The organism is Kribbella endophytica (genome assembly GCF_054781295.1).
Map to the genome: position 1 here is coordinate 733803 of NZ_BAAGUR010000003.1, position 110553 is coordinate 844355.

Here is a 110553-nt window from a genome sequence, read left to right on the forward strand (position 1 = left end):
CCGGCGGCAACCAGCTCACGCGCCAGCCGATCGATCAACGGCGCGAGCGCAAAGCCGACCACCAGCGCAGCCAGACCACCGAGCCCCCGCAGCCCGCCGATCTCCGCCACACTGCCGCCGGCCGAATCCGCGATCGGCACCAGGTACATCCCGAACACCGTGAACGGAATCAGGCTCACCGTCGAGGCCAGCAGGAACGGCCAAAGCCGCCGGGCCATCTGCAGATCGCCCGGCACCACCTCGGCGCCCGCCGTCCCGCCGCTCGGCGGCATGGCCGATGCGGGGTTCATCGTTGATGAGGGCGCAGCTGGATTGCGGCTGTCGGTGCTCACGTGCGGGACGCTCCGTCCTGGAGGTGGTAGCGGTACAAGCTCGTCGGGCGGGAGCTGAACTGGGAGAAGGGGAACGGCTCGGCGGACACCGCGGTGACGCCGGAGCCGAGGAAGGCGCGCACCACCGCGCTTCCGGTCTGAGCATAGATGGCCAACGGCTTCCCTTGCTCACGGCAACGGTCCACCAGGACGTCGAAACTCCCGTTGCTCAAGGTCATTCCGGTCGCGACGACCGCATCGGAGGCGTCCAGAACCTCCGTCATGTCGCGGGAAACCGGCAGTCCGGAGGCCGTCTCGCGCAGGTTGAAGTCGCAGGGCAAACAGATACCACCTCGTGACGTGATCGCGTCGACGAGTGGGTTCACCACCCCGATCAACGCGACCTTCGCGCCAGGCGCGACGTCGAGCAAGCCGGCAACAGCCGCATCCCGTGCCCGAGCCCGCACGTCCGGCGTACCGGCCGGCAGCACGATCTCCTCGGCGCCCGCAGCCGTGTGATGCGGCTCGACCGACGCCAGGTACGCATCCAGCGCAGCGATCCGCACCGGCAACGGCGCCGACGTCAAAAGCTCCGACAAGGCCACGCCAGAGGTGTCGGCACAGAACGAAGGATCGAGCTCGCCCTCCTCGAAAGCACAGGCCCCGAAGACCTCGCCGACCCGCAGCAGCACGTAGTAGTTCTTGTACGTCACGTCCGCCCCCGGCAGCCGCGTCGTGTTGTGCAACCAGAACGCACTGATCACCGACACAGAAGAAGGCGCGGGCCCGCGCTCCCCAGCGAGAACAGAGGAAGTCAGGGCATCAACAGAAGCGATCACGGGAGATCGGCCAGCCTTTCGGGGTCGAACGTCAGGGCGGACAACTCAGGACGACCAGCAGGCTGGAAGCAGAACAGCAACGACCGCCGATCGGTCGCCGTACGGTTCGGTGCCGACCGGTGCACCATCAGGCCAGGGAACATCAGGACCGACCCCGCAGGCGCCTCGATGGTCACGGTCGCCGAGTCGACGCTCGAGGGATCGACCAGCAGACCGGTCGGATCACAGGGATCCCGCGGAGCCGGGCCCTCCAGCTGACTCCCCGGCACCAAAGTCATCGCCCCGTTCGCCACCGTGTTGTCGTCGAGCATCACGATCGCCGTACCGATCTCGTACGCCGAGGAGCCGGCGCAGCAGTACCAGTACGGAAAGTCCTGGTGCCACGCGAACTCCGACCCGACCCCGGCCCGCTTGAAGTTGAGCTTGGCCACGAACGGCCCCAACGACGATGCCCCCAGCAACGAGCTCATCGGCCGAGTCAACCGAGGATCCGTCCACAACGCGTCGATCGCGGCGGACATCCCGGACACCGGCGACAGCGACCGCACCGCCTTGCCTGGCGCATCCGGCTCCCAGTGGATCGTCGTCCCGCCGATCTCCTCCAGCCGGTGCCCGTCGGGCCAGACCGTCACCGTCGTCTGCCCCGCCTCGGCCGCGGAGACGACGGCGGCGTGCACCTGCTCGACCGCGTCCCGCAGGCGGCCGACCTCCGTTGCCGTGAACAACTGCGGCAGCAGCACATACCCCGACATGCCCCTCAGATTAGTGCGACGGAGTCGCAGATGGAAACTGCTCGCGCTGCATCAGCGCCGATTCGCGCCGGTCCCAGGACATCGCCGACCACGGCACCGCGAGCTCGTCGAGCGAGTCGATCTCCCGCGGCCGCATGGTGTCCATCGGCCGCGCCTCGGCATGCCGGGAAAAAGCGGAGTCGACGTACCGGGTCCCGGTGTCGGCAGCCAGGAAGACGTGCTGCCGGCTGCTGTCGCAGTTGTGTTCCCACAATGCGGACAGGTACGCCGCGCCCGCGGACAGTCCGGCGAACACCCCGGACGTCCGGAGCAGGTCGACCGCCGCCGACATCGCGTAGTCGAACGAGACCCAGTGCAGCCGGTCGTACAGCTCGTGCCGGACGTTGCGGAACTCGATCGAGCTGCCGATCCCGGCGATGATCATCTCCGGATCCTGGGTGTGCCCGGCGCCGAACGTGATGCTGCCGAACGGCTGCACGCCGACCAGGTTCACGTCCCGGCCGCGGTCACGCAGGTACGCCGCGATCGCGCCCGTCGACGCACCGGTCCCGACTCCGCCGACCAGGCACAGCGGCCCGGCCGGGGCGATCTGGTCGACCAGGTCCGCCACCGCGCCGTACCCGAGGTAGTGGATGTCGTCGTGGTACTGCTGCATCCAGTGGTACGACGGGTTGTCGCGCAGGATCTCGGCGATCCGGCGGACCCGCAGGTTCTGGTCCAGCTGCAGGTTGTTCGACGACGGCACCTGCTCGACGGTGGCGCCGAGGATCTCGAGCTGGACCCTCAGCGTCCGGTCGACCGTGGTCGAGCCGACGATGTGGCACTTCATCCCGTACCGGTGGCAGGCGAGCGCGAGCGCGTGCGCGTAGATCCCGCTGGAGCTGTCGATCAGCGTGTCGCCGGTCCGGACCGCTCCGGTCTCCAGCAGGTGCCGTACGGCGCCCAGCGCGGAGTACACCTTCATCGTCTCGAACCGCAGGCAGATCAGGTCGTCGCCGACGCGAATCGGGTCCGGGTCCTTGATCGCCTCCGCGAGATGGTCGTGCAGCCGGGCTGTGCCAGGGATCGTCACTGCGGGGTGCTCCTCGTGTCAGTACTCAGGGATGGCACGGGCGGAGGCGGATCTTGTCCGACCCGGGCGGCCCTCACCAGCCGCCGGGTCACCTCAGTGGACGGGTGGGTCATCACCGTTGCCGGTGGTCCTTGCTCGACGACCCGGCCGGCGTCGATCACCAGGACGTCGTCCGCGACGGCTCCGACCAGGCCGAGATCGTGGCTGATCCAGACCAGCGCGGTGCCCTGCTGCTTCAGCTCCTGCAGCAGTTCGACGACCAGTCCGGTGCCGCGCTCGTCGAGCGCGGTCGTGATCTCGTCGCAGATCAGTACGTCGGGCTTGGCCAGCAGCGCCCGCGCCAGCGCAGCGCGTTGCAGCTCACCGCCCGACAGCCGACTAGGCGGCCGCGCGGCAACCATCGCCGACACTCCAAGGCGAGCCAGTACGGCGACCGCCTCGTCCCTGGCCTCCAGGGGCCGGAAGCCCCGGAGCCGCTGCGCGGTCCGCGCGACCTGATCGACCACGGGCCGCCGTTCGTCGAACGACCCGCGGACCTCCTGCCACACGTACTGGACGCGCCGGTTCTGCTCGGCCGAGCGCTTCCGCAGGACCGGGAGCACCTCGCCGTCGAGCGTGATCTCCCCGGCGTACCGCTCGTGCAACCCGGCCAGGCACCGCGCGAGCGTCGTCTTCCCGCTGCCGGACCGCCCGACCACGCCGAGACAGGCTCCGGGCAGCACGCTGAGATCGACCTCTCGCAGAATCGGTTCCCGTCCGCGCACCCGCGCCGACAGCTTCGTTGCCTGGAGCAACGGCTGGGCGCCGCGATTGGTTCCGTGCACGACGGGCAGCTCGGGCCCGGCCGGCAGGACCTCGGATCCTCCGGTGGCCACCACCTGCCCGGCATCGAGTACGACGACGTGGTGCGCCAGCGCCCGGACCAGGTCGAGATCGTGACTGAGCAACAAGATCCCGAGGCCCTCGCCGGCGAGCTCGCGCAACTCCCCCACCAGCTGCAACCGCGTGACCGAGTCCAGCCCCGTACTCGGCTCGTCCAGCACGAGCACCCGCGGTCGGCACGTCAACGCCTGGGCCAGCGCGATCCGCTGCCGCTGCCCACCCGAGAACTGATGCGGGAAGCGCCGCAACGTCTTCCGGTCGTGCGGCAGCTGCGCCGCCCGCAAAGCTTCCGGTACGACGCTCCGCCCCGGATGATGCAGCTTCTCCAGCTCCCGCAGCCCAGCCCCGATCCGCCGCGCGGGATTCAGCGCGCTCCCCGGATGCTGCGGCATGTAGGCCACTACGCGCCCGCGGACGGCGGCAGCCGCAGCCGTCGGGCCGTTGTCGTCGACAACAACCTCTCCACCGACCTCGACCAGTCCCGACAACGAAACGCGATCCCCGTGCTCCCCCAGCAAGGCCAGCGCGGAGGTCGTCTTCCCTGACCCCGAGGCACCGACCAACGCCGTGACCTGCCCGGCCCACACCCCGAAGCTCACCTGATCGACGAGGATGGAGGAGCCGGCCGTCGCGGCCAGCCCCCGCACCCGCACCAGCGGCTCCGAAGGAGCCACCTGCCCGGGGTCGTCGGCTTCTCTCTTCTTCATCGCGAAACCTCAGCCATCCGCCGCGTGCGATGAACCAACCGGTCAGCGAGCAAATTGAACCCCAACGTGAACGCAACCAGCAGCAACGCAGGAGCCAGCACAGCCCACGGCTGCAGCAACAACCCCTCCCGGTTACGACTGACACTGACCGCCCAGTCCGGCGCGGTAGGGCTCAGCCCCAACCCAAGAAAGTTGACCGAAGCAACCAAGAACACCGCCAGCGTGATCCGGGTTCCGATATCGGCGGCCACCGGCCCCAGCACCGCCCGCCCGACGTACCCGAGGTGAATCCCGATCCAGCTCTCCCGCTGCATCCGCAGGGCTTCCACCACCGGGCTGCTGGCGGCATCCAGCGCCGCAGCCCGCACCAGCCGTGCGACCGTGGGAACGTTGACCGCTGCAACAGCCAACGTGATCGCGACAGCAGACGCCCGCCAGCCGACGGCGACCACACTGATCACCAGCAGCGACGGCAAAGGCATGAGTACGTCGAGCGGACGGATCAGCAACTCGTCGAGCCACCGGTGCCGGGTGGACGCCGCCACCAGGCCGATCAACCCTCCGACCAGGTACGCGATGGCGACGGCGCCCAGCGCCATCCCCAAAGCAGTCCGTCCACCGTTCAGCAGCAGCTCGAGCACGTCCCGGCCGAGTCCGTCGGTCCCGAGGACGTGCCCGGCACCCCGCTCGTAAGGCAGTCCAGGCGCCGCATCCACCGGCACCAACGGCCCGAACGCCGCGACCAGCAAAGGGATCAGCACGAGCAGCAGGGACACGACGACCGGCGTACGGGCTCTCATCGCAGCAACTCCGTTCGCGGCACCAACCGGTTGCAGACCAGGTCCGCCGCCAGATTGATCAGGAGAGCGGCGACCGCAAGGACGAGCGTCAACCCCTGCACCACCGGCAGATCACGCGTCTCGACGCCATCGACCAACGCCGTCGCAAACCCCGGAATCGCGAAGATCGCCTCCACCACCAGCACCCCACCGAGCAACGTGTCCCCGGTCCGCGCCAGTTCCTGCACGCCCGGTACGGCGGCGTTCGGCAGCACGTGCCGCAGCAGCAACCGCCGCCGAGGCACCCCGAGCCGCCGAGCCTGTACGACGTAGTCCGCATGCAGCGCGTTGATCGTCCCCGCCCGCACCTGCCGCGACAGCAGACACACCGTCCGCCCCAGCAGTACGCCGACCGGCAGCACCAGCAGCACCGGACTCGCCAGGAGATCCCCACCGACCCACGTCGCCGGCAGCCAGCCGAGCTTCAGCGAGAACACCGCCACCAGCACCACCGCGATCACGAAGTCAGGAATCGCGCTCAGCGCCAGCGTGATCGAGGTGATCGTCCGGTCCAGCCGCCCGTTCTCGCGCGTCCCCATCAAGATGCCCAAGGCAACAGCCACCGGTACGACGACCGCCAGCGTCGCGACCGTGAGCACGAGCGTCGCGCCCACCGAGGCCTTCACGATGTCCAGCACCGGGCCGCCGCTGATCAGCGACGTACCGAGGTCACCGCTCAGGACGTTCCCGACCCAGTGACCGAAGCGTTCGATGGCCGGCTGGTCCAGCCCGAGCTGCGCCCGCAGCGACGCCACCTGCTCCGGCGTCAGCGTCTCGGTGAACCGCATGTCTGCCGCGTCACCCGGCAGCAACGAGGTCAGCACGAAGACCAGCACCGACAAGACGGCGAGCTGGAGCACCGCGAGGGCCGCCCGTTGGGCCGCGTAGGCCCGCATTCAGGCCAGCCACACCTTGTCGAACCGGCCCTGGTCCAGGGTGTTCGGCGGAACCGCCTCGACCCCTTGGACCTTGGACGACACGGCGATCAGGTAGTCCGGGTGTCCCCAGGCGAGGATCCCGCCCTCGTCGCGCAACGTCTTCTGCAGTTCGCCGTACTTGGCCGCCCGCGCGGTCTCGTCGGTCAGCACCTGGGCTCCCGCGAACGCCGCGTCGAAGGCCGGGCGCCGCCAGTGCGTCACGTTGAACGGCGACTTCGACAACAACCGGTCAGTGACGTACTGGGGGATCGGCATCGCGCCGGAGCGGTGGCTGCCGATCGCGCCCTTGGTCAGCAGGTCCTTCTGGTACGTCTGCGAGCTGCCCGTCGTGACCTTCAGCTTCACCCCGGCCTCACCGGCCTGCTCGGCCAGCAGGGTCGCGGCCTCGACGAACCCGGCCGACGCGTCGGCGGTGAAGATCTCGATCTCCTTGTTCACCAGACCGGCCTTCTTCAGCAGCGCCTTCGCCTCGTCCAGGTTGCGCTCGCGCTGCGCCAGGCCGTCCGGGTAGTACTGATACCCCTTGCCGAACAGGTCGTTCCCGACCACACCGCGCCCGGCCAGTACGACGTCCACGAGCCGCTGCCGATCGACGAGCAGCTTGAACGCCATCCGTACGTCGGGGTTGTCGAACGGCGCCTGGTCGGTCTTCATCACGAACGCCTGCATCGTGCTGCCCTTGGCCGCGACGATCTTCACCGTCCGGCCCGCTTCGGCGGTCCGCGCGAACGTCGCGGTCATGTCGTTCGCGTACTCGGCCTGGCCGCCCTGCACCGCGTTCGACCGGGCCTCGGCGTCGGCGGAGAGGAGCTGCAACTCCTCGATCCGGGCCGCGCCGTCCCAGTAGTCGGCGTACCGCTTGGCGACCATCGACCGGCCGGCCTCGAACGAGACGTAGGTGAAAGCGCCCGTACCGATCGGCTTGGTCGGGTCCTTGAAGCCGTCGGGCACAATCTGCGTGCCGATCCCGGCCAGCAGCGCGGGGAACTCGGCGTTCGGGGCGGTCAGCGTCAGCTCGACCGTGCGCTTGTCGATCGCCTTGCAGCGCTTGAGATCCAGCGACGCCAGCGACGACTGAGCAACCCGGTCGGGCGCCGACGGATCCGCCATCCGGGCCAGGCTGTACAGGACATCCTCGGTGGTGAGCGACTTGCCGTTGTGCCAGGTGACGTCCCGCACCGTGAACCGCCAGGTCGCGGCCTGCGCGTCCGGCTCCCACTTCTCCGCCAGCCGCGGCACCGGCTTGAGATCCGGACCGAGCTCGACCAGCTTCTCGTAGATCGCCTTGTGCCGCGCGATGTCGACGAACAGGCTCTGCACGTGCGGGTCGAGGACCTCCTTGGCACCGCCCCCGGCGAACACCGCCCGCAACCGGCCACCGTGCTGCGGCTGCGCGGCCGCCTGATCCCCGCCGCTCCCGCACCCGGCGATCGCAGCCAGTCCCAGTCCCCCGGCCAGGCCCAGGAATCCACGTCTGTTCAGCGCTTCGGACATCAGTTTTCCCTCACGGTGCGATGGGTCCGGCGAGTTCCCCCCGCCGGCGTCGATCCTGCCGTTAATGAAAATCGTTGTCAAATTCAGGCGCATCTGAACGAGACTCATTCTTTACGGCTCATCGACCCCTCGCTGCCCGTGACGGCGTGTCACCGCGCAACTACCCCTGAGTACTGGCAGTCACCACCACGTTTGCGGTCGGCGTACCAACGAAAACTCCCCCGCTCACTGCCGCGAGGGCAGCGAGCAGGGGAGCTCGGGGATGGATCAGACAGCAGCCGGCTGGCGCAGGTGAGCCAGTGCACCGCTCCACTCGACGACCTGGTCGAGCATCGTGGTGACCTCGGCGACGTGGTACTCCGCCGGGGCGAACTCGCTGTAGTTCTTGAAGTCCGTGGCCAGCGACAGCGCGACCTGGGCGCGGACGTCGGCGACCTTGAGCTCGCCCATCACCAGGCGCAGGTGCTCGACGGCGCGGGCGCCGCCGACCGAGCCGTAGCTGACGAAGCCCGCGGCCTTGTTGTTCCACTCGGCGAACAGGAAGTCGATCGCGTTCTTCAGCGCGCCGGAGGTGGAGTGGTTGTACTCCGGGGTGACGAAGACGAAGCCGTCGAACGAGGCGACCTTCTCCGCCCAGGCGAGCGTGTGCGGCTGGGTGTACTGCCCCATGGCCGGCGGCATCGCCTCGTCCAGGTGCGGCAGCTTGTACTCCGCGATGTCGACCAGTTCGTACTCGGCGTCGTCGCGCTGCTTGGCGATGTCGAGCACCCACTCGGCGACGGCCGCGCCGTTGCGGCCGGGGCGGGTGCTGCCGAGGATGATCGCGATCTTGGGCATGTCAGTCCTTCGAGACGAGGGGTGTTGGTGATGCATCACCAAAAATAGCAAATCGAGATGACATGTCAACCCAAGGATCGGAGTGGTCGGCTTACGGGACGCGAACGGGTCAGCAGTCGGCGTCGGCGGTGGTGCCGGTGCGGCACAGCTCGCGCGTCGGCAGGCCGCTCAGGACGCGGTCGAGCAGACCGGCCAACTGGTCCTGCTCCTCGCGGGAGAGCTTGTCGAACAGGTACGTCCGGACGGCGTCGACGTGGTCCGGCGCGGCGGCCTCGATCGCTTTCCTGCCCGCGGAGGTGATCCGGACCATCGAGCCGCGGGCGTCGGACGGGCACTCCTCGCGGACCACGAGCCCGCGCTTCTCCATCCGGCTGACCTGGTGGGACAGGCGACTGCGCTCCCAGCCGACGGACTTGCCGAGGTCGCGGGTCCGCAGCAGGCCGTCCTCGGACGACGACAGCGGGTGCAGCAGGGCGTAGTCGGCCGGGGAAAGACCGCCGTTGGCCGTCATCCGGCCCTCCAGAGCGACCATCAACTCCCGGTAGGAGTCGCGGTAGGTCTGCCACAGTTGCGCCTCACGCGCATCGAGCCACTGCACCTCACCCATCGACCAAGCATACGGGTTCGTTGACAGATCACCGATCGTTTTCGCCGGCTTTTACGGCGTACGCGAAAGGGCCACAGCGAGGCCGACGGTGCCGGCCATCACCAGGAGCTCGACGGCTGCGAGCCGGTAGAACAAGTTGGGACGGTCCGCGAGTGCAGGCAGCGTCGCGCGGCGGTGCCACCACCCGACGGCCACCAGTACGGCGAACGCCACGGCCTTCGCGAACACCAAAGCGCCGTACCCGCTGGTGACCCACTGCGTGATCAGCCCCCAGCCGTCCTCGCGACCACCGAGGTGGATCTCGGCCGTGAGCAGCCCGGTCATGCCGATCGTCACGGCGCAGACGAGAGCGAGCCGACTGAACGTGTCGACGGAGCCGCGGTAGCGAATCACCGCCCCCAGACCACCAATCCAAGTAGTCGCGGCAAAGACATGAACGACCAGCGAAGCGGTCGCGAGGACAGTCCAGAAAGCAGTCCGCTCAATCGCCCCATGCCCAGTGAGCAGCGGACCAACCAAAGCCGCCGCTGTGAGTACAAGTGCAACCCGAGCAGACGCGACAGTCCTGGTGCCGCTGAGCACAACAGCCAGTACGGCAGTAAGTGCGACTGCGACGGCCAGCGCTCGCACCTGATCGAGCTGACCCGCCAACGCCGCATGCTCCGCCAGATGGGACAACGGCAGCCCAAGAATGACCGAAGCCGTCGCGACCAACCCACCGATGCTCGCCACCGCCCAGACACCCGCCGCCACCGCCGCGTCCTGGACCGCTCGGAGCCCTTGCGTACCGAGCTTTCCGTCCGCCTCCGGCTTCAGCAGCAGGACAGCGGCCAGCACCCCACCACCACAGACAATCGCAGCACCGTCGGCGAGCAAGCGAAGTAGTGGCACCGCCCAGGACACGGGAAGGCTGGCGCCGTGCAACCCACTGGGCAACGACTTCGGCGCACCACCAGCCGCCAGCAACGCGACCACGCAGACAACGATGCCTGAGGCAACGATGCCCGCAGCGACCGCGCCCCGGCGCGACTGCTGGGCCGGGGCAGGAGTGGTGGACGAACTGGTCATGCGGCCGGGCGGCGGCGGACGATGACGATGGCCAGGGCGACCACCACCAGCATCACCAAAGACATCGCGACGATCGTGACGACGTTGGAGTTGCCTTCGGCAGGAGCCGCGGTCGGCGTGACCGGGCTGTTCGGATCATGCCCCGCGTGGCTCACGGTGAAGGCGCCGGTGACGGTGATCGGGTGCCCGTCGGCGGAGACGATCCGGGCGTCGACCTGGTACCGGCCGGTCTCGATCATCGCGCCGACCGGCTGAGTGACGGTGTTGTCGATCACCTGGATGTCGCCCAGGGCAACGTTCACGCCGGTCGGCGACTTCACCTGCAGCTGCGCGCCGGTACTGCCGACCGGCTCGTTGAAGGTCAGCACCACCTGCGTCGGCGGCACCGCCATCGTCGTCCCGTCGCCCGGTGTCATCGAGTCCAGCTTGGCGTGCGCCGCCGCCGTCCCGGTGGACCCCACCAGGACGAGCAGCGACGCGGCCAGGATCGCGAATGCTTTGCGCACGACTACTTGGCCTCACCCGAGGACGCGCCAGTACGGCGTACGGCCAAGCCCAGAGCGATCAGTCCAAGCAGCAGACCGGCTCCACCCAGCGAGCGGGCGAGCACGTCCGAACCCGACTCGTCACCGTCGTCCGTGGTGGCGGCGACCTGCGTGATCGCGGTGGTCAGCTTCAGCGACGGCGCCGGGTGCTCGGGCTTGTCGGTGTCGCTCTTGGCGACGTCCGCCCACTTCACCACCTCCCCGTCGCTGTAGGTCTGCTCGGCCGGGAAGCTCAGCGAGTCGACGCCCTCCGGGAGCCGCCCGACCGACAGCGCGAACTCGTCGAAGTCCCCGGCCGGAACGCCGGTACCGGTCGCGGTCCAGGTGACCGTGGTGATCGCCTTGGTCAGCGTGACGTCGCCGACCTTGACCGGCGACGGGAGCGTCGTGGTCGTCTTGACCACCTTCCAGCCGTCCTTCACCTGCGCGCCCACCGAGGCGAACGGGCGGTCGGCCGGCAACGAGACCGTCAGCTTCGTCGTACTGGCGGTGTCGGACTCGGTCGGGACGCGGAACACCAGCTTGGCGTAGCCGCCCGGCTTGGCGTCCGGCGAGGAGACGGTGACGTGGGCCGAGGCGGAGCTCGCCGCACCGACCAGGACGAGCGCGGACGCCGCGGAGATGGCGGCAGCGCGCAGGGCAACTCTCTTGAACATGGGTCAGCCTTTCGCAGGCACACGGGACCCGGTCCCGCAGACGCGCGCGACCGGTTCAGGACGGAACGGGGAGGGTCCGTCCGGCCGGCGGCCCGCGCCGCGACACGTTCGAGGTCAGTCGGCTGTGCCCGTACGACGGTGTTGCTGGTGTTGCGCGCAGCGCGTTGTGGCTCGCTGCGATCGCCACGATCGGCGCGGGCAGGGCCGGGACCAGTCGCGCGACGATGCGCCGTACGCGCGAAACCCACTGGTGGGTGCGGTCGACCAGGCCGATGCCGACGAGCAGGACAACCAGGTGGGCCGTCGCCATCGTCAGCGAACCGGCCGCGCCGCCGTGCATCGACGCCATGTGGTGAGCGGAGTCGAGCGAGAAGTGGACGACCAGCTGGATCGCGGCCAGTACGACGACCGCGAGCTCCTGCCGCTCCGCCAAGTGGTCACCGAGCAGCCAGCACGCCACCGCGAGCGCGAGCAGCTGCGGCAGGACGGAGCCCGCGACAGCTCCGCCCGCGAGAGCATGGCCGATCACCGCGACCCCGACGCTCAGCGTCAGGACCGCGGAGGTGGCTGTCCTCTCGGCGTGCAAAAGCGGTCACACTTCCTTGCTTGGGCGGTGGGCGGTGGTGAACCGCCGCCTCCATGGTTCCACAGCCTCGGCGTCCCGGCACCGGCTCCTGGTTCCGGAACTCGTCCTGGTCAGTGGGTGGTGAACTTGACGACCGCCTGCTGGAACGCCTCCGGCTCCTCCAGGTGCGCGAAGTGGCCGCTCTCGGGGAAGACCACCAGCTCCGAGCCTGGGATGCCGTCGTTCAGCTGGTGGGCGAACTCGACGCCGCAGATGAAGTCGGCGACGCCGGCGAGGATCAGCGCGGGCACCGAGATCTCGCCGAGCCGGTCGCGGACGTCCCACTCCGAGGGCTTGCGGTTCGGGTCGACGGTCAGGTCCATGGTCGGCAGCCAGTCGGCCAGGCGGGACTCGATCGCCGGGTAGTCCTTGAAGTAGACCGGCAGGAGGCGGCCGAGGTTGTCGAGCTGGGCCTCTTTGGTCGGCGGCAGGTCGGCGTCTTCCTGCCAGGCTTTGAGGACCTGGTCGGCCAGCGGGTCGCCCGGGCGGGCGGCGACGTACTGGTCGACCTTGAGGCTGGCGGCCTCGTGCAGCTCCTGGCCGTAGAAGGCCATGCTGTCGTAGACGATCACGCCTTCGACGTGCTCCGGGTGGTCGAGAGCCAGCTGGAGCCCGACGAAGCCGCCGTGGGAGTGGCCGAGGAAGTAGGCCTTGTCGACGCCGAGGTGCTGGATCAGGCGGTCGGCGTACTCGGCGTACTGCTGCACGGTGTACTCGCCGCTCGGCAGGAGATCGGAGCGGCCGGTGCCGACCGGCTCGACGTACACGAGAGTGAGGTGCTGCTCGAGCTCGGGCAGCCGCAGGTACTCGTAGTGGATGCCGGGGCCGCCGGGATGGACCAGGCAGACCGGGCCGGTGCCGGCAACGTGGTACGCGAGCTTGATGCCGTCCACCTCGAACTCGTTCGTCATACCGACCAGTGTGCCTGGACCGGTCCGGCGATCGGGAATGATGGGGGGCATGAGCAACGAAGCGGGCGTAGCTGTGCTGGAGGTCGGCGGTAGTCACGTGACCGCGGCGGTGGTTTCGCCGGGGACGTGGGAGGTCGCTTCACTTCGGCGTACGCCGCTGGACTCGCAGACCTCGGCCGAGCAGATCGTCGCCCAGCTCGCTGCCGCGGCCTCACAGTTGCCGTTGGCAAACGGGTTGGCGCTGGCGATGCCCGGTCCGTTCGACTACTCCGCTGGAGTCGCGTGGTACCGCGGGGTCGACAAGTTCGACTCGCTCTACGGTTTCGATCTGGGCCAGAGCCTGCGCTCGCTGCTGGACCTCGACCGCGTCGTCTTCGTGAACGACGCCGAGGCCTTCGCCGTCGGCGAGTGGACCACCGGCACGCTCCAGGGCCTGGACCGTTGCTGCGGCGTCACCATCGGCACCGGCATCGGCACGGCCTTCCTCGCCGACGGCCGAGTAGTCCGCTCCGGTGACTCGGTCCCACCCGGCGGCGAGCTGTACCGCACCGACATCGCCGGCAAGCCCCTCGAGGACTGGATCAGCTCCCGAGCCATCCTCCGCGCGTACGGCGAAGCCCCCGGCGTCAAAGAAATCGCCGACGCCGCCCGAGCCGGTGAGAGTCGAGCCCAGCAGGTCCTCGTCGACGCCTTCACAGTCCTGTCCGAAGCCCTGACCCCCTGGCTAACCCGCTTCGGCGCCACCCGAGCAGTCCTCGGCGGCTCCATCTCCGGCGCCTTCGACCTGGTCAGCCACGTCTTCGACTTCGACGTCGTCGTCACCAACGACACCGAACACTCAGCCATCATCGGCACGGCGGTCCGAGCCCTCGACTGACCACGTCGTACGACGTGCGCCAGGTGAGCTGACCGCCGCGCAGAAAAGCGCAGCGCGACCACTCCAGCTCAAGACGCGAGGTGCCGCAGGCCTCCACCCCCGCCGAAGGCGGGCGGTGCCCGGGGCGACCGGCCCCACCACACTCCACCACCGCCGAAGGCGGAAGGTGCCGGGGGCGACAGGCTCCCCCTCCCCACCTCTTCCCCCGACGAAGGTTGCGGACGCGTGGGCTCCACCACCGCCGAAGGCGGAAGGTGCCCGGGACGACCGGCCCCCTCCCTACACCTCTTCCCCCGCCGAAGGTTGCGGACGCCTCAGCTCCACCACCGCCGAAGGCGGAAGGTGCCGGGGGCGACCGGCTCCCTCCCTCCACCTCGTCCCCCGCCGAAGGTTGCGGATGCCTCGGCTCCACCACCGCCGAAGGCGGAAGGTGCCGGGGGCGACCGGCTCCCTCCCTACACCTCTTCCCCGCCGAAGGTTGCGGACGCGTGGGCTCCACCACCGCCGAAGGCGGGAGGTGCCGGGGGCGACCGGCCCCTCCCCCTCTCCCCTCCCGCCGAGGCGGGGGTTGTCTGTGGAGCCCGATACGGTGACCGCATGAGTGGGCGGGGCAAGGCTGCACAGAAGATCGCGACACCTCGGCTGCGGAAGGACCTGGAGCGGGCGACTCCTTCGGTTGACGAGATCGAGGACGAGGATCGGTTGCTTGATCTGGAGCTCGAGGAGGTGGAGCTGCGGGATCTGGAGGCTGAGCACCTGGAGATCAGCGGCTGCCGGCTGACGCGGTGTGTTCTCGGCGGGTCCGAGCTGGAGAAAGCAATACTGGTCGACGTCGTACTCGACCACTGCGATCTCGCCAACGCCCGCTGGTCCGACGCGTCGGCAACCCGCGTACAGATCAACTCCTCACGCCTGACCGGATTCGCCGGCCCCGCGCTCAACCTCCAGCACGTCACCGTCCAGGACAGCGTGCTCGACTTCAGTTCGTTCCGGTTCGCGAAGTTCGTCCGGGTCGAGTTCACCGACTGCCGCCTGCAGAGCGCGGACTTCGTCTCGGCCGATCTGTCCGGCACCGTCTTCCGCAACTGCGACCTGACCGGCGCCGAGTTCTCCCAGGTGAAGGCGAACGGCGCCGTCTTCGTCGACTGCACCTGGGAAGGCACCCGTGGCATCGCCAACCTCGGCGGCGCGACGATCGCGAACTCCTCGCCGATCGACGCGCTCGCCGTCACCCTCGCGATGGCCTCGGCCCTCGGCATCACCCTCGGCGACCCCGACGACTTCACCGCCTAGAAGCCCGTACGACGTCCGCCGGGCGACCTCTCAGCCGCCCGGCGCCGCGCTCAGCTGTTGTACGGATCCACCAGCAACTTCAGCGTCCCGGTCACGTTTGCCGTCACCGTGACCGTCCGCGACTCCCCCGGCAGCAACCAGAAGTAGTTGTCGCTGTACAACGCCGGCAGCACCCGCTCACCGTCCCGGTCCCGCAGCGACAACCGGATCAACGGCGCCACAGCCTTCCCGTCGTTCCGAATCACCGCCGTCACCTTCCCCCGACCAGCAGTAGTCCGAACGTTCAACCGAGCCTTCCCCAACGAGTTCAACTGCTGCACGTCAGTCGCCGCCCGGTACCGCCAGTACGTGTTCTCCGACAACACCTTGCCCTGAGCATCAGTCAGCTTCAGCCGCAGCAGATGCAACGTCGGCAGCTCAGGGCCAAAGGCAACCACAAACCCATCAGCCTTACCCGAAGCCCCAACCGAAAGCACCTGCTCCTGCCGAGCCCCGAGCCGCTTCCCTTGCAGGTCGTACAGCTCCGCGATCACGGTCGCATTCAACGGCGATGTCGTGTGGTTGATCGCAGCAACCTTCCAGTCCGGCTGACTCGCCTGGACGTGGATCGCCTCGCACCCCTTCCGCGCCCCGTAGTAACTCCCGTTCACATCCAGGTCGTAGTCGTACGTCTGCCACACCGTGCTGTGCCACGCCGGATGCGACATCCACAGCAACAACGCCGACGCGTCCTCCCACAAGTGAGCGTTCCAGGCCTCGAACATCGCCCGCATGTTCTCGTAGTTCACCAACTGCGCCTTACGCGTGAACTCCTCCAGCCCGCTCGACGACCCCAACCGATCGTCGATCGCCGCCAGGTAGGTCTCCGGCCGCTGATTCCCATGCGTCGACCAGTCGTGGTGATACCAAGGCGTCCCGATCGGCCACCCCTCGTCGCCCTCACCGACGAGATTCCGCATCGACTCCACCACCGGAATCGTCGGCATCCCGATCTCCGTGTGGAACCCGAAGTTGAACGTGTCGTACGTGTTCGCGTCGAAGTACTTCGCCGGATCCACCCAGTAGTACGGCCCGTGCCCCGACACGAACCCCGCCGCCGAGTCCGGCAGGTACAGGATCTCGTCATCCTCCTCCCGTACGGCGGCACTGATGCCGGCCTCGATCCCCGCCGGCGGGTGCTGCTCGTTCGCCCCGCACCAGATCACGATGCTCGGATGCGTCCGATACCGCACGATCGTGTCCCGCGCGATCTCGACGTACCCGGGCAGATCGTCGGAGAACTCACCGGCCTCCCAGAAGTCGTTCCAGACCAGGATCCCGTTCTCGTCGCAGGCCTGGTAGAACTCCTCGCGCGTGCTCGACCCGATCCAGTTCCGGATCATCGTGAAGTTCATGTCACGGTGCAGGCCGACCAGCTCACGCATCCGCTCCGGCGTGACCCGGCGCAGCAGTTCGTCGTACCCCCAGTTCCCCCCACGGCAGAAGATCTGCACCCCGTTGACGCTGATCTTCAACGGCACCGGCGCATTGCTCACCTCCTGCACATCGGCCCAGTTGTCGCCGTCATCAGAAACCTGTACGACGAACAGCGCGGCGTACGCCGTCTCCCACAACAGCTCGAGCCGGTCGAACGTCTTGGCCGACCCCAGATCGACCTGGATCCACTGGTCGTCGGTGTACTGCGACGCCCAGCGCGACCGGTCGTCACCGTCGATCGCGTTCGCCGCCGGGCTGCCGTCGTCGGACGACGCGGTCGCCGTACCGGTCCGCGCAAGGTCGACCTCGCCGGTGCCCTTGATCGCCAGGGTCCACAGCGAATAGCCCCAACCGGTCGCCCGCCGCTTGCCCTGAATGCGGACGAACCGCTTGGTCTGCTGAGGGATCCGAACAGTCTGTGGCGCCGAGTTCGTGGCCGGGTCGACCTTGATCGGCAGGTCGTAGCTGTACCCGAACTCGCGGATCCCGAAGGTCGTCTTCCGGATGTCGCTGATCCGGCCGCCGATCGAGACGGTCGTGGTCAGCGTGTGCAGCGCCGGATCGCCGTACCCGTTCGGCCACCAGAGCTTGGGATTCGTCACCGTGACCGCGTCGAACGCGACGTGCGTGCTCTCGCCGGCCTTGAGCGTGACGGTCCTGGTCAGCGTCGTACCGTCGAAGACGGCCTTGACGTTGACGGTCCGATCGACCGCGGCCGCGTTGCGGACCGGAACAGTGACGGCAACAGTCGCGCTGGCTCGCCCCGGAACTTTGCTCACCACTCGCGCATCACCGAGTACGGCGTCGCCCGTCGAGCGCAGCCGGACGTGGTTCCAGATCCCGGCGGCCCGGTCGCGGACCGCGGGCATCCAGTCCCAGCCGGACGCCGACAGCAGCGTCGGCGAGTCCTGCCAGAGCTTGCCGGACTGGACGAACGCCTGCCCGGCGTCACCCTTGTCGCCGGGCTGACCCGGGTGCGGCATCGGAGTGATCTGTACGGCGAGCGCGTTCTTCGCCTTCAGCGCGGCGGTGATCTCAAACGAGGCGCGGGCGAACGGCGACTTCAGCGTGCCGACCTGGACGCCGTTGAGCCACGCGTCGGCCTGGTGGTTGACCCCGTCGAACTCCAGCCAGACCCGGCGACCAGCACTGACGTCGAGCCCCTTCGGCAGGTCGAAGGCGCGCTGGTACCACCAGCGGTGCCGGCTGAGCGCCTCCGGGATCTCCAGGTTGTTCATGCCCTCCACCGGGTCGGGGAAGTGACCCTGCTCAACCAGCGTCGCCAGCACAGTGCCCGGTACGGCGGCCGGCAGCCAGGTGGAGGTGTCCTGACCCGCCTTGCTCAGCGTGGCGCCGTCCTGGGTGGCGGCGAAGTCGTCCGTCGTCAGGGACCAGCCGGACTCCAGCGGGACCGTGCCGTCGAGGTCAGCCTTCAGTGCGGGCGGTGTGCCGTGGTGGGTACCCCAGGAGGTCCAGCCGGTGGCAGGCGGACGGCTGCCACTCGCAGTGCCGTACACCTGGAAGCCGTTGAGCCCCAGCGGGTTGGCGTTGGCCTGCTTGGTACCGGTCAGCCGCACGTACCGGGCGTTGACCGGCGTGGTCAGCAGGACCTCGACCTGCCCACCCGGGCTGTTCGTGGCCTGGTGCACCGTGCGCCACGTCGTACCGTCGGTGGAGGTGTCCACCCGGAAGTCCAGTGCCGAACTGGAGAGGACCTCGTGGCCCTGCGTCTGGCCGTACGGGTTGCCGCCGGACAGGTCGAAGGCAGGGTCACCAGCCGTGCCTTCGAAGGTCAGCATGACCGCCTCGACCCGGCAGCGCGCCTGGAGGTCGACGACGATCCACTGCGGGTCACCGGTCGCGGCCCGCCAGCCGGAGCCCTTCACGCCGGTCTGCGCCAGCCCGTCCACGGCGAACTGGGCCGGCGTCGCGGCGTACGCGGTGGAGGACGCCTTCACCGGGCGGTTGAGCGCCAGGTCGGTGAGGCTCGCGGCGGGCGCCGCGGCGGCTTGCTCGGGCAGGACCGACCCGACCGAGATGCTCGCCAGCACCCCTCCGGTACCGGCCATGAACGTCCTTCTGGACAACGTCATCGATCACTCCCAGGGGCGGCGGGCTTACTTCAGGAGTTCAAGTATGTCCGCCCCGGGCGGGCTGTCCAGATTTATTCGGATTTAATTTGTCAGCACGATCGGGCGGCCCCACGTGTCGTCGGTGTCGTCGGCCGTCGCCCGCAGCTCCTCCGCACAGTCGTCGGCCGGTACGGCGACCGTGAACTCACCCCGCTCGGCGTCGGTCCCGGTCTTCGCGAGCTCTGACCACTTCTCGCCACAGCGCTTCTCGACGGTCACGCCCACATCGCCGTACGGTACGAGCCCTTTGTCCTCCGGCGAGTAGCGCAGCACGACGTACGTCGACTCCACGCCACCGTCGTCCTGCGGAATGCTGGCGATCGACTGGATGTCGGTCCCGAGCCGGATGTCCACGTCCACAGGCTTGGTCTCGATCCCCTGCGGCCCGCGCCAGGTCCGCAACCCCAGCGGATCCCCGTCGTACACGTGCACCTTGGCCAGATCCGACTCGCTGAACTCCACCCCGTCGAGATGCTGACTCCCCTGCCAGCTCTCCCACATCCCGGCGTCCGGACAGGTCGACTTCGCCATCAGAAACGCAGCCGGCGTGAACACATGCCCCTTCACCAGCCCCGACGCTTCCTTCGTCACCATCAACGGCGGCTCCTCACCGTCCCCCCGCCCAGCCTCCGGCGGCGCGCCCTCGATCAACAGCTCGCACCCCGAACTCTCGGCGCGATCCTCCACCGCATTCCCATGCCCCGCCGCGACCCCCGCCATCGCAAACGCCAGCACAAACAGCCCCGCCGCCACGCGCTGCCTCACACCACTCACCTCCACGCCCACCCAACGCACCCACCCTGGCACACCCCACCCCCACCCCGCTGCACCCACGCCTTCTCGCCGGACAGATCGAACGGCCGCGAGCGCGTCACCGACCCGGATCCGGACCCGTCGTCCGTCAGGAGACAGAGATCTCGAGCAGGGGTGACGGGTCGCGCCGCCGATCGGAGGGGTACGGCGGCGCGGCTCCCAACAGCAACACCGGGGTGGACAGGGAGAGACGAGATGAACGAGACGTCCCTCGCAGGGTGGACAACGCAGGCATCTGTGCCTGAGCTGGAGATCACGCGGAAGGAAAGACGACGGATCTGGTGGCAGGCCGTCCGGGACCGGGTCCGGTACCGCGAGGTGCCGCTCGGCGATGCGACCAACTGGACCCACGAGCAGAACCAGCTCTACGCCGGCTTCGCGCAAGGGCTGCGCAAGCAGCTCAAGGACCAGGAGAAGCGGCTCCTGGCCGAGCGTGCGGAGCAGGACTCCGTACTCCGCGAGGCACCGGAGCCGGTGGCGGGTTCGCCCCGCCGGCCGGACGGCGACCCGCGGAACCTGCACGAGTGGTCGATCCATCGCCGGGCCGAGCTGCGCGCACTCGCGAACGAGCACCGCAAAGCGCTGGCCCGCAGCGGCGCGGCCAGCAGGATCGCGGCGATCGACGCCGAGCTGGGCGGTATGCCCGAGGAGTTCGCCACGCTGCGCTCGCTGTGCGAGAGCGCCTACCTGGTGCGCGTGGAGATCTACAACCGGCACCGCTGCTCACGCGCCGACCGCAAGGTGAGCCAGGTACCGGTCGGGCCGCCGTTCGAGGGCCCCGATTGGGGCTCTCGGCAACCATATCTGACCACCGTCCAGACCCGCAGCGCCTGAGGAGGCGACCAGATGAAGTTCTTTTCCCGACGCCGGGCCGACCACGATGCTCGGCCGGCGCTGGTGCAGCGCAACAGCGACCTGCCCGCGTTCGCCCAGCTGCCGCCGGAGTTCGACCTGCCGCTGGAGCTGAAGGCCGCCGAGGCCAAGGCCCGGGTCGACGTCGAGAGCGGCGCGTACGACGTGACCGTGCTCGAGGCGATCGAGGGCCAGCTGCCGTACGAGAACGAGATCGACGCCAAGATCGACCGGATCCGCTCCGAGGAGGAGGTCCGCGGCATTCTCGCCGAGGCCGAGGGCGACCACTTCGTCCACCAGGCGCTGGAGTCCACCGAGGACGAGGACGGCAAACGGCTCTCCCACACCAAGCTGCAGCTCCAGCACGAGACCATCAGCCGGGACCTGACGGCCGCGGAGGAGAGCCGGGCCGAGCTCGGACGAGTCCTGCGCGGTGAGAAGAAGTCCTGGGACGACACCGACTGGTCGGCCACCGAGCCGGCCGCGCCGACCAGTGACAAGTACCTGCGGATCGTGCTGCGGCCCGAGCGCCTGAAGCTGTGGTTCACGACGATCGGGCTGATGATCCTGTTCGGCGTACCGGAAGGTGTCGTGCTGACGTGGATCCTGCAGATCTTCATCCGCTCCGACGAGCTGCACCTCAGCGCCAGCCTGGCCGCGATGCTGATCCTGTTCATGGTGGTGGTGCCCTACGTGTTCGGCACCCGGCTGGTCGGCTGGCGTCGACGCGGCTACGCCAACCGGCTCGACCGCGCGGTCTTCGTCGGCACGGTGCTCTGGCTGCTGTTCGGGTTCGGTCTGGCCCTGGCCAGAACCGACGCCTCGGCGCAGGAGACGAGGTCGGCCTCACTCAAGCAGGTGGCCGACGGCGGCGCGCCGATCGAGTTCCACTACGTGCAGATGCTGCTCATCTGGTACGTCGCGATCCTCGCCGTCGGCATCGCGATGATGTTCGTCAAGGTGCTCACCCACAACCCGGTCCGTGCCGACGCGGTCAAGGTGGACACGACGATCGCGCTGCTGCGGCGACGGCTGGCCAAGGTCGGCAAGCAGCTGGCCGCGGTGACCAACCACGCCGAGTTCAAGCGGCGGATGGTCGACAAGCAGAACGAGGCCCGGCGGCACGTGTACGACGTCGTCCTGGTCAAGGCGGCCGCGCACGTCAAGCGCCACTACCGCGACAGCCTGATCACGATGACGGGCAAGCCGGACTTCACCACCGGGATGACCAGCGGCGAGGTGGCCTGATGAGTTGGAGGTTCTGGCGCTGGCGCCGGTCCGAGACGAACCCGGCCGGCTTCTGCCGCGCCTGCCAGAGCGAGCTCGTCGCCTGCGAGTCGCCGCCCCACGGGCACCGCGACTACGTGCACTGCTTCCAGGGCGTCAGCTGCCCCGCCCACGGCCGGCACTGGTTCTGACCGTGCCACGAAAAGGACTGATGACGATGAAGATCTCACTGCACCTTGTCACGGCAGCGGGGGTGGGGGCACTGCTGGTCGGAATATCGGCCTGCGGCGGCGGGGATCCAGCACAACCTTCCGGCCCGCCGGCCAACGTCGCGGTGGTGGTCAGCACGCACCGCAACGCGCCGAAGGTCACGAAGAGCGCCGTCCTCGGCAAGCTGCCCGCGCTGATGACCGGCTCCCGCCTCGTGCTGGTCGGCGTCGACGGCAACCGGGCCGGGACGGAGGTCTTCGACCAGGAGATCGCCGCCGGAAGCACCAAGCAGGAGACCGCCGACAACATCTCCCAGGCCAAGATCACCCTCGGCAACAAGGTCGAGGAAGCGGTCGCGACCAGCGCGGAGAGCGACCCGCTGGCGGCGATCGCGGCAGCGGCCCGCAAGCTCAAGGGCGTCCCGGGCGACAAGACGCTGATCGTCGCCGACTCGCTGCTGTCGACGTCCGGTGCCCTTCGGCTGCAGCAGCTCGGGTTCGGCTGGACCGCCGAGGACATCTACGAACAGCTCAGCAGCCAGAAGCCGAGCAACATCCCCGACCTGACCGGGTTCACGGTCAAGGTGATCGCGCTGGGCGCGACCCGTCCGCCCCAGCAGCCGCTCGACGAGGCGCGTCTCAAGCAGCTCCAGCAACTGTGGGAGCTGATCTTCGTGAAGGCGCACGCCAAGGTCGAGGTGACCTTCCCCGGCGTCGGCCAGGAGGACTCGAAGTCGTCGCACAAGGTCTCGGTGATTGCGGTCGAGCCGCCGCAGGCGCCCGTCGTACCGAAGAGCCCGTGCGCGGAGTTCGTGATTCCGGAGACGGTGGTGCGGTTCAAGCCGGACACGGCGGAGTTCCTGGACCGCGACGCCGCCGACGCAGCCGCCGACCGCGTCGCCCAGGCGATGCGAGACTGCCCCGGCTCGTTGAAGGTGACCGGTACGACCAGCTCGGCCGGCACCGAGGAGGGTCGCAAGCGGGTCTCGACAGACCGCGCACTCGCCTTCCGGGCCGTGCTCGCCCAGGCGATGCAGGTCCCATCCGAGTCGATCACCGCGGTCGGTGTCGGCATCCACTTCCCGGGGTTCCGCCGCGACCGTGACCGGTACGGCAACCTCGTTCCTTCCCTCGCGATCCTGAACCGGACCGTGCGGGTCACCGCGGTCCCGGACGGGAGATGAGATCGGTCCGGCTGTTCGTGGCACGGAGTCACCCCGAGTGAGCCGCTGCCGGAAAGCTCTGACATTTGATCAGGTGTAACGTGGCTCACACGTTGGAGCCGTACGGCGCTGACGGACAACGCCCGGGGGTGACTCGCCGTGGATCATGGCGTGCCGGAACAGCTGATCAGTGCGGGTGGGGCCGGCCTGATGATCGCGGTGGACGACTCCACCGTGGGCATCGCGGTGGTGACCCTGACCGGCGCGGTCTCGCTGTCGGCCGTGCCGCGGATACGCGACACGTTGATGAAGTGCATCGCCGAGCAGCCGTCGTCGATCGTTGTCGACCTGAGCCTGGCGCGGCTGGAGCAGGCGTACGTCCTGAACGTCTTCAGCATGGTCGCCCGCCGCGCGGCGCTCTGGTCCGGCGTACAGCTCATCCTCGTGTCGGGCGCCGCGTTCGATGGTGGCTTGAGCCTTGCCGCGCGGACGCTCGGACGGTTCGTCCGGATCTGCCCGACGCTGGCGCAAGGTCGAGCCGCCGCGCGCCGCGCACCGCTGCGCCGGCTCGCGGTGATGATCCTCCCGCCCTCCGAGGCCAGCCCGCACACCGCACGCACATACGTCACCGACGTCTGTACGACGTGGGGCTGCACCACCCTCCTCGACGACGCCGTACTGGTCGCGAACGAACTCGTCTGCACAGCACTCCACCGCTCAGCCGGCGACCTGATCCTCCGCCTCGAGCTCCGGAGAGACCTCCTCACCGTCGCCGTCACCGACGACTGCCCCGACCCACCCGACGTCACCACCCTCCCCGGCGGCCCACCCGTAGACCCGATCCGGATCCGCATCCTCTCCGAACTCGCCAAGGCCTGCGGCTCCTCCCCCACCCGCAACGGCGACCGCATCAACTGGGCAGTCCTCCGAGACCCCAACGCCCGCACCGACGACCACCCCCTCGGCTCCCTCCACCGCCCCCAACTCCCACCCGCAACCCACCACACCGGCCGCAGCCACCTCACCCCGTGGCCGAACCATCCCTAACAGTTGCCCCAAGCAACAGCTAGTACCGGCAACGCGTCGCCACAACCGCAAAAGTCTTCCTTCTCCACGCACGACGGCCAGAGACGCCTTGGGACTCACTTAACAATCCCCCGAGCAGATGCGCGACGCCTGTTGCGCCTAGCGACCTCATCCTGGCGACTCGTACAGTTGCGATCGTGAACGGACCCGCCGCAACGAACCTCAACGTCTGCCCTACGGAGCCAGCTACTGGCCAGGCGGCGTCCCCTCCAGGGCTCTGCCACACCGTCTGAGCTACTCCACTCGAACGCCGGATGCGGCTGCCGGTTCCCCTCGACGACCCGCGCCCGGGGGACCACTATGCACACCGCGCATTACATCGAATACCTGCACTGCAACGGCCAAGGTGAGGTCATCAGCGTCGGCGCACACGGCCGACCTCCGGGCTGTGCCACGTGTGTCAAGGTCGCTCCCCCGCTTGGAGCGCGCCGGTTCGAACGCAAACATCAACCGAAAAGGGTCTACCGCTGCCGCACCCGACCCACATCGCCCCACTGCGGCCAGCTACACAGCCGACAAGGGATCCACCCGTGCTTGCGACGATGAAGTCGTACACACAGCCTCGGTCTTCGGTCCCACCGACCAGCCCGCCGCTTTCACGCAGATGATGCCGGCGTCAGTCTTACCCGGCTCTGACCGGGGCATCGAGATCGTCGGAGTCCCGGACGGAGCGCCCCCAAGGAATAACCGAGGCACGGCGCATCCCACCGCAACTGCGACGTCCATCGCGGAACAGAACTACGGATGGGTGATGTATTCGGAGTTCAGCGAACTGCAAATCCATTTTTTAGTCGAAATATTGCGGAAAGCGCTGAGAGAAATCTAAGATCATCTGCAGCTCTTCCAAAGCCATGAGTTCTTTGGCCAACACGCGTACCTGCGCACGTGCTTGCCCAACCGGCAACGCTCCAGATTCGCCACGAGCCACCAACACACGTACCGCAAGAGCGAGATTTTGTGGATCCCGCCGATCCTTCAATGCCTTCTCAATCGCTGACTGCGCATCATTGAGGTCATCGATAGCGAGCGCCAACTTCGCTTGGACGTTGCCAACAACGGCTGGCGGGGCTCCCGGCAGTCCCTCAACCCGCGCCAAAGAAAATTGGGCGGAAGCATTATCACCGAGATCGACCTGAACGCTTGCGAGCGACATCCAAGAGTCCACAAAGGTAGCGTCAATCTCCACCGACCGCTGAAATTCTTGCATAGCAAGAGGTCTATTTCCGAGTTGTAGAGCAATTCTTCCGAGTCTATGACGATAGCGAGGATTGTTTGGCTCCCGGCCTACCGCACGCGACATCATAGTCTGAGCGTCTTCGAATTCACCTAGCGCTTCCAGCGCCTGTGAGTAGATTGACAGCGCATACGGAGTATCCCCACCTTTGTCGATGGCTGTCTTAGCGGCCGCAGCGGCACCTTCCCAGTCCTCCATACGAATCTTGACCTGAGCGATATCGGCATAGAGTTGCGAATTATTCTGCCTCAGCGGAATCGCACGCTCGTACCATCTGATCGCCTCAGTCCATCTTCGGTCAATTTGCTCAACCCGCCCTCTATCCCTCAGAACAGAAGGACTATGCGAGTTCGCCGAAACCAGTCGATCTCCGAGAGAGCGCGCCTCTGCGAGCCTGCCGAGGCTTGCGAGTGCCTTCATAATAAGCTGACGGGCCGGCAAATCGACTTCATCGTCTCCCGTCAGCGCCTCTTCCAGATAAGTAAGAGCGTCTTCCCATCTGCGCTCCTGAAATAGCTCCTTTCCTGTCTGGAACAGGGTGCCGATTAGGCCCTGCCGGAGCTCGCGCGCCTCATTTAGTCGTCCAGCCAAGCCGAGGACCTTGACTGTGGAAAGCAACGTTTCGACATACGATTCCTCAGACGGCTCGAGCTCACTGAGTCGCTCCACTAAGAGACTCGCGAGTACGCCAGTCAGCTCCAAATAGTCAGGGTGCTTACGATAGGATCGGAGGAAGTAGTCCCTCAGCAGTGGATGCAACGCAAGTGTTCCAGACGCGCCGAGACGCACTAATGAGTATTCCGTCACCTCCGATACAGCATCGTTGTAGCTGTCTGCGTCGAGTTCGAGAACAGCCGAAAGATCTTTTCCGCTCAACGGCCCATCGACAAGCGATAAGATCTCCAGAAGTCTCCACCCCCGGGTGCTGACACGAGATGGATCAATTAAGTCAGTAGCTATGTCGTGCCGCTTGTCGTTCAAAGCAAACGCACTCAAGGGTAGCTGCGGCGCGATGACCTCTAGAGCGAGCGGATGACCATCAAGCTCGCGTGCCGCGCGCAAAAGCTCCTCATCCGATCCGGATGCCTCATGCGATCGTAGCAGAGGCAATGCATGTTGATCCTTCAACCCATTCAAATAGAAGAACGCCACCGACTCCTGGTAGGTCGGATCTACCTTAGGCTTCCTTCGTGATGTAAAAATAACTAGTCGATTGACATTATCGCCCGGACGGTGCACAGCCTCAACAACCTGCCTGAGCACGCGTCCATATGTGCCGTCGTCCTCCAGCCAGTGTTCTGCATCCTCGAATATCAGCACACCACCCGAGGATGCGAATGAAGAGATTTGCCGCGCACTATGGGCTGCAGTAGTAACGAGGTCAGCCCCCTCGGCCTCTGGATCTACTCTGAGCGCACTCGATAATCTCAAGTTTAGCTCAGGCTCTGCAGTTCCTCCATCAACGGTCACCGTCAGGACTGTTCCCGATCCTGTAGTAATTCGCGCCAAGGCCTCTCGCGCTAACGACCGTTTGCCGCTTCCCGGTATCCCGCAGATCCACAACACAGAGACGTTATTGTCATATAGAGCCCCCTCAATTTGATCAACCTCAGCATTTCGATTGAAGAAGCGTCGACGCGGACTTGGTGCGGGAGTATTTCCTTGCAACACCGAAGCGATAGATTCAGCACTGGCTGCAGTCCGCGCCTGCAAGAACGGGCGAAAATGAAGTGGTACGGCCGTGGAATCGAGGCATACGATTCTTAGTGCTATCGCAGAGTCTTCCAGCCAGCGAGTGAATGCCATCGTCGCCTCAAACTGCACCCATCTTGACTGAGCCGAGGTTTTCGACCACAACAGAACAAAGTCCGTGGCCGCTTCGATTCCAGCGCTAATCTCATGCAAAACTATTTGACCTAAATCGATCTCGTGAAGGTCAACCCATGACTCGCCATCGAGCCTTGCCTTCAACTCCAGCGCCAGCGGCTTGTCGACTCCAGCGTGGGAGATGAAGTACCTCTTAGCCACAGTTGCCTCCCATTACTTCTTCGCTAGTCAACGTACTAGCAGCCGATTCAGCGATGCCAAGGCCAGATCCGATAGTCGCGCCGGCGGCGCGCCGGCGACATCCAGATCCTATGCCACCTGCTGACACTCAGGTAGGCGACTCAAGCCGAAGCGGAGCGTTGTTCTCGCACTCACTTGATCCACGGCTTGGCTCCTCGACGTTTGGGGCCCTAGCAGCGGTGGACCAGTGACCGTCAGGCACGACAAGTTCAAGTTCTGGACCTCACTCCTCGATGCCGAATCGGCGATGCCGACGGCTGCCGGCCCAACGCCAACGCAGCATCGCGCGCTTCTTCTCACGCCCGGACTTCATCATCAGCCTGACCATCGCTGGCGGCGCCTCTATTGAGCGACCGATAAAAAGTACGTGCCCCCGACCAATCGAGCGTCGATCTGGCAATATGCTCTTGAGGGTTGCCGCTCGCCCGAAGGGGACTATTGCCTGAGCAGATCGCCGAGGCAACGCGACTCTACGAGGACGGCTGGCCGTCAGCTCGGATCGGTGAGCGGCTCGGGTTCAACGGAACAACGATTGTCGCGACGCTGCGAAGGCACGGCGTACGCGTTCGCGATCAACAATGGCGACCGGTATGACAACCCCATCCTCGAGGTAAGCGGCCCCGAACGGGGCTGCCATGGGCGACACTGAAGCGCACTTACTTTTGAGGTACTTGGGCAGGAGTCCCCCACTCCTCCTTCCACCTCGCTGTCTCACAACGAATCGCGGTCGGCTTGGAATATCCAGTACTAATGCGAAATGATGTATAGAAGCAGTAGGTCTGCCCCGGCCATAATTGACTGACACGAAGTCGCACGGTCTTTGGCTGGGCGTCATCACGCAGGCCGTAGTGATACCAGTTCCAGCACTCGCCAGAAGCAGCGGCTGGTTGCTTCTGATCAATAAACTCATCACCCGGATCATCCTGCCCATACACACCCTGTATAGCGATACCGCTTTGTGTGATTGGAATTGGATTGATCCATGTCAACACAAGGTCCACACGACCTGGAACCTCTCGGCTGGGAATAAATGCAAAGCCAGCTAGGGGCGGCGCAGCTAAGCCCGACTGCTTCCCTAGGAGGCCATGCGCCTTATCGAAAAGACGCGAACAATTAATGACAGCTATAGGGCGCGGACGGATCTCGTCCCGCCTGGCAATTGCGATAGTGAGCAAGATAACGATAGCTATCCCAATACCAGCAAGCATGATGATCACCTTTTGACTCATGCCAGCCGGGGGCAAGATCCAGTTAACAAGACCACCCACGAGGATACCGAAGAACACTAGCGCAACGCCAAGCCAGATGATGGATGCCATTGAGTTCGAAGCCTCACCGATACAGTGAAATCCTGAAACAAGGGAAACCGGGCACCAAGGTGCCCGGTGAATGCTATGGCTTCTTTCCCTCTCCTTCTTTTAGTGACACGAGGCGGAAAAGAGCCGCAGTTGACCCGAGGAGCAGAGTCCAGAAAGACCCCACCGCGAAGACCATGCTCGCATTGATGGGATTACCCAGCCAAAGCCACGGCTAGCACGAGCGAGGCGAACGAGACAAATAACATTACCTCACCGGGCCACACCTTACGGAACCACGAACGCATAGCGTGTTCTCTTTCATTGAGCACACCTAAACCGTAGATGGCGGGTTCTACCCAATACAGGAGAACGATACACATTCCATTCTATTCATGCATTAAAGCTTCGACTTGTCAATAGCCGCGCGCTAGGCCCCGAGCCACAAGCGCTCACATTGCCGACATTCACTCGAAGATCCACGCCTGGGTGAAACCAACGCTGTCCTTGGCTCCACGCTGTTCGCGAATACGACTTGAAACTAGTCGCACATCACGCTTCACTCCTTACGAAATGAGTTCATTCCGGACGGGACCGAGAAGCTCGCCACATCGTATGCTCTCTGCTGATCGCCTCTTCAGCATCGGATACCTCTACCGCCCAGTCATTGTCGGCCGTTGGGCTGTTTGGATCGATCCGTTCTAGCCGAGACCGAACGATCGCCAACTCTTGGGCAGCGAACGAATATGCCCTGCTGTTCGTGGAGTATTGACGCAAACTCAGCCGTGTGGCACCGACACCGATCACAGCAGCCACCACGCCGGCCAAGTCGAATTCGATCCAACCCACCACCTTCGCGAACGCCGCAAGGATGCCAACTCCCTCCGCCATTAGGAGCGTCCGACTCCAAACCTCGACACGCCTACGATTGAACTCTGCTTTGCTGCCATACCATGATTCCTGATCTTTAATCCGGTCCCGTATATAGACAGCTTGACGCATAGCAACCGGCAACGTGCGCAGGTCCAGAACAGCCTTTGAGATTGCATCGCGCGGAGCGGGACCGATGCCGGACTCAATTTTCACATCCGAAAGAAGTTCCCGAAGCTCATCCAGGAAATATGCATCCTGCGCGCCATTGGCCCCAGTGAACGGCGCAGCTCTGACAGCGTATCGCCAGGTCAGACTCTTCACGGACTCCGCGACCGCCCGGCCCTCATACCACTCATCGCTCGGCCTGCTGCTGCGTAAATAGAGCTCCAAGACCAGAACGACGACCAGAATGGTCATCGTAAGAATCGCCAGTACATCGATTCCCGGCCGGCCGACTTTCCAAGCTGCGACTCCGCATAGGGCAGCACCCAGAGCCAACACGGACCGCGCCATCACCAACCGGGCGTATCGTTGCTGGCCCGCAAGAGACACCCTATCGGCGCTCGTAAATAACCCGGGCATGTCGTCGTCGGTAAGTCGACGATCCGGGAATGACTGCACCATCGGGAAATCCCACCCATCTGTGTCTGGCGCTCCACCCACCGAGGCGCTACCGTGACAAGATGGGTAGCGACTCAAGCTTAAGTAAACCACCAAATGCGCCGTGGAAGGAGTTCACGGATGCCAGCGGTGGAGCTGGAGCTCTCTCCATCTACTTGAGCGACCCCCTAGCCAGATACCCCGTCCGCTACGTAACGAAGCGCGGGGACAACAAGAGCGACCCGAACCTAGAGACCGGAACCTATGGTCTCTTCTCCACCTGTGAGTTCGATCTCCGCGGCAAGGCCGTACGAGAAGGACGCCCGTATATCTTTTTCGTGACCAAGCATGGCAACCGCGCTCGTGCCCTGACGGGCTACTACGAGATCGGGTGGTTTGCCGAGAGCACGGCCGGAGCTGCTGCACGTGACTATGCACTCGCCGCGAAAACCTTGCGGTTCATCGATCCCATCCCGCTCACAAGCTTGCCATCCGCCTTGCGGAAGATATGTGAGCCATTTTTTCGCCTCACCAGACCTGTCAAGCCGACCGTGGTCGCAGATCTCCGCACGTTAATAGACTCAAAGGACGACCGCACCGAAGACTACATCGGCGAAGTCCATCGGCTTGAAAGTCTCTCATTCTCTAGATCGGAGTACACCTATCCGACCTGGGGCAAGAAGGACTCATTCGAGTGGGAGCACGCAGCTTCATACCTCGGCAAGCTTGGCACTGTTCATAAAGGCAAGAGTCCTAGCGGGCTATGGTATTGCACGGCGTGTAAATTCCGGGATATCCGCAGCCTCGCTCCTCTCAAGCAGTGCCCCCTCTGCAAGAAAATGGGCACACTTCAACCGCAGTGATCAAGCGAGGTTTACATGAGTCGTCGAGTGTTCGTTAGCTACCAGCACGCCGACCAGTTGAAGGCGAAGGGGTTCAACTTGATGCGATATAACAAGGCCCTCAATCTCAATTTCGTCGGACGCCACCTGCTAGATCCGGTCAAGAGCAACGACGCCACGTACATCAGTCGGAAGATTCGCGAGCAGATCAAGCACACCTCAGTTACCGTCGTTATCATCGGCGACGAGACCCATGGTAGCGACTGGGTTTCTAATGAAATCGCTTGGAGTCTGGAAAAGGAACGGCCTAACGCCATTATCGGCATCCGGCTCTCGCCGGACGTGCCGATGCCGCAAGATCTGATCGACTGTGGTGCCGAGATCTTGAACTGGTACAAGCCCGAAGACGTTCGAGAGTTTGGCCCTGCGATTGAGCGAGCAGCAAACACTAACCGCCGGATGGCGGACCCGATCTCCAACTCCACCAACTCATGCAGTCGCTAGAAGAGTGTGTCGTGCAACTCGGATGACGAACTCCCCAACACAGGTCCCTGAGGCAGTTCGTCGTTGATTCCCCACTTCGGAGGAAAGAACATTTTCATCGGCTCATGAGACACCGAGAACCGCGCTTTGATCCGCTTCCGCGCGCTGGCCAACTCCGGCGCTGCCTCGCGGCAGTACTTGTCGGTTTCGCAGAATAGTCCCTGACAGTCGATGGCGTGAAGTCGACGACCCCAGAGACCGTTGAATGGGAGTCCCAAGCGCTCGAACTCCTCCTCCTGGCGGTCAACCATCCAGAGAATGATTTCCTCGGGCGAATAGTCGCCGAGATCTTCGAAGCACTTCTTGATCCCCCGCAGCGAACCGGGGCCGGCCTGCGAGAACTCATCCTCGCTGAAGTTGACAAGGTCTGAGTAATTCAGATCAATGCTTGTCTGGTACGACATAAAATCACCCATAAGCGGGTAGCCATGGAGCAGAACATACACTTCTTTGAGAGACGTTGCCCCGATGAGCTGCCGAGCCAGATCGTCACTCAGGAACATGTGACGGAAAAGTTCAACGTGATTCAGGTGCTTCGCGCTCTGCCCGTACGCATCGGTTGCACACAGAATGAACGCACCGGTATACAGCCCCCCGTTGAGCCGCTTGGCCTCCCCTAAAGCGTCGACAAAGTTATTACTGGCAAGATCATCAAGCGTCGGGTAGTGCCCTAGTAGTTCGCGCACCGTGCGCCACGTCTTAATCTTGCTGAACGTACGAAACGCTACGATCTGAAAGAGACGGTCCTCTGGACTGCACTCCTCCTCATGGTAGGCCACGTCCCGGATGAGATACTGACTAACTCGATCAGCCGCTCGGAAAACATTGCAGAACTTATACTCCTGCAGGATCGGGTCATCGGTCCATGGCGCCGACAGTCCGGCAACGCGCCGCTCAAAGGCCTTCTGACGTTCAGACGCAAAATGCCAGTACAGTTCGTAAATGCCTTTTCGGGGGGTTGGGCTGCGCTTCATGCTTCTCTTTATCATATATCAGACGGCCTGGCGATAGAACACGCCGGTCCCGTGGAGATTGAAGTAGCGTGGATCATCAAGCAAGCGACTTCCGGCCATCCGCTCACCTAACGTGTAGCGGAATTTGCTATCCCCGGCGAAGTGGTCAAACACAATCGCGCCACCAACAACCGTCCGCTCCTGCACAACGTCAAGCGCGGCAACAGCCGAGCTGTAGTTGTCCGTATCGACAAAGCTCACGACGACATCTTCGTTTTCCAGTTTGCTCGCCGTTTGGACTATGTCACCGGCAACAATATCGACCTGACGCCCAGCGAAGTAGCGTCGCACGCTGTCCAAGTCGGTGAACACGCAGTCGGGGTGGTCATACATATCCAGTGCACTTCGTCTCGGTGGAAACCCGCTAAAGGAGTCAAACCCCACGACACGCCAGTCCTGCCCGAGTCGCTCTACGACCCGAGACAGGAACATGGTTGTTCCACCCTTGAACATGCCAAACTCGGCAACAACGCCCTCCAATCCCAGACGGCTGGCGTTCACAAGGCACTGATACAAGTGAGTGAGGCTGTGCTGATAGCCGTTGGCTAGCGACGGGACAAGGAGGTTCGCCCGCTCCTCCTCGAAGACCCGATCGCGGAACGCTAGGTGCCCATATCCGGCAAGCACGACCCGCGGCGCCCCGGTCAGGTAGGGCAGCGCAGCCTCGAGCAACTGCTCCTTGTCCTCATCCGACGCGACCACGACGACATCGGGCGCCACTTCGGCAAGCTGCGCCATTGAGGCGACAGGGACCACGAGTTCTGGTCGAGCACCAGGCTTGCCTGGCGTATGGACAGACGCGATCTGGCTCAGCAGCCCTGACGACGTGAGTCGTCTCAGCAACGCTACCGTGACGGGGGTTAGCCCCAGGATCACGACGTTCTGAGCACCCGCGAGCAACTCCAGCTCGACATCTTCGACTAGCTTCGTCAGGTCGCCGTTGTCCATCCAACATTCCCTTCGTGACAGAAGGTCAGCGAACGAGGTGACCTCCTGTCACGCCCACAGCATGACTCGCGGCTCCCCCATGTCAGAGCATCTTTGCATAGGTCAAAGTCCGTGCGTCAAGGTCTACTGTCAGCGTTCCGCCCTCGTTAGCAGCCAGTTGGTTCATGGCCGAGAAGCCCTGTGCGATAGCACGCCGCCAGAGCCATGAGGGCAACGCCTCCACTTCTAGGCCAGTCACAGCAGCTTTCACGACTTCGATGACCTCGCCATCGACGCTCAGTTCGGTTAAGAGGCCAAGCCGGCGCGTGGCTAGGCGGGACAGCACCGCCGCCAGCCCTTCTTCGGCGAAGACTGCTCGGGCTCCGTCTTCGCACTCATCAGTCGCAGGATCCGACTTTCGTTTCAACTTCAGCAGAGATCGGGTGTTCGGCGACCAGCCCAGCACAGCCATGAAGCCCAGATGAATCGCGTCGTGGTATCGGTAGCTGTCCGGAAGCCGAGAGTTGTCAGTCAGTGGATCGCCAAGCCTGCTACCTACGGCAAACCCAGACCGCTTCCCGCCAGGCAATTCGATCTGGCCCTGGGGAAACGCGTTTGGCTCAGCCGACACGATGAGCATCTCTGCCTCGCAACTGCCTGATGCCGTCGTCGACTCTGTGAACTGCAAGACCAACTTCCGGGGCAGCCGCTCCGTGGCGGGAAACCCATCATCGAAGACGGGAAGCCCCTCGAGATCCCCAGCCGTTACCTCGCCGTGGTACCGATCGCGCGTTCGGAGGAGGTTCGCCTCCGCGATAGCGTTTAGGTCCAGACCACAAGCTGTTGCGATCGCCGATACATACCACAGCTCGTCGCCCAACTCCTCAGTAAGAATCGCTCGGTTGGCTTCGAGATCGATGCTGTCGCGAAGATACTTCTTGTAGACGTTCAAGATGGAGCCAGTCTTGCTCGCAAGGCCGAGCATAGGCGCCAGGGCAGCCGTTGGACCACCTAGCTTCCGATGGCTTGTTTGTGCAGCAGTTCGTTGATAATCCGAGAAATCCATCGCTCATCCCCACCATTGAGCGCCGAATAGATCCCCCCACCCGACACATCCAAGTCTTTCACCCGCACTATGCGCCCATCACACTCCGTTGCCAAGGTCTCGGTCGCAGATTGTGACCGCCCGACGGTACAAACATCCGGACTCGATGTGGCGCGCCTCAACGCGTCACCCCTTGACAGGACCCATGCAGATCGTCGCCCTCCGTGCAGGGGTCTGGTTGCAAATCGTGGGCGCCGAGTGCGCCTGGTGACCCAGCAGAGACTAAGCAACGTTCAGGACGTAGGCATCCTCAACACCAATCGGTCGAACACAGGTGAGTCGGGGAATGGGTGCTTCTCCCCCAACTGCACCCACCCCCACGACCGGTAAGCCGCCTGGGCGGACAGATTGTCCTTGCGCACCAGCAGCTCGGCGACCGGTTCGGATCGTCCTTGCAGCAGTGCGTCATGAACCCGGCGGCCAACTTCCTTCCTCTGATGGTCCGGGTGAATAGCGAACTCGCGGAATATCTGCATAGGGACTGGCTCGGCGGAAAGACCCCACGCTGGATACGTCGAGTGAAGGTCATCCCAGATAGCTCCATGTTGGTCGCGCGGGCTGCCAAAGGCGTAGCCGACGACGGTGCCGGCGATCTGTGCGGCGACCAGCTCGAGATCGCGGCCGGGGAGATAGAGCTCGACCAGGCGCTCCCCGAACTGGTCTGGATGGAACCACGGATCGTGCATCTGATCGTCATGCGAAGCGGCGTACACCGGCAAGATGTCGTCGCGCAGCTCCAGGGTGGAGGTTGCGTCGTGCCGCTCGATGGTCAGGTGGTCAAGGTCGCTCATACCGCTCTGACTACCCCTCTTGAAGATGGATCAACCCGCGCTGAGCTCCAGGCACTCACGGAACTCGACAACAGCGGGCTTCGAAGTCTGGGGCGCCGGGACAGCTCCGAGTACTTCCTTGGCGAGGGCAACGATCGGCCGGATCTGATCCTTGCTTGGCAAGCTCTGGAGTGCGGCGGACGCATGCTGAACCCCTGTGGCGACGTCACCCGCGTTCATCATCCACAGCGCCCGCTGAAGCTCGATCTGAGCCGGTCCGCGACTGTACTTCGTGGGGTATGCCCTGATCGCTCGGTCCTGAGCGGCCGTCGCTTCGTTCGCGTCCCCGAGATACGTGAAACGTAGCTTTCAGTGAAGCGGAGACGATCCTCCGGCCAGCCGTAGATGGAATCCCGATTGTCGATCGTCTCAGGAGGCAGGCTGTCGTAGATCGCGCGCACTTCGTGGAGCGCCGCTTCGGCTTCGGCCCGGCGGCCGGCCAGGGCGAGCGTCTGGGCTTTGCCGGACATGAGCTCGGCACGATCGGTGGGAGTGGAGCCGTTGGCGAACGACTCGGCCTGCTCGATCATCTGAAGGATGGCCGCGGTTGGTCGTGCTTCGTACAGCCCACGGACGACCCCGCGGCCGCGGATCCACATGATCGTGCTCGGGTCGCCGGACTCTTCTGCGAGGTTGCGAGCGGTACGCCACCAGCGGCGCGCCTGGCGAACGTCGCCGACGTTGGCGATCGTCATGGCCATCAGGGATGCGAGCGTTGCGCCGTACTGGCGAAGTTCGTTCAACGGAGCGGCTCGGCTACCGCGCTCCAGGGCTACTTGCAGACCGAGCATGTCCACCATCAAGGATTGCAGCAGCTCCTGTGGCGGCATGCTGATGTAGCTGTAGCCGTACTCCCAGACGATCTCGCGCCACTCATCAGCAGCGGTATCGGCTCGCTCCTCAGCGAGCCCGAGAGCGAGTCCATGGCGGGTTGCTTCTCACGCAAGGCTCGGCGCAATGGCACCGAGTGAGGTTGCACTTCCGAGGCCCAGAAATTGGCGGCGATCAAGCATGTCAGCGTCTCCTTCGGCTGCCAGCAGTTGTACCGCAAGAGCGGTGTAACTGCGCGCATCCAGCAAGGGCGGCTCGGCGCTCGGAGGCGGCAACAGCTCCGCCAGTGCGCGAAGCTCACCTTCGGCCTCTAACACCCTATCCAGATGATCCGCCATCTCAGGGCGTGGGGCGCGGACACTGCGCTTGAGGTCAGAGATCTGCGACTTGCTGTAGTGCGCGAGATCAGCCAACTGGCGCAGGGAAAGACCACGCCAGAATTTCAGTCCCGCGCCGAACGTCTCCCCGTCCATTTGGATCCTCTCGCCGTATCCGAGTGTCCATGGACACTCACCGGACATTCCGCATCTTCCATGACACGCATCGTGACGGGCAAGGTGAGACACGGCATCACCGTCCGTGATCAACCAACCTACCGGGGAGCTGTCGGATCATGACCGCACCTATCTGGATCTTGGCGCTTGTCTGGCAGCCGGAAGCAGGCTGAGCTGCCGTCAGGATCTATCGTCAAAGTCGTTAATTCCAAGGGTGAAAGCACGAATTTCATGTCTCTCACCGCGGGAGGGCCAGGAGGGGCTCGAACCCTCGACACCCTGCTTAAGAGGCGTCTTCAGCACATCTTGGCCCCGCTACCCACCTCTGTTTTGCAGCACGCTCGAACACGAGCTTACGCAACGTTGGCAGGACACCTTGCCGTAAAACCGTACCGTCAGGACAGCCAGGCTTTCGAACCCGAACCCGAACCCGAAGCCGTTACGCAAGCTCTCTTTACTCTCCGGTGCATCCGCGAGGCACAGCTTCAACTCCTCCGCGAGCGTTCTTTCCCGCTCAATCTGCTCCCACCATCGAACGGCCCACCACACATGAACTAGCTCCCAATCCGCCAACTACTGCTGGAGTTCACATGGATGGCCCCTACCTGCCGACAACTGACGATCGGTACTTCTTGCAGTCTCAGAGCCTCGACTTTGAGGTTCAATCTTTCGATGTGGCCACTGGTCAGCCTGTTGAAGTAGACGAGTCGCTCGTCGGACGGCGGGCGGTCATCTACTTACGAGTGTCAACGAAGGACCAGGTCGATACCGACTACGACCCCGAAGGCATCTCGCTGCCGGCGCGGCGTCAAGCCTACTACCGCAGAGCCGAACAACAGGATCTCGTCTTCATCGACGAGTACGTCGAGCCCGGTAAGTCGGCGACGGAGATGAGCAAGCGGGTCGTGTTCCAGCAGATGCTGTCCCGCGTCCGTGAGCGCAAAGACGTGGACATCATCATCTTCTACAAGCTCAACCGCATGGCCCGGAGCCGCTACGACGATGCGATCGTCATGGCAGGGCTCCGTAAGCGCGGTGTATCGGTCATCTCGGCCACTGAAGCCATCGACGACACGCCTGTCGGCCAGCTCATGCACGGCATCCTCGCCACCTTCAACGAGTACCAGTCGAAGGAGTCCGGCGCCGACATCTCGTACAAGATGGGCCAGAAGGCGAAGAACGGCGGCACCATCGGCCTCGCGCCTCTCGGCTACCTCAACGTCATCGACCAGTTCGAGTTCCGCCAGATCCGCACTGTGGCTTTCGACCCCGTCCGCGCTGCGCTCATCAAGGTTGCCTTCGAGCTGTATGCCACCGGCGACTACACCTTGGCCGACCTCTCCGACGAGCTGTATGACCGCGGGTTACGTACGCGGCCCACCAGGAAGACACCGAGCCAACGGGTGTCGATCAACAAGCTCTCGAAGATGCTGCGCGATCGCTACTACCTCGGCTTCGTCACCTACAAGGGCGAATGGATACCGGGTCGCCACGAAGCCCTCATCGATGAAGAGCTGTTCGAGCAGGTGCAGGCAATCGCTGTCTCTCACTCGATGGCGGGTGAGCGACGTCGCACCCATCATCACCACCTGAAGGGCTCGCTCTACTGCGGCCGCTGCCACCGACGCCGCGTGGAGCAGCGGCTGGTCATCCAGCACACGACCAACTCGCGCGGCAGCAAGTACGAGTACTTCTTCTGCGTGAACAAGCGCACCAGCGAGTGCACCACCCCGCACGTCAACACGATGCAGGTCGAGGACGCCGTGGAGCGGGTATACGGCGCCGTCCGGTTTAGCCGGCAGTTCATCGAGCAGACGCGCGCCCACGTGGCCGCGGCTCTCTCCAACCACCAGCGGTCTGCCCGCCTGCTCAAGCAGCAGCTTCAAGCCGAACTCAAGGCCCTCGACGCGAAGGAAACAACCTGCTGGATCTAGCGGCCGATGGATCACTTCCGCAAGCCAAAATCAAGGAGCGCCTGCGCCGCATCGAAGGCCAGCGACGCCACTTGACGAACGTCTTGGCGAGGACGCACTCGACCTCACCGACGACGCCCGCCTGATCGAACTCAGCCTGACCTTGCTCGAGGACCCTCAGGCGCTCTACCGCCGGTGCAGCGACGACCAGAAGCGGCTACTCAACCAGGCCATCTTCCACCGGCTGTACCTCGATGAAGACGAAATCATCGGGTACGAACTGCGCCACCCGTTCGCGGCCCTACACGCCGTCCACACCGGTCAAACCGGCCCGGACGGGCCAGATGCCGTCCCGACCCCTGAAACGGTCTCAGACGCCAAAATGGCCGCCCCCGTCGCCGGGAACGGCCAATCTGTGTCAGACCATCGTCTGCGGGTCCTACTGACCGGCGATGATCTCGCCGGTTGTTCTAATAACACCCGTCTGGTGGAGCTGAGGGGATTCGAACCCCTGACCTTCTCATTGCGAACGAGACGCGCTACCAACTGCGCCACAGCCCCAGACTGCATCGCCGGTGTTCCTGGCGACCGCGAAACTCTAACACGGTGACGGGGTGGAGTTGAAATCGGAATCAGGGTGTGGCGGAGACAGATCTGCCCGCCGCTGGGAGGCGGCGGGCAGGGGTGTGACGAGGCTGAGATCAGTCGCCGACGGCGCGCTTGATCTCCGGCTCGACCTCGGGCTCCTCGACGATCTCGTCGGGGACGACCGGCGGGGCGGTGGGCTCCGGCTCGACCATGCGGGCGGACGAGAAGACCTCGGGGCCGGACAGGTTGATCGTGCGGACCGTCCGGTCGGGGGCCTTCTCCTTCAGCACGTACGTCGGCAGCGTGACCGGTACCGGGTCCCACAGGCCTTCCGACGAGATCGGCTTCGGCTCGGGCTTCGCGGGCTCGGCGACCGGCAGCTTGACCTCGACCGTCATCTCGTTGTCCGGCGACGACGGCGGTGCGACGGCCGGCCCGCGATCGTGGCGGGCGGCAGCCAACGCCCGGCGCTCAGCGACGAACGCGGCCCGCTCGCGGGCCTGGCGGCGCAACTGCACCCGAGTCAGTACGACGAACGCGACGATCAGGCCGGCCGGGATGGACACGCTCCACCACAGCAGGATCCCGAGCCCCGCCAGTGCTGTCATCGACAGCAGCGAAAGGGTCAGGATCGACAGCACCCGCCGGCGGCGCATTGCGGCCACCCGGCGGGCTCGGTTGGGGAGATGGTGTCGCGGCGGCGATCCGTCCGGCGGTGATCCGAGCACCGTTTCACCGCGCTCGGCCGAGCCCGGGATCACCACACCGGCGGCGGTCACACCCGCGCCGTGTGCGGAGGTGCCGGTGACTGTTGAACCGGCCGGGGTGTTGATGCCACCGGGAGCACGTACGGCGTACCCGCCGTCGGTCCGCGACAACACGCGCGCAGCCGACGACGAGTAAGCCTCCGCCGAGCGGCGCTTGCTCGCCTCGTCGTTGCGCTTCAGCATCATCGGGACAAGGTAGGCAGCCCACGCGGCGACGATCGCCACATAGATCAGCCCTGTCGTCCCCATGCGACGACGCTAAGACCCCGGACGGGTCAGGTGGGGTACGTGGGACGGTGTGTCGCAAGAAGACTCGTGTGACTGGTGTGAACAACCACGGAGCGTGATCAGGTCAGCCGGGCCACGAGACCCGGCCCGACCTCCTCGGCGTTGAGGGCGAAGATCCGGTGGTCGCGCCACTCGCCGTCGATGTGCAGGAACCGCGGCCGCTCGCCCTCGTAGCGGAAGCCGAGCTTGTCGACCACGCGCAGACTGGCCTTGTTCTCGGGCCGGATGGCAACTTCCAGCCGATGCAGCCCGAGCGTGAACCAGCAGTGGTCGGCCGCCATCGCCACAGCCGTCGGGACGATCCCGCGCCCGGCGTACTGCTCGTCGACCCAGTAGCCGAGGTTCGCCCAACGTGCCGAGCCGTAGGTGATCCCCGACACGGTCAGCTGCCCGACCAGCGGCCACTTGGCCCGAGCACCTGCGCCCGCTGCCCCGCCGTACGTGATGACGAACGGCAGCATCCGCCCGTACCGGGCCTGGCGGTTCCAGTCACGAGCCATCGCCCGGAAGGTGCGCGCACCGTCGTCCGCACCGGGCGGCTGGGTGGCGTCCCACGGCCGCAGCCAGCTGATGTTCCGCTGCCGAGCCGCACTCCACTCGGCGCCGTCACCGGCTCGTAGTGGCCGCAGCCCCACCTGTCCGTGCTGCAGCTCCACCGGCCAGTGGACGACTGCCATCAGGCGTCGTCCGTCCGCACGTGGTCACCGCCGGCGACCTGGTCGACGGCGTGCCGCAGCAGCGGCTCCAGCACAGTCAGGCCGTCCTTGACTCCGCCACGGGAGCCAGGGAGGTTCACGATCACGGTCTTGCCGGCCACACCGGCCACACCACGCGACAGCGCGGCAGTCGGCACGCCCTGCGCGATGCCGTAGGCCCGGATGGCCTCGGCGATGCCAGGGATCTCCTTCTCGATCACACCGGCAGTCCGCTCGGGCGTCTCGTCGGTCGGCGAGATCCCGGTGCCGCCGGTCGTCACCACTACCTCGTACGCCGCCTCAACCGCCGCCAGCAACGCCTCACCGACAGGAGCGCCGTCCGGCACCACCTGCGGCCCGTCGACGCTGAATCCCCACGCAGCCAGCCGGTCCGCGATCAGCGGCCCGGTGGTGTCGGAGTAGACCCCCGCGGCCGCCCGGTTGGAGATGCTGACGACAAGGGCTCTCACGCGCGCTCCCAGTGGCCGGTCTTGCCGCCGTCCTTCGTCTCCACCCGTACGTCGGACAGCACGGCCGCCGGGTCCAGCGCCTTCACCATGTCGATCAGCGCGAGCCCGGCGACGCAGACGGCGGTCAGCGCCTCCATCTCGACCCCGGTCCGGTCGGTCGTCTTCACCACGGCCTCGATCAGTACGGCGTCGTCGGCCACCTCGAGCGCGACCTTCACACCGGTCACCGCGATCGGGTGGCACAGCGGCACCAGGTCGGGCGTCCGCTTGGCGCCCATGATCCCGGCGATCCGCGCGACCGCGAGCGCGTCACCCTTCGGTACGCCGTCGCCGCGCAGCGCCTCGACCACCTCGGCCGACACGTACACCTTGCCGGAGGCAACAGCTCGCCGGGCGGACTCGGTCTTGTCCGACACGTCGACCATCCGGGCCGCGCCGGTGGCATCCACATGGGTCAGCCCGCCGGGGCCAACGTCCTGCGTCATCCGGTCTCCTCGTCCAGCAGCCAGAGCTCGACCTGCTCGCCGGCGCGGACGGCGGTGACGTCCTCGGGCACCACGATCAGGGCGTTCGAGCGGCTCAGCCCGCCGAGCAGGTGTGAGCCGTGGCCGCCGACTGTACTGGCCATCCAGCCCTCGTCGCCGGAGGTGGCCGCAGCGCGGACGAACTGGCGTCGCCCGGCGGGTGAGGTGAAGCCGTCCAGGCTGATCCCCTGGACCGGCGTCCGCCGGTACGGCATCTGGCCCATCAGCTTGCGCAGCGCGGGCCGCACGAACACCTCGAACGAGACGTACGCCGACACCGGGTTGCCGGGCAGCGTGAAGATCGGCACCTCGTCGTCGCCCATCACGCCGAAGCCCTGCGGCTTTCCCGGCTGCATGGCGACCTCGGGGAAGTCGATGGTGCCGAGTTTGGTCAGCACCTCCTTGACCACGTCGTACACGCCCTTGCTGACACCACCGGAGGTGATCACCAGGTCGGCGCGGACCAACTGGTCCGAGAGCGTGTCCATGATCTTCTTCGGGTCGTCGTCGACGATGCCGACCCGGTAGACCACCGCACCGGCCTGCCGCGCCGCGGCCGCCAGGGTGTAGCTGTTGGAGTCGTAGATCTGTCCGTCGCCCAGCCGCGTACCGGGCTCGCGCAGCTCGGCACCTGTCGACACCACGACCACTCTGGGGCGCGGACGCACCTTCACCCGAGCCCTGCCGACAGCAGCCAGTACGGCGACCTGCCGCGGGCCCAGCACGGTGTCGGAGTCCAGCACCTTGTCGCCGGCTTTCAGGTCCTCGCCGAACCGCCGTACCGACGCACCGAGCGCCGGCTGCTGAGCGATGCGCACCTGCGCCGCTCCCCCGTCGGTCCACTCGACCGGTACGACGCTGTCGGCGCCGCGGGGCATCGGTGCGCCGGTCATGATCCGCACACAGGTCCCGGCGGTCACCACGATCGGCTCGCTGCGTCCGGCCGCGATCTCGCCGACCACCGGCAGCGTGATCGGCTCCTCCTGCGACGCACCGGCCAGGTCGGCCGCCTGTACGGCGTACCCGTCCATGGCCGAGTTGTCGAAGCCCGGCAGGCTCACACCCGACACGACGTCCTCGCAGAGCACCAGCCCGAGCGCCTCCATCAGCGGCTGCTCAAAGGGAGGCAGGGGCCGAACCCTGCCGAGTACTACGTCCAGGTGCTCGTCAACGCTGCGTCTCACACAGTCGACTCTAGTCGCTCGGGATGTGAGCCCCAGACCATCCTCACGTCCGGCGCCTTCTCCTCGTTGGCCTGGCCGTCGGTACGCCGTACTTCGGTGAAGCCGTGCCGACTGTAGAAGGCCTGCGCCCTGGTGTTGGTCTGGAACGTCCACAGTGCGAGCCCGCCGGGCCGCAGGTCCTTGGCCAGGTCGACCAGCGCGGAGCCGACGCCCTGACCGGCCAGCGACGGCTCGACGTACAGCTGGTCGAGGTCGTCACCGTCCAGCGTCAGTACGGCGACGATCCGGCCGTCGTCCACCGCGACCCAGCTCTGCCCGTCCGGCAGCAGCACGTTGCCGAACCACGCCCGTACGGACGCCTCGGTGTGGATCGCCGGTGGCAGCTGTGAGCTGTCCGCGTGCCGAGCGGCCCACCACACCGCGGCCGCCTCGTCGGTGTCCCACGGCTCCAGCGGCCGGATCAGCAGGTCCTCCAACATCGGCCGGGCTCAGCCGCGAAGCTCGGTGCCGTCGGCGATCTCGAGCCGCTCGCCCTCGGGCGCGCTCACCTCGACCTCACCGACCACCACCACGTCCTTGCCGAAGGCAACATCACCGCGGACCTCGAGCCGGTCGGCCCGGACCAGCGACGGCGGCCCGGCCGGGAACCGCGCCTCGAAGTCGGCGAGGATCTTGAAGTAGTCGCCGTCCAGGTCGACGTACGGCTCGTCGCCTTCGTGCGTCGTGGTCAGGTCGCCGGCCTCGTCCAGGTCGTAGACGTCCGAGCGCAGTACCAGCAGGTCGTTGGTGGTCTTGACCGGCTTGAACCGGCTGCGGTCCACGATCACCGCCTGCGAGCCCTCGAAGGTCTCGATCGCGGTGCCCATCCCGGTCTCCAGCTGGATCACCTTGGGCGAGCTCGGGTCGGCCGGGTCGACGGTCTTGCGGTTGACGATGATCGGCAGCCCGAGGATGCCGTCGTGGCCGTCCATCAGCTCAGCCAGCCGGTCCAGGTCGATCCACAGGTTGTTCGTGTTGAACGTCTTGTGCAGCTTGGTGTTCTGGAAGGAGTCGACGTCGTCGGGGTGCACCTGCGCGCTGTCGCGCAGGATCAGCCGGCCGTCGGACTTGCGGACCGCGACATGCCCGCCCTTGCGGTCGGAGCGGGTCCGGCGGCAGACCTCCATCCCGAACGGCACGTCGTGCTCGGCCATCCAGGCGGCGATCCTGCCGTCCGGGGTCGCGCCCAGGTTGTCGGCGTTGGAGATGAACGCGTGCCGGAAGCCGCGCTCGCGCAGCTTGTCGAGCGTGCCGGACGCGACCAGCGCGGTGAACAGGTCGCCGTGGCCGGGCGGGCACCAGGCCAGCTCGGGGTCGTCCGGCCACTCCGCCGGGGTCAGGTCGTCGGCGAGGAGCTTGGGCTCCATGTTCTGCTGGAAGTCCAGCGGGAGCCCGTCGACCGGCAGGTCGCCGTACTCGCTGAGCACGGCCAGCGACTCGTCCTTGGTCCGGAAGGAGTTCATCAGGACCAGCGGCAGCGGTACGCCGTACTCCTTGCGGGTGGCGAGGATCTGCCGGGCGATGATGTCGAGGAAGCTCAGCCCGTCCTTGACCGGCAGCGCGGACTTCGGCCCGGTGACGCCCATCGAGGTGCCCAGGCCGCCGTTCAGCTTGATCACCACGGTCTCGGCGAGCGCCGCGCGCATCGATTCGGCGTCGGTGTCCAGGTGCTCCAGATGCGGCAGATCACCGACCGGATCGATCTCGTCCTCGCGGATCGTGCCCTGCTGACCCGCCTCGAGCAGCCGGTAGTAGTGCGAGAAGACCCGGATCGCGACCTCGGCCGCGCCGGCCGCCCGCATCTTCTCCTGTGCCTGCTGAAGCCCCGCCTCACTCATGACCCAACACTAGTGCCTCGTGGTGGGGAGCGTTCGAGCGATAGCGGTGTTCAGGTGCGTGCATCGCGGTGCTGGGCGAGCGTCCTCGATGCGGAGCATCGTGGATGCTCGCCCAGTGCCGTGAGGTGCGTGCCTGGGCGCCGCTAGCGCCGAAGGCTCCCCATCACGAGGCACCAGGACGGTGTGTGAGGCGCCGATGGCGAGTGGCGTGCTTCATACAATCCAGGGGTGATCTCCACCAAGGCTGCCGTGCGGCAGTCACTTCTGGACGCCCGTCGCTCGCTCCCGGCCGGTCAGGGCGTGCTGGACGCTGCCCGGGCGACCCAGCAGGTCCAGCAGGCCCGGCGGGTCGCGCTGTACGTGTCGATGGGTCCCGAGCCGCAGACCGGTGGGCTGATCGACTGGCTGCTGGCCGCCGACCACGAGGTGCTCCTGCCGATCCTGTACGCCGACAACGACCTCGGCTGGGGCCTGGCGCCCGGTGCGGCCGACCTGGTGCCGGGCCGGCTCGGCCTATCCGAGCCCCGGGTGGACCTCGGGTCGGAGGCGATCGCTACGGCCGACCTGGTGATCTGCCCGGCCCTGGCGGTCGACCGGACCGGCGTACGGCTGGGGCGTGGTGGCGGTTCGTACGACCGGGCGCTGGCCCGCGTGCCTGCGGGCGTACCGGTGTGGGCGGCGGTGTACGACAACGAGATCTTCGACCAATTGCCGAGCGACCCGCACGACCGGCCGGTGCACGCGGCGCTCACGCCCAGCGGCCTAATCCAGCTGACCTGAGCCTGCCCCGCTGGTTGGATGTGCGAATGGATCGCACAACCCGAGTCGCAGAAGCCGCCGCAGCTGCCGGACGAGAGCTGGGCCTGGAGGTGACCGAGCCGACCGTCCTGTACGACGTGTTCTCGGTCGTGGTGCACCTGAAGCCGTCTCCGGTCGTGGCGCGCGTCCCCGTCGTACTGCCTGCTTCCCTGCTCGACCCGGCGATCGCCGGCGCCCGCCAGCAGCGGGAGCTCGAGGTGGCGCAATGGGTGTTCGACCAGGGCCAGCTGGTCGTCCGGCCGAGTCCGCTGGTCCCGCTGCGCTCGGTGCAGCGCGATGGCCTGTCGATGTCGTTCTGGGAGTACGTCGAGCACGACAAGTCGAGCGAGCCGGACTACGTGCAGGGCCTGGTCCGCGCAGCCGAGCTCCACAAGCTGCTGGAGGAGTACCCGGGTGAGCTGCCCTGGTTCGCGCCGGTCACGACCGTCGTACCGGAGGGACTCGAGCAGCTGTCGTCAGAGACCCCAGTGCTCACCGCGGCCGACGTGGACCGCGTACGGCGTGAGTGGGACGCCGTGGCGCCGCTGCTGATGACCCGCGAGGGCTGGGAGCGGGCGTTCCCCGACTCGCACGTCCAGCCGCTGCACGGCGACGCGCCGTACTACAACATCATCCCGACCGCCGACGGCGTGCTCTGGTCGGACTTCGAGGACAGCTGCCTCGGACCGCTGGAGTGGGACCTGGCCAGCGTCGGTCCGGAGTACAGCAAGGTCTACAACGACGCGGCTGCCGAGCTGGGCCGTCCGCAGCTCGACCCGAAGGCCGTGGCCGCGATGGACCTGGCCAGGGCCTTCCAGCTGATCCTTTGCATGCCACTGCTCCCCCAGATGCCGGACGGCATGGCGGAAACGCTGGAGCCCTTCGTGGAGGCCTGGCGCGCCATGCCGTTCGGCAACGGGCTGGTCTAGCCGCTATCGCTCCGGCTTGGTGAAGGTCAGTGTGTGCTCACGCTTGGCCTCCACCGCGCCCTTGCTGAACGCCCAGGGCAGCGTCTCGCCCTTGACCCACAGCTCGGTCTGGTCGGTGTAGTTGCCGGTGAAGGCGTGGCCGGAGACACCGGTCAGGTTGATCCAGCGCGACTTGTCGAAGTCGGACAGGTCGACGACCATCCGCATCGACGGAGTCGCGGTCACGCCGTACCCCTCGGAGGCGTCCCAGCCGGTCGCGTTGACGACCGAGGCGCCGCCGCCCAACTCGTACGGGCCGCGGTTGAACAGCTTGTCGACCACGCCGATGCCGGACTTGCCCAGCGTCTGGTTGGTCAGCGTCAGCTTGTGCAGCCGGCCCCACTGCCAGTTGCCGGGCTCGCGGGCCATCTTGGTGGTGATCTCGGCCCGGCCCTGCACCAGCGCCTCGCGCAGGATGTCGTCGCGGCTCTCCCGCTGCGGCGTCCGCAGGTCGTCCCACCAGGCGCTGTTCGGCTGGACGAGCAGGTTGCGGATCACCTCGAACCAGCGCGAGCCGCCGTCCGGCCAGACCGCCTCCGGCAGCTGGTCGTGGAAGGTCAGCGCGAGCAGGTTGCGCCAGACGATGTTGAAGTACGCCGCCGGCGCGGAGTCGGCCGGCTGGGTGAAGTCCCAGCCCTTCAGCGTGTCCTGGCCCTGCTTGTCGAAGTCGTCGTTGATGCCGATCCGGAGCAGGTACGGAACCAGGGTCTCGGCGTTGCGGTTCTTGGTGTCCAGCTGGATCGAGCTCATCGCGGCGACGTCGAGCTTGCCGCCGGCCTGGATCCGCTCGAGGATCTGCTGGGAGCGGTAGCCGTAGTCCCAGTCGTTGGTCAGGTGGTACCGGTACGACTTCGGGACGACAGCCTGGTTCGCGGTGACGATGATGCCGTCGGCCGGGTCGAACTCGGTCGGCATCGCCTGGAACGGGATGAAGCCGTCCCACTCGTAGCGCGGGTCCCAGCCGGGGACCGGCCAGTCGCCGGTACCGACCTTGCGGATCGGGACCCGGCCGGGCGCCTGGTAGCCGATGTGGCCCTCGCGGTCGGCGTACACGAGGTTCTGCGACGGGACCTCGAACAGGGTGGCGGCGGTCCGGAACGCGGTCCAGCTCTGCGCCTTGTTCATCGCGAAGATCGCGTCGGCGGTGCGGCCCGGGGTGAGCGCGGTCCACTTCAGGGCGATGCCGTACGGCTCGGTGCTCTTGCCCTTGGCGGCCAGCTCACCGGCCTCCTCGGCGTCGTCGTCGACGTCGGAGATCAGCGGGCCGTGCCGGCTCTCCCGGACGATGATCCGCTCCGGCTCCTTCTGGCCGGCGACCTTGAACTCCTCGGTCCGCATCTTCAGCGGCTCGACCTTGCCGTTGTAGAGCACGCCGTTGCCGGACAGACGCTCCAGGTACAGGTCCATCACGTCGGGGTCGAGGTTGGTGAAGCCCCAGGAGATCGCGCTGTTGTGGCCGATCACCACGCCGGGCAGACCGGAGAAGCTGAAGCCGGACACGTCGAACGGGCACTGCGGGCTGAACTTGTTGCAGTGCAGCCCGACCTGCGTCCAGATGCCCGGCATGGTCGCGCCCAGGTGCGGGTCGTTGGCCAGCAGCGGCTTGCCGGTGGTGGTGTGCTCGCCGGAGACCACCCAGGAGTTGGAGCCGATGCCGTCACCGCGCCCGAGCAGCAGCGGCAGGCCCTTGGCGACCTTGTCCACGCTGTCCAGCGACTTCAGCAGGCCCTTGCTGAACATCGCCCGGGCCGGCGCCTGGCTGTCGACCGGCGCGGTGGTGAACTTGTTCTCCTCGTCGACCGCGCCGCTGGCCAGGATCGGCTCGTTGCGGTCGTACGGGTAGCTCGGGTAGAGGCTGTCGATCGTCTTGGCCGGCAGTGTCGCGGCCAGCTTGGTCCGGGTGATCTCCTCGTCCATGTTGCCGCCGAGGTCCCAGGCCATCGCCTTCAGCCAGGCCAGCGAGTCGGCCGCCGTCCACGGCTCGGGCCGGTAGTCGGTGCCCTTCAGCGACAGTACGGCGTACTCGAGGCTGAGCCCGGAGCCGGAGTGCTGGTCGAGGTAGGAGTTCACGCCGCGGGCGTAGTCGTCCAGGTACTGCCGGGTGGCCGGGCTGAGCAGGCCCAGCTCCTTCTCGGCGACCCGGCGCCAGCCGAGCGTCCGGACGAACTTGTCGGTCTCCAGGGCGTCCGGGCCGAACAGCTCGGCCAGCCGGCCACTGGTGACGTGACGGCGGAAGTCCATCTCGAAGAACCGGTCCTGGGCCGCGACGTAGCCCTGGGCGGCGAACAGGTCGGCCGGCTTGTCGGCGTAGATCTGCGGGATGCCGTTGGCGTCGCGGACCACCTCGACGTCGGCGTCCAGGCCGGTCAGCTCGATCGTGCCGTCGTAGGAGGGGAAGGAATGGCGGACCACGAAAATGCCGGTCCCGGCCACCACGAGCAGCAGGGTGGCCAGCGCAATTCCGCTGATGACGAGTAACCGAAGCAGGCGACGCACGGACCCAACCGTAGAGAATGCCGCCGCGCACCCCAAATGCAGATACCGGTCCTTAACGCTCCGTACTCACACAACCGGCTCCCGGGCCGTTCAACGGTCATGTTCAGCGAGCTCGAGTTCCTGCCCGTTCCGGCCACCGATCTGGACCGGATCCGATGCAACGACCACGACGACCACGGCAATCCGCTGGTCGCCTTCGACTCCGGCGCGGGGGCGCTGCTGCGGTGCTGCCTGCGGATGTCGACCGAGGGTGAGCGGATCGCCCTGATCGCCTACCGACCGTCACCGCTGGGTGGCCCGTACGCCGAGGTCGGCCCGGTCTTCGTCCACGCCTCGGAGTGTCCCGGGTACGTCGGCCCGGACTTCCCCGACGACTTCCGCGAGCGGCGCGCCGTGCTGCGCCCGTACGACGCGACCGGGCAGATGCTGGACGGCGTGCTGGCCGAGCCCGGTACGGCGCCTGGCGAGCTGAAGCGGCTCTTCGACGACCCGGCCGTGGAACTGGTCCACGTCCGGAACGTCATCGCGGGCTGCTGGAACTTCTCGGTCCGCCGGGCGTAGTCGCGTCCTTCGTCGGCGCGGTCAGCGCGTAGACCGCGACCGCGCCGACGGAGTAGCGGTGCTCGGCGAAGCCGTCGAGCTCGCCCGGCGGCCAGTCGAGGTTGGTGTCGAAGACGAGCCAGCGGACGCCGTACTGGTTCCACAGCTGGTCCAGAACGCGCTTGGTCGGCCGCTTGAAGGCACGGTCGTTCAGCTGGAGCAGCGGTTGGTTCCAGAACGGGCCGTAGATCGCGGCGTCGGCGTTCTGCCGGCTCTGCGCGGTCGGCGTGTAGGCCCAGCCCTCCACGAGCACCCGTCGCTCGGCGTACGCGGCGAGCCAGAAGTTGCGGGCGTCGCAGTTCCTGTCGGCGTACACCGGGGTGCAGTGCGAGTTGGTGGCGAGCTTGTCGCCGACGGCGGAGTGGTCGCGGATGTAGCGAGCGGCCTCGGCGCCTCCTGCCGGGACCTGCCGTCTGGTCTGGCGGCACTCGGGGCGGTCCGGTCCGGCGACGCAGACCTGGTCGGTGAGGGTGGTCACCATCGTCTTCGGGACGTGGACCGCTGCGACTCCCAGGACGACCAGTACAGCTAGGCCGAGCGCTGCCGGGCGCTCCTGCGTGCGCCTGAGGACCAGTACTGCGAGTCCGGCGACCAGGAGGACCGCCAGCCAGGGCCAGATCACCTGGAAGCTGACGGCCGCTACGCCTTGCCTGCTGCGCGGCCTGTTCGGAGTCAAGGACGCCACGACCTGCGCGAGCACCATCCCGACCGCCAGTGCGAGCAGCACCCGCGGACCGATGTGCCGGAGCCGGAGTCCGCTCAGCAGGAGAGTCAGCCCCCAGGCCGAGGCCGCGATGGCGAACGGGAAGGCGGCCCGGAGGAAGTAGAGCTGGCTGAAGCCCGGGTGGCGGAGCAGAGCAGCCGCCGCGATGCCCGCGAGGACGAAGCCGACGAGGAAGACCGCGGCCGGGTCCTTCCACTTGCGCTCGCGGGCGAAGCCGAGCATGCCGAGGCCCGCCAATGCCCAGGAGACGAGGAGCGTGGCGCCCGTCGTACCGATGACTACGGCGGCTGCGGTGTGGTCGCTGTAGCGGCTCTCGAAGCCGACCCGGCTGGCCAAGGCGCGGAAGGCTTGGCCCGGACCGAAGGCGACGCCGGACGAGCCGGCGCTGAACAGGACGAACTGGGCGAAACTTAACGCGGCCAGGACGGCCAGACCGAGTCCTACCGAGGTCCAGTCGAGTCTCCGCTCGGTCACCAGCTTCACGACCGCCACCAGTGAAACGGCCACGACCAGCATCGGCACGAAGGACGCTTTGGTGCCGGCGAGCGCTGCCAGGCCGATGACCAGCAGTAGCCAGTTGCCGCGGTGCGGGTCCCTTCGGAGCAGGCAGGCGATCGAGTAGACGACCGGGAACGCCAGTACGACGGCGAACGCGTGGGTGAGGCTGTACATCAGCACAGCACTCGAGTACGCCGCCTGGCTGATCAGGTCGCGGCCGCCCCAGCCGTACACGTCGAAGCTGGTCACCATCAGCAGGAGCCAGGCGGCCAGCGGACCGGCCCACGACTTGCGGGCGAGCCTGGTGGCCAGTGCGGCGACGGAGAGGATCGGGACGAGGGCTGCGGTCACCGGCATCAGGCGGCGGAGCAGGAGGTCCAGCTCGATCCCGGTCTGCCAGTTGGCCGCGGCCAGCTCAGCGTGGAGGAACCAGTGGTAGTTGAGCTGCTGGCCGATGACGTACGGGATCTGGCCGGGCAGGTGATGCTTCAGCTCGGCGGCCAGGGCCAACTGGAATGGCATGTCGCCGTACTGGAAGGCGGCGTCGGGGAACGCGATCGGCTCGATCTGGAGCCCGGCGCGGGTGATCACCCACAGGCCCAGCGCGGCGGCCCCGGCGACCGACCAGGCCCACCAGGCCGGCATCGGAGGTCGTTTGCTGTGCCAGTACGGGCGGAGTTGCTTGAGCGCTGTGAAGGCGATCAGCGCGCTCAGCGGCACCGCCAGCGGGAGGAGGGGGAAGCCGATCGCCCGGCCCGGCAGATAGGTGAGGATCGACAGCGCGAACCCGAAACCGGTCCCGAAGGCCAGATCGGCCGCGAACCCGTCCTGGTTGCCCCGCAGCATCCGCCAGAGCAGGACGCCGGGCAGCATGATCCCAAGGCTCAGGTAGGCGCTGTAGGCCAGAACCGCGCTCCACGGAGTCCCGTAGTGGGCCAGTACGACGGCGGCGCCGGCCCAGACCAGAACCCCAGGCAGAAGCGCGACCACCGACCGCACGTCCCCCTGGTCTTCCTGGTCCCTCCCCAGTGGTCCCACGCCTGAGGAGACGCGCGCCGAGGCCTGTTGGGTTGCACGGTGGCAGGAAGTGACCGAAAACCGGTCCAGACCGCCGGAGTTGGAATAGTTCGGCGCTCTGGCGCATTATTAGCAGTCGAGTAGTAGGAGTGCCAGACGGCCTGAAGGGGAAGAACGTGCCGACGTACCAGTACCAGTGCACCGACTGCGGTGAAGCGCTCGAGGTCCGGCAGAGCTTCACCGACGACGCGCTGACGGTCTGCCCGAACTGCCAGGGCACGCTGCGCAAGGTGTTCAACGCGGTGGGCGTGGTGTTCAAGGGCTCCGGCTTCTACCGCAACGACAGCCGCTCGTCGAGCACGAGCACGATCAGCGCGAAGTCCGACTCCTCGGCTTCGTCGTCGTCATCTTCGGACTCGTCGAAGTCTTCCTCGTCCTCGTCTTCGTCGGACTCCTCGAAGTCCTCGTCGTCGGGCTCGTCGTCTTCGTCCGGTGGGTCTTCGTCGGGCTCCAGCAAGACCAGCGCCGCCTGATCCTGCGCCCGTCGCAGGGGCCTGTGGACAACTGAATCGGCTTTTCCGGGGAAACTCGTACCTTCCCTGGCATGACGAACTTCTGGCACGACCTCATCCGCGCCGCCCGCTGGCACCGTCGGCTCCTCGCCGGCCTGTTCGCGGCGGCCGCCGTCTACTTCGGCCTCGCGTCCTTCTCGCCGCCGGCCGCGGCCTCGACCGCGGTCCTGGCGGCAGCACGCGACCTTCCCGGCGGTGTCACACCAGCGGCTGACGACCTCCGGGTACTGCGGTTGCCACCGGCGACCGTTCCGAGCGGCGTCCTTCGACCAGACACGGATCTGTCCGACCGCATCCTGGCGACCGCTGTGCGCGCCGGCGAACCACTCACCGACGCCCGGTTCCTCACGCCCACAGCGGTTCCACCCGGTCTGGTCGCCTATCCGCTCCGCCTCGACGATCCCGACATCGCCGGCCTCCTGCGTCCCGGCGACCACGTCGACCTGTACGCCGCCTCGGCCACCGCCGACCTGTCCGCCGCCCGCTTGGCGACCGCGGTCCGCGTCCTGGCCCTCCCCGCGCCGAGCCGCTCGTCCGGTGGAGCTCTGGTGGTCCTCGCCACCTCCCCTTCGACCGCCGCGCGGTTGGCGCAGTCCACTACCAACTCCCGAATAGCCGTCGCCCTGACCCGGGACACCAGCTGACCGGCTCGGTCCCTTGATGATCACTGAGCGGACATCTCCGACCACGATCCGCTGCCGTGCGGCGCGGTCCCTCGCCAGCCTCCGGACGGAGTCCTACGTTGGCCGGGTACAGATCACCGCGGGTCCACCCGGACCCTCTCGTGGAGGCAGAAAGAGATGCTCAAGGGCTTCAAGGAATTCCTGATGCGAGGCAACGTCCTCGATCTGGCCATCGCCGTGGTCATCGGCACCGCCTTCGCCACCGTGGTGAAGACCGTCGTCGACAGCCTGGTCAGCCCGCTGATCGCCTCGCTCGGCGGCAGCAACGTGGACGGCCTGGCCTGGCAGATCGTCGAGGGCAACAAGGCGTCGACGATCAACTTCGCCGCGATCATCAACGCGTTCATCGTCTTCTTCCTGACCGCGCTGGTCGTCTACTTCGTCCTCGTCGTCCCGATGAAGGCGATCCAGGACCGCCGCGCCGCCGCGGCCGCCGCCAAGGGCGAGCCCGAACCCGAACCGGAGCCGCTCACCATGGACCAGCAGCTCCTCATCGAGATCCGCGACGCCCTCAAGTCCCGCCAGCAGTAGGTCCCTCCGGATCGCCTACGCCTGGCTCGTGGTCGGGTACTGCATCCAGGTGTAGGCGATCGGTTGGTCCTTGTTCCACTCGTCGGCCAGATCAGCCGCCACGTACTCGAACCCGACCCGCCGATACGTCCGGATCGCCACGCCGTTGTCCGGACGCACCCGGACGAACACCTCGGAGTACCCGGCTTCCAGCGCCGGCCCCAGGAGCGCTTTCACGAACGCCGTCCCGATCCCCCGCCCCCGCGACCCCGGCCGCACGATGATCCGGGCCAGCTCGACCTCGTCCTCCTCGTCGTCCAGCCACAGCTCGCCGTACCCGACCGGTTCCCCGCTCACGTAGTACAAGAAGGACCGCACATCGTCGGCCACCTTCGGCCAGCTCCCCGCGAGTTCGGCCGGAAACGGGAACGCGGTCCGCCCCGACAACAGGGAGACCTCCTGCGCCGAGGTCGCCCACCCGGCAACCACCGCAGCCTTCCCCGCCTCGAACCCGCGCAGCTCCATGCCCCCAGCATCACGCGATCCGCCCCGAACATCCACGCCTTATCCACCGGCTTGTCCGCCGCCGGTCTATCCGCCCCCGGCGAACGCACCGAGCGTCGCCACCAACCGATCCCGGTGCGGCCCGAAGTCCGGCCGCGGCGGCTCGGGAGACCCCGGCAGCTCGACCGCCAACGGCATCAACCGCAGCAACGCATCGACCGTTTTCCTTTGGTGCGAAGGGTTTTCCGGCACCGAAGGCAACACCCCGACCGGCAGACCAGGACGCCACGGCCCGCGATACTCCCCTAACGACACCAGCTGCGCATCGCTCACCCCACGCAACGTCTCCCCCGCGAGCAGCCCATCAGCAACCGCCCCCGAAGCCCCACGCTCCAACAAACCCACGCGAGCCCGAGCGCTGACCTCAGCGTCGTCCCCCGTCGCCGGCCACGCCAGCAACAACCGCCCGACCGCCTCCGGAAACTCCACCGCCAACTGCGCCGCCACGGTGCACCCGTTCGACGCGCCCACCACAGTCACCGGCTCGGCCCCCAGCACCCCACTGCTGAACAGCCCACCGAACTCCGCAACGTCCTGAGCCCAGTCCACCGGCCGCCGCTCCCGATCCGGCGCCACCACCTTCAGCCCAGCCCCTTCGAGCCCAGCCACAATCCCCGGCCGGTACCAGAACAGCTCGGCATCGGTCCCGTCCCACAGCCCCCCATGAACCAGCAGCACAGGAGCCGCCATCACAACCCCACGCGTCGACTAGGACCCGTGATGCGGCGGCACCTCACGCAGAATCCGCTCATCGTCATCGTTACCGCTGTCCCGCTCACCCCAAGACCGCGCATCATCATCCCGAGTCTGCTCAGGCAGCAACGGCTCATCGTCCTCGTACGGCGTACTCATACCCCCAGATTACGGGGCTCCACGGAACGACCGTCAGTCCTGCCCCGGAATGCGCGGCAGGTTCTGCTGTCCGCCCTCGATCTGGCCTTGTCCCTGCCCAGGCGCCACCTGCGGGTTGGCCGCCTGCAGCAACGGCGCGATACCAGGCTCGCTCTGCCACCGCTCAGCACCCAGCACCGACCATGCAGTGAGGATCGACAACGTCGGCGTCGCCAACCCACCGAGCTGCAGCGGCTCGGCCTGCTGGAAGCCGAGCGTCACCGTCCAGTTCGCCGGATCGGGATAGAACTCCTGCACCGAGTTGTAGTAGAAGCTCAACCACCCCCGCTGCTGCAGATGCGTCATCAGCCGGTAGTTCGTCGCGATCAGCTGCACCTCCTGCAGATCGCGCCACAGCAGCTGCATGTCGCGCCGCGCCGCGGCCTTCCGGCTCGAGTTCACCGCCGCGTTGGCCGCCATCATCCCGAGCACGAAACCAGTGCCGCCGAAGAAGAATCCACCGCTGCTGTTGTACCGGCCATCACCGCCGTACAGCCGCGCGTAGTGCACCGAGGTCTGCAGGTACGCGACCTCGCCCGGTTCGAGCACGATCCCGTACAACGGCAGTGCCTGCGGCGTTCCCCCGCCGCGCAGGAAGCGCGCCCAGTCCTGCCCGAGCTGCCACTCCTCCTGTTCGCGACGTGCGAGTTCGGCCGAGTCTTTTCTCTTGCCCACGTCCGTCCTTCCTTCGGCTGCACCCGGCATCATCCCATTTCTCCGGGGTGAACAGCGCGCACCTGTTACAGCTCTGCTGCTTTTGCCGCTCGATCCGTCTCGTGACCGGATAGACGCGCCTCCGTGACACTCCTGCCACGGTGTGCGAGACCTCGGTCGACCATCATGGTGCTCCTTGCCTACCCGGAAGGACCGAGTCGTGAGTGCATCAAGGACACGGGGCCTGATCGGAGCGTCGTTAGTGGTAGCCGTCCTCGGAGTCACCGCCGCCTGCGGTGACGAGAGCGGCTCCTCGGGACCCGCCGCCCAGCCCAGCTCTACGCCCACCCCAACCCCTACCTTGCCGACTGCCAGCGCCACCCCGCCCACCCCCAGCGGAACGCCGAGCACGGACTGCCCGGAGACGATCACCGCGGTCCGCAAGTCCGTCGACGCGGCGGTCTGGGGCAAGGGCACGGCGAAGTCGGCCTTCCAGCCGGTCAGCGTGACGATCTGCCAGTACGACGCCCAGGCGTCCGGGCAGGACTACGCGACGGTGACCACCAAGCGGACCATGAAGCAGGCGACCGACCTGTTCGCCCTGGTCAACTCCGCCAAGCCCGAGGCCAAGAAGCCCGGCTTCTGCACCAAGGAGCTCGGCCCGACGTACGTGCTGCGGTTCACCGACAACGACCGTGGCGTCCTCTCCTACACCGCCGAGGCGTTCGGCTGTCACCGACTGGTGGCAACCTCGTTCGAGGGCCAGGGCAAGCCTGGTGACCTCGCCGCGCCCCGGGCCACCACACCCGAGCTGCTGAAGTCGCTCGGCCTGCGCTGACCCTGCTCCGGACGCGCCCCCCGAAGCCGTCCGGGACGGGGTCATCCCGCCCGCCTTGCGGGTCCCCCTGGGGTTGACCCGCAAGGTGGGTGGCAGAGCCTTGCCCCCGCACCTCATTGCCTGCACCCTGATCGGCAAGAGCCCATCAGGGAGGCCGTATGCGGCTGGTCGCACTGGCAGCAGCCGCACTGCTGCTGGCCTGCTCTGCCTGCTCCGACTCCGACCCACCGGATGACGCCGCTCCCGACCTCCAGCAACAGTGCGACAACCTCGTCGGCTTCACCTGTACGACGCTGAGCGTGCCGCTCGACCACTCCAAACCGACCGGCACCCAACTGGAGCTCGCAGTCGCCGCCGCGACGAACGTCGACGCACCCCGCGGCGTACTCCTGATGCTCACCGGAGGCCCCGGCCAGCCAGGCGTCCCGCTCCTCCCCCGCATCCGCTCGTACCTCGACCCGGCCGTGCTGCGGGAGTACCAGCTCGTCATGTTCGACCAGCGCGGGACAGGCACGAAGGGCATCGACTGCCCGGAGCTGCAACGAGCGGTGGGCGGCTCCGACTTCCTCACCCCACCGGCCGACGCCGTCGACGCCTGCGCCCGTCAGCTCGGCCCGAGCATCAACTTCTACGGCACGCCCGACACCGTCGAGGACATCGACCTCCTGCGCCGCTCACTCGGCCGGGACCAGCTCACACTCAACGGCACGTCGTACGGCAGCTTCACGGCGGCGCAGTACGGACTGAAGTACCCGGACCACGTCCGCTCGCTGGTGCTCGACTCAGTAGTCCCGCACAGCGGCTTCGACCCGTTCGGCGCCGACCTGATGGCCCACACCGGCAAGGTCCTCGCAGCGAGCTGCAAGAGCGACCCGGCCTGTACGACGGACCCGGTGGCCGATCTGGCCTGGTTGGTCCAGCGCGGCGAGCTCGACGGCGCACCGGTGAACGGCACGAGCCTGATCGAGTCGCTGTCGATCCTCAGCCTCAACTCGGTCAACCCGTCCTTCGAAGGCATCCCCAAGGTCCTGCACGACGCGCGCGACGGCGACACCGCCGCGCTGAAGGAGATGTTCCAGCGCGCGACCAGCCGCGGTACGCCGTACGACGAACTGTCGGCCGGACTCCACCTGGCCACCCTCTGCTCGGACCTGCGCTTCCCCTGGAAGCCGGAGACTCCGGCGGCGGCGCGCCCCGGCCTGCTCAACGCCGCCGTCAGCAAGCTGACTCCGGCCCAGCTCCACCCGTACGACGTACGCACCGCCCGCAACCAGCTGATCGTCGACGGCTGCCTGCGCTGGCCCGCGACGCGTGTCTCCACCTACCCGGCCGGCCAGGAGCTGCTGCCACGGACGCTGATCCTGCACGGCACCAACGACCTGTTCTGCCCGACCGCGTGGGCCGAGTGGGAGCGGGACAACGCCCGCCAGGCGCAGCTGGTCGTCGTACCGGGCAGTGGTCACGGCGTCCAGGGCAGCCAAGTGGATCAGACCGGAAAGGCGCAGGTCAGAGCCTTTTTACTGGGCTGACACACCGGTCTGAGACGGAACTGAGCAACATTGTCTGCAGCACCTTGAGCAGCTCGATGCGTCTAATAGTCGTGAGGTGTTGTACGCCCAGTTGGGGAGTTGCCGGTGGAGTTCGAGGAGTACGCGTCCGCGCGCGGGCAGGAACTGGTGCGTCTCGGGTTCACCATCTGCGGCGACTACCAGCGCGCCGAGGACCTGGCCCAGATCGCGCTGATGCAGGCGTTCCGGTCCTGGCGCAAGGTGCAGCGGGCCGACGACCCGCACACCTACGTGCGGCGGATCCTGATCAACTCCTACCTGTCGATGACGCGCCGGCGGTCCTTCACCGAGGCACCGGCGGCCGACCTCGACCCCGACCACACGGTGCCCGACCCCGCCAACGACATCGTGGCCTCCGACGACCTCTGGCGCACGCTGGCCACGTTGTCGGCACGCGAGAGGGTCGTCCTGGTGCTGCGCTACTACCAGGACCTGGACGACCGGACGATCGCCGACCTGCTCGGCATCAAACCGTCCTCGGTCCGCAGCATCGCGAGCAGAGCGCTCGGCACGCTGCGGAAGTCGAGGCACCGTGTCGACGAGCGATTGCCATGAGCACCCGCTGGACGGAGAGGTTGCCGTGAGCATCCATCGCGTCGTCGACGTCAGCACCCACCATCTCGTTGAGAGGTTGCCGTGAGCACCACCGAGCTCGAGGAAGACCTGCGCGCGACGTTCGACCGCGCCGCCGCTTCCGTGCCGCCCGCCCCCGACCTCGTGTCGCGGGCCACCGACGGCGTCCGCCAGGCCCAGCGTCGTACGTACGTCGCCGCAGGCGCTGCCGTCGCCGCCGTCGTCGTGATCGCGGCCGCCGGGTTCGCCCTCGGCGGAGGTCTGGGCGGATCGACCGATCCGCAGCCGGCCGCTCCCAACCCCACGCCCGCAGTCTCCAGCGCGAAGCCGGTCGTCGCGTCGGACCAGCTCGCGGGCACCTGGCGCCCCCTCAAGATGGACGGCTTCGGCGCGCTGAAGACCGCCCGGCCGGACAACCCGACCCTCACCTTCAACACCGACGGCACCTGGACGGGCTCTGACGGCTGCAACGGGATCAGCGGCACCTTCACCATCGGCCAGCGCGGTGAGTTCACCGGGACGGCCGGCAACCAGCGGCTGATCGAGTGCGCGAACGTGCCGCACACGGCGGTCCTGCAGGCGGCCAAACGGGTCGCGACGGACCAGACGACGCTGAAGTTCTACGCCGCCGACGGGCGAGAAGTTGCGATCTACGCTCGCGCACGGTAGCGGGATTTGCTTGCGGAACGTAGTCAGCTCTTGACTATCCGGAGCCGATCCGTGAAGGATCTAGGGCGGCCTGTCCATCAATAAGGGGAGCCTAGTGCGACTCTCAGCAACCGTCCCGCTGCTCGCTCTCGGCTCAATGTCACTCGTCGCAGTCGCCGTGCCCGCCGGATCCGCCCCGATCCCGGCCGTCGCCACCTCACCGGCGTCGGTCGCTGTCTGCAACCACAACAGCCCGATCACGACCGCCGAACACTCGAAGCGACTGTCGCAGCCGACCAGCACCAAGGACACCCGGCCGCTCGGCCAGGCCCTCGGCGAAGGAGTCGCGGCCGCGGTCCGCTCGATCGAGCCGCTCGACGCGACCGGACGCCCGACGTCCGGGCTGCCGTACGGGCTGAGCGCCGGCATCATCGGCGTACTGGGCACGCAGGAGACCGGCTACAAGGTCGTGCTGGACGATTCGGTCGTCGACGAGAAGAAGTACCAGGCCGCCGTACAGAAGAACGTTCCGGCGGCAGGCAAGCCGATGCTCGCGGTCGAGCGCAGTTGCCGCTCGGCGCGCTCGGTCGCCGCCGCCTGGAAGACCGTCGGCGGTCGCGCCTGGTCCAACGACGCCACTAAGACAACCTTCACCGCCGACCTCGACCCGGCCAGCGAGAACATCGTCGTCGAGTACGACGCCGCGTCCACCTCCCCAGCCGGCGCCGAAGCGCTCGCCAACCTCGACGGCGTCGACGCGGTCCCGACCGGTGTCGCCCGGACGACCCGCTTCAACGACACCCCCAAGGGTGGCCACTGGGGCGGCGCGCGGATCACCTCGGCGCTGAAGAACTGCACGGCCGGCTTCTCCGTCGTCCGCAAGTCGAACAACACCCGCGCCTCCGTCACCGCCGGCCACTGCGGCGGCCCCGGCACGATCTGGCGCAGCGGCTCGAACTACTACGGCACCACGTCGGTCCGCTCGAACTACCCCGACTACGACCAGGCCCTGATCACCGGCAGCTCGTACGGCGCCAAGATCTGGACCGACGGCCCCGGCGACTCCGCCGACACCCGCACCGTCAAGGGCGGCGACGACCCGGCCGTCGGCGCGTCCGTCTGCCAGTCCGGGTCGTTCAGCACGTCCCTCTGCGGCATCACCATCCGCTCCCTGAGCGCCAAGTACTGCGACTCCGACGGCTGTACGACGTACGTCATCCGAGCCACCCGCAACAACCAGGTAGCCATCATCGGCGGCGACTCCGGCGGCCCCGTCTACTCCCGCCCGTCCTCCACCACCGCCACCATCCGAGGCATGGCCTTCGCCGGCTCCGGCTGCACCGCCTCCCGCTGCACCACCCTCTACGCCGAACGCTACAACTCCATCGCCGGCCACTTGGGCGTCCGAGCCCTCACCGGCTGACTGCAACTTGGTGCAACGGAGTTCCGCTCCGAGACTCCAGCCCCACAGACTGGCAGCTGAGCGAGGCGAACGCCCCGCTCTCCACGTACAGGCAAGGGGTTCTTCATGCGTCGGTGGCTCTCGGTCGGACTGGTCGTTCTCACTGCGAGCGTCGTAGGTGTGGCGCCCTCGGCCTACGCCAGCACGACCAGGTCGTTCAATCTGACCTACGGCGCCACCTACACGCGGGGCACCATCACGTTCTACAACCGATCGGCCAAGATCGTCGGCGTACAACGCGCCGTCTCACCCGACATCAGCGGCTGCCGCTACACCGACTTCTGGGCGAACCCCGAAGGCGGCAGCATCACCACCGACAACACCTGCAACGGCACGCACAACTACTCGTTCACCATCGAGCTCGACCAGCCGGGTGGACCGAGTTCGATCAGCATCTACTTCCACCTCAACCTTCCGGACGAGGACAGAACGGTCGCCGAGGCCACGATCAAGCGGTAACCGGATCAGCTCCGCAGCCCGCCGTCCAGGTGCCGGCTGAGCACCGCCACCCGGCTCGTCCCAAAGGTTGTCTCAGGCAACCACCGGACGATCGCCCGCACCTGCCCGGGCGCCTGCTCGACCGCCCACCGAATCGCCACGTCCCCATCCCCACCCGCCAGTTCCTCGGCCAACGCCATCTGCACGGCGGGCCCATGCACATGCTTCACCTGATGCGGACTCACCAAATCATGGATGTACGGCGTCCCCGCCGCATACCCCGCGGCCCGAGCGGCCGCCATCCCCACCGCATCCCCAACCTCCCGGGCAGCCTTCAACGCCGCCCAGGCCGCCGTCCGAATCCCCTTCGTCCGCGGCCCACCCTCGGCAAAGGCCCGCGTCTCCGCGATGGCCTCCCGAACCCTCAAATCCCCCGGCGCCCGCACCTCGTACAACTGCAGCACCCGCTCAGCACACTCCGCAGCCCATCCCGCCAGCACCCGCCGATCCAAAATCTCCACAAGCCTCAACCCTATCTTTGAAGCTATTCGTGGAGACTTTCCCAATCGCGCCCGCTCAGCCCACACCTAAACCCTCAAACGCCCTGAGGTACCGCCGCCGATACCACCGCTGCGCCACCAACACCGCCGGATACGCCACCCGCCACCACCCCCGCCCCGCCCGAGTGATCGACCGCAAGGTCAACCACACCGTCCCGTCCTCAGCCCGGTGAACGACGAACGCCTCCTCCCCCGTCACGGGATGCCCCACCCGAGTCCCATAGGCAATCCCACACCGCTCGGGCCCCTCAACCACAGCAACCACCCGAACCGGCTCCCGCAACCGAACCGGACCAAGCCGCGCCACCAGCGTGTAATCCACCCCCACCCGAGCAACCGCCCCGCCCTCAACCACAAACCCACTCCGAGTCTTAACCCCCCACTCCATCACCGCCTCCACCGCGGCACCCCAGTCCGCCCCGACCCGCACCGTCCTCTCATACCCCCGAAACCCACCCGGCGCCCCCGCCCACACCGCATCCCCCACCCGAGTCGCACCCTCAGCCGAGTAACTCAACCCATCAGTCACCCACCCATCCTCCGCCCCATCTCCCCGCCTCATTCCGCTAGGCTGTCCCATCGTGCGCCCCCGTAGCTCAGGGGATAGAGCGTCGGTTTCCTAAACCGTGCGTCGCAGGTTCGAATCCTGCCGGGGGCACAACATCAACAGGCAGGTCAGCCGCTCAGCGTTCCGGGCTCGTGCTGGCGGACCACGTGGGGTTATCCGTGGTGCGAGACAGAGCCGAGCTGTCTGGACTGGTCAGCAGGCCGCCTGTCGTGAACGCCAGGGCGAAGACCATGCGAGTCACGCGGTCAGGCTGAAAACCCACTACCGCAACGTTCACAGTATGTGAGCAGTTGACTACTCGGCGTGATGTAGCCTGAGAATCTTGCCGCCGGCCGGACTAGTTGCCCGAGGCCCGTATCTGCAGTTCCAGGGTGCGCGTGGAGTGCCGGCCGTGGTGGGCAGACGACTTCTGCCGGATTTCGATTGTGAAGGAGCACGGTCAGCGTGACAGAGCACAGGGTCCTGTCCTGGACCCCGCGAGCGGTCGTCTTCGACTGCGACGGCGTCTTGATGAGTACGGAGGAGTACTGCCTGCTCAGCAAAGTACTTGTTCTGCGTGACCACGGTGTCGAGCCGGATGCCGATGTGCTCGCATCGCTGAAAGGCTTGCACTACAGCGCGGCGGGCGACGTCCTCGCTCGGTCGCTCGGCACGTCGGCGAGTGCTGACGAATGCAGCGCGCAGGCACTGGCCAAGCAGCGGGAGCTGTACCGCACCCGTCCGTCGCACGCACTGCCCGGTGCGCTGGATCTGGTGAAGCGGACCAGTGCGGTGATGCCGGTGGCCTGCGCCACCAGTTCCCCGCACGACGCCGTGGAACATGTGCTGGCCGAGGCGGGAATCCTCCCGCATCTGGTGTGCGTGACCTCCCCGACCCTGGGATTCGCTCCCAAGCCGGCCCCCGACACGTATCTGGCTGCCGCCGAGGCTTGCGCGGTCGAACCGGCCGAAATTCTTGCTGTGGAGGACTCGACCAGCGGGATTCGTTCCGCCGTGGCCGCAGGTATGCGCGTACTGGGCGTCGGCCCCGAGCCGTCTGCGGAGCAGCTCGCCCTCGTCGACCACTGGGTTGTCTCCTTGGACGACCCAGACCTGACCGACTGGGCACAGCGCCTGGCCCTTCCGCACGGTCAGGAGGCGTCGGCATGCGTGTAGCCCTGGTAGCGCAGAACGGCAAGAAGGAAGCATTGCGGGCCTGGGCTTCCAAGCACGAGACGAAGCTGGCCGGCCACGACCTGGTCGCGACCGGCGGGACCGCTCAGGTGCTGACCGAATGCGGGCTCGCCTCCCGCGCGCTGGCCTCCGGCCCGCTCGGCGGCGATCTGCATGTGGCACATCTGGTCGCCACCGGCGAAGTAGATTTCTGTATCTTCCTGCGCGACCCGGCCGTCCACCCCGCGCACGAGGCGGATGTCGCCGCGCTGGTCCGCCTGGCGCTGGTGCACGACGTACCGCTCGCGCAGAACGAGTCCACGGCCACCGCCGTACTCACAGCATTGCTGTAGGCATTGTCCGACCTGCCGCGCCGCCGGTCTGCTCACCCTCAGAGTGACGCCCGCTACTGGATCGCTCGTTCGCCGTGCCAGGCGGTGAGGGACGAGAAGACCGTGCGGCCGAGGTACTCGTTGATGTTGTTCAGGCCGGCGAAGAGCGTCGCAGGCGTGGTGCTGGTGATCAGGTGGCGCCAGCTGCCTTCGCCGGTGTTGAGGTGTGGGTCGGGGCCGGCGATGAGGCGCACTCGTGCGGGTAGGTCTGTGGCATCCCACACGGTCTGCTTGCTGGCGGCGTTGTGGACGAGCTCTACGGCGTGCTTGACGTTGGTGGCGTGCAGGTTGGTCAGCTCCGGGGCCCAGTCGTAGTACGGCGCCCACTCGACGGCTCCGGTGCCGGTGAAGGTCGAGCGCAGTGCGCAGGGGGTCCCGCTCAGGTTCTCCAGTACCTGGTGGTGGATCGCCTGGAGGTTGCGGTAGCCGTTGTAGCGCTCCTCGTAGACCTCGGGGGTGAGCATGCCCAGCGCCACCCGCGGATCGCGTCCGTGGACGCGCCACTGCCAGGTCGCGATCAGGGTGTCCTGGATCAAGTAGCTGACGTGGGTTCCGGCCGAGGCTGAAGCTGTGATCGGCTCTCCGGCCGGGAGGGTCTCGAAGGATGGCGTGACGGTGTCGGCCGGCGTCACCAAGCCGGTCGTCATTGCGGTCAGCAGGCGCGACTGCAGCGATGTGGGTGGCACGTTCGTGCTGACGGTCTGATCAAGCATGTGCCGGATTCCTCTCCACTACCGACGAGCGGCCTCGACTCGAAAAGGAGCCGAGGCCGCCAGGTGCCAGAGCCTCAGCGCCGGTGCTTGGTGATGCGTCCGGCGTACCGGTGCTTGAAGCCGGTGTCGCTGTCGTCGGTGACGATCACGTCGTAGAAGCCGTAGCGATCCGTGGGCCAGTCGATCCGGTGCGACTTGCCGGCCGGTACGGACACCGTGTGGGTCCGGCCCTCGTAGTCGTTGGGCGTGAGCGTGAACGACAGTTTGTGCTTGCCCTCGTTCCGCAACGTCAGGCGCAGTACCGGCTCCCTGCCGTGGGTCTCGAGCTGCGCGTCCACCGCAGCGACGCCGTCGGCGTGCTCGGGCCCGTGGATCACCGTGCCGGCGAACGTCCGGACGAACCGGTCGGGGCCGTAGATCGAGAAGGCATAGCGCCCGTCAGTGGCGGTCGTGTCCCACTCGTAGGTCCGGTGCCGACCGGGCATCACCGTGTACGGCGTGGCCGTGAACGGGTAGTGCTCGTCCGGGTACACGGCCATCGAGACGCCCGTCGACGTACTGCCGCCGTCGTTCGACAGCGTGGCGACCACCTTGCCGGTCGCCCGGTGGACGGTGACCGACGCGTGCTGCTGGTACGGCGCAGGCTTCGGCTTCACGCCACCGTGAGTGGTGTGCGGCACCGGCATCGCCTGATCTGCCGGCGGCGCCATCGGCGGCAGCGTCGCGTCCATGTGGAAGCGATCGCGCTCCGGCGCCGGGTTCGGAAGCGCCGGGACCGAGAAGTCGGGGTTGGCGAAGTCGAGTGCGCCGGCCAGGTTGTTCAGCAGACTCCGGCGCCACTGCGTGATGTTGGTGTTCCGGACCCTGATGCCCTGGGTCTCGTGCAGCCAGTCCTCGATGAACTGCTGCGTCGAGGTGTGGTCCATCACTCCGGAGTACGAGTGCCCACCGCGGGTCCACGGCGAGATCAGCAGCGCGGGAACCCGCGGGCCGGGACCGATGTGACCGGGAGGGTTGGTTCCGGAGGCCGGCAGGAACTCGTCCTTCGTCCCCTCCTCGGGGACCGGCGGGAGGACGTGATCGAACAGGCCGTCGGCCTCGTCGAAGTTGATGATCAGCAGCGTCGAGTTCCAGACCTCTGGATTCGATGCCAGCGCTTCGACGACGCGACTGACGTACGAGCCGCCGCGCTCCCCGCCACCCGGGTGTTCCTGGTAGGCGTCGGGCGGGATCAGGTACGAGACGAGCGGCAGCGTGTCCTGGGCGCAGTCGGTGACGAAGTCCTGCAGGTACGCGTTCAGGTACGCCGGGCCGAAGTCGTCGGTGTTCGGCGGGGTCGGCTCCGGGAAGATCTGCTTGCCGTCCGCGTCGAAGTAGTAGCCCCCGCGGGCGGCGGCGGTCTTCGCGGGCTCGGTCTTCGCGCCGAACGCCACGTCGCCGGTGGACGTGAACCAGTCCCGCACGCCCTGGAACTTGCTGAGGATGTTGAGGCCGTAGTTCGTGCCCGGCGAGCGGCTGATGTAGACGTTCCACGACGCGCCGGCCGTCTCGAGCTGCTCGACGAAGCTCGGCCACGTGTACGGCGAGTTGGTGCCGTTGTTGTTGTACGCCGACTGGAACCCGCGCCCGGGGACGTTGCCGCCGCTCGGGTCGATGGTGCCCGACATCAGGTAGTACCGGTTCGGGTAGGTGGCACTGAAGATCGAGCAGTGGTAGTGGTCGCAGACCGTCCAGGCCTGAGCCGCCGCGTAGGCCCACGGGATCTCGCCCTCGGTGAAGTACCCCATCGTCCGCGGGGTCTTGGCCAGCGCCCACCCGTTGTTCGCGCCCTTGTTCCACGCCTGCTGACCGTCGGGCCAGCCGTGCGGAAGGTCCCAGCCACCCAGCGCGTTCATCTTCGCCGAGTCCATCCGGAACGGCAGCAGATGACCCTCCGGACGCGAAGCGTCAGGCTGCTGGAAAACGTTGGTGCCGTCGGGGAACCGCAGCGCCTGCTTGTCCTCGAAGCCACGCGCTCCCGGGATCATGCCGAAGTAGTGGTCGTACGACCGGTTCTCCAGCATCAGGATCACGACGTGCTTGAGGTCCCGGATGGTGCGAGTGATGCCGTGCGGCTTGCCTTCCGTGGCCGCCTGCGCGGCCGCCGTGTTCGCCAGGCTGCCGAGCCCGACAGCACCCGCGGCCGCCGCGGCCGCACCACCCAGCACGACCGAGCGCCGCCGAATGCCGGCCGGGTCCTGCAACGAATCGTCGTACTCGTCCGAATGCTCTTCTGAGGTCACGCCTGTACCTTCCTCGTCACACCTGTCCCGCCACCCGCTGCCGCGGACGGCCTCACGCGACATTTCTCCGCCGAGGTGAACGGCGCCCGAAGCCAACGGAGACACCGTGCGGCAGCTCACGAAAAACCGGTTCAGCTCGGCGCCGCGGATTGTTAGGGTCCTGACCGTGAACCACATCGTCATCACTCCGCCGGTCGGCGCTTAGCGGACCGCCGACTTCTGGGCCCGGGGATCTGACCCCGGGCTTCTTCGGGCTGTTCGCAGACGCCCTGATCTCTCGTGCGAACACCCTGGAGTGTCTGATGTTTCACCGTCTCGCGCCGTCGTCGGCGCGTGGTCTTCTGTACGTCGCAATGGCCGGAATCGCCTGGGGTACCGGCGGTGCCGCCGGTGCCTTGCTCTTTCAGCACAGCGGCCTGGACTCGACAGCGATCTCCTTCTGGCGCCTGTTCGGCGGCGCCGTGTGGCTGGCCGTGGCGTGCCGTCTGCTCGGGCGACGCGCGATCGTCCATCAATTCAGGGCGGCCCCGCTGCGCTACGTCCTGAGCGGTGTGGGTCTGGCGGTCTGCCAACTCGGGTACTTCGCCGCCATCCCCCGCGTCGGCATCGCGCTGGCGACCGTCATCTCCTTGGGCGCCGGTCCGCTGTTCATCGCTCTGGGCGCTCGCGAGCGCATCACCGGCGCGTTGCTGCTCTCCCTGGTCGGGCTGGTCTTCCTTGTCTCCGACAGTGGAGGCGGCGAGGCATCGGCCGCGGGTATCGCCTTCTCACTTCTCTCGGGAGCCGGCTACGCACTCACCACGCTGCTCAATCGCGATCAGCAAGAACCGATCACCAGCGCCTTGCTCGGTTTCACCGTCGGCGCAGTCCTCCTGCTGCCGTTGGTTCTGGCGGACGACATCACACCCGCGTCGGGCAGCTGGCCTGTGCTCGCGTACTTCGGTCTCGTACCGACCGCACTGGCGTACGCCCTCTTCTACACCGGGCTCCAAGCGATCCGCGCATCCACTGCTGCCGTCATCGCGCTGATCGAACCACTCCTGGCCGCGCTCATCGGCGTACTGGCGTTCCACGAGAGCCTCACCCCTCTCAGCCTGGTCGGCGCGGCCGTACTCCTCCTCGCGGTCGTCGTCCAAGCGCGCCGCGAACAGCTCGACTCCCCACACACAGAAGGATGATGCAAGGTGCGTATCCTCCCGCCCGGCGCCAGTCGCGACGCCGCGGTCCTGTTGCAGACCAGAGCAGTCCGGGCGTTCGGCGATGGCATCGTCAGCGTGGTGCTCGCCGGGTACCTCGCCACGCTCGGGCTCTCCGGCGCGCGCATCGGTCTGGTCATCGCAGCAACGCTGCTCGGCTCGGCCGCACTGACACTCGGCGTCGGCCTTCGCGGCCATCGAGTCGGTCGGCGCCGCCTCCTGCAACTCGTGTCGGTGGCGATGGTCCTGACCGGGCTCGGCTTCGCTGCCGCGAACGGGTTCTGGGTGCTGCTCGTGGTCGCCTTCCTCGGCACGCTGAACCCGTCCGGCGGCGACGTCAGCGTGTTCCTTCCGACCGAGCAGGCGCTGCTGCCGGGTACGGCGCCTGACTCCGAGCGCACCGCCCTGTTCGCGCGGTACACGCTGATCGGCTCGCTCGTCGCGGCGTTCGGCGCGCTGTGCGCGGGCGGGCCAGAGTGGATCGCCGCACACATCGACGTCAGCGCCGAGACCGCGCTGCGCTGGACGTTCGTCGGGTACGCCGTACTCGGCGCGACGGTCCTCGTGCGGTACCGCTCGCTGTCACCGGCGATCGAGCCCCGGGCCGACGCGCCCGCTGTCGCCCTGGGTCCGTCCCGCGGCATCGTGTACCGGCTCGCGGCACTCTTCACCCTGGACTCGTTCGGCGGCGGGTTCGTCATCACGGCCCTCGTCGTGCTGTGGTTGCAACGACGCTTCGACCTGTCGATCGCCGTCAGCGGCGCGGTGTTCTTCTGGGCCGGTGTGCTCTCGGCGTTCTCGTCGCTCGTCGCCGTCCGCATCTCCCGCCGGATCGGGCTCGTGCGGACGATGGTGTTCACCCACCTCCCGGCGAACGGCTTCCTGATCCTCGCCGCGTTCATGCCGGATGCGAGGCTGGCGGTCGCCGCGCTGCTCGCCCGCGCCGCGCTGTCGCAGATGGACGTCCCCGTGCGTACGTCGTACGTGATGGCGGTCGTCACGCCGGCCGAGCGTCCGGCCGCGGCAAGCGTGACGAATGTGCCCCGCAGCCTGGCCTCGGTGGTGCCGCCCGTCCTCGCCGGCTGGATGCTGGGTCAGTCGACCTTCGGTTGGCCGCTCGTCATCGGCGGCGCGGTGAAGATCTGCTACGACTTGCTCCTGCTACGCCAGTTCCGCGACGTCCGGCCGCCCGAGGAGCAGGTACGCGCCGCCGAGTGATCCCGCTGCGGCTACTTGACGTCCCAGCTGTGGGGGCAGACGGAGCAGCGGTGGGACTTGGGGTGGTCGGCAGGGCGGCGGCAGACGTGGTGGTCGTGGGCGCTGACGCCCTGGAGGTTCATCTCCGCCGTTGCGCCGCAGGTCTGCGCGCCTTGCGCGTGAGCGCCTGTTCCCTCTGTCACAGAAGGAATACTAGCGTTAACTCAGGGGCGTCAAAGGAGTGGACGGCGAGGCGGAACTACGGCGTGCTCGTACGGAAAGCCACGGTGGGACAGGGCATCAGCGCCCGGCGTACGTGGAAAGCCTTTGCAGTAAAGGGGTCAGCGGGAGCTGGACAGGCGGCGTCGGGTTGCACGGCGGGTGCTGCAGTGGCGGTACCAGGCGTAGGCGAGCAGCGCGCAGATGGTGCCGTTGAGGATGCCGGCGGTGATGTCGGTGACGTGGTGCATTCCTCGGTAGAGGCGGGAGAACGCGACGAGGAGCGGCATCGCGAGGCAGAGGATGACCGTGGTCCAGCGCAGCCACGGGCGTTCGATCCGTACGGCGAGGAGCGCGAACGCGACGTACAGGCCGGTCGATGCGCCGACGTGGCCGCTCGGGTAGCTGGCGGTGGGGGGTGAGGCGTCGAGTTTCTCGACCTGGGGGCGGTCGCGGTCGACGACCTTGGCGGCGATCAGGAAGATCAGGCCCTGCATGGCGATCGCGACGGGCGCGACGAAGGCCAGGCGCAGGTCGCGGGTCCGCCACAGGAGCAGGGACGCGACGACGATGCAGACCGCGATGACGCCGATGGTGTTGCCGATCTGCGACCAGATCGCGGTGATCGTGTCCCACGTGCCGGTGCGGTCGCCCGCGATGTCCTTGTTGACCGATTCCTCGGCGTGGGAGATGCCGTCGAGCGGTCCTTTCAGTGCGAGTCCGAGGCCGATGATCAGGCCACCGAGTGCTACGCCGGGTGCGACGGTCCTGGTGAGGAGGTCGACGCCGTCCTGCCGATGAATCCGATCCATGAAGCGAACATAATGCCCAGACCGAGTACGTGCCCGGCGAGGATGTCGGACGGGAAGTGCGCACCGATGAAAAGCCGGTCCAGACCGACGATCACCGGTACGACGATCGCGAGTCCGACGGCGATGCGGCGCTGGCTCGCGGACAGCAGCGGCCAGAGCAGGAACACCATTACGCCGGCCGCCAGCGTGATGTTCAGCGTGTGGCCGGACGGGAACGAGTAGCCGTGCGCGTGCGGCACCGAGTCGTCGACGACCGGCCGGGCGCGCTGTGCAATCGGCTTGGCGATACCGCCGATCGCCCAGCCGACCATCATCGTGACGAACGCCCACAGCGCGCGTCCCTTGAGCTGCTTGGACCGCCAGGTCCAGACCACGACACCGGTCGCCACGGCGTACACGAAGATCGGCAGACTGATCACCTGCAGCACGGTCAACGCCGGCACCAGCCCGTGCCGGATGCTGAACCCCGTCGCTTCACGGATCGCCGCCTGGTCGGCCCGGATCAGCGGATCGAACTGCTGCCGCACCGCCAGCCCGAGCAGCACCACCGGCAGCGCGAACACCAGCATCGCCAGGACCCCACGAAGCAACGGCCGTCGCCGAGTCCGGACGATCGACACCGCACCTGCCCACCGCGTGCTCATGAACGCCCTGTACCCATCGAGCCCGACTTCGCCCCCGGCACAGGTCTGCCGCGTCCTCGGGAGCGACGGGCTGGGTCAGTCCGCGGGCCTGATCAGCGGCGCGTCGCGGGAGAACTCGCGGAACCCGAGGCCGTAGTACAGCCCGCGCGCCCTGGGATGCCCCGGCGCACCGAGGCAGACGACCGTCGCGTGAGTCGCCCCGGCCGTCCGCGCGCGCTGCATCGCGTGGAGCATCATCGCGTTGGCCAGCCCAAGCCGCCGGTACTCCGGATGCGTGCCGACCGGCTCGAACTCGACGGTGCGGTTCGCCTCGTCGAACCACATGATCGTCGAGCACGCCATCCGCCCGTCCGGCGCCTCGACCAGCACGTGCAGGTCACCGCGGTACGCCGCCGTCTGGCGGACTCCTTCGTAGCTTCGGAGCGTGTACGCCGAGGGCGCCCAGGCGTCGACGTGAGCCTGGACCGCAGCCTCCGGCCCGACCTCGTCGGCGGTCCGGAACCGGAACCCCTCCGGCAGCACCGGCTCGTCGATGTCGGCGAGGTCCCGCTGGTTGAGCTGGGTCCAGTCGCCGGTGTCACCGAGCGCCTCCAGGTCGGGCTTGTAGCCGTACGCTGCCCAGCGCTCCAGCGCGAACTCCTCGGCGGTCGTCGGACACGCCGTACGCTCCAGGCCGCTCGCCACACCGTCGTACCAGCCGATCACTTCGTCGACGAGTTCGAGGTGATCGGGGTGGACCTGGTAGCTCAGCGAGGCGCCGGTGACGTCCCTGACCGACCCGTCGCTGCGCCGGACCTGACGCGGCAGGAAGGCCCAGCCCCACGCCACCAACTCGTCCCCGGAGACCCACAGCCGACGCCGCCAACTCGCACCGTCCGCCGCGTGCCCCTTCCCCCAGATCCACGCCAGCTCGCCGTACGACGCCCCAGCACTGATCAACTCCGGCCGCGCAGCGGTAACCCGCTGCGCCAGCCCCTGCATGAGCGGAATGTCAGCAGCCGTCACCAAGTCCGTCATGCCCCGCACTGTCGCAGCCCACCGCACCCTCGTCGAATCGTTTTCTGAGCATCTACGGGTAGCGAGAGCGTGACGTAGAGTAGTCAGATATGGGAGCTGGGGTCACCGTGAAGAGCAAAGCGCTGCCGGTCCTCGTCGCCGTGCTTCTGATCGGCGCGATCGGCTGGGCCACCTGGGACCGAACCCATTGGGACCGGGTCCGCGACGGGCAAGCGTTCGGCGAGGACGCTTCAGGCACGCACCTCGGCATGACGGCGGTTCGGCAAGGCGATGAGATCTGGTACCTCGCGCCCGCGCTCACCAACGTCGACGGGGGTCGCCTGACGTTGGAGTCAGCGACGCCGGTCGACGTCTCGGCCGGGATCGAGGCGATCGACGCGGCGGTTTACCGGAAGGACGACTATCCCCAGGGGCCTCCGCTGTCCTGGGGTGCCGATGGTGCTTCGTCTCCTGCCCGACGAGTCTCACGGCCGCTGCACGGCTACCCGTTGGCGGAAGGTCAGGCGATGGACGACCTGATCTACCTCCACGTGCGGGTCACGACTGCCCAGCGGCCGGTGCAGTTCACCGGGGTCGCCGTCGAGTACCGCCAGAGCGGAAGGCGGTTCCGGCAGGTCATACCGGTCAAGTTCAGCGTGGAGAACCCCGGCGCGTACTAGCCGGGGTCGGTGACGTCGAGGATGTAGTGCTGGGCGGGAGTCAGGCGGGCGTACGTCTCGGGGCGGATGTAAGCCTGCTGGTCCAGTTGTTGGGGGAGGTGGCGGTGGGCGAAGTACGAGTGCATGGCTCGGCGGGGGTGGTGGGTGTGGTTCTGGGTGCCGCCGTGCCAGAGGTGGCTGTTGAAGATGACGACCGTGCCGGCCTTGGCGGTGAGTTGGATCTGGTCGGGGTGGGTGGCGGCGGGGTCGGGCATTTCGTCGGCGGGCATGGTGCCTCGGCGGTGAGAGCCCGGTACGACGCGGGTGGCGCCGTTCTCGGGGGTGAAGTCGTCGAGGAGCCAGATCGAGTTGCAGACCTCGTACTCGCCGGGCGCGACTGGGTGGCCGAAGTCGGCGTGCAGGGACTGGTGGCCCTGGCCGGGGAGGGCGGCGCGGCTGTTGAGGGACGAGAGCCTGAACTCGGCGCCGAGGACGTGCCGCATCGCGGCGAGAACGCGCGGATGACTGAAACAGACCTCGAACATGGGATCCTTGTTGATCAGGTCGGCGAGACGGTCGGCGCCTTGTTCCTGGTGGACCTCGAGTCCGGCCTGTTCGCCTTCCGCGGCGGTGAGTTCGGCCATCCGCTGGTTGAAGGCGTACACCTCGTCGGGGGTGAGAACGTCTTCCAGGGGAAGGAATCCGTCGCGGTCGAGCTGGTCCAACTCGTTCTGGGTGAGTTCGCTGCCGGTCACGCCGAGGTCGCGCAGCGCGGTCGCCATGTCCATCAGGTGCTCCTTGTCCGGTGGGGAAAACGATTCCAGCATCGAGCCAACTAGGCTGGCGGATCAAGACGGTTTCAGGGTGGGAAGGTTGGGTCGCAGTGGTGATGGGTACGGGGGCCGGATGCTCGTAGCAAAGCGGTACAGGCTCGGTCCGTCGATCGGGCGTGGGGGCATGGGCGAGGTGTTCCGTGCCGTCGACGAGGTGCTGGAACGGCCGGTCGCGGTCAAGCTGCTGCTGCCGACCGATCGTGATTCGAGTGCTTCCGAACGATTCCAGCGCGAGGCGCGCGCGGCCGCGCGGCTGAGTGATCCGCACGTGGTGTCGGTGTACGACTTCGGCCAGCACGGCGACGGGTTCTTCCTCGTGATGGAACTGGTCGAGGGCCGGGACGTCTCACGCGAGCTCGAGGACGACGGGCCGCTGCCGAAGGACCGGGCGACCGACATCGTCGAGCAGGCCGCGCAGGGCCTCGCCGCCGCGCACCGGGTGGATGTCGTCCATCGCGACGTGAAGCCGGGCAACCTGCTCGTGGGCGCGGACGGGATCGTCAAGGTCGCCGACTTCGGGATCGCTTCTGTTCCCGGGCAGGGCGCGACCACGCTGACGGCGACCGGGCAGATCATCGGTAGTTCGCGGTACCTCGCGCCGGAGCGGGCGCGGGGCGGGCGGGCTGGTCAGCCGTCGGACGTGTACGCGCTGGGGTGTGTGCTGTATCAGTTGGTGACCGGGCAGCCGCCGTTCACTGCGGACAACCCGACCGCGATCTTGTACCAGCACGTCGACACTGACCCGGTGCCGCCGAGTGCGGAGCGGCCGGAGCTGGCGGGCGCGTTCGAGCAGGTGCTGCTGCGGATGCTGGCGAAGGACCCGGCCGAGCGGCCGACGGCTGCGGAGATTGCGGCGGGGGCGTTGCGGGCTCGGGCTGTCGGTGGGGACTGGCGGGGGCTTGCGGCGGGGGCTGCTGGAGCCGCCGGAGCAGGTGCTGGGCCGGATGCGCCGACAGTCGCCGCTGTGGGGGTTCCCGCTGGGGCAACCGGAGACGGCACGACACTTGGCCCGGGGCTGACCAGCGAAGGAGACCCGACGGGCGTCGTACCGCCGGGTGGGCCGGCGTCCGGTACGCCGGGCGGAGCCGGCCCTGCCAAGTCGCGCACGAAGGTGATGCTGATCGCCGCAACCGGCGTACTGGCTGCTGCCGCGGCTGCGATCACCGGCATCGTGCTGTACGGCAACGAGCCGGACCAGCCGCCCACGACGGACCTCCGTCCGAACGTCACGCCCAGTACGCCGGGCTCAGGCACCGGTACGACGGACCCGAGTACGACGAACGACCCCACTCGGACCGGTCCGACGGGTCCGGCGACGTCTGGCCAACCCACGCAGACACCGTCGAACAGCCCGACCCCGACCACCACTCCGTCCGACACGCCGACACCCACGACGTCGCCGACCGTGCAGCCCAGCACGACGCCCAGCAGCCCGACCCAACCCACCCAGACGCCGAGCAACACTCCGTCGAGCACGCCGCCGCCGGACACCCCGCCGCCAAGCACTCCGGCCAACCCACCCACCACCCCGGACGAGCGCAACAGCGCCACACCCCAGTCGGACTGAATCCCGCACCACAGCCAACCTCAGCGGGTGCTTCACCACTCTTTCGTCGTAACGACGACGAACGGAGACTCCCCATGAAGCACACCCTGAGGTCGATCGGCGCGCTGCTCGCCGTACTGGCCGGCGCAGCGCTGCTCGGCACCACGGCCGCCGGCGCCGCATCAGCGGGCAACCCCTGGCACGGCGTCTCCGGTGACAGCGTGCAAGCCGGTCACCCGTGGCACGGCGTCTCGGACGGCTTCCACGACAGCGTGCTCGCCGGTCACCCCTGGTCCAACTGATCGTCGAGGTTGAGTGTTTCTCCTCATGTGCGGACCGCCCGTCGGCCCGAGGATCTTGGCATGACGAAACCAGTTCAGCCCTCCCAGACGGGGGCGTTCTACGCGCAGGCGGTGGCATCCTTCGGGATCTCGGTGACAGCGATGGCGATCGGGCTGGTCTACCTGCCCGCGCAGCCTTGGGTGCGGGGGTTCCTCGCCCTCGGACTCCTGTACGTCGTGACGTCGACGGTCGTGCTGTGCAAGGTGGTGCGCGACCGGCAGGAGCTGGCCGGCGTCACCAACCGCGTCGATCAAGCCCGCTTGGACAAACTCCTGAGCGAGCACGACCCGTTCAAGGTGGAGGTCTGACCGCAGACCGTTGGAAGGGCTGCCGAGCCGGGGTTAACGTGGGCGGGTGCTGGGGGCGCTTCATCTACTCGGGCGAGTGACAGGGGCGGGACGACATGGGCACGATCACGACCACCGACGGCACGGAGATCTTCTACAAGGACTGGGGTAGCGGGCAGCCGATCGTGTTCAGTCACGGTTGGCCGTTGTCGAGCGACGACTGGGACGCGCAGATGCTGTTCTTCCTGCAGCAGGGGTACCGCGTCGTCGCGCACGACCGGCGTGGGCACGGGCGGTCGACGCAGACCGGTGACGGGCACGACATGGACCACTACGCCGACGATCTCAAGGCCGTCGTCGATCATCTGGACCTGCAGGACGCGATCCACATCGGGCACTCGACCGGCGGCGGCGAAGTCGTTCACTACCTCGGTCGTCACGGCGACGGGCGGGCGTCGAAGGCGGCGATCCTGTGCGCCGTACCGCCGTTGATGGTGAAGACCGACGAGAACCCGGAAGGCCTGCCGAAGGAGGTCTTCGACGACCTGCAGAACCAGCTCGCGGCGAGCCGGGCGCAGTTCTACCGCGCGCTGCCCGAGGGACCGTTCTACGGCTACAACCGGCCCGGCGCGACGGCGTCCGAAGCGGTCATCGCGAACTGGTGGCGGCAGGGAATGATGGGCGGCGCGAAGGCGCACTACGACGGGATCGTCGCGTTCTCGCAGACCGACTTCACCGAGGACCTGAAGAAGATCAGCATCCCGGTCCTGGTCATGCACAGCGAGGACGACCAGATCGTCCCGTACGTCGCTTCCGGCCCGAAGTCCGCCGAGCTCCTGGCCAACGGCACGCTGAAGACCTACACGGACTTCCCGCACGGCATGCCGACCACGCACGCCGACGTGATCAATGCCGACCTGCTGGAGTTCCTGAAGGCCTAGCGGGGATCGACGTAGACCCAGTCGCCGTTCTCGCGGGTGAAGTAGCTGTTCTCCTGCTGCGCGCCGCCGGCGTACGACGCGCGGAACTCGACCGTTCCTTCACTGTGGAAGGCAGTGCCGGCCGTCGTACCGAGAATCTCGAGGCCGGTCCAGTCGGTGGCCTCGAGCTCGAGGGACGGCGGCCGGGTCTTCACCGACCAGGTGCGCAGCAGGTAGGCGACGTCGCCGACGACGAACGCGGAGTAGCGCGAACGCATCAGCTGCTCCGCGGTCGCGGCGGTCTTCTCACCTCGGTGGAGCAGCCCGCAACAGGACTCGTACGTCGTACTCGAGCCGCACGGGCAGAAGACCGCCGGACGTCGTTTCGCCATGCCGACGATTGTCGCCTACGGCGTCAGCGCTGGGTCGGGTCGATGTGGTTGGTGGCGTTGTCGACGTGGCCCTGGGCGGTTTCGGTCGCCTGGTCGGCGTAGCCCTGGGCTGCTTCGGTGGCCTGGTCGACGGGGACGTCCACACCGGTGGCTTCGGTGAACTGGTCCGCGGCACCTTGCGCGTTGTCGACGTGACCCTGCGCCTGATCGGCCAGGCCGTCGACGTGGCCCTGGGCCTGATCGGTGACCCCTTGGGCCTGGTCGGTGACCCCTTCGGCGGCTCCGCCGAGGTGGTCGGTGACGCCGCTGACGTCGATGCCGGTGGCCTCGGTGACCTTGTCACCGGCGCCCTGCAGCATCTCGGTCGCCTTGTCCTTGAACTTGTCGAAAATGCTCATCGCGAAATCCTTCGGTCTCAGGGTTGGGGACGAGCTATGAACTCATCAACCTACAGACCGCGTTCAACTGAGCGCTCAACGTCGTCAGTCGTCGGCCGGCGGCGTCCCGTCGTCGTGCAGGACCTCGCGGTCGGCCAGGCCGGAGTCCTCGACCGTGCCGTCGTGCTCGAGCGCCTCGTTGATCTCGGAGTCGGTGACCTTGTGGGTCTTCTCGAAGCGGGTCGGGGTCAGGTTCTCGTAACGGTTGCTGGGATTCGTCATCGGCACATCCCTCCTAAGGCATTGAACACCTCCGGTACCCGCTGGCACACCACCTCGCGATCAGCCCTTGGGTGGCGACCGTTCGCGATATATCGTCGAACTATCGCAACCTCTGGGCAAGCAACCTCTGGGCGAGAGAGACGGTGGTCGGAGATGGGTGGATCGGCGTACGCGGCGGGTTGGCCGTTCGGGCGCGGGCAGTTCGGGCAGGGACAGTTCGGCCGCGGCTGTTCGTCGTTCGAGGAGATCAAGGAAGAGCTGCTGGCCGCGATGACCGGCCGGCAGCGGCACGGCGGCGGGCACCACCAGGCCTTCGGTGGCATGTGGGGCCCGATGTTCGGCGGACCGCCGTGGGCCGGCGGGCCGGGTCCGCGCGGCTGGCGGCAGTCGAAGGCGCGGCGCGGCGACGTACGGGCCGCGATCCTCGCCGTACTGGCCGAGGAATCGATGAACGGCTACCAGATCATCCAGGTCGTGGCCGAACGCAGTGGCGGGGCCTGGAAACCCAGCCCTGGTTCGATTTACCCGACCCTGCAGCAGCTCGAGGACGAGGGCCTGGTGACGGCCGACGCGGCGACCGGGCGGCGCACGTTCTCACTGACCGACGAGGGACGCGCGTACGTCGCGGAGCACGCCGACGAGGTGTCGGCACCGTGGGAGGCGATGAGCGCCGGCGCGGACGACGACGAGAACGGGCTGAAGCCGTTGCTCGGCCAGGTCGGCGGGGCGTTGTGGCAGGTGCTCGCGACCGGGACTCCGGAGCAGCAGGCCAAGGCGCGCAAGGCGTTGATCGAGTTGCGGCGCACGCTGTACGGGATTCTCGGCGACGACGAGCAGGACCGATGATGATGTCCTCCCTTGAACAGCACGGCCCGGAACGGATCGGGCCCGAGCGAGTCGGGCCGGATCACGTTGGCTCGCTGAGGATCGGTGACGCCGAACGCGACCAGGCCGTCGCGGCACTGGGCGATCATTTCGTCGCGGGACGCCTGACGCAGGACGAGTTCGAGGAGCGCAGCGGGCGGGCGACCAAGGCCCGGTACGACGACGAGCTCGCGCCACTGTTCGCTGACCTGCCGGACCAGACCGCGGTGGTACAGGTCGCCGGGCGGCAGCCCGCGTGGGCCGCCGGTCGCGGCAGGCCGCCGTCCTGGGTGGCGCAGGGCCGCCCGCCGGCGTTCCTGTTCGTCCTGCCGTTCCTGATGGTCGGCCTCGTCATCGCGAGCATCTCGTTCGCGGCGCCGTGGGTGCTGTGGGTGTTCTTCTGGATCGCCTTGTTCGGCGGCCCGATGCAGCACCGCCGGCACCGCCACACCCAGCGCCGCTGATCAGGTCCGGCGGTCGCCGTACGGCACACGATGTCGTACGGCGAGCGTCGGCACGATGCGCGGGATGCGACCGAAGGTCGCTAGGCTCCCGCCCGTGAGTACTCGTGAAGAGCGTCCGAAGCCGCGCCGCCGGGGACGTGGGTTCCTGATCTTTCTGGTGATCGTGCTGATCATCCTGGTGATCGGCGACCGGGCCGCGGAGTCGGTGGCCGAGAAGCGGCTGGCGACCGAGGCGGTCAACGAGGCGGCGCAGTACGACGTGACCGCGGCGAGCACGAAGGCGGAGGTCGGCGGGTTCGGCTTCCTGCCGCAGCTCGTGAAGGGCGAGTTCTCCGAGATCACCGTGACGATGGACCAGCCGAGCGTCTCGAAGGTGTCGGCCGAGGAGCTCACGATGGTGATGAAGGGGATCCAGATCCCCCGCGAGCTGCTCACCGGCGACACGAGTGCGACGGTGACGGTGAGCCGGGCCGACGTCCACCTGAAGATGTCGCCGGCCGCGTTGACCAAGCTGACGTCGGCCGCGAGCGGGATCGAGGGGCTGAACCTGTCGGCGGTCGGCGAGAAGCTGCAGGCGAAGCTCACCGTGCGCGGGTTCGACGCGACCGCGACCGTGCGGCCCGAGGTGCGCAACGGGCGGATCGGGTTGATCGTCGAGAACCTGCCGGACGGGGTGCCGTCGCAGGTTCGGACGGTGATCACCGCGCTGCTCGCGCGCGGGGTGCGGATCCCGGATCTGCCGTTCGGGGCGCGGGTGACCGGGGCTGATGTTCAGGGTCAGTCGTTGCTGGTCACCGCTACGGCGACTGATGTGAAGCTCTCGGGCTCCTAACGCGCTGGAGCCCCTACGGGCGCAGTACGAGCTTGCCTGTCGTACGGCGTGCCAGCAGGTCCTCGTGAGCACGCCGCGCCTCGGCCAGCGGGGACTCGGCGCCCACTAGCGGGCTCAGCCGACCTGTCGCCGCCAGGCCCATCAGCTCGAGCAGCGGCTCCCTGTACGCCGCAGCGTCGGCGATCGCCGGTACGAGCCAGAAGCCGGCGACTGCCAGGTTCCTGTCGGACAGCTCGGCTGGGTCGACCAGTGGACGCCCGGCACGAGCAGCTGTGCCGTAGCTGACCAGCCGGCCGAACCCGCCGAGCGCCTGCAGCGCTGCGGTGAACGTCGGCCCACCTGTCGAGTCGAGCACGATGTCGACGGGCCGACCGTCGTTGGCGGTCCGCACTCGGTCGGCGTACCCCTCGGGCTCGCTGTCGACGGCTACGTCCGCTCCTAGCTTCAACGCCAGCTCACGCTTCGCCGGAGTCGACGCGACGGCGATCACTCGACCCGCCCCGAAGTGCTGGGCCAGCTGGATCGCCAGCGTGCCCACTCCACCAGCAGCGGCGTTGACGACGACGGACTCCCCCGGACTCATCCGGGCGCTGCTACGCAGCAGGTGCCAGGCCGTCAGCCCCTGGACGAGCAGCGCGAGCGCCGGGCCGTCGCCGAGCTCGGCTGGTACGTCGACCGCCCGGTCTGCCGGTACGGCGACGTACTCGGCGTATCCGCCGCCTGCGAAGACCGGTGCGAGTACGCGCCGGCCGTCCGGCGTACGACCGACCACCTCGACGCCGGGGACTAGCGGGAGCTTCGCTCCGCCCTTGTAGGAGCCGTCGGCGCGATGGGTGTCGGCGAAGTTGACGCCGGCGGCGCTCACCTCGACCAGCACCTCGCCGGGCCCTGCGGCTGGTGTCGGCAGCTCCGTGGGGACAAGGACTTCGGGACCGCCGAACCTGGTGACCTGGATCGCTCGCATGCCTTCACGCTAGGCGGGTTGCGCGACGAGCAGCGGAGATCCCACTTGGTGGACGCCTACAGGTTGTTGCTTGAGGCAACCGAATTGAGGCGGCGGAGGACGAGCAGGCCGCCGATGGCGGGGATCAGGGCCAGGAGCTTGGTGTTCGTGGTGGCCTGCGCCGAGCGGGCGGTGAGGATGATGACGAGCAGGTAGCAGCAACCGTGGATCGGGCCGATGAGGGAGGACACCTCGGGCCGGTGGACGGTGAAGAGGTTGGTGAAGAGGATCACCAGGGAGACGACCTCGGCAGTCGCGGCCGCTCGGAGCGGGTTCATGGTCAGACTCCTGTCGTCGAGCCGGGGCGGGTGATCATCAGGATGGTGACGGTGGCCCAGAGCAGGTTGAACAGGCCGGCGTGCATCGCCAAGCGGGCGGGAGTTTTCTCGTCGGGGGTCGTGGTCAGAACGCGTTCCTGGCCGGGGAGCACGAGCAGGACGAGTACGGCGGCGGCGATGGCGGTGAGGGTGATCGAGATGATCAGCCAGGGGTCGCCGAGCACGTCGAGGCTCTGAGCGGTCGCCAGGCCGAACGCCGGTACGACGATGCCGACGACGGCGTAGACCCGGCAGATCTTGTGCAGGGTGCGGAGCTCACTCAGTTCACGTTCGGCGTGTACGGCGAGCGCGGCATTCACCGCTCGATCCATCGCCGCGGGTGGAACTGCAGACGTCGGGTCAGAAGCAGAAGCAGATGGCTCGGCGACCGCGAGCAGGCGGCGGGTGGCCGCGGGGAAGCGGCTGGCGGCTACTGCCACGGGGCCGATGGCGAGGATCGCCGCGATGACGTGGATCGAGAGCAGCAGCTTGGTCACGGGTGGACGGTAGCGGCGATCACCGTCGGTGAGGAACTGGCTGGACAGCCAGAGAGCAACGGATTCTGGCCAGCCTGCTCAAGAGGCGATTTGTCGACACCAGGCGTTGGCTGGAATCAGTGAGGCAACTACGATCCAGCCATGCACACCGTGGCCGTGCTCGCTCTCGACGACGTGATCCCGTTCGATCTGGCGACGCCGATCGAGGTGTTCAGCTGGGCGCGGCTGCCCGACGGGCGCCCGGCGTACGAGGTGAAGGTCTGCGGCGCGACGCCCTCGGTGAGCGCCGGCGTGTTCGCGCTGCAACCGCCGTACGGGCTGGATGCGCTCGCCGACGCGGACACGATCGTCCTGCCGGGCTGCCGCGACCTCGATCGCGCGATCCCCGCGCCGGTGGTCGACGCGCTCCGCGCGGCGGCGGCGCAGGGGACGCGGATCGCGTCGATCTGCGTCGGCGCGTTCGTGCTCGCCGCGACGGGGTTGCTCGACGGGCAACGCGCGACGACGCACTGGTTCGCCGCCGATCTGCTCTCCGAGCGCTACCCGGCGATCGAGGTCGACCCGAACGTCCTGTACGTCGACAACGGCCAGTTCCTCACGTCAGCCGGCGCGGCCGCGGGGCTGGACCTCTGCCTGCACGTCGTACGCCGGGACTACGGCTCCGCAGTCGCCGCCGACGCGGCCCGTACGGCGGTGATGCCGCTGGAACGGGAAGGCGGTCAGGCGCAGTTCATCGTGCACGACCAGCCGCCGACTCCCCGCGGCTCCGAGTTCGAACCGCTGCTGCGCTGGATGGAGGAGCACTGCGCGCGGGATCTCAGCCTGGACGAGATCGCCGCGCAGGCCCGTATGAGCACCCGCACCCTGAACCGCCGCTTCCGCGAACAGACCGGGACCACTCCCCTGCAATGGCTGCTGCGCACGAGGATCCGCCGCGCGCAGTCGCTGCTCGAGGCGACCAGCCAGCCGGTCGACCGCATCGCCGGCCGCGTCGGCTTCGGCTCCCCCACCGCCTTCCGCGAACGCTTCAAGCGTGTCGTCGGCACCAATCCCCACGCCTACCGAGCGGCATTCCGCCAGTCCGACGCGACCCCCCGGCCAACCGATGCGGCAGTACGCCGTACCGGCGCCGGTTCGCCAACGCCCGCTCTGGGTACCGCGAGACCATGAACGACACGCGTTTGATCGAAACCGCTCAGTTGCTGCGTCGTGCGCTCACGCCCGGCGATCTCGACCACACGCTGAGCCAGATCACGCACGCGGCGGTCGAGATGATCCCCGGGGTCGAGTACGCGAGCATCACCGTGCTGCACAGCGACGGCACGCTCGGGACCAGCGCCCCGACCGACCAGCGGCTGCTGCCGCTCGATGCCGCCCAGTACGAGTTCCGCGAAGGGCCTTGCTACTACGCGGCCGTCGACGCCGTGCACGTCATCTCCCCCGACCTCGCCCGCGACAGCCGCTTCCCGCGCTACGCCACGGTCGCCGTGGCCGCGGGAATCAAGTCGCAGGCGGGCCTCAGACTCTTCGACGCCCCCAAGTCCCAAGGCGCGCTCAACCTGTACGCCACCGAGGTCGGCGCCTTCGAGGACTTCGCGACGGTCAGCGCCCTGTTCACCCACCAGGCCGCGACCGCGATCGCCTACGCCCAGGAGATCGACGACCTCCAGCAGGCCATCCACACCCGCGGCACCATCGGCCAGGCCGTCGGCATCGTGATGGAGCGCTACCAACTGAACGACGAACGCGCCTTCGCCTTCCTCACGCGCCTCTCCCAGGACCACAACATCAAACTCCGCCGCGTCTCCGAAGAACTCGTCAAAGAACTCGACCAACGCACCGGCAGCTAAAACCCCACCGCCGAACGAATCTCACCGGCTAGTACGCCGGCCTGCGCGGTCCCGCACCAGATCCTCACCACGTGATCCACCAGCACCGGCTCGTCGATCCGCAGCTTTCCGGCCACCACCGCGAACCACCGGTGGTGGTCCTCGAACCGGCACGAGTCCAGCGCCAGCCGAACCGCCGTACCGGTACGTCCGGCACGCGCTGCCAGCAGCTCCGGATCGGCGTGAACCGGTGCGAAGAGCTCCGGCTCCGGTGCATCGCCGGGCAGGAAGACCACCGGCATCCGCGCGTCGCCTTTCCGGACCGCATCCCGCTGGTCGCCATCCAGTACGACGCACATCCGCAGGCGATCCGATGCCTGGAAGGCTCGGCCCAGCTTCTTCGCCTCTCCTTCTCCCCCGGCCGCGATCACCTCGGTCCGGGCCGCGACGTCCGGCGCGAAGCTCGCCAGCACCTCCCGTACGACGGCCGCGGCCACGGCGTCCTCCACGACGACCACCGCGGAGATCCCCACCTCGTGCCCGAGCAGGCTCAGCGCCTCGGTCGGCGAGTCCGGCGTCAGCACTCGCGCGCCGTCGGCGCCTGGAACGAGTAGACGGATCGTCGCCGGTGGGGCTTCGCGGATGATCGTGGTCGAGTGCGTGGCGATGATCGTCTGCAGCCCGTTCGCCAGCGTCAGGCGCGCCAGCTCGTGGTAGAGCGCGGCCTGACCGGGTGGGGAGAGGAACGCCTCGGGCTCATCCACCAGCATCACCGCCGGAGCAGGTGTCACGCGGAACGCCCAAAGGATCCAGTGCACCCAGAGCTCACCGCTGCTCATCGTCGCGTTGCCGATCGTCCGCCCATCGACCTCCGCCTCGAAGATCGGCACCGGTGACCTGCCGGGGTTGAACTCCCGCCACTCGAACGACTCGTACAACCTGCCGAGGATCGCTCGCAGGGTCTTCAGCTCGGCGGCCGTCAGTGAACCGCCGGGGCCTAAGCGCTCCCTGTCCGCCGGCAGGTACGGCAGCTCCTGGAAGTGCGTGGAGTAGTCCCAGAAGGCTGACGCCGGATCCAGGTACCGGCTGGCCATCAGGTCCGCGGTGTCGTCGGACATCGACGACAGATCCGACGGTCGCTGAACAGTTGCACCGTCGGCTGCGTGGAGGTGGATCAGGTAGCGCCCGTCCATCATGCCGTCGTGCTCGTAGCTGCTCCGGCGGAACGGCGGCCCGAGCGGTGTCGCGTTCTGCTTCGGCAGGATCTCGTTCAGGATCCGGAGCAGGTAGGACTTGCCGGCGCCGTGGACTCCGGTCACGAGCGTGAGGCGGTCCAGGGCAATCTCCTGGGCCGCGAGCACCGGGGAGTCGATCACCGTGATCCGGTCGACGCGGTCGACCTCTTGCCGTTCCAACTGGTCGAGGATCTTCGCGCGCTGGTTCACCGGAAGAGACTGACGGCAAGCTCGGCGTACGGCAACCCGGGCCCGGCGCTGTGGCGCCGGGCCCGGGGTTCACGAAGGATCTACTGGCCCGCGATGGTGAACTGTGAGCCTGGTTCGATCAGGACGTTGCCGTCTCGGGAGTTGGTGATGGTGGTGTTGGTCAGGGTGGCGTTTCCTCGGACGCCGCCCATGGCGAGGATTCCGGAGCCGTTGTTGGACTTGTCGATCCGGACGTTGGTGATGGCGACGTTCGCCAGCAGGCCGCCGCCGGTCTTGAACTGGATGCCGTCGTAGGTGGAGTCGAGGATCTCGGTGTCGCGGATGGTGACGCCGGGGATCGGGAGGTTCTGCGGGAACAGCGTGATCGCGCCGAACTCCTGGTCCTCGTTCCAGAACACGCCGCCGCAGCGGTAGAGACCGTTGTTGGCGATCAACGTCTGACCCGAGAACGGCAGCGGGTCGTGGTCGGTGGCCAGCATGATGCCCGGGTAGTTCATCGTGTCGTAGATCAGGTTGTTCTCGATCTTGTTGTCGTACCCGCCGTAGATCGCGATGCCGTTGGCGCGCCAGGGCAGCTGGACGGTGTTGTTGGTGAACGAGTTGGTGTGACCGATGTCGACCGACGTGTCCTTGACGTACTTGTTCGCCCAGACCGCGAGCGCGTCGTCGCCGGTGGTGCGGAACGACGAGTTGAACACCTTCGAGTTCCGGGTGCCGTTGCTGAAGTTGATCCCGTCGGCGTAGGTGTTCCGGATCCGCATGCCGCTGAACTCGAGCCCGTCAGCCGGGCCCCACAGCTCCTGGATGTTGTCGTAGTCGCGACCGACCCAGACCCCGACGTTGGCGTGCTCGATCCACACGTTGGTGATCTTGGTCCCGACACCGAACCGGCCGTTCAGACCGACGCCACCCTCGGCGTTGCCGTCACCGCCGCGAATCCGGCCCGACCCGAAGATCGCGATGTCCGAGATCTGCGTGTTCTTGTCGATGTCGAACCCGAAGTTGCCCTCGTGCGGGTGGTTGATGCCGCCCGCGTTCTGCGGCTCGATCGTCGAGTACAGCTGCGAGTGCCACATCCCGGCGCCGCGGATGGTGACGTTGCTGATCCCGACCTGGTTGTACTGACCCCGGTTCAGCGGGTCGTCGGTGAGGATCTTCTTCTCCTGCCGCCACTGGCCGGCCGGGATCCAGACGCAAGAGATCACGCCGTTCTGGTCGTCGGTGACGGCCCGCTGGATCGCGTCGGCGTCGTCGATCCCGTCGTTCGCGATCGCGCCGTACTGCGTGATCGAGGTACAGCCCGCGGGCTGGCTCGCGGCCGGAGCGACCTGCTCGAGGTCGATCGTGTCGATGATGTAGAACGACGCGCTGTCGCCGGCGTCGCGCTGCAGCTTGAACTTCGTTCCCGCCGGGTACGACGTACCGAGCAGCGCGCTCGACTCGTCGAACAGCCGGCGGGCGTCACCACCCGGCGTGTTCGTGAGCCCCTCGGGCTGGTCGGTGGCGCCGTACAGCCAGCTGTGCCGCGACGACAGCGTCAGCTTGCGGCTGAACGTGCCGTTCACGTACAGGCTGATCGTTGCCTCAAGCCCCTGTCCGTTGGCGGAGTCCGGGATCGAGTTGCGGACCACGATCGAGTTCGACTGGTTGGTCGAGGTGAACTCGACGAACTGGCCCTGGGTGTTCAGCCGCACCGAGCTGCGCCCCGACGACTCGGTCGCGAAGTTCGTGTGACCGAAGGTCCGCAGCGAGTCGGCGACGAGCAGCTGTCCGGTGTAGCTCGCCGCTTCCGCCTCGTACGACGTGTACGGTACGGCGGCGCCGCGGCCGACCACGATCGCCCGGGCGAACGCGTTGTTCGTCTCGTTGGTCTCGGCAACGACTCCGGTCGCGTCGGCCGTGGCGGTGATCGTTGCCCCGCCGTTGGTCGCCGTCCAGGTGCCGCTGATCGCGACGTTGCTGGTGGCACCGGCCGCAACCGCAGCCGTTGTGCCGTTGAGCGTCGTACCGCCGACGACCACACGAGTCACCGAAGCAGCGGAGGCCGACGTCCCACGGTTGTTGACGGCAACGGTAAAGCTGACCGCCTGACCGACCGCGGGGTTGGCCGGGTTGGTCGTCACGCCGGTGACCAAGAGGTCCGGGCCGGGCGCCTGCGCAATCACCAGTTGCGTCGGAGCCGTGAAGGCGTTGTTGTCGTTGTTCTGCTCGACGACCGTGTTGGTCGGGTCGACGACCGCGCCGACGGCGTACGAGCCCTGTGCTCGGGTGCCGGCGTTGAAGGTGACCGTGGTCGAGGCTCCGGCGGCGAGTGCACCGACCGGGGAGCTGCCGACGACCGTGCCGCCGAGGGTGAAGTTGACCGTGGTCGCGGGGGCCGCGGCCGAGCCGATGTTCTGCACCGTGCCGGACAGCGTGATCGGGCTGGTCTCACTCGGTGAGGCCGGCGTCCAGGACAGCGCGTTGACGACGAGGTCCGGGTTCGGAGCCGCCGTACCGATCACCTGGAGCTCGGCGACCTGGCCGCCGGGTGCGCCGGTGTTGCTGAAGAACTGCAGTCGCAGGTCGGCGATCCGGCCGCTGACCGGGATCTCGACGGTGTTCTGCGCGGACGGGTTGAAGACGCGGTCCGCACGGCCGGCCAGCGAGGTGAAGGCAGTCGCGTTCTGCTCGCGGCCGAGCACCTCGAAGTTCTGCGTGCGTGCGCCCCAGGCCTGGTCCGGGTTGAGCTTGACGACGACCGAGCTGACGTCGGCGTTCGAGCCGAGCTTGACGGTCAGCGTGGCCGGGAAGCCGTTGGACTCCCAGTACGTCGCCAGGTTGTTGTCGTTGGCGTTGGCCGCGACGAAGCTGTGGATCGTCGACGAGGCCTCGATCGGCTTTCCGGTGGCGAGGTTCGTGCCGCCGCCCTGGCCGGCCCGCCGGACCCGGTTGCTGTCACCGGACTCGTTGCCTGCGGCATCCTTCGCGTGGACGTAGTACTCGACCGTCGCGGAGGACGGCTGGTTGTCGGTGTAGGTGAGGACGTTGCCCGCGACCGTGGTGACGGCGGTGTTGTTGCGGTAGACGACGTACCCGGTGACCCCGACGTTGTCCGTCGCGGCCGACCAGGCGAGCCGGATCTGGCCGCTCGCGGGCTCGGTCAGGCTCAGGTTGCCGGGCGCGGTCGGCGCCTGGGTGTCGCCGCCGGTGTCCGGCCCGTGCACCTCGAACTCGGACAGCTGACCGGCCGGCCAGCCCGTGTTCGCGGTGATGTTCAGCCGGACGTACCGGACGCTGGTCGCCGGGAAGGTGATCGTCACGGTGTTCGCATTGGCAGGCGCGAAGCTGTAGCCGGTGCTGGTGACGATGTCGCTGTACGACGTGCCGTTGGTGCTGCCCTGGACGGACAGCGTCTGGGTGCGCGCACCCCAGGACGCCGGGAGCTTGAGCACGACCCGGTCGACGCTCTTGGTCGCGCCGAGATCGGCCCGCAGCCACTGCGGGAACTGGCTGTTGTTGCTCTCCCAGTACGAGTTCTGGTTGCCGTCGCCGGTGTTGCTCGCCGGGTACTCCCCCAGTTGGCTGCTCGCGGACAGGGTCTTCGGGAGCACAGCCGCGGGGGCGGCGGCTGCGTTCGGGGCGGTCTGGGCGGTCGGGGCAGTGACGGTCGCGGAGGCGATGGCCGGTGTGGCACCGGCGAGGATCAGGGCTGCGGAGAGCAGACCGCTGATCAGCCGCCTGCGGGGCTGGCTCCGTTTCATGGACGTCCTCAGGTCTGGGCGGGGAACTGCAGTCTGAGCTACGTAACTTGCGCTGTGTTGCTAACTTCTTGCGCCGTAGTAGCCAAAGCTTGCAGGCGCCGTGCCTGTTCGTCAACGGTTCGTAACTCGTTGACGTCAGGTGATGTGGGGAGTGCAAGGGAAGGAAAGCCCCGACTGGGGTGGTGGAGGGGTTTGGTGATGTGCGCCTCGAGGGGCGACTACTTGCTGGCGGGTCCTGAACTACTTGCGGGCGAGTACTGCCAGGACCAGGCGGGTGACGCCGGTGGGTTTGGCGGACTGGTCGCCCGTGGGGCAGGAGTCGGCGATCGTGGTCAGGCCGGGCGGGAGCAACTCCAGGCCCTCGACCAGTTCGGCGACCTCGGCCGGCGTACGGAATTGCATCGGCTGGACCGCCGGTCGTAAGGCGTCCTCGACGGCCGTAGCGAACTGCGCGAGCCGACCGCCGTCGCGGGGATTGATCGGGTGCGTCATCGCGAGGTAGGACCCCGACACCATCGCCGACAAGTACCCGTCGACCGCCTGCCGGGCGCGCTTCTGCCCGGGGATGTGGTGCAGCACCAGGCCCTGCAGTACGCCGACGGGGCGGCTCAGGTCGAGCACCTTCGTGACCAGCGGATCAGCCAGTACGGCGGCCGGGTCGGTCAGGTCGGCGTCGACGAAGTGGACCGTGCGGTCGTCGGCCAGCAGGGCGAGCCCGTGCGTGACGACGGTCGGGTCGTTGTCGACGTACACGACGGTCGCCCGCGGGTTCAGCCGCTGGACGATCTCGTGGGTGTTGTCCGTGGTCGGCAGCCCGCAGCCGAGGTCGAGGAACTGGTCGACGCCGCCCTCGCGGACCATCGTCTCGATCATCCGGCCCAGCCAGCGACGGTTCTCGCGCACCAGGTTCGGGATCTCGGGGGCGACCTTCAGCAGCTCGGCGTACATCTGCCGGTCGACCTCGAAGCTGTTCTTGCCGCCGAGCAGCAGGTCGTAGACCCGGGCCGCGTTCGGGCGGCTTGTGTCCACGTCCGGCAGGAAGGAGCGTCCGCTGCCATCCACCACCACTCGCGTCCACCCCACCCGCGCCGAAGGATCCGAAAACCCGGATTGTCGGCGAGGTTATCGCAGGTCGATAGTTGCCTACATCCTCCTGCCCCACGGAACGGCGAGACGTGATCGTTCCGGTGCACAGAATTCCCCGGCCCTGGACTCGGCAAGCGCTTGCCAGTCACCGTCGCGGACCTCAGACTGAGCGCCACCCGGGCCGTGGAACACGGTTCCGGGAACCGCCCCGACGTACCGGAGGACCGCCCATGCACCGCCGTACCTTCCTGACCTCGACCGCCGCACTGGCCGTCGCGGGTCTCACCGCAGCACCGGCCCGCAGCTCGACGACGACCCGAGCACGTGCGACCCGAGCCCGCACGCTCGACGAGCTCCGCAGCCAGATCGCCTCGGCCGGGCCGGGCGCGTTCATCACGCTCGCCGACGGGACGTACGACGTACCGGCCGATCGCCCGCTCGCCGTCAACGGCCGACGCGGTACGGCGGAGGCGCCGATCACCATCGCGGCCGAGCACCGCGGCAAGGCGGTGCTGACCGGCCAGCGCGGCTTCACCTTCGCCGACTCGTCGTACGTGACCGTGAACGGGTTCGTCTTCAAGCAGCGCGCGACGCTCGAGCTGCCGCTGAGCTGCCACCACCTGCGGCTGACCCGGAACGACGTCCAGCTGACCGACTCGGACGGGCTGAACTGGCTGCTGGTCAAGGCCGACTTCACCAAGCTCGACCGGAACCACTTCCACGGCAAGGCGACGCTCGGCGTGTTCGTCGGCGTCGAGGGACCGAGCGGCGACGGGATGGCCCGCGGGCTGCACATCCTGCGGAACTACTTCTCCGACCACACCTTCACCGGCGACAACGGCGGCGAGCCGATCCGGCTCGGCCTCAGCGGCCGGTCGCTGGCCGACGCCGGCGCGCTGATCGAGCAGAACCTGTTCGAGCGGGCGAACGGCGACCCGGAGGCGATCTCGGTCAAGTCCAGCGGGAACACGATCCGGGACAACACGATTCGCAACAGCCTGGGCGGGATCGTGCTGCGGCACGGCAACCGAACGCGGGTCGAGGGCAACTTCATCCTTGCCGGAAGCAACGGAATCCGAATCTACGGCAACGACCACCTGATCGTGAACAACTACGTCGAGCGGGTGGCCGGCGCGGGGATCGTGCTGGGCAGCGGTTCGGTGCGCGACCACCTGGCCTCCGACTCACCGGAGAGCCGGCGCGGCAACGACGCACCGGACCGGGTGACGATCGCGCTGAACACGGTGCTGTCGTCCGGCTCGGCGATCAGCGGCGAGAGCCAGCGCACCCTGCCGCCGTTGGGCTGCACGATCTCGGACAACCTCCTGGTGGGTGACGCCGGGGACCTCGTCGCGATGCCGTACCAGCAAGGCATCACCTGGTCGGGCAACCTGCTCTGGGGCGCGGCCGGCAACGGCAACATCCCGGCGAGCGGCTTCCGTCGGGTCGACCCCAAGCTCACGACGTCCGGCGTACGGCGGCTGACCGCGGGCAGCCCGGCGATCAACGCGGCCAGCCGGTCCTACCCGTCGGTGACCCGCGACCTCGACGGTCACCCGCGCTCGGGCAAGGCCGACGTCGGCGCCGACGAGTACAGCACCGCCGTACCGGTCAATCGCCCGCTCACGACGGCCGATGTGGGCCCGTCCGCACCCTGACCGATGAGTTTCTCCGGGTTGGCTCGTCTCAACAACCGACAGGACAACCCGGAAGGAACTCCCTATGGCCAAGACCCTCTACTCCGTCTCGATGTCGCTCGACGGTTTCATCGCCGGCCCCGGCGGCGACATGTCCTGGCTCACCGACCACCTGGGCCCGAACCCGCTGGTCGGTGAGCTGCTCGGAGACATCGGAGCCCTGCTGGTCGGCAGCACGACGTACGGCGGTGACGACCCGCACAAGAACGACGACGGCGCCGGCAAGGCCTTCGGCGGTGGCTGGGACGGCCCGCAGTACGTCGTCACGCACCACCCGGGCACTTCTGACGGTGAGGTCTTCTTCGTCCCCGACGTCCTGACCGGTCTCGACGCCGCCGAGGCCGCCGCCGGCGACAAGTACGTCAACGTCATGGGCGCCGACATCGCCCGTCAGGTGCTCGAGGCCGGCCGCCTGGACGAGATCCTCACCATCGTCGTCCCCGTCCTCCTCGGCGACGGCACTCCCCTGTTCCGCGGCAGGACGATTCAGCTCGAACGCATCCACCACAGTGCCGTCCCGCAGGCGAACAACCTCTGGTTCAAGGTCCTCAGCTGACCGCTACGACGCGCCGCCAGCCCTCGGAGACGAGCGTCGATTCCATCCCCACCGACTGGTAGAGCCCGAGGGCACGCGTCGGGTTGTTGGTGTCGACGTTGAGAATCGTGCCGGACCGCCCCGCCGCAGCATCGAGCGCGAACGCTTCCTGCAGCAGGAACTTCGCCAGCCCACGGCCACGGAACTCCTCGAGCACACACAGCATCGCGACGTACCCACAGTCGTCGGTCTCGACGTGCCCGTCGGTGCACTCGCGCAGCGCCACCGCCTGCCCGTCGATTTCGAGCAACGTCATCTGTGACCAGTCGAACGTCGCCGACGAACTGCGGTACTCGACCCACTCCTCGTGCGGCCGCGGGACGAAGCCGAACTGGTCGCGGAAGCACGCGAGGATGACCTCGTGCGCGGTCCACCGGGCGGCGTCGTCCAAAGCACCGCGCCGGACCACGACCCCCGGCGGCGCCTTCGGCATCGCGACCGGTCCGCTGTGATCGATCTGCATCTGGTGGTACGTCGTACCGACCGTGAAGCCCTGCTCGGCCAGCATCACCCGCTGCGCCTCGTCGGCGCGGTAGATGTCGGTGTCGACGGTGATCTCGGCATGGCCGCACTCGCGCCCCATCTCCCGGGCACGGTGCAGCGTCCGCTCGAGGAGCCAGGTCGCGACCTCAGGTGCGCGGGACCGCACCTCGATGCCGACGACCTGGCGATCGCCCTTCCCGAACGCGGTCCCGTAGCCCACCGGCCGGTTCTCAACGCCCACGACGAGAAACCCGTCCGTGCGGCGGTCGAAGCCTGGTTCGACGATCTCCTCGGCCACCTCGGTCATCGTCTCGTCGCGACAGCCGATCAACTCCGTGGTGTACGCCGCCCGCATCTCGAACAGCGCTTCGGCATCCCCAGGTTCCGGCGAGCGAACGGTGCAACCGTCCGGTAGTGCGGTGAGAGTCGTCATGAAGTCGGTAGACGGAGGTCGGCTGGACTGTTGGTGTGAACGAGATTCACGATGTCCCCCTTAGGACACTTGCTAGATGCATCGGGGGGCACCGAAGTTGCCTTCTACCAGGTGTGGGCGACGTCGACGACGATGCGGTTGGTCGCGCCGGGGCCGGCCAGGGTGAAGACGCGGAACGGAAGGCGGGCGCGGACGCCGACCCCGATGGTCGTCTCACCTTCGAAGCTGCCTGCGGTCGCGAGCTGCCGGAAGGTCCGGTAGCCGGTCACGTTGGACAGTTCCTTGGGGTTCGCCGGGTTGTACGTGCTGTGGCCGTCGTCGTCGTACGACGGGACCGAGAGCACGATCTGCAGCTTGGCGCCGCCGCGCAGCGGCACCAGCGCGCCTTCGCCGACGGTGTAGACGTTGTCCACGTACTGCACGCGGAACCACGACGGTGCGCCCTTGACGTCGAAGACGACGCGGTCGTAGCAGTCCTGCCGGCCGGTCCGGACGTTCGTCAGGGTGCCGGTCCCGCGCACGTTGCTTGCCTCAGGCAAGGATCCCCAGGCGGTGGCGCAGGCGGTCGACCCGGCAGCGAGCGCCGGCACACTGACCGCTCCCACCGGAACTGCGGCCACGGCCACGATCGCGACGAGGGTGCGGATGGACGGACGGTTGATGCGGATACCACTCATGATGTGTCCCCCCTTTGAGACACCTGTTAGATGCTTCCGTCGACACCGAAGTTGACCGAACGGAGCGATGACTTCAGGTGCACACGACGCGATCCGTCAGTAGTCGCTCGCGGCCGAGAACATCACCGGACGGACGTCGACACCGGCGCCTTCCTGCGTGGCCTCGGGGAGCAGCCGCGCGAGCTCGACGGCACGCGCCGGGGACTCGACGTCCAACAGGTAGTAGGCATGGATCGGCGCACCACAAGTGCCGAGCTGCGTGCCAAGCGAGGGGTCGGCGAGCAGCTGGCTGTCGACCAGTTCGCCCGCGTCCTGGGCGGTACGGCGAAAGGCCGTGTGATCCACGGGCTGAAGCAGGTCGGCGGCGTGCAGGATCACCAGGTACTTCATGGGCGCGGCTCCGATCGTCAGGTGGTGTCACCCACCAGACGGTGCCGAGCCACGGATTTTGACATCATCAGCCCATGATCTTGTCGACCGAACGGCTGACCCTGCGCAGGTTCAACGAGAACGATGCCGCGGCGTTGTCGGCGTACCGGTCCGTGCCCGAGGTCGCGCGCTACCAGTCCTGGGACGCGCCGTACTCGCTGGAGCAGGCGGCCGAGGCCGTGCGCTCCTTCGCGCAAGGCGATCCCGAGCAGCCCGGCTGGTTCCAGTACGCGATCGACCTGGACGGCGTACTGATCGGCGACATCGGCCTCAACCTCGCCGACAACCTCCGGCAGGCCGACATCGGGTTCACGCTCGCACCGGCGTACCAAGGTCAGGGGTACGCCGCCGAAGCGGTCGGCACATTGCTCGACCATCTCTTCCTCGAGAGGAATCTCCATCGCGTCGCGGCCGAGTGCGACGCCCGCAACGAGGCGTCCGCGCGGCTGCTCGAGCGCCTCGGCTTCGAGCACGAAGGGCTGCGCCGCGCGGCGAGCTGGTGGAAGGGCGAGTGGACCGACGACCTGCTCTTCGGCCTCCTGCACCCGGACTGGCCTAAGCCCTAGCAGTCCCCCGCACGGCCCACGCCCGAGCCGTCAACGAGATCGTGCCGTCTGACTCGAGAGGAAGCCTTTCCCGCAAAGCGTCCCGGATCCGGTCGCGCGTCGCGTCGTCGACCGTGCTCAGGTACGCCGGCGCCGCACCCTGCCCGCCGAGGAACGGCGTCCAGTAGTCCTCGAACGACGTGAACACCGTCGGTACGACGATCCCGCGGCTCGTGATCTCCCCGAACCCGGCGGCCGAGAACATCTCCTCCAGCCCTGCCGCGGTGCAGAACGGGAACCGCGTCCCCTCATCGAGATCCCGTCGCGAAGGATCGATCTCCCCCGCGACGTCCCAGAAGTGCTTCATCAGCTGCATGCCCTCGGCGTAGTCCCACACGTACGCCGCGACGACCGCACCGAGCTCCCCGAGCCGCCGCAGCAGCGCGTCGCGGTCCGGCACGAAGTTCAGCACCAGCCCGGACACCACGACATCGAACGAACCATCCGGCAGGTCCTCCGCCGGGCGCACCTCGAACGACGCCCCCGGCACCGTCCGCCGCGCGTACTCCAGAAAGCCTTCCGAGCGATCAACCCCCAGCACGTACGCCGGCCCGCAGTCCCGCACGATCGTGCTCGTCAACGCCCCCGTCCCGCACCCGACGTCGAGCCAGCGCAGACCACCCGGCTGGTCGAGCCACTCCACGAACTCCGTCGCGACCAGCCGGCTCCAGCGCCCGACGTACGGCTCGTACTGCTCCCCACTGGCCCAACGCTCCATCCAGGCAGGCTAGAACTCAGGCCGCGACGGTGGGAAGGGATACGCCGGTCAGCTGCTCGGCCGTCGTCCACAGCCGGGCCGCGACCTCGTCGTCGAGCGCACTCCGCGGCGTCTTGGCGAGCTCGGCCGGGCCGACCAGACCGAACCACTCCGACGGCCCGTAGTACTCGCGCGGCTTGGCCTCCGCACTCACCGCCGCGACCAGCAACGGCTCCGCACCCTGCTCGACACCCTGCGAGGGCAGCGGCAGCTTGAAGAGCAGCCGATTCACCAGCGAAGGCCTCTCCCGCCCGAGGCTCGCGCCGGCGGTCTGCAGGTTCGTCCGGGTGAAGCCCGGGTGGGCGATCGTGCTCAGCAACGGCCAGCCGCGCTCGGCAGCGATCGTCGCGAGCTGCCGGCCCATCATCAGGTCGGCCAGCTTCGACTGCGCGTACGCCGCCGCCGGGCGGTACCGCTGCTCCCAGTTCAGGTCGTCGAAGTTGATCTTCCCGCGGGTCGCCACCCCGCTGCTCATCGTCGCGACCCGTGGCGCCGGCGCCTTCAGCAGCAACGGCAGCAGCCGCACGGTCAGCGCGAACGGGCCGAGGAAGTTGCTGCCGAACTGCAGCTCGAACCCGTCGGCCGTGGCCACCCGCTCCGGCGGCACCATCACGCCGGCGTTGTTGACCAGCAGATCCAGCGGTACCCCGTCCGCGATCAGCCCGTCGGCGAACTCCCGCACCGACTCGAGGTCGGCCAGATCCACCCGCCGTACGTCGAGCAGCGCGCCAGGGTGCTGAGCCAGGATCTCGGCCCGCGCCGCCTCACCCTTGGCGACCGTCCGAACGGCCATCACCACGTGAGCACCGGCCGCGGCCAACCGCCGAGCGGTCTCCTTGCCGGTCCCGCTGTTGGCGCCGGTGACGACGGCGTACTTGCCGGTCTGATCGGGGACCTCGTACATGTCGCGCTCCTTAAGAGACTGCCGGTCTGTTGTGCTCGACATTAACAGACCGTTGGTCTGATGACAACAGACCAGCGGTCTGTAGACTGGGAGCATGACTTTTCAGCGGGCGCGCAGCGACGAGCAGCGGGCCGAACGCCGCCGGGTGATCCTGGCGACGGCGCGCGACATGCTGGCCGAGCAGCCGGTCGCCCAGCTCACGCTGAACGAGCTGGCCCGCCGCGTCGGCCTGGCGAAGTCGAACGTGCTGAACTACTTCGAGTCGCGCGAAGCCGTGCTGCTGGCGCTGATGACCCTCGAGACGGCCGCCTGGCTGGACGACCTGGAGGCCGCGCTGGGCGCGATCGACCGGAAGCTTCCGGCGACCGAGCGCGCGGGGGCACTGGCCGAAGCGGTGGTGGCGACGATGACCGCGCGGCCGATGCTGTGCGAGCTGAACAGCGCACAGGCCGCCGTCCTCGAGCACAACATCTCGACCGAGATCGCGCTGAACTACAAGCGGTCCGCGATCGTGGACTACCACCGGATGGTCGCGCTGATCACGGACGCCGTACCGGAACTGGGCACCGAGAGCGCGACCCGTTTCATCGCGGCCGCGGTACTGCTGGCCGGCGCGATCTGGACGCACTCCCGGCCGTCGGCGGCGATCCTCGCGGCGTACGAGGCCGCGCCGGAGCTCACCGCGATGCGGGTCGAGTTCGAGCCCGCACTGCGGATCGCCCTGGACGGCCTGCTGTTCGGACTATTGCCTAGGGCAAGTAGTAGTTCGGATTCGGGAGCTTGAAGGTACGGTCGGCGGACCCACCCTTGAGATCGCTGAACTGGTCGCCGAAGTTCGCGACGATGTCGTAGCCGAGCGACTCGATGTGCGCGCGGGTCGCCGACTTGTAGTGGATCGTCGTGCAGGAGCCGTTCGGGTCGGCCGCGCAGGCCTTCTTCAGGTACGCCGGGTAGTCGGCGACGGCCGGCTTGGTGAACAGCCCGTCCTCGCCACCGCGCAGGGTGGTCGGCTTCGGGTACCCCGCGTCGATGCCGACGCCGTCCTCGGTCAGGTTGCCGAGCGTCGCCTGCTCCTGCGCGGCCCCGCGACCGGTCAGGAAGAACACCGCGTAGCCCTCACGCTCAGCCGTCTTCACCAGGTCGACCATGCCCGGTACGGCGGGGAACTTCTGGTCGGTCACGAACTGCCCGTTGGTGGTCGGGTTGAACGCCCAGTTGCTGGCGATCTCGTAGTTCCAGGTGGCCAGCGCGGTGTCGTCGACGTCGAGCAGGATCGCCTTGGTCCCGCGGGGGTGGTGCCGCGTCGAGATCCAGCGCTTGCCGTCGGCCGCGACCCCACGCGCCTCCTTGGCGTAGTTGCTGTCCGACGCGAAGGTGCCGCTGCCGAGCGGGTCCCCGTAGTAGTTGCGCAGCTGCTGACGCAGTACGTCAATGTTGGTGACCTGCCGCTCGGTCCGCGGCGTCGAGGTCTGGATCGCCGGCTGCTGCGCCGCCACCCCGGCCGAGTAGGCAACCCCACCGGCAATGGACGCGACCGCGACAGTCGCGGCACCGATCAGCACCGGCCGGCGCCAGGAACGCTTGAACATGATGACCCTCTCCCGAAAACAAATCGCTGACCAATGCAAACTAACCCCGCCGGCGGGGGTCCGGCGAAGGACGTGGGGTAAACCCGCACGCGATCCGGCAGTTGAGACACCCGGACAGCTGACCCCGAACTGGTTTAGATTTCAGCTTCCGACAGGAGTCTTCTTAAGGATGGCTAATGACCTGCGCTGTTGAGCTCGTACCCGTGCAGCCGATGTGGTCGTCGAACTTCCGGCTGTACTTCGGGGCGCGGACGACCTCGTTGCTGGGCGACGCGATGATCCCGGTCGCGTTGTCAGTGGGTGTGCTGAATGCCGGGTACGGCGCGACCGGCGTGGGGTACGCGCTCGGGGCGTGGCTGGCGGCGGTGGCGTTGTGCATGTTGTTCGGGGGCGTGCTGGCTGACCGCTTCACCGCCCGGCGGATGATGGTGCTGGCCGACTTCGCGCGGTTCGGGCTGCAGGCGATGACCGCGGTCGCGTTCCTGACCGGTCGGCCGTCGCTGGTGCTGATCGTGGTGCTGCAGTTCCTGAGCGGGGCGGCGACGGCGATGTTCCAGCCGGGTGTGGCGAGCATGGTGCCGCAGGTGGCGGACGACGTGCAGAAGGCGAACGGGACGCTGCGGATCGCGGAGTCGATGGCCGGCGTACTCGGTCCGGCGCTGGCCGGCGTACTGGTCAGCGTCTCCGGGCCCGCGGTCGTGTTCGCGATCTACGCGGCGACGTACGCCGTCAGCGGTGCGTGCCTGCTCGGGCTGAAGCTCGACACCGCGCCGCCCGCGTCCGGCGCGCCCTTCCTGGCCGAGCTGGTCGCCGGGTGGCAGGCGTTCCGGGCGCGCACGTGGCTCTGGTCAGTGATCGCGATCTTCGGCCTGTACGGGTGCTTCGTGGTCGGTACGTCGTTGCCGATCGGCGCCGAACTGGTGATCGGGCACCTCGACTCGACCGCGCTCGGGCTCGGCCTGGCGGCGTTCGGCGCGGGCGGTGCGATCGGTGGGACGATCGCGATCCGCTTCCGCCCGCGGCGTCCGCTGGCGGTCGGTTCGATCGGCTGGGCGCTGTTCGCGATCTACCCGTTGGTCCCGGCGCTGCGCCCGAACCTCACGGTGCTGATGATCGGCTGGTCGATCGCGGGCGCGGGCATCGCGTTCTGGTCGGTGCTCTGGTCGACGACGGTGCAGACCCAGGTCCCGCCGGAGTTGCTCAACCGCGTTTACGCGTACGACGTCGCCGGGTCGCTGGTGACGATGGCGCTCGGGCGGACGGTCGCGGGGCCGTTGGCGGGGATCACGGGCGAGGTGCCGTTGATGGTGTTCGCCTGCGTGCTTGGGGTGTTGTGCGCGGCGCTGCTGATCGTCGTACCGGCTACTCGGCGGCTGAAAGTTTCTTGACGTAGCGGTGGCAGGGGACGGCGATCGTGCTGTCGTCGACCGTGGCCTGGTAGTCGAAGGGGCCTTCGTCGGTCCAGCCGGAGCGTTCGTAGAAGCGGCGGGCGCGGCTGTTGCCGGTGGCAACGGCCAGCCAGGTGGCAGGGTGGCCGGCCGCGGCGACCTGGCGTTCGGCTTCGGTGAGCAGGAGGCCGGCGATGCCTGATCCTCGGTGGTCCGAAGAGACATAGACCTGCTCGACCTCGTCGCCGGAGACAATCACAAACCCCGCGACTACTTGCTCGGCCTGCGGCCGAGCGGAAGAGGAGGGGGCGGCGTCGACCGTGGCGACTGTTGTTTCCGCGACTCGTTCGGCGGCTCGGGTCCAGAAGGTGTCCTTGGTGCGGACAGCTGTCAGCGCTTCCGGGACGTTGCCGTCGTGGCCGTCGTGCCAGCCGGTGTACCAGATGGCGGCAACAGCGTCGGCGTCGGCAGGGGTGGCGGGGCGCACTCGCATGCGCCCCACCGTGCCACTTACTTCGGGTCGTACGCCAGGTTCGGCCGGAGCCAGCGCTCCATCTCGTCCAGCTCCAGGCCGCGGCGCTTGGCGTAGTCCTCGACCTGGTCGCGGCCGAGCCGGCCGACGCTGAAGTACCGCGCGGACTCGCTCGCGAAGATCAGGCCGGAGACCGCGGCCGCCGGCGTCATCGCGTACGACTCGGTCAGGCCGAGGCCCAGCTTCTCGGCCTCGATCAGCTCGAACAGTTCCTTCTTCTCGCTGTGGTCCGGGCTCGCCGGGTACCCCAGCGCGGGCCGGATGCCGCGGAACCGCTCGGCGTGCAGGTCCGACAGCACCGGCTCGACGTCCGGCTCGAACCAGGCCTTGCGGGCCTCCAGGTGGATCCACTCGGCGAACGCCTCGGCCAGCCGGTCGGCCAGCGCCTTGACCATGATCGCCCGGTAGTCGTCGTTGTTCGCCTCGTACGACGCCGCCAGCTCCTCGGCACCGTGGATCGCGACCCCGAACCCTCCGAGGTGGTCACCGGCGGGCGCGACGTAGTCGGCCAGGCAGCGGTTGTGCCGTCTGGCCGGCTTCTCGGTCTGCTGCCGCAGCATCGGGAACGAGATGCCGCGGTCGTCCAGCACGATGTCGTCCCCCTCGCTGTGCGCGGGCCAGAACCCGTACGCGCCCTTCGCGGTGAACGACTTGTTCGCGATGATCTGGTCCAGCAGCGTGTTCGCGTCGTCGAACAGCTCGCGCGCGACCTCGTTCTCCAGGATCGCCGGGTACTTGCCCTTCAGCTCCCAGGCCAGGAACAGGAACTGCCAGTCGATCATCTCCCGCAGCGTCTCCAGGCTCGGCGTCTCGACCCGCAGGCCGGTGAACGCGGGCACCGGCAGTTCGCCGTACTCGACCGGTTCGGCGTTGGCGCGGGCCTGCTCGACGGTCAGCAACGGTGCGCGCTGCTTGTTCGCGTGCTGCTCGCGCAGGCGGTCCTGGTCCTCACGGTTGCTGATGGCAAGGGCCGCGGAACGGTCCGGGTCGAGCAGGTCGGATACCACACCGACCACCCGCGACGCGTCCAGCACGTGCACGGTCGTCCGGTCGTACGCCGGTGCGATCCGTACGGCGGTGTGCTGCTTGGACGTCGTCGCGCCACCGACCAGCAGCGGCAGCTTCAGCCCGCGGCGCTGCATCTCTTCGGCGACCGAGACCATCTCGTCCAGCGACGGCGTGATCAGCCCGGACAGGCCGACCGCGTCGGCGCCCTCGGCGATCGCGGTGTCGAGGATCTTGGCGGCCGGGACCATCACGCCGAGGTCGATCACCTCGTAGTTGTTGCAGCCGAGCACCACGCCGACGATGTTCTTGCCGATGTCGTGCACGTCGCCCTTGACCGTGGCCAGCACGACCTTGCCCTGGTCGCGGACGTCCTCGGCGCGGCCTTCCTGGCGGGCCAGTTCCTTCTCGGCCTCCATGTACGGCTCGAGGTAGGCGACCGAGCGCTTCATCACCCGGGCGCTCTTCACGACCTGCGGCAGGAACATCTTGCCGGCCCCGAACAGGTCGCCGACGATCTTCATCCCGTCCATCAGCGGGCCCTCGATCACCTGCAGCGGCCGCGGGTACTGCACCCGGGCCTCCTCGGTGTCGTCCTCGATGAAGTCCACGATGCCGTGCACGAGCGCGTGCGACAGCCGCTCCTGGACGGTGCCCTCGCGCCAGGTCAGGTCGACCTCACGCTTGGTGCCCTTGCCCTTGACGTTCTCGGCGAAGCTGACCAGTCGGTCGGTGGCGTCGTCGCGGCGGTTGAAGATGACGTCCTCGACCAGCTCGAGCAGGTCCTTCGGGATGTCCTCGTAGACCGCCAGCTGCCCGGCGTTCACGATGCCCATGTCCAGGCCGACCTTGCCCGCGTGGTACAGGAACGACGAGTGCATCGCCTCGCGCACGATGTCGTTGCCACGGAACGAGAACGATAGGTTCGAGATACCACCGCTGATGTGGACGCCGGGACAGCGTTCCTTGATCAGCGGCAGCGCCTCGATGAAGTTCAGCGCGTACCCGTTGTGCTCGGACATGCCGGTCGCGACGGCCAGCACGTTCGGGTCGAAGATGATGTCCTCGGCCGGGAAGCCGATCCCGGTCAGCAGGTCGTACGCGCGGCCGCAGATCGACACCTTGCGCTCGACCGTGTCGGCCTGGCCCTGCTCGTCGAAGGCCATCACCACCGCGCCGGCGCCGAAGTCCATGATCCGCCGCGCGCGGTCGAGGAACTCCTCCTCGCCCTCCTTCAGGCTGATCGAGTTGACCACGCCCTTGCCCTGCACGCACTTCAGGCCGGCCTCGAGCACGGTCCACTTCGAGCTGTCGATCATGATCGGGATCCGGGCCACCTCGGGCTCGGTCGCGATCAGGTTCAGGAACGTCGTCATCGCCTGCTCGCTGTCGAGCAGGTCGGCGTCCATGTTCACGTCCAGCAGGTTCGCGCCACCGCGGACCTGCTCCAGCGCCACGTCGACCGCGGCCTGGTGGTTGTCGGACTCGATCAGCCGGCGGAACTTCGCCGAGCCGGTCACGTTGGTCCGCTCGCCGATCATCACGAAGCCGGTGTCGGCGCTGATCTTGAACGGCTCGAGCCCGCTGAACCGGGTCCGCGTCTCGGCCGCGGCGAGCTCACGCGGCTGCCGGCCGCGGACGGCCTCGGCGATCTTGGCGATGTGGGCGGGCGTCGTACCGCAACAGCCGCCGACGATGTTGACCAGGCCGGACTCGGCGAACTCGCCGATCATCCCGGCGGTCTGCTCGGGCGTCTCGTCGTACCCGCCGAAGGCGTTGGGCAGGCCGGCGTTCGGGTGCGACGCGACGTAGGTGTCGGCGAACCGGGCCAGGTCGGCGACGTGCGGGCGCATCTCGTGCGCGCCGAGCGAGCAGTTCACGCCGACGACCAGCGGCTTGGCGTGCTCGATCGAGCTCCAGAACGCCTCGACGGTCTGGCCGGACAGCGTCCGCCCGCTCAGGTCGACGATCGTCACCGAGATCCACAGCGGCAGCTCGGGCGCGACCTCGCGGGCCGCGGCGATCGCGGCCTTGCAGTTCAGGGTGTCGAAGATCGTCTCGATCAGCAGCAGGTCGACGCCGCCGTCGCGCAGCGCGGCGATCTGTTCGGCGTACGCGTCCTTGACCTGCTCGAACGTCACTGCCCGGTACGACGGGTCTTCCACGCGCGGCGACAGCGACAGCGTGACGTTCAGCGGGCCGATCGAGCCGGCCACGAACTTGCCACCGGCCTCGTCGGCCGCCTGGCGGGCCAGCCGTGCGCCTTCGAGGTTCATCTCGCGGACCAGCGACTCCAGGCCGTAGTCGGCCTGGCCGATGCTGGTCGCGGTGAAGGTGTTGGTGGTGGTGATGTCGGCGCCGGCGTTCAGGTACTGCCGATGCACGTCGAGGATGACGTCGGGCCGCATGATGTTCAGCAGGTCCGGGTCACCGGACACGTCGTGGGTGTGGTCGACGAAACGGTCGCCCTTGTAGTCCTCGGGGGTCAGCTTCGCGCCCTGCAGCATCGTGCCCCACGCGCCGTCCAGCACGGCGATCCGCTGGTCGAGCAGGTCTCGCAACGAGCTTGTGGTCACCCTTTGCCTCCAGAAGATTCCCGGAGGCGCCCTTGCAGTAGTGACTCAGGACGAGCGTGGCGGGCCTCCGGCCCGTTGCAGCGCCTCTCGGCCCAAGGAACGATCGTACTGGCGTTGAGCGCTCAAACCAGCACAAAATGTCCAGTTAGTGAGACTGCTGTCCACCTTGGTCGATCAACTGCTGCAGCGCGGGCCCGTAGAGGTCGGCGACCAGCTCCGGATCGGCGGTCGCGGCCGGCCCGGTCCTCTGCAGGGCGATCATCGCGCCGAGCCCGAGCAGGTGGGCGACGATCAGCTCGGCGCGCAGCTCGCTGTCGTCACCGTCGAGGCGATCGGCGAAGGCGTGCACCACCTGCTCGCGGAACTGGTTGCGCATCCTGGCCCGCTCGTCGCCGTCACCGGCCGCGAAGACGACGCGGACCAGGAGGTCGCTGTCGTTCTGGCGGCGCCAACGGATCAGGGTCAGTACGGCGTGCCGGCCGAGCGACTCGATCGGGGCCGCCACCAGCAGCTCACCCGCGTCGCTGAAGTCGGCGACGACGTCGAACAACTGGTCCTTGCCGCCGAAGTGCTTGACGATCAGCGACGCGCTGACCCCGGCGTCGGCGGCGATCCCACGCAGCGTCACCGCGGCGTACGGCTGCCGCGCGAACGCCCGCCAGGCGGCCCGGAGGATCGCCGTTCGGCCCGCGTCGCTCACGACGTACGACCCACCTGTACTGAGGTCTGCACGGCGGCCGGGCGGCGGGCGGGGATCAGCAACGTGAGCCCGACGGCGACGACTGCCGCCGCGCCGGCGATCACGAAGACGATCAGGTACGCGCCGAGCGTCGGGGCGGTGCGGCCGGCGTTCGTGGCCACCACCGTGGTCAGCACTGTCGCGACGACCGCGCTGCAGACGGCCTGGCCGATCGTGCGCATCAACGTGTTGAGGCCGTTCGCCGCGGCGGTTTCGGTCACGGGCACAGCATGCATGATCAGAGCGGGCAATGCCGAATACGCGACCGCGGTCCCGGCCGACACGACGGTCGCACCGGCGACGATCGCGATCAGGTTCTCACTGGTGAACAACCGCACGACGTACCCGACAGCCATCAACGCCGCGGCGATCGCGAGCGTGAAGCGCGGCCCGCGCGCGGCGGAGATCCGCGCCGACACCGGGGACAGCAGCACCATCGCGACCCCGCCCGGGAGCAGACACAGGCCGCTGACCACGATCGATGCTTCGAGCCCGTAGCCGGTCGAGACAGGCTCCTGGACGAGCTGCGCGGTGGACAACGAGTTGGCGTAGAAGGCGAACCCGATCAGCAGCGCGGCCAGGTTGGTGAACAGGACAGCGGGCCGCGCGGACACGCGCAGATCGACCAGCGGGCTCGCCGTACGGAGCTCGAAGAACGCCCACAACGGCACGATCACCAGTGCACCCGCGAAGGTCGCGATCGTGGCGAGCGATCCCCAGCCCCACGCGCTGCCCTTCGACACCGCGAGCAGCAGGCAGACCAGGAAGGCACTCAGCCCCAGAGCACCCAGTACGTCGAACCGCCCGCTGGTCCGCAGCTTCGACTCGGGCACGATCAGCAGGACGACGGCGATGTCGAGCAGCCCGAGACCCGCGCAGATCCAGAACATCGTGTGCCAGTTGGCGTACTCGACCACCAAGGTCGCGGCCGGGATGCCGAACGCGGCGCCGACGCCGAGGGTCGAGCTCATGATCGCGATCGACGGAATCACCCGCTCGGCCGGCAGCTCGTCGCGCAGGATGCTGATCCCCAGCGGCACCACGGCGACCGCGGCGCCCTGGAACGCGCGTCCGACCACCAGCACCGGCAACACCGAACTCGTTGCGCAGAGCAACGACCCCAGGACCATCGAGACCAGGGCGATCAGCAGCACCCGCCGCTTGCCGTACATGTCGCCGGCCCGTCCGAGCAGCGGCGTGAAGACGGCCCCGGTCAGCAACGCGACCGTCACCAACCAGCTCACGTCGGCCGGCTTGCTGTGCGTCAGCCCGGGCAGCTCGGGCAGCAGCGGTACGACGATGGTCTGCATCACCGAGACGAGCACACCGCAGGACGCGAGCGCGGACAGGATCAGGCGAGGGTGGGCGGCGGGCCGGACGGTCACTCAGGAATCCTCACTGGGGGGCATTGGTGAACACTCGTTCACCTCTAGGGTAAACAATCGTTCACCACTGCGCGACCGAATACCGCCTGGCGGGCCGATGGCCCACCGAACCACGCCCGAAATGGCCCAAGCTCCTGGGCCGCAGCGCTCCTAGTGTGATGGGGTGACCGATACCCGACTCACCAGCCTGATGCACGTCACTCCCCCGTCGCTGCCGCCCGATGCGGAGGTGATGACGGCGACGATCGAGGTCCCACCGGGCGGTCCGGGCACCCCGCCGCACCGGCACAGCGGCCCGGTCTTCGGCTACCTGCTCGAGGGCGAGCTGATCTTCGAGCTGGAGGGCGAGGACCCGCGGGTGATCACCGCCGGCGAGGCGTTCTGGGAGCCGGGCGGCGACGTCATCCACTACCAGGCGGCCAACAACCTCGCGGACCGGTGGACGCGGTTCGTGGTGGTGATGGTCGGCGTACCGGGTGAGCCGATGCTGACGCTGGTCAGCGCGGAAGAGCTCGAGGCGCGGCGGGATCGGCGGGGCGCGCAGTGAGCCGGGTCTTCCTGGCCGGCGCGACCGGGGTCGTCGGGCGGTTGCTGCTGCCGCGGCTGGTCGCAGCGGGGCACGAGGTGACCGCGCTGACTCGTCGTACGGCGGACGCTGCATCGTTGCGGACTCAGGGCGTCGACGCCGTGGTCGGAGACGTGTTCGACGCGGACGGATTGCGTACGGCGGTCGCCGCGGCAGCGCCTGAGGTCGTGATGCATCAGCTCACCGATCTGGGTGGACTGGACTTCGCGGCGAACGCGCGGATCCGGAAGGTCGGGACGCGGAACCTCGTGGACGCGGCGCTGGCCGCGGGCGCTCGGCGGATGGTGATGCAGAGCATCGCGTGGATCTACGAGCCGGGCGCTTCGCCCGCTACCGAAGCGACGCCGCTCGATCTGGCGGCAGAGTCGGAGACCCGGCGCGGGACCGTGGACGCGGTGACGACGATGGAGGGGCTTGCCGCGAAGCTGCCCGAGTGGGTGGTGCTTCGGTACGGCCTTCTGTACGGGCCGGGGACCTGGTACTCGCCGGGCGGGTTGATGGCCGGGGCCGGGAAGCTGATGGCGAACGCTGACGTGAGCAGCTTGCTGCACGTCGAGGATGCTGCGGGTGCTGCGCTGGATGCACTCGAGTGGCCGACCGGTGTGGTCAACGTCGTGGACGACGTACCGGCTCCGGCGAGTGAATGGATGCCTGAGTTCGCGCGAGCGGTTGGTGCTCCGGTGCCGGAGGTGGTCGACGGAGAGCGGACCGGCTGGGCTCGGGGAGCCGACAATTCCCTTGCCCGTAAGGACTTGGGATGGACTCCGCGGCACAGCTCCTGGCGCGAAGGGTTCGCGCAGACAGCAGCCGGGCCCGGGGGCGCCTGAGGGGGAGAGAGGCGCCGAGCCGGGCCCGGTTTGTTCGGTCCGCTGCGTGTGGGGGGAGGCGTCAGCGGACCGGTCCGGTGGTCAGTTCGATGTCAGCGGTGTGCTTCTGACCGGTCTGGTCGGTCCAGGTGACGGAGACCTTGTCGCCCGGCTTGTGCTGGTTGAGTGCGGTGGAGAGTGCCTCGGGTGAGGTGACCGTCGTACCGCCGAGTGCGGTGATCACGTCGCCGGCCGCCAGGCCTGCCTCGGCCGCCTTGCCGTTGGCGACCACGTCGTTGACGACGGCGCCGTCGCCGTTGGTCAGGACGGTGATGCCGAGCATCGGGGAGTCGCCGAGGTGGATGTCGGCCGAGGACTGACCGGCCTCGATCTGGTCGGCGATCGCCATCGCCGCGTTGATCGGGATCGCGAAGCCCTGGGTCTGGCCGGCGCCGTTGCCCTGGTCGCCTTGGCCCTCGCCCTGACCGTCGCCCTGACCCTGGCCCTGCTGGCCTTGGCCTTGGTCGCCCTGGGACTGGCCGTCACCGAAGCCGCCGTCGCCCTGGCCGAAGCCGTTGCCGTTGTCGCCGAAGCCGGGGTCGCTCGGGTCGAAGGCCGTCTGGCCGGGTCCGCTCTGGTCGCCGTTGCTGCCCGAGCCGGCGGTGTCGACGCCGATCACCTCGCCGGCCGAGTTCGCCAGCGGGCCGCCGGAGTCACCGGCCTGGATGTTCGCGTCGGTCGCGATCAGACCGGTCAGGTTCTCCGGGTTCTGGCCGGACTCGTCGGTCGCGGTGATCGCCTGGTTCAGCGCGGTCACGTCGCCGGCCGCGTAGCTCGGCGTACCGCCCTTGCCGCCGGCGTTGCCGATCCCGACCACGTCGTCGCCGACCTTGACCGTCGACGAGTCGCCGATCTTCGCCGTCTCCAGCCCGGAGGCGTCCTTCAGCTTCAGTACGGCGATGTCGTGGCTGTCGTCGTACCCGACGACACTGGCCTGGTACGTCTTGCCGTTGCCGACGTCCACCACGCTGATCTGCGTCGCGCCCTCGATGACGTGGTGATTGGTGAGCACCTCACCGTCCGGCGTCAGCACGATCCCGGTGCCGGCGGCGCGCGCTCCCTCGTACCCGAGCACGGTGTTGATGTTCACCAGCCCGGGCGACACCTTCGCGGCGACGTCCGACGGGCTGAGCACCTGAGCCAGCTGCGACGAGTTCGTGACGTGCTGGTCGATCCCCCACGCGACCGATCCGGCGACCAGCGCGGCAGCCAGGCCGAACGCGCCGATCATCGCCGGCACCCGGCGGCGCCGCTTCGGCGGCTGCGGCTGGTACGGCGGCTGCCACGGCCCCGGCTGCGGGTACCCGTACGACACGTAACCGTGCGGCGGATAACCACCCTGCTGCTGATTCTGCTGCCCCTGCTGGTCCATCGTCCCTGCGCCTCCTCAGGCTGTTCCTTCCTGAGATCGAGTAGACCTCGCGGACCTGAGAACGCCATCGGACCAACAGAGGAATCACCTGAGAATCCGGTGTGCCCCACAACACACGCCCAAGGCAACTACTTCAGCAGCCGCCCGACGGCCGCCACAACCGCCTGCCGCCGTACCGCCCGGTCGGGCACCGCGGACTCGAACTCCGGGTTCATCGAGGACCAGCTGGTCGCGATCGCCTGCACCAGCGACAACAACTCCACCGCACTGAACTCACTGGACACCGCCCCCGACCCCAGGACCCGCTCCAACTCTTCGAGCCGAGCCGTGTTGACGTCGAGCACAGCCTCCAGCCGCGCACTCCCCGGGCGCTCCAGCCGATACCAGACCGCGAGCCGCAGATGCTCCGGGTGCTCCTCGAAGTAGTCGAACACCCGCCCGGCGTACGCCGGCAGGTCGTCCGCACTGAACCCGACCTCGGCCAGGTACGCCTCGACGTACGCCGTGAAGACCGCGTCGAACAGCCCGTCCTTGTTGCCGAAGTACGCGTAGATCATCGCCTTGTTACAGCCCGCCACCTCGGCAATCTTGTCCACCCGAGCCCCCGCGATTCCCAACCGAGCGAACTCTTCGGTCGCCGCCACCAGGATCTCTCGCCGGGTCCGCTCCGCGTCCCGTCGACGGGGGGGCCGCACTCCGTCGTCTCGCAGACGGCGGAGCAATCTCTCGTCCTCAGCTGGCATCTTCCCATCTTAGCAACCAACTGGTCGGTTGCTTATTTGGATACGAAGGTGTTTCCTGGATGTATCCAACCAGTCGGTTAGTTAGTGGAATCGAGGAGCACGAGATGTCCGAGGCAGGGCTCGACAACGGGAGCGCAGGAGTCAGCACGCAGGGCACCGGCGGCGGTACGCCGGGCGTCGGCGGTACGCCGGGCGTCGGCGGTACGCCGGGCGTCGGCGGTACGCCGGGCGTGGGTGGCGGTACGCCGGGCGTCGGCGGCGGTACGCCGGGCGTCGGCGGTACGCCGGGCGTGGGTGGCGGTACGCCGGGCGTCGGCGGCGGCAGGACGTGGCTTGTCACCGGGAGTTCTCGGGGGCTTGGGCGGGAGTTGGCGGTGGCGGCGCTCGAGGCGGGTGATCGGGTGGTGGCTACGGCTCGCACGCCGGAGCAGCTGGATGACTTGGTGGCGAAGTACGGCGAGCAGGTGCGGGCGGTGGGGCTTGATGTGACCGACGCGGCGGCTGCTCGGGACGCCGTGCGGGTGGCGGTGGAGGCGTTCGGCGGGCTCGACGTGGTGGCGAACAACGCCGGCTACGCGAACAGCGTGGCGATCGAGGAGATGGGCGAGGACGACTTCCGGGCACAGGTGGAGACGAATCTGTTCGGGGTTGTGAACGTGACTCGGGCGGCGCTGCCGGTGTTTCGGGAGCAGCGGGGCGGGCATTTTCTGCAGTTCTCGTCGGTCGGCGGGCGCGTTGGTGGGACGCCTGGGATGGGCGCGTACCAGACCGCGAAGTTCGCGGTCGAAGGGTTCAGCGAGGTGCTGAACAACGAGGTCAAGCCGTTCGGCGTCAAGGTCACGATCATCGAGCCCGGGGCCTTCCGGACCGACTGGGGTGGCTCGTCGATGACGATCCCGCCGGTCGGGCCCGACTACGAGTCCACCGTCGGCGCGATGAACACCTATCGCCGCGAGAACGACGGCAAGCAGCCGGGCGATCCCGCCAAGGCCGCTCGCGCGATCGTCGAGATCGTTGCCCTCGACAACCCGCCGCTGCGGTTGCTGCTGGGTAAGGACGCACTCGAAGGG

112 protein-coding genes and 3 tRNA genes (2 of these 115 running past the window's edge) are annotated in these 110553 nt (G+C 67.6%); 45 read left to right on the top strand and 70 right to left on the bottom strand.

Annotated features, from left to right (window positions below):
• The 15 genes from ACYVIO_RS29790 to ACYVIO_RS29860 all read right to left on the bottom strand — a co-directional run.
• Positions 1 to 332: the start of an MFS transporter gene (locus ACYVIO_RS29790; protein ID WP_460654232.1), read on the bottom strand. It extends 952 nt beyond the left edge of the window; 332 of the gene's 1284 nt are visible here — the first part of the coding sequence; it begins with the start codon at positions 330 to 332; the stop codon falls past the left edge of the window.
• Complete coding sequence (locus ACYVIO_RS29795) at positions 329 to 1075, bottom strand: Rossmann-like domain-containing protein (RefSeq protein WP_460654233.1); 747 nt, start codon at positions 1073 to 1075, stop codon at positions 329 to 331. Before ACYVIO_RS29795 ends, ACYVIO_RS29790 begins: the two co-directional genes overlap by 4 nt.
• Positions 1076 to 1146: 71 nt before the next feature.
• On the bottom strand, positions 1147 to 1902 hold the full coding sequence (locus tag ACYVIO_RS29800) for a phytanoyl-CoA dioxygenase family protein (protein WP_460654234.1): 756 nt from the start codon (positions 1900 to 1902) through the stop codon (positions 1147 to 1149).
• A gap of 10 nt (positions 1903 to 1912) precedes the next feature.
• Entirely contained in the window at positions 1913 to 2974 is a 1062-nt protein-coding gene (locus ACYVIO_RS29805; RefSeq protein ID WP_460654235.1) for a pyridoxal-phosphate dependent enzyme, read from the bottom strand.
• Positions 2971 to 4563: an ABC transporter ATP-binding protein gene (locus ACYVIO_RS29810; RefSeq protein WP_460654236.1), complete on the bottom strand. Its 1593-nt coding sequence runs from the start codon at positions 4561 to 4563 to the stop codon at positions 2971 to 2973. The genes ACYVIO_RS29805 and ACYVIO_RS29810 overlap by 4 nt, the downstream gene beginning before the upstream one ends.
• On the bottom strand, positions 4560 to 5363 hold the full coding sequence (locus ACYVIO_RS29815; RefSeq protein WP_460654237.1) for an ABC transporter permease: 804 nt from the start codon (positions 5361 to 5363) through the stop codon (positions 4560 to 4562). The genes ACYVIO_RS29810 and ACYVIO_RS29815 overlap by 4 nt, the downstream gene beginning before the upstream one ends.
• Positions 5360 to 6298, bottom strand: coding sequence for an ABC transporter permease (locus ACYVIO_RS29820; RefSeq protein ID WP_460654238.1), 939 nt, complete (start codon positions 6296 to 6298; stop codon positions 5360 to 5362). The genes ACYVIO_RS29815 and ACYVIO_RS29820 overlap by 4 nt, the downstream gene beginning before the upstream one ends.
• Positions 6299 to 7834, bottom strand: a complete 1536-nt coding sequence (locus ACYVIO_RS29825) for an ABC transporter substrate-binding protein (protein WP_460654239.1) — start codon at positions 7832 to 7834, stop codon at positions 6299 to 6301.
• Between the two features lie 267 nt (positions 7835 to 8101).
• Positions 8102 to 8671: an NADPH-dependent FMN reductase gene (locus ACYVIO_RS29830; RefSeq protein ID WP_460654240.1), complete on the bottom strand. Its 570-nt coding sequence runs from the start codon at positions 8669 to 8671 to the stop codon at positions 8102 to 8104.
• 109 nt (positions 8672 to 8780) lie between these two features.
• Positions 8781 to 9278, bottom strand: coding sequence for a MarR family winged helix-turn-helix transcriptional regulator (locus ACYVIO_RS29835; protein WP_460654241.1), 498 nt, complete (start codon positions 9276 to 9278; stop codon positions 8781 to 8783).
• Positions 9279 to 9329: 51 nt separating this feature from the next.
• Positions 9330 to 10346, bottom strand: coding sequence for a CopD family protein (locus tag ACYVIO_RS29840; protein WP_460654242.1), 1017 nt, complete (start codon positions 10344 to 10346; stop codon positions 9330 to 9332).
• Positions 10343 to 10852, bottom strand: a complete 510-nt coding sequence (locus ACYVIO_RS29845; RefSeq protein ID WP_460654243.1) for a copper resistance CopC family protein — start codon at positions 10850 to 10852, stop codon at positions 10343 to 10345. Before ACYVIO_RS29845 ends, ACYVIO_RS29840 begins: the two co-directional genes overlap by 4 nt.
• A gap of 2 nt (positions 10853 to 10854) precedes the next feature.
• Positions 10855 to 11547 (bottom strand): YcnI family copper-binding membrane protein, encoded by a 693-nt coding sequence (locus ACYVIO_RS29850; RefSeq protein ID WP_460654244.1) that lies wholly within the window; start codon positions 11545 to 11547, stop codon positions 10855 to 10857.
• Between the two features lie 55 nt (positions 11548 to 11602).
• Positions 11603 to 12133 (bottom strand): hypothetical protein, encoded by a 531-nt coding sequence (locus tag ACYVIO_RS29855; RefSeq protein ID WP_460654245.1) that lies wholly within the window; start codon positions 12131 to 12133, stop codon positions 11603 to 11605.
• 110 nt (positions 12134 to 12243) lie between these two features.
• Positions 12244 to 13083 carry an alpha/beta fold hydrolase gene (locus tag ACYVIO_RS29860; RefSeq protein ID WP_460654246.1) on the bottom strand — a complete coding sequence of 280 codons (840 nt, stop codon included), beginning with the start codon at positions 13081 to 13083 and terminating at the stop codon, positions 12244 to 12246.
• A 49-nt stretch (positions 13084 to 13132) separates the two neighbouring features.
• On the opposite strand from ACYVIO_RS29860, the gene ACYVIO_RS29865 reads away from it, so the two are divergent.
• Positions 13133 to 13960 carry an ROK family protein gene (locus tag ACYVIO_RS29865; RefSeq protein WP_460654247.1) on the top strand — a complete coding sequence of 276 codons (828 nt, stop codon included), beginning with the start codon at positions 13133 to 13135 and terminating at the stop codon, positions 13958 to 13960.
• 597 nt (positions 13961 to 14557) lie between these two features.
• Positions 14558 to 15253, top strand: a complete 696-nt coding sequence (locus ACYVIO_RS29870; RefSeq protein WP_460654248.1) for a pentapeptide repeat-containing protein — start codon at positions 14558 to 14560, stop codon at positions 15251 to 15253.
• A gap of 50 nt (positions 15254 to 15303) precedes the next feature.
• Here ACYVIO_RS29870 and ACYVIO_RS29875 read toward each other — a convergent pair whose 3' ends face one another.
• Positions 15304 to 18822: a discoidin domain-containing protein gene (locus ACYVIO_RS29875; protein ID WP_460654249.1), complete on the bottom strand. Its 3519-nt coding sequence runs from the start codon at positions 18820 to 18822 to the stop codon at positions 15304 to 15306.
• A gap of 81 nt (positions 18823 to 18903) precedes the next feature.
• Positions 18904 to 19626, bottom strand: coding sequence for a hypothetical protein (locus ACYVIO_RS29880; protein WP_460654250.1), 723 nt, complete (start codon positions 19624 to 19626; stop codon positions 18904 to 18906).
• A gap of 243 nt (positions 19627 to 19869) precedes the next feature.
• Here ACYVIO_RS29880 and ACYVIO_RS29885 point away from each other — a divergent pair, with 243 nt between their 5' ends.
• The 5 genes from ACYVIO_RS29885 to ACYVIO_RS29905 all read left to right on the top strand — a co-directional run bounded on the left by ACYVIO_RS29885 (position 19870) and on the right by ACYVIO_RS29905 (position 24172).
• On the top strand, positions 19870 to 20508 hold the full coding sequence (locus ACYVIO_RS29885) for a hypothetical protein (protein ID WP_460654251.1): 639 nt from the start codon (positions 19870 to 19872) through the stop codon (positions 20506 to 20508).
• A 12-nt stretch (positions 20509 to 20520) separates the two neighbouring features.
• Positions 20521 to 21774 carry a hypothetical protein gene (locus ACYVIO_RS29890; RefSeq protein WP_460654252.1) on the top strand — a complete coding sequence of 418 codons (1254 nt, stop codon included), beginning with the start codon at positions 20521 to 20523 and terminating at the stop codon, positions 21772 to 21774.
• Positions 21774 to 21944, top strand: a complete 171-nt coding sequence (locus tag ACYVIO_RS29895) for a hypothetical protein (protein WP_460654253.1) — start codon at positions 21774 to 21776, stop codon at positions 21942 to 21944. The genes ACYVIO_RS29890 and ACYVIO_RS29895 overlap by 1 nt, the downstream gene beginning before the upstream one ends.
• A gap of 26 nt (positions 21945 to 21970) precedes the next feature.
• Positions 21971 to 23146 (top strand): OmpA family protein, encoded by a 1176-nt coding sequence (locus ACYVIO_RS29900; RefSeq protein WP_460654254.1) that lies wholly within the window; start codon positions 21971 to 21973, stop codon positions 23144 to 23146.
• Between the two features lie 150 nt (positions 23147 to 23296).
• A complete protein-coding gene (locus ACYVIO_RS29905; RefSeq protein WP_460654255.1) occupies positions 23297 to 24172 on the top strand; it encodes an STAS domain-containing protein in 876 nt (291 codons plus the stop codon).
• Between the two features lie 826 nt (positions 24173 to 24998).
• Here the strand turns inward: ACYVIO_RS29905 and ACYVIO_RS29910 are convergent.
• The 3 genes from ACYVIO_RS29910 to ACYVIO_RS29920 all read right to left on the bottom strand — a co-directional run bounded on the left by ACYVIO_RS29910 (position 24999) and on the right by ACYVIO_RS29920 (position 30304).
• Positions 24999 to 27473 carry a tetratricopeptide repeat protein gene (locus ACYVIO_RS29910; RefSeq protein WP_460654256.1) on the bottom strand — a complete coding sequence of 825 codons (2475 nt, stop codon included), beginning with the start codon at positions 27471 to 27473 and terminating at the stop codon, positions 24999 to 25001.
• Positions 27474 to 28168: 695 nt separating this feature from the next.
• Positions 28169 to 28831, bottom strand: a complete 663-nt coding sequence (locus ACYVIO_RS29915) for a hypothetical protein (RefSeq protein ID WP_460654257.1) — start codon at positions 28829 to 28831, stop codon at positions 28169 to 28171.
• Positions 28832 to 29386: 555 nt separating this feature from the next.
• On the bottom strand, positions 29387 to 30304 hold the full coding sequence (locus tag ACYVIO_RS29920; RefSeq protein WP_460654258.1) for a DUF4231 domain-containing protein: 918 nt from the start codon (positions 30302 to 30304) through the stop codon (positions 29387 to 29389).
• 59 nt (positions 30305 to 30363) lie between these two features.
• Here ACYVIO_RS29920 and ACYVIO_RS29925 point away from each other — a divergent pair, with 59 nt between their 5' ends.
• Positions 30364 to 31143 (top strand): hypothetical protein, encoded by a 780-nt coding sequence (locus ACYVIO_RS29925; protein WP_460654259.1) that lies wholly within the window; start codon positions 30364 to 30366, stop codon positions 31141 to 31143.
• A 15-nt stretch (positions 31144 to 31158) separates the two neighbouring features.
• Positions 31159 to 31626 (top strand): TIR domain-containing protein, encoded by a 468-nt coding sequence (locus ACYVIO_RS29930; RefSeq protein ID WP_460654260.1) that lies wholly within the window; start codon positions 31159 to 31161, stop codon positions 31624 to 31626.
• Here ACYVIO_RS29930 and ACYVIO_RS29935 read toward each other — a convergent pair.
• The 7 genes from ACYVIO_RS29935 to ACYVIO_RS29965 form a co-directional block, all read right to left on the bottom strand.
• Positions 31623 to 32639, bottom strand: coding sequence for a nucleotide kinase domain-containing protein (locus ACYVIO_RS29935; RefSeq protein WP_460654261.1), 1017 nt, complete (start codon positions 32637 to 32639; stop codon positions 31623 to 31625). The two genes, ACYVIO_RS29930 and ACYVIO_RS29935, sit on opposite strands and share 4 nt — an antisense overlap.
• 18 nt (positions 32640 to 32657) lie before the next feature.
• Complete coding sequence (locus ACYVIO_RS29940; protein WP_460654262.1) at positions 32658 to 33626, bottom strand: TylF/MycF/NovP-related O-methyltransferase; 969 nt, start codon at positions 33624 to 33626, stop codon at positions 32658 to 32660.
• An 82-nt stretch (positions 33627 to 33708) separates the two neighbouring features.
• On the bottom strand, positions 33709 to 34557 hold the full coding sequence (locus ACYVIO_RS29945; protein WP_460654263.1) for a hypothetical protein: 849 nt from the start codon (positions 34555 to 34557) through the stop codon (positions 33709 to 33711).
• 386 nt (positions 34558 to 34943) lie between these two features.
• The gene (locus tag ACYVIO_RS29950; protein WP_460654264.1) at positions 34944 to 35501 is read right to left on the bottom strand and encodes a GNAT family N-acetyltransferase; all 558 of its coding nucleotides are present in this window, start codon (positions 35499 to 35501) and stop codon (positions 34944 to 34946) included.
• A 218-nt stretch (positions 35502 to 35719) separates the two neighbouring features.
• Positions 35720 to 36370, bottom strand: a complete 651-nt coding sequence (locus tag ACYVIO_RS29955) for a hypothetical protein (protein ID WP_460654265.1) — start codon at positions 36368 to 36370, stop codon at positions 35720 to 35722.
• A 108-nt stretch (positions 36371 to 36478) separates the two neighbouring features.
• Complete coding sequence (locus ACYVIO_RS29960) at positions 36479 to 36844, bottom strand: helix-turn-helix domain-containing protein (RefSeq protein WP_460654266.1); 366 nt, start codon at positions 36842 to 36844, stop codon at positions 36479 to 36481.
• 269 nt (positions 36845 to 37113) lie between these two features.
• Positions 37114 to 37178, bottom strand: a tRNA-Lys gene (locus ACYVIO_RS29965).
• 277 nt (positions 37179 to 37455) lie between these two features.
• On the opposite strand from ACYVIO_RS29965, the gene ACYVIO_RS29970 reads away from it, so the two are divergent.
• The gene (locus ACYVIO_RS29970; protein ID WP_460654267.1) at positions 37456 to 38799 is read left to right on the top strand and encodes a recombinase family protein; all 1344 of its coding nucleotides are present in this window, start codon (positions 37456 to 37458) and stop codon (positions 38797 to 38799) included.
• A gap of 464 nt (positions 38800 to 39263) precedes the next feature.
• On the opposite strand, the gene ACYVIO_RS29975 is transcribed toward ACYVIO_RS29970, so the two are convergent.
• The 8 genes from ACYVIO_RS29975 to ACYVIO_RS30010 all read right to left on the bottom strand — a co-directional run bounded on the left by ACYVIO_RS29975 (position 39264) and on the right by ACYVIO_RS30010 (position 45171).
• Positions 39264 to 39339 (bottom strand) — tRNA-Ala (locus ACYVIO_RS29975).
• Positions 39340 to 39479: 140 nt separating this feature from the next.
• Positions 39480 to 40382, bottom strand: coding sequence for a divisome protein SepX/GlpR (gene sepX, locus ACYVIO_RS29980; RefSeq protein WP_460654268.1), 903 nt, complete (start codon positions 40380 to 40382; stop codon positions 39480 to 39482).
• 98 nt (positions 40383 to 40480) lie between these two features.
• Complete coding sequence (locus ACYVIO_RS29985) at positions 40481 to 41098, bottom strand: GNAT family N-acetyltransferase (protein WP_184797947.1); 618 nt, start codon at positions 41096 to 41098, stop codon at positions 40481 to 40483.
• Entirely contained in the window at positions 41098 to 41586 is a 489-nt protein-coding gene (locus ACYVIO_RS29990) for a MogA/MoaB family molybdenum cofactor biosynthesis protein (RefSeq protein WP_460654269.1), read from the bottom strand. Before ACYVIO_RS29990 ends, ACYVIO_RS29985 begins: the two co-directional genes overlap by 1 nt.
• Positions 41583 to 42071, bottom strand: coding sequence for a cyclic pyranopterin monophosphate synthase MoaC (gene moaC, locus ACYVIO_RS29995; RefSeq protein ID WP_460654270.1), 489 nt, complete (start codon positions 42069 to 42071; stop codon positions 41583 to 41585). Before moaC ends, ACYVIO_RS29990 begins: the two co-directional genes overlap by 4 nt.
• The gene (glp, locus tag ACYVIO_RS30000; RefSeq protein ID WP_460654271.1) at positions 42068 to 43294 is read right to left on the bottom strand and encodes a molybdotransferase-like divisome protein Glp; all 1227 of its coding nucleotides are present in this window, start codon (positions 43292 to 43294) and stop codon (positions 42068 to 42070) included. The genes moaC and glp overlap by 4 nt, the downstream gene beginning before the upstream one ends.
• Complete coding sequence (locus ACYVIO_RS30005) at positions 43291 to 43773, bottom strand: GNAT family N-acetyltransferase (protein WP_460654272.1); 483 nt, start codon at positions 43771 to 43773, stop codon at positions 43291 to 43293. The genes glp and ACYVIO_RS30005 overlap by 4 nt, the downstream gene beginning before the upstream one ends.
• Positions 43774 to 43782: 9 nt before the next feature.
• Entirely contained in the window at positions 43783 to 45171 is a 1389-nt protein-coding gene (locus ACYVIO_RS30010; protein ID WP_460654273.1) for a UTP--glucose-1-phosphate uridylyltransferase, read from the bottom strand.
• A 228-nt stretch (positions 45172 to 45399) separates the two neighbouring features.
• Between ACYVIO_RS30010 and ACYVIO_RS30015 the strand changes: the two genes are divergently transcribed.
• Positions 45400 to 45951 carry a 5-formyltetrahydrofolate cyclo-ligase gene (locus ACYVIO_RS30015; protein ID WP_460654274.1) on the top strand — a complete coding sequence of 184 codons (552 nt, stop codon included), beginning with the start codon at positions 45400 to 45402 and terminating at the stop codon, positions 45949 to 45951.
• A 26-nt stretch (positions 45952 to 45977) separates the two neighbouring features.
• The gene (locus ACYVIO_RS30020; RefSeq protein ID WP_460654275.1) at positions 45978 to 46898 is read left to right on the top strand and encodes a phosphotransferase family protein; all 921 of its coding nucleotides are present in this window, start codon (positions 45978 to 45980) and stop codon (positions 46896 to 46898) included.
• A 3-nt stretch (positions 46899 to 46901) separates the two neighbouring features.
• Here the strand turns inward: ACYVIO_RS30020 and ACYVIO_RS30025 are convergent, their stop codons facing one another.
• On the bottom strand, positions 46902 to 49433 hold the full coding sequence (locus tag ACYVIO_RS30025; RefSeq protein WP_460654276.1) for a penicillin acylase family protein: 2532 nt from the start codon (positions 49431 to 49433) through the stop codon (positions 46902 to 46904).
• A 99-nt stretch (positions 49434 to 49532) separates the two neighbouring features.
• On the opposite strand from ACYVIO_RS30025, the gene ACYVIO_RS30030 reads away from it, so the two are divergent.
• Positions 49533 to 49994, top strand: coding sequence for a DUF1203 domain-containing protein (locus ACYVIO_RS30030; RefSeq protein ID WP_460654277.1), 462 nt, complete (start codon positions 49533 to 49535; stop codon positions 49992 to 49994).
• On the opposite strand, the gene ACYVIO_RS30035 is transcribed toward ACYVIO_RS30030, so the two are convergent.
• Positions 49954 to 52245, bottom strand: coding sequence for a hypothetical protein (locus tag ACYVIO_RS30035; RefSeq protein ID WP_460654278.1), 2292 nt, complete (start codon positions 52243 to 52245; stop codon positions 49954 to 49956). The two genes, ACYVIO_RS30030 and ACYVIO_RS30035, sit on opposite strands and share 41 nt — an antisense overlap.
• Positions 52246 to 52448: 203 nt before the next feature.
• Between ACYVIO_RS30035 and ACYVIO_RS30040 the strand changes: the two genes are divergently transcribed.
• The 3 genes from ACYVIO_RS30040 to ACYVIO_RS30050 all read left to right on the top strand — a co-directional run bounded on the left by ACYVIO_RS30040 (position 52449) and on the right by ACYVIO_RS30050 (position 54058).
• Positions 52449 to 52805 (top strand): FmdB family zinc ribbon protein, encoded by a 357-nt coding sequence (locus ACYVIO_RS30040; protein ID WP_460654634.1) that lies wholly within the window; start codon positions 52449 to 52451, stop codon positions 52803 to 52805.
• A gap of 71 nt (positions 52806 to 52876) precedes the next feature.
• On the top strand, positions 52877 to 53488 hold the full coding sequence (gene cpaB / locus ACYVIO_RS30045; protein ID WP_460654279.1) for a Flp pilus assembly protein CpaB: 612 nt from the start codon (positions 52877 to 52879) through the stop codon (positions 53486 to 53488).
• Positions 53489 to 53671: 183 nt separating this feature from the next.
• On the top strand, positions 53672 to 54058 hold the full coding sequence (locus ACYVIO_RS30050) for an MscL family protein (RefSeq protein ID WP_460654280.1): 387 nt from the start codon (positions 53672 to 53674) through the stop codon (positions 54056 to 54058).
• A 15-nt stretch (positions 54059 to 54073) separates the two neighbouring features.
• Here ACYVIO_RS30050 and ACYVIO_RS30055 read toward each other — a convergent pair whose 3' ends face one another.
• The 3 genes from ACYVIO_RS30055 to ACYVIO_RS30065 all read right to left on the bottom strand — a co-directional run bounded on the left by ACYVIO_RS30055 (position 54074) and on the right by ACYVIO_RS30065 (position 56167).
• On the bottom strand, positions 54074 to 54562 hold the full coding sequence (locus ACYVIO_RS30055; RefSeq protein ID WP_460654281.1) for a GNAT family N-acetyltransferase: 489 nt from the start codon (positions 54560 to 54562) through the stop codon (positions 54074 to 54076).
• Positions 54563 to 54628: 66 nt separating this feature from the next.
• Positions 54629 to 55291 (bottom strand): alpha/beta fold hydrolase, encoded by a 663-nt coding sequence (locus tag ACYVIO_RS30060; protein WP_460654282.1) that lies wholly within the window; start codon positions 55289 to 55291, stop codon positions 54629 to 54631.
• Between the two features lie 195 nt (positions 55292 to 55486).
• Positions 55487 to 56167 carry a hypothetical protein gene (locus ACYVIO_RS30065; RefSeq protein WP_460654283.1) on the bottom strand — a complete coding sequence of 227 codons (681 nt, stop codon included), beginning with the start codon at positions 56165 to 56167 and terminating at the stop codon, positions 55487 to 55489.
• Between the two features lie 340 nt (positions 56168 to 56507).
• Here ACYVIO_RS30065 and ACYVIO_RS30070 point away from each other — a divergent pair, with 340 nt between their 5' ends.
• The 6 genes from ACYVIO_RS30070 (at position 56508) to ACYVIO_RS30095 (ending at position 61694) form a co-directional block, all read left to right on the top strand.
• Positions 56508 to 56984: a hypothetical protein gene (locus ACYVIO_RS30070; RefSeq protein WP_460654284.1), complete on the top strand. Its 477-nt coding sequence runs from the start codon at positions 56508 to 56510 to the stop codon at positions 56982 to 56984.
• Between the two features lie 158 nt (positions 56985 to 57142).
• Positions 57143 to 58513 carry an alpha/beta hydrolase gene (locus tag ACYVIO_RS30075; protein WP_460654285.1) on the top strand — a complete coding sequence of 457 codons (1371 nt, stop codon included), beginning with the start codon at positions 57143 to 57145 and terminating at the stop codon, positions 58511 to 58513.
• A gap of 105 nt (positions 58514 to 58618) precedes the next feature.
• Positions 58619 to 59107 carry a SigE family RNA polymerase sigma factor gene (locus ACYVIO_RS30080; protein ID WP_460654286.1) on the top strand — a complete coding sequence of 163 codons (489 nt, stop codon included), beginning with the start codon at positions 58619 to 58621 and terminating at the stop codon, positions 59105 to 59107.
• An 81-nt stretch (positions 59108 to 59188) separates the two neighbouring features.
• Positions 59189 to 59794: an META domain-containing protein gene (locus ACYVIO_RS30085; RefSeq protein WP_460654287.1), complete on the top strand. Its 606-nt coding sequence runs from the start codon at positions 59189 to 59191 to the stop codon at positions 59792 to 59794.
• Between the two features lie 94 nt (positions 59795 to 59888).
• A complete protein-coding gene (locus ACYVIO_RS30090; RefSeq protein WP_460654288.1) occupies positions 59889 to 61196 on the top strand; it encodes a S1 family peptidase in 1308 nt (435 codons plus the stop codon).
• A 105-nt stretch (positions 61197 to 61301) separates the two neighbouring features.
• Complete coding sequence (locus ACYVIO_RS30095; protein WP_460654289.1) at positions 61302 to 61694, top strand: hypothetical protein; 393 nt, start codon at positions 61302 to 61304, stop codon at positions 61692 to 61694.
• Between the two features lie 5 nt (positions 61695 to 61699).
• On the opposite strand, the gene ACYVIO_RS30100 is transcribed toward ACYVIO_RS30095, so the two are convergent.
• On the bottom strand, positions 61700 to 62194 hold the full coding sequence (locus ACYVIO_RS30100; protein WP_460654290.1) for a putative immunity protein: 495 nt from the start codon (positions 62192 to 62194) through the stop codon (positions 61700 to 61702).
• A gap of 55 nt (positions 62195 to 62249) precedes the next feature.
• Positions 62250 to 62813 carry a DUF1990 family protein gene (locus ACYVIO_RS30105; RefSeq protein ID WP_460654291.1) on the bottom strand — a complete coding sequence of 188 codons (564 nt, stop codon included), beginning with the start codon at positions 62811 to 62813 and terminating at the stop codon, positions 62250 to 62252.
• Between the two features lie 5 nt (positions 62814 to 62818).
• Here ACYVIO_RS30105 and ACYVIO_RS30110 point away from each other — a divergent pair.
• The 3 genes from ACYVIO_RS30110 to ACYVIO_RS30120 all read left to right on the top strand — a co-directional run bounded on the left by ACYVIO_RS30110 (position 62819) and on the right by ACYVIO_RS30120 (position 64306).
• Positions 62819 to 62891 (top strand) — tRNA-Arg (locus ACYVIO_RS30110).
• A gap of 354 nt (positions 62892 to 63245) precedes the next feature.
• On the top strand, positions 63246 to 63956 hold the full coding sequence (locus ACYVIO_RS30115) for an HAD family hydrolase (RefSeq protein WP_460654292.1): 711 nt from the start codon (positions 63246 to 63248) through the stop codon (positions 63954 to 63956).
• Positions 63947 to 64306: a methylglyoxal synthase gene (locus ACYVIO_RS30120; protein WP_460654293.1), complete on the top strand. Its 360-nt coding sequence runs from the start codon at positions 63947 to 63949 to the stop codon at positions 64304 to 64306. Before ACYVIO_RS30115 ends, ACYVIO_RS30120 begins: the two co-directional genes overlap by 10 nt.
• Positions 64307 to 64359: 53 nt before the next feature.
• Here the strand turns inward: ACYVIO_RS30120 and ACYVIO_RS30125 are convergent, their stop codons facing one another.
• Together ACYVIO_RS30125 and ACYVIO_RS30130 are read right to left on the bottom strand one after the other, a co-directional pair.
• Positions 64360 to 65058 (bottom strand): hypothetical protein, encoded by a 699-nt coding sequence (locus tag ACYVIO_RS30125; RefSeq protein WP_460654294.1) that lies wholly within the window; start codon positions 65056 to 65058, stop codon positions 64360 to 64362.
• Between the two features lie 74 nt (positions 65059 to 65132).
• Entirely contained in the window at positions 65133 to 67340 is a 2208-nt protein-coding gene (locus tag ACYVIO_RS30130; RefSeq protein WP_460654295.1) for an alkaline phosphatase family protein, read from the bottom strand.
• A gap of 302 nt (positions 67341 to 67642) precedes the next feature.
• Here ACYVIO_RS30130 and ACYVIO_RS30135 point away from each other — a divergent pair, with 302 nt between their 5' ends.
• Positions 67643 to 68518: a DMT family transporter gene (locus tag ACYVIO_RS30135; protein ID WP_460654296.1), complete on the top strand. Its 876-nt coding sequence runs from the start codon at positions 67643 to 67645 to the stop codon at positions 68516 to 68518.
• 6 nt (positions 68519 to 68524) lie between these two features.
• On the top strand, positions 68525 to 69754 hold the full coding sequence (locus ACYVIO_RS30140; protein WP_460654297.1) for an MFS transporter: 1230 nt from the start codon (positions 68525 to 68527) through the stop codon (positions 69752 to 69754).
• A gap of 11 nt (positions 69755 to 69765) precedes the next feature.
• Here ACYVIO_RS30140 and ACYVIO_RS30145 read toward each other — a convergent pair whose 3' ends face one another.
• The 4 genes from ACYVIO_RS30145 to ACYVIO_RS30160 all read right to left on the bottom strand — a co-directional run bounded on the left by ACYVIO_RS30145 (position 69766) and on the right by ACYVIO_RS30160 (position 72425).
• Positions 69766 to 69936 carry a hypothetical protein gene (locus tag ACYVIO_RS30145; RefSeq protein ID WP_460654298.1) on the bottom strand — a complete coding sequence of 57 codons (171 nt, stop codon included), beginning with the start codon at positions 69934 to 69936 and terminating at the stop codon, positions 69766 to 69768.
• Positions 69937 to 70074: 138 nt separating this feature from the next.
• On the bottom strand, positions 70075 to 70764 hold the full coding sequence (locus tag ACYVIO_RS30150; protein WP_460654299.1) for a phosphatase PAP2 family protein: 690 nt from the start codon (positions 70762 to 70764) through the stop codon (positions 70075 to 70077).
• On the bottom strand, positions 70701 to 71384 hold the full coding sequence (locus tag ACYVIO_RS30155) for a phosphatase PAP2 family protein (protein ID WP_460654300.1): 684 nt from the start codon (positions 71382 to 71384) through the stop codon (positions 70701 to 70703). The genes ACYVIO_RS30150 and ACYVIO_RS30155 overlap by 64 nt, the downstream gene beginning before the upstream one ends.
• Positions 71385 to 71483: 99 nt before the next feature.
• Positions 71484 to 72425 carry a GNAT family N-acetyltransferase gene (locus ACYVIO_RS30160; protein WP_460654301.1) on the bottom strand — a complete coding sequence of 314 codons (942 nt, stop codon included), beginning with the start codon at positions 72423 to 72425 and terminating at the stop codon, positions 71484 to 71486.
• A gap of 89 nt (positions 72426 to 72514) precedes the next feature.
• Between ACYVIO_RS30160 and ACYVIO_RS30165 the strand changes: the two genes are divergently transcribed.
• Positions 72515 to 73084 (top strand): hypothetical protein, encoded by a 570-nt coding sequence (locus ACYVIO_RS30165; RefSeq protein WP_460654302.1) that lies wholly within the window; start codon positions 72515 to 72517, stop codon positions 73082 to 73084.
• Here ACYVIO_RS30165 and ACYVIO_RS30170 read toward each other — a convergent pair.
• Positions 73081 to 73851 (bottom strand): phytanoyl-CoA dioxygenase family protein, encoded by a 771-nt coding sequence (locus tag ACYVIO_RS30170; protein WP_460654303.1) that lies wholly within the window; start codon positions 73849 to 73851, stop codon positions 73081 to 73083. The two genes, ACYVIO_RS30165 and ACYVIO_RS30170, sit on opposite strands and share 4 nt — an antisense overlap.
• Before the next feature lie 118 nt (positions 73852 to 73969).
• On the opposite strand from ACYVIO_RS30170, the gene ACYVIO_RS30175 reads away from it, so the two are divergent.
• The 4 genes from ACYVIO_RS30175 (at position 73970) to ACYVIO_RS30190 (ending at position 77012) form a co-directional block, all read left to right on the top strand.
• Positions 73970 to 75463: a serine/threonine-protein kinase gene (locus ACYVIO_RS30175; RefSeq protein ID WP_460654304.1), complete on the top strand. Its 1494-nt coding sequence runs from the start codon at positions 73970 to 73972 to the stop codon at positions 75461 to 75463.
• 74 nt (positions 75464 to 75537) lie between these two features.
• Positions 75538 to 75744 carry a hypothetical protein gene (locus ACYVIO_RS30180; RefSeq protein ID WP_460654305.1) on the top strand — a complete coding sequence of 69 codons (207 nt, stop codon included), beginning with the start codon at positions 75538 to 75540 and terminating at the stop codon, positions 75742 to 75744.
• Between the two features lie 60 nt (positions 75745 to 75804).
• Positions 75805 to 76092 (top strand): YiaA/YiaB family inner membrane protein, encoded by a 288-nt coding sequence (locus tag ACYVIO_RS30185; protein WP_460654306.1) that lies wholly within the window; start codon positions 75805 to 75807, stop codon positions 76090 to 76092.
• A 95-nt stretch (positions 76093 to 76187) separates the two neighbouring features.
• Positions 76188 to 77012 (top strand): alpha/beta fold hydrolase, encoded by an 825-nt coding sequence (locus ACYVIO_RS30190; RefSeq protein WP_460654307.1) that lies wholly within the window; start codon positions 76188 to 76190, stop codon positions 77010 to 77012.
• On the opposite strand, the gene ACYVIO_RS30195 is transcribed toward ACYVIO_RS30190, so the two are convergent.
• The 3 genes from ACYVIO_RS30195 to ACYVIO_RS30205 form a co-directional block, all read right to left on the bottom strand.
• The gene (locus ACYVIO_RS30195) at positions 77009 to 77383 is read right to left on the bottom strand and encodes a YchJ family protein (protein WP_460654308.1); all 375 of its coding nucleotides are present in this window, start codon (positions 77381 to 77383) and stop codon (positions 77009 to 77011) included. The two genes, ACYVIO_RS30190 and ACYVIO_RS30195, sit on opposite strands and share 4 nt — an antisense overlap.
• A gap of 23 nt (positions 77384 to 77406) precedes the next feature.
• On the bottom strand, positions 77407 to 77781 hold the full coding sequence (locus ACYVIO_RS30200; protein ID WP_460654309.1) for a hypothetical protein: 375 nt from the start codon (positions 77779 to 77781) through the stop codon (positions 77407 to 77409).
• 84 nt (positions 77782 to 77865) lie between these two features.
• Entirely contained in the window at positions 77866 to 78042 is a 177-nt protein-coding gene (locus tag ACYVIO_RS30205; RefSeq protein ID WP_460654310.1) for a hypothetical protein, read from the bottom strand.
• 153 nt (positions 78043 to 78195) lie between these two features.
• Here ACYVIO_RS30205 and ACYVIO_RS30210 point away from each other — a divergent pair, with 153 nt between their 5' ends.
• From ACYVIO_RS30210 to ACYVIO_RS30220, 3 genes are all read left to right on the top strand, one after another.
• Positions 78196 to 78888 (top strand): PadR family transcriptional regulator, encoded by a 693-nt coding sequence (locus tag ACYVIO_RS30210; protein WP_460654311.1) that lies wholly within the window; start codon positions 78196 to 78198, stop codon positions 78886 to 78888.
• A 2-nt stretch (positions 78889 to 78890) separates the two neighbouring features.
• Positions 78891 to 79370 (top strand): DUF1707 SHOCT-like domain-containing protein, encoded by a 480-nt coding sequence (locus ACYVIO_RS30215; RefSeq protein WP_460654312.1) that lies wholly within the window; start codon positions 78891 to 78893, stop codon positions 79368 to 79370.
• A gap of 94 nt (positions 79371 to 79464) precedes the next feature.
• Entirely contained in the window at positions 79465 to 80202 is a 738-nt protein-coding gene (locus tag ACYVIO_RS30220; RefSeq protein WP_460654313.1) for an LmeA family phospholipid-binding protein, read from the top strand.
• 13 nt (positions 80203 to 80215) lie between these two features.
• Here the strand turns inward: ACYVIO_RS30220 and ACYVIO_RS30225 are convergent, their stop codons facing one another.
• The 3 genes from ACYVIO_RS30225 to ACYVIO_RS30235 are packed head-to-tail and all read right to left on the bottom strand — an operon-like array spanning position 80216 to position 82019.
• Entirely contained in the window at positions 80216 to 81166 is a 951-nt protein-coding gene (locus ACYVIO_RS30225) for a quinone oxidoreductase family protein (RefSeq protein WP_460654314.1), read from the bottom strand.
• Positions 81167 to 81222: 56 nt separating this feature from the next.
• Positions 81223 to 81483, bottom strand: coding sequence for a DUF3817 domain-containing protein (locus ACYVIO_RS30230; RefSeq protein WP_460654315.1), 261 nt, complete (start codon positions 81481 to 81483; stop codon positions 81223 to 81225).
• Positions 81484 to 81485: 2 nt separating this feature from the next.
• Positions 81486 to 82019 carry a hypothetical protein gene (locus ACYVIO_RS30235; protein ID WP_460654316.1) on the bottom strand — a complete coding sequence of 178 codons (534 nt, stop codon included), beginning with the start codon at positions 82017 to 82019 and terminating at the stop codon, positions 81486 to 81488.
• 141 nt (positions 82020 to 82160) lie between these two features.
• Between ACYVIO_RS30235 and ACYVIO_RS30240 the strand changes: the two genes are divergently transcribed.
• Together ACYVIO_RS30240 and ACYVIO_RS30245 are read left to right on the top strand one after the other, a co-directional pair.
• Positions 82161 to 83189, top strand: coding sequence for a GlxA family transcriptional regulator (locus ACYVIO_RS30240; protein WP_460654317.1), 1029 nt, complete (start codon positions 82161 to 82163; stop codon positions 83187 to 83189).
• Positions 83186 to 83869 (top strand): GAF and ANTAR domain-containing protein, encoded by a 684-nt coding sequence (locus ACYVIO_RS30245; RefSeq protein WP_460654318.1) that lies wholly within the window; start codon positions 83186 to 83188, stop codon positions 83867 to 83869. Before ACYVIO_RS30240 ends, ACYVIO_RS30245 begins: the two co-directional genes overlap by 4 nt.
• On the opposite strand, the gene ACYVIO_RS30250 is transcribed toward ACYVIO_RS30245, so the two are convergent.
• The 3 genes from ACYVIO_RS30250 to ACYVIO_RS30260 all read right to left on the bottom strand — a co-directional run bounded on the left by ACYVIO_RS30250 (position 83866) and on the right by ACYVIO_RS30260 (position 90065).
• A complete protein-coding gene (locus tag ACYVIO_RS30250; protein WP_460654319.1) occupies positions 83866 to 85293 on the bottom strand; it encodes an AAA family ATPase in 1428 nt (475 codons plus the stop codon). The two genes, ACYVIO_RS30245 and ACYVIO_RS30250, sit on opposite strands and share 4 nt — an antisense overlap.
• A gap of 80 nt (positions 85294 to 85373) precedes the next feature.
• Positions 85374 to 89036 (bottom strand): CARDB domain-containing protein, encoded by a 3663-nt coding sequence (locus ACYVIO_RS30255; RefSeq protein ID WP_460654320.1) that lies wholly within the window; start codon positions 89034 to 89036, stop codon positions 85374 to 85376.
• 240 nt (positions 89037 to 89276) lie between these two features.
• Entirely contained in the window at positions 89277 to 90065 is a 789-nt protein-coding gene (locus tag ACYVIO_RS30260; protein ID WP_460654321.1) for an SAM-dependent methyltransferase, read from the bottom strand.
• A 287-nt stretch (positions 90066 to 90352) separates the two neighbouring features.
• On the opposite strand from ACYVIO_RS30260, the gene ACYVIO_RS30265 reads away from it, so the two are divergent.
• Positions 90353 to 91780, top strand: coding sequence for a polysaccharide lyase 6 family protein (locus tag ACYVIO_RS30265; protein WP_460654322.1), 1428 nt, complete (start codon positions 90353 to 90355; stop codon positions 91778 to 91780).
• A 64-nt stretch (positions 91781 to 91844) separates the two neighbouring features.
• Positions 91845 to 92375 carry a dihydrofolate reductase family protein gene (locus ACYVIO_RS30270; RefSeq protein ID WP_460654323.1) on the top strand — a complete coding sequence of 177 codons (531 nt, stop codon included), beginning with the start codon at positions 91845 to 91847 and terminating at the stop codon, positions 92373 to 92375.
• On the opposite strand, the gene ACYVIO_RS30275 is transcribed toward ACYVIO_RS30270, so the two are convergent.
• The 3 genes from ACYVIO_RS30275 to ACYVIO_RS30285 all read right to left on the bottom strand — a co-directional run bounded on the left by ACYVIO_RS30275 (position 92368) and on the right by ACYVIO_RS30285 (position 94397).
• Entirely contained in the window at positions 92368 to 93330 is a 963-nt protein-coding gene (locus ACYVIO_RS30275; protein WP_460654324.1) for a GNAT family N-acetyltransferase, read from the bottom strand. The two genes, ACYVIO_RS30270 and ACYVIO_RS30275, sit on opposite strands and share 8 nt — an antisense overlap.
• A gap of 104 nt (positions 93331 to 93434) precedes the next feature.
• Positions 93435 to 94007, bottom strand: a complete 573-nt coding sequence (locus ACYVIO_RS30280; protein ID WP_460654325.1) for an AMIN-like domain-containing (lipo)protein — start codon at positions 94005 to 94007, stop codon at positions 93435 to 93437.
• Between the two features lie 96 nt (positions 94008 to 94103).
• Entirely contained in the window at positions 94104 to 94397 is a 294-nt protein-coding gene (locus ACYVIO_RS30285; RefSeq protein ID WP_460654326.1) for a YciI family protein, read from the bottom strand.
• Between the two features lie 74 nt (positions 94398 to 94471).
• On the opposite strand from ACYVIO_RS30285, the gene ACYVIO_RS30290 reads away from it, so the two are divergent.
• On the top strand, positions 94472 to 95002 hold the full coding sequence (locus tag ACYVIO_RS30290) for a GNAT family N-acetyltransferase (RefSeq protein ID WP_460654327.1): 531 nt from the start codon (positions 94472 to 94474) through the stop codon (positions 95000 to 95002).
• Here the strand turns inward: ACYVIO_RS30290 and ACYVIO_RS30295 are convergent.
• Together ACYVIO_RS30295 and ACYVIO_RS30300 are read right to left on the bottom strand one after the other, a co-directional pair.
• A complete protein-coding gene (locus ACYVIO_RS30295; protein ID WP_460654328.1) occupies positions 94992 to 95759 on the bottom strand; it encodes a class I SAM-dependent methyltransferase in 768 nt (255 codons plus the stop codon). The genes ACYVIO_RS30290 and ACYVIO_RS30295 overlap by 11 nt on opposite strands.
• Before the next feature lie 16 nt (positions 95760 to 95775).
• Complete coding sequence (locus tag ACYVIO_RS30300) at positions 95776 to 96702, bottom strand: SDR family oxidoreductase (protein ID WP_460654329.1); 927 nt, start codon at positions 96700 to 96702, stop codon at positions 95776 to 95778.
• Positions 96703 to 96796: 94 nt separating this feature from the next.
• Here ACYVIO_RS30300 and ACYVIO_RS30305 point away from each other — a divergent pair, with 94 nt between their 5' ends.
• Positions 96797 to 97486 carry a TetR family transcriptional regulator gene (locus ACYVIO_RS30305; RefSeq protein WP_460654330.1) on the top strand — a complete coding sequence of 230 codons (690 nt, stop codon included), beginning with the start codon at positions 96797 to 96799 and terminating at the stop codon, positions 97484 to 97486.
• Here the strand turns inward: ACYVIO_RS30305 and ACYVIO_RS30310 are convergent.
• Entirely contained in the window at positions 97452 to 98291 is an 840-nt protein-coding gene (locus ACYVIO_RS30310; RefSeq protein ID WP_460654331.1) for an HAD family acid phosphatase, read from the bottom strand. The two genes, ACYVIO_RS30305 and ACYVIO_RS30310, sit on opposite strands and share 35 nt — an antisense overlap.
• A 176-nt stretch (positions 98292 to 98467) precedes the next feature.
• Here ACYVIO_RS30310 and ACYVIO_RS30315 point away from each other — a divergent pair, with 176 nt between their 5' ends.
• Positions 98468 to 99679 carry an MFS transporter gene (locus tag ACYVIO_RS30315; protein WP_460654332.1) on the top strand — a complete coding sequence of 404 codons (1212 nt, stop codon included), beginning with the start codon at positions 98468 to 98470 and terminating at the stop codon, positions 99677 to 99679.
• On the opposite strand, the gene ACYVIO_RS30320 is transcribed toward ACYVIO_RS30315, so the two are convergent.
• From ACYVIO_RS30320 to ACYVIO_RS30335, 4 genes are all read right to left on the bottom strand, one after another.
• Positions 99654 to 100172 carry a GNAT family N-acetyltransferase gene (locus ACYVIO_RS30320; RefSeq protein ID WP_460654333.1) on the bottom strand — a complete coding sequence of 173 codons (519 nt, stop codon included), beginning with the start codon at positions 100170 to 100172 and terminating at the stop codon, positions 99654 to 99656. The genes ACYVIO_RS30315 and ACYVIO_RS30320 overlap by 26 nt on opposite strands.
• Positions 100173 to 100189: 17 nt before the next feature.
• The gene (gene metH / locus ACYVIO_RS30325) at positions 100190 to 103792 is read right to left on the bottom strand and encodes a methionine synthase (RefSeq protein WP_460654334.1); all 3603 of its coding nucleotides are present in this window, start codon (positions 103790 to 103792) and stop codon (positions 100190 to 100192) included.
• A 145-nt stretch (positions 103793 to 103937) separates the two neighbouring features.
• Positions 103938 to 104492: a TetR/AcrR family transcriptional regulator gene (locus tag ACYVIO_RS30330; RefSeq protein WP_460654335.1), complete on the bottom strand. Its 555-nt coding sequence runs from the start codon at positions 104490 to 104492 to the stop codon at positions 103938 to 103940.
• Positions 104489 to 105916, bottom strand: coding sequence for an MFS transporter (locus ACYVIO_RS30335; RefSeq protein ID WP_460654336.1), 1428 nt, complete (start codon positions 105914 to 105916; stop codon positions 104489 to 104491). The genes ACYVIO_RS30330 and ACYVIO_RS30335 overlap by 4 nt, the downstream gene beginning before the upstream one ends.
• A gap of 163 nt (positions 105917 to 106079) precedes the next feature.
• Here ACYVIO_RS30335 and ACYVIO_RS30340 point away from each other — a divergent pair, with 163 nt between their 5' ends.
• Positions 106080 to 106463 carry a cupin domain-containing protein gene (locus tag ACYVIO_RS30340; protein WP_460654337.1) on the top strand — a complete coding sequence of 128 codons (384 nt, stop codon included), beginning with the start codon at positions 106080 to 106082 and terminating at the stop codon, positions 106461 to 106463.
• The gene (locus ACYVIO_RS30345; protein WP_460654338.1) at positions 106460 to 107329 is read left to right on the top strand and encodes an NAD-dependent epimerase/dehydratase family protein; all 870 of its coding nucleotides are present in this window, start codon (positions 106460 to 106462) and stop codon (positions 107327 to 107329) included. Before ACYVIO_RS30340 ends, ACYVIO_RS30345 begins: the two co-directional genes overlap by 4 nt.
• Before the next feature lie 61 nt (positions 107330 to 107390).
• Here ACYVIO_RS30345 and ACYVIO_RS30350 read toward each other — a convergent pair whose 3' ends face one another.
• A complete protein-coding gene (locus ACYVIO_RS30350) occupies positions 107391 to 108740 on the bottom strand; it encodes a S1C family serine protease (RefSeq protein WP_460654339.1) in 1350 nt (449 codons plus the stop codon).
• Between the two features lie 128 nt (positions 108741 to 108868).
• Positions 108869 to 109384: a TetR family transcriptional regulator gene (locus tag ACYVIO_RS30355; RefSeq protein WP_460654340.1), complete on the bottom strand. Its 516-nt coding sequence runs from the start codon at positions 109382 to 109384 to the stop codon at positions 108869 to 108871.
• Between the two features lie 203 nt (positions 109385 to 109587).
• On the opposite strand from ACYVIO_RS30355, the gene ACYVIO_RS30360 reads away from it, so the two are divergent.
• Positions 109588 to 110553: the 5' portion of an oxidoreductase gene (locus ACYVIO_RS30360; protein ID WP_460654341.1), read on the top strand. Its footprint extends 75 nt past the window's final position; only the first 966 of its 1041 coding nucleotides appear in the window; the start codon lies at positions 109588 to 109590; its stop codon lies off the right edge, out of view.

Bases quoted from the DNA above. Each gene is read 5' to 3' on its own strand.
- ACYVIO_RS29800 (WP_460654234.1), bottom strand. From the start codon at position 1,902: ATGTCGGGGTATGTGCTGCTGCCGCAGTTGTTCACGGCAACGGAGGTC.
- ACYVIO_RS29810 (WP_460654236.1), bottom strand. From the start codon at position 4,563: ATGAAGAAGAGAGAAGCCGACGACCCCGGGCAGGTGGCTCCTTCGGAG.
- ACYVIO_RS29815 (WP_460654237.1), bottom strand. From the start codon at position 5,363: ATGAGAGCCCGTACGCCGGTCGTCGTGTCCCTGCTGCTCGTGCTGATC.
- ACYVIO_RS29820 (WP_460654238.1), bottom strand. From the start codon at position 6,298: ATGCGGGCCTACGCGGCCCAACGGGCGGCCCTCGCGGTGCTCCAGCTC.
- ACYVIO_RS29825 (WP_460654239.1), bottom strand. From the start codon at position 7,834: ATGTCCGAAGCGCTGAACAGACGTGGATTCCTGGGCCTGGCCGGGGGA.
- ACYVIO_RS29830 (WP_460654240.1), bottom strand. From the start codon at position 8,671: ATGCCCAAGATCGCGATCATCCTCGGCAGCACCCGCCCCGGCCGCAAC.
- ACYVIO_RS29835 (WP_460654241.1), bottom strand. From the start codon at position 9,278: ATGGGTGAGGTGCAGTGGCTCGATGCGCGTGAGGCGCAACTGTGGCAG.
- ACYVIO_RS29840 (WP_460654242.1), bottom strand. From the start codon at position 10,346: ATGACCAGTTCGTCCACCACTCCTGCCCCGGCCCAGCAGTCGCGCCGG.
- ACYVIO_RS29850 (WP_460654244.1), bottom strand. From the start codon at position 11,547: ATGTTCAAGAGAGTTGCCCTGCGCGCTGCCGCCATCTCCGCGGCGTCC.
- ACYVIO_RS29860 (WP_460654246.1), bottom strand. From the start codon at position 13,083: ATGACGAACGAGTTCGAGGTGGACGGCATCAAGCTCGCGTACCACGTT.
- ACYVIO_RS29865 (WP_460654247.1), top strand. From the start codon at position 13,133: ATGAGCAACGAAGCGGGCGTAGCTGTGCTGGAGGTCGGCGGTAGTCAC.
- ACYVIO_RS29870 (WP_460654248.1), top strand. From the start codon at position 14,558: ATGAGTGGGCGGGGCAAGGCTGCACAGAAGATCGCGACACCTCGGCTG.
- ACYVIO_RS29875 (WP_460654249.1), bottom strand. From the start codon at position 18,822: ATGACGTTGTCCAGAAGGACGTTCATGGCCGGTACCGGAGGGGTGCTG.
- ACYVIO_RS29885 (WP_460654251.1), top strand. From the start codon at position 19,870: ATGAACGAGACGTCCCTCGCAGGGTGGACAACGCAGGCATCTGTGCCT.
- ACYVIO_RS29890 (WP_460654252.1), top strand. From the start codon at position 20,521: ATGAAGTTCTTTTCCCGACGCCGGGCCGACCACGATGCTCGGCCGGCG.
- ACYVIO_RS29895 (WP_460654253.1), top strand. From the start codon at position 21,774: ATGAGTTGGAGGTTCTGGCGCTGGCGCCGGTCCGAGACGAACCCGGCC.
- ACYVIO_RS29900 (WP_460654254.1), top strand. From the start codon at position 21,971: ATGAAGATCTCACTGCACCTTGTCACGGCAGCGGGGGTGGGGGCACTG.
- ACYVIO_RS29915 (WP_460654257.1), bottom strand. From the start codon at position 28,831: ATGGCATCCATCATCTGGCTTGGCGTTGCGCTAGTGTTCTTCGGTATC.
- ACYVIO_RS29920 (WP_460654258.1), bottom strand. From the start codon at position 30,304: ATGGTGCAGTCATTCCCGGATCGTCGACTTACCGACGACGACATGCCC.
- ACYVIO_RS29925 (WP_460654259.1), top strand. From the start codon at position 30,364: ATGGGTAGCGACTCAAGCTTAAGTAAACCACCAAATGCGCCGTGGAAG.
- ACYVIO_RS29930 (WP_460654260.1), top strand. From the start codon at position 31,159: ATGAGTCGTCGAGTGTTCGTTAGCTACCAGCACGCCGACCAGTTGAAG.
- ACYVIO_RS29935 (WP_460654261.1), bottom strand. From the start codon at position 32,639: ATGAAGCGCAGCCCAACCCCCCGAAAAGGCATTTACGAACTGTACTGG.
- ACYVIO_RS29940 (WP_460654262.1), bottom strand. From the start codon at position 33,626: ATGGACAACGGCGACCTGACGAAGCTAGTCGAAGATGTCGAGCTGGAG.
- ACYVIO_RS29950 (WP_460654264.1), bottom strand. From the start codon at position 35,501: ATGAGCGACCTTGACCACCTGACCATCGAGCGGCACGACGCAACCTCC.
- ACYVIO_RS29955 (WP_460654265.1), bottom strand. From the start codon at position 36,370: ATGCCGCCACAGGAGCTGCTGCAATCCTTGATGGTGGACATGCTCGGT.
- ACYVIO_RS29960 (WP_460654266.1), bottom strand. From the start codon at position 36,844: ATGGACGGGGAGACGTTCGGCGCGGGACTGAAATTCTGGCGTGGTCTT.
- ACYVIO_RS29970 (WP_460654267.1), top strand. From the start codon at position 37,456: ATGGATGGCCCCTACCTGCCGACAACTGACGATCGGTACTTCTTGCAG.
- sepX (WP_460654268.1), bottom strand. From the start codon at position 40,382: ATGGGGACGACAGGGCTGATCTATGTGGCGATCGTCGCCGCGTGGGCT.
- ACYVIO_RS29985 (WP_184797947.1), bottom strand. From the start codon at position 41,098: ATGGCAGTCGTCCACTGGCCGGTGGAGCTGCAGCACGGACAGGTGGGG.
- moaC (WP_460654270.1), bottom strand. From the start codon at position 42,071: ATGACGCAGGACGTTGGCCCCGGCGGGCTGACCCATGTGGATGCCACC.
- ACYVIO_RS30005 (WP_460654272.1), bottom strand. From the start codon at position 43,773: ATGTTGGAGGACCTGCTGATCCGGCCGCTGGAGCCGTGGGACACCGAC.
- ACYVIO_RS30010 (WP_460654273.1), bottom strand. From the start codon at position 45,171: ATGAGTGAGGCGGGGCTTCAGCAGGCACAGGAGAAGATGCGGGCGGCC.
- ACYVIO_RS30020 (WP_460654275.1), top strand. From the start codon at position 45,978: ATGGATCGCACAACCCGAGTCGCAGAAGCCGCCGCAGCTGCCGGACGA.
- ACYVIO_RS30030 (WP_460654277.1), top strand. From the start codon at position 49,533: ATGTTCAGCGAGCTCGAGTTCCTGCCCGTTCCGGCCACCGATCTGGAC.
- cpaB (WP_460654279.1), top strand. From the start codon at position 52,877: ATGACGAACTTCTGGCACGACCTCATCCGCGCCGCCCGCTGGCACCGT.
- ACYVIO_RS30050 (WP_460654280.1), top strand. From the start codon at position 53,672: ATGCGAGGCAACGTCCTCGATCTGGCCATCGCCGTGGTCATCGGCACC.
- ACYVIO_RS30055 (WP_460654281.1), bottom strand. From the start codon at position 54,562: ATGGAGCTGCGCGGGTTCGAGGCGGGGAAGGCTGCGGTGGTTGCCGGG.
- ACYVIO_RS30060 (WP_460654282.1), bottom strand. From the start codon at position 55,291: ATGGCGGCTCCTGTGCTGCTGGTTCATGGGGGGCTGTGGGACGGGACC.
- ACYVIO_RS30075 (WP_460654285.1), top strand. From the start codon at position 57,143: ATGCGGCTGGTCGCACTGGCAGCAGCCGCACTGCTGCTGGCCTGCTCT.
- ACYVIO_RS30095 (WP_460654289.1), top strand. From the start codon at position 61,302: ATGCGTCGGTGGCTCTCGGTCGGACTGGTCGTTCTCACTGCGAGCGTC.
- ACYVIO_RS30105 (WP_460654291.1), bottom strand. From the start codon at position 62,813: ATGGGACAGCCTAGCGGAATGAGGCGGGGAGATGGGGCGGAGGATGGG.
- ACYVIO_RS30120 (WP_460654293.1), top strand. From the start codon at position 63,947: ATGCGTGTAGCCCTGGTAGCGCAGAACGGCAAGAAGGAAGCATTGCGG.
- ACYVIO_RS30125 (WP_460654294.1), bottom strand. From the start codon at position 65,058: ATGCTTGATCAGACCGTCAGCACGAACGTGCCACCCACATCGCTGCAG.
- ACYVIO_RS30135 (WP_460654296.1), top strand. From the start codon at position 67,643: ATGTTTCACCGTCTCGCGCCGTCGTCGGCGCGTGGTCTTCTGTACGTC.
- ACYVIO_RS30150 (WP_460654299.1), bottom strand. From the start codon at position 70,764: ATGGATCGGATTCATCGGCAGGACGGCGTCGACCTCCTCACCAGGACC.
- ACYVIO_RS30160 (WP_460654301.1), bottom strand. From the start codon at position 72,425: ATGACGGACTTGGTGACGGCTGCTGACATTCCGCTCATGCAGGGGCTG.
- ACYVIO_RS30165 (WP_460654302.1), top strand. From the start codon at position 72,515: ATGGGAGCTGGGGTCACCGTGAAGAGCAAAGCGCTGCCGGTCCTCGTC.
- ACYVIO_RS30170 (WP_460654303.1), bottom strand. From the start codon at position 73,851: ATGGACATGGCGACCGCGCTGCGCGACCTCGGCGTGACCGGCAGCGAA.
- ACYVIO_RS30175 (WP_460654304.1), top strand. From the start codon at position 73,970: ATGCTCGTAGCAAAGCGGTACAGGCTCGGTCCGTCGATCGGGCGTGGG.
- ACYVIO_RS30180 (WP_460654305.1), top strand. From the start codon at position 75,538: ATGAAGCACACCCTGAGGTCGATCGGCGCGCTGCTCGCCGTACTGGCC.
- ACYVIO_RS30185 (WP_460654306.1), top strand. From the start codon at position 75,805: ATGACGAAACCAGTTCAGCCCTCCCAGACGGGGGCGTTCTACGCGCAG.
- ACYVIO_RS30190 (WP_460654307.1), top strand. From the start codon at position 76,188: ATGGGCACGATCACGACCACCGACGGCACGGAGATCTTCTACAAGGAC.
- ACYVIO_RS30195 (WP_460654308.1), bottom strand. From the start codon at position 77,383: ATGGCGAAACGACGTCCGGCGGTCTTCTGCCCGTGCGGCTCGAGTACG.
- ACYVIO_RS30200 (WP_460654309.1), bottom strand. From the start codon at position 77,781: ATGAGCATTTTCGACAAGTTCAAGGACAAGGCGACCGAGATGCTGCAG.
- ACYVIO_RS30205 (WP_460654310.1), bottom strand. From the start codon at position 78,042: ATGACGAATCCCAGCAACCGTTACGAGAACCTGACCCCGACCCGCTTC.
- ACYVIO_RS30210 (WP_460654311.1), top strand. From the start codon at position 78,196: ATGGGTGGATCGGCGTACGCGGCGGGTTGGCCGTTCGGGCGCGGGCAG.
- ACYVIO_RS30215 (WP_460654312.1), top strand. From the start codon at position 78,891: ATGTCCTCCCTTGAACAGCACGGCCCGGAACGGATCGGGCCCGAGCGA.
- ACYVIO_RS30225 (WP_460654314.1), bottom strand. From the start codon at position 81,166: ATGCGAGCGATCCAGGTCACCAGGTTCGGCGGTCCCGAAGTCCTTGTC.
- ACYVIO_RS30230 (WP_460654315.1), bottom strand. From the start codon at position 81,483: ATGAACCCGCTCCGAGCGGCCGCGACTGCCGAGGTCGTCTCCCTGGTG.
- ACYVIO_RS30240 (WP_460654317.1), top strand. From the start codon at position 82,161: ATGCACACCGTGGCCGTGCTCGCTCTCGACGACGTGATCCCGTTCGAT.
- ACYVIO_RS30245 (WP_460654318.1), top strand. From the start codon at position 83,186: ATGAACGACACGCGTTTGATCGAAACCGCTCAGTTGCTGCGTCGTGCG.
- ACYVIO_RS30255 (WP_460654320.1), bottom strand. From the start codon at position 89,036: ATGAAACGGAGCCAGCCCCGCAGGCGGCTGATCAGCGGTCTGCTCTCC.
- ACYVIO_RS30265 (WP_460654322.1), top strand. From the start codon at position 90,353: ATGCACCGCCGTACCTTCCTGACCTCGACCGCCGCACTGGCCGTCGCG.
- ACYVIO_RS30270 (WP_460654323.1), top strand. From the start codon at position 91,845: ATGGCCAAGACCCTCTACTCCGTCTCGATGTCGCTCGACGGTTTCATC.
- ACYVIO_RS30275 (WP_460654324.1), bottom strand. From the start codon at position 93,330: ATGACGACTCTCACCGCACTACCGGACGGTTGCACCGTTCGCTCGCCG.
- ACYVIO_RS30280 (WP_460654325.1), bottom strand. From the start codon at position 94,007: ATGAGTGGTATCCGCATCAACCGTCCGTCCATCCGCACCCTCGTCGCG.
- ACYVIO_RS30285 (WP_460654326.1), bottom strand. From the start codon at position 94,397: ATGAAGTACCTGGTGATCCTGCACGCCGCCGACCTGCTTCAGCCCGTG.
- ACYVIO_RS30290 (WP_460654327.1), top strand. From the start codon at position 94,472: ATGATCTTGTCGACCGAACGGCTGACCCTGCGCAGGTTCAACGAGAAC.
- ACYVIO_RS30295 (WP_460654328.1), bottom strand. From the start codon at position 95,759: ATGGAGCGTTGGGCCAGTGGGGAGCAGTACGAGCCGTACGTCGGGCGC.
- ACYVIO_RS30300 (WP_460654329.1), bottom strand. From the start codon at position 96,702: ATGTACGAGGTCCCCGATCAGACCGGCAAGTACGCCGTCGTCACCGGC.
- ACYVIO_RS30305 (WP_460654330.1), top strand. From the start codon at position 96,797: ATGACTTTTCAGCGGGCGCGCAGCGACGAGCAGCGGGCCGAACGCCGC.
- ACYVIO_RS30310 (WP_460654331.1), bottom strand. From the start codon at position 98,291: ATGTTCAAGCGTTCCTGGCGCCGGCCGGTGCTGATCGGTGCCGCGACT.
- ACYVIO_RS30315 (WP_460654332.1), top strand. From the start codon at position 98,468: ATGACCTGCGCTGTTGAGCTCGTACCCGTGCAGCCGATGTGGTCGTCG.
- ACYVIO_RS30320 (WP_460654333.1), bottom strand. From the start codon at position 100,172: ATGCGAGTGCGCCCCGCCACCCCTGCCGACGCCGACGCTGTTGCCGCC.
- ACYVIO_RS30350 (WP_460654339.1), bottom strand. From the start codon at position 108,740: ATGGACCAGCAGGGGCAGCAGAATCAGCAGCAGGGTGGTTATCCGCCG.